Origin of the sequence: Microbacterium sp. 70-16 (genome assembly GCF_001898315.1) — a bacterium.
Taxonomy (GTDB): Bacteria; Actinomycetota; Actinomycetes; order Actinomycetales; family Microbacteriaceae; genus Microbacterium.
This window is the reverse complement of record NZ_MKTQ01000010.1, coordinates 190,674-286,677: the sequence shown is the minus strand read 5'-3', so window position 1 is coordinate 286,677 and position 96,004 is coordinate 190,674. Positions and strand designations below refer to the sequence as shown.

General features: G+C 71.3%; 79 protein-coding genes. 35 read left to right on the top strand and 44 right to left on the bottom strand.

The genetic code is table 11. From position 1 onward, the window contains the following. Positions 1–95: 95 nt before the first annotated feature. Positions 96–2,072: an urea amidolyase family protein gene (locus BGO46_RS04170; protein ID WP_292672947.1), complete on the bottom strand. Its 1,977-nt coding sequence runs from the start codon at positions 2,070–2,072 to the stop codon at positions 96–98. A 186-nt stretch (positions 2,073–2,258) separates the two neighbouring features. Next, positions 2,259–3,014 (bottom strand): 5-oxoprolinase subunit PxpA, encoded by a 756-nt coding sequence (locus tag BGO46_RS04165; protein ID WP_292672948.1) that lies wholly within the window; start codon positions 3,012–3,014, stop codon positions 2,259–2,261. A 552-nt stretch (positions 3,015–3,566) separates the two neighbouring features. Between BGO46_RS04165 and BGO46_RS04160 the strand changes: the two genes are divergently transcribed. From BGO46_RS04160 to BGO46_RS04150, 3 genes are all read left to right on the top strand, one after another. Then, positions 3,567–4,427, top strand: a complete 861-nt coding sequence (locus BGO46_RS04160; protein ID WP_292672949.1) for a fused MFS/spermidine synthase — start codon at positions 3,567–3,569, stop codon at positions 4,425–4,427. Between the two features lie 109 nt (positions 4,428–4,536). Then, complete coding sequence (locus tag BGO46_RS04155; protein ID WP_292672950.1) at positions 4,537–5,064, top strand: hypothetical protein; 528 nt, start codon at positions 4,537–4,539, stop codon at positions 5,062–5,064. A 49-nt stretch (positions 5,065–5,113) separates the two neighbouring features. Then, the gene (locus BGO46_RS04150) at positions 5,114–5,608 is read left to right on the top strand and encodes a SprT-like domain-containing protein (RefSeq protein ID WP_292672951.1); all 495 of its coding nucleotides are present in this window, start codon (positions 5,114–5,116) and stop codon (positions 5,606–5,608) included. 9 nt (positions 5,609–5,617) lie between these two features. Here BGO46_RS04150 and BGO46_RS04145 read toward each other — a convergent pair whose 3' ends face one another. Then, positions 5,618–6,262 carry a 2-phosphosulfolactate phosphatase gene (locus BGO46_RS04145; RefSeq protein ID WP_292672953.1) on the bottom strand — a complete coding sequence of 215 codons (645 nt, stop codon included), beginning with the start codon at positions 6,260–6,262 and terminating at the stop codon, positions 5,618–5,620. Between the two features lie 560 nt (positions 6,263–6,822). Beyond that, the gene (locus tag BGO46_RS04140) at positions 6,823–9,297 is read right to left on the bottom strand and encodes a glycoside hydrolase family 3 C-terminal domain-containing protein (RefSeq protein ID WP_292672955.1); all 2,475 of its coding nucleotides are present in this window, start codon (positions 9,295–9,297) and stop codon (positions 6,823–6,825) included. Between the two features lie 110 nt (positions 9,298–9,407). Between BGO46_RS04140 and BGO46_RS04135 the strand changes: the two genes are divergently transcribed. Then, positions 9,408–9,950 (top strand): hypothetical protein, encoded by a 543-nt coding sequence (locus BGO46_RS04135; protein WP_292672957.1) that lies wholly within the window; start codon positions 9,408–9,410, stop codon positions 9,948–9,950. 16 nt (positions 9,951–9,966) lie between these two features. Here the strand turns inward: BGO46_RS04135 and BGO46_RS04130 are convergent, their stop codons facing one another. From BGO46_RS04130 to BGO46_RS04110, 5 genes are all read right to left on the bottom strand, one after another. Next, the gene (locus tag BGO46_RS04130; RefSeq protein WP_292672959.1) at positions 9,967–11,424 is read right to left on the bottom strand and encodes an FtsX-like permease family protein; all 1,458 of its coding nucleotides are present in this window, start codon (positions 11,422–11,424) and stop codon (positions 9,967–9,969) included. Then, complete coding sequence (locus BGO46_RS04125; RefSeq protein ID WP_292672962.1) at positions 11,421–12,182, bottom strand: ABC transporter ATP-binding protein; 762 nt, start codon at positions 12,180–12,182, stop codon at positions 11,421–11,423. The genes BGO46_RS04130 and BGO46_RS04125 overlap by 4 nt, the downstream gene beginning before the upstream one ends. A gap of 282 nt (positions 12,183–12,464) precedes the next feature. After that, on the bottom strand, positions 12,465–13,124 hold the full coding sequence (locus BGO46_RS04120) for a response regulator transcription factor (RefSeq protein ID WP_292672964.1): 660 nt from the start codon (positions 13,122–13,124) through the stop codon (positions 12,465–12,467). Further along, a complete protein-coding gene (locus BGO46_RS04115; protein WP_292672967.1) occupies positions 13,121–14,359 on the bottom strand; it encodes a sensor histidine kinase in 1,239 nt (412 codons plus the stop codon). Before BGO46_RS04115 ends, BGO46_RS04120 begins: the two co-directional genes overlap by 4 nt. 75 nt (positions 14,360–14,434) lie before the next feature. Then, positions 14,435–14,881, bottom strand: coding sequence for an Lrp/AsnC family transcriptional regulator (locus tag BGO46_RS04110; RefSeq protein WP_292672970.1), 447 nt, complete (start codon positions 14,879–14,881; stop codon positions 14,435–14,437). A 69-nt stretch (positions 14,882–14,950) separates the two neighbouring features. Here BGO46_RS04110 and BGO46_RS04105 point away from each other — a divergent pair, with 69 nt between their 5' ends. Continuing rightward, a complete protein-coding gene (locus tag BGO46_RS04105) occupies positions 14,951–16,390 on the top strand; it encodes a DUF6421 family protein (protein ID WP_292672973.1) in 1,440 nt (479 codons plus the stop codon). A gap of 41 nt (positions 16,391–16,431) precedes the next feature. Here the strand turns inward: BGO46_RS04105 and BGO46_RS04100 are convergent, their stop codons facing one another. Beyond that, positions 16,432–17,826 carry an MFS transporter gene (locus BGO46_RS04100; protein ID WP_292673548.1) on the bottom strand — a complete coding sequence of 465 codons (1,395 nt, stop codon included), beginning with the start codon at positions 17,824–17,826 and terminating at the stop codon, positions 16,432–16,434. Between the two features lie 150 nt (positions 17,827–17,976). Between BGO46_RS04100 and BGO46_RS04095 the strand changes: the two genes are divergently transcribed. Then, on the top strand, positions 17,977–19,038 hold the full coding sequence (locus BGO46_RS04095) for a low specificity L-threonine aldolase (protein ID WP_292672976.1): 1,062 nt from the start codon (positions 17,977–17,979) through the stop codon (positions 19,036–19,038). Between the two features lie 30 nt (positions 19,039–19,068). On the opposite strand, the gene BGO46_RS04090 is transcribed toward BGO46_RS04095, so the two are convergent. Then, the gene (locus BGO46_RS04090) at positions 19,069–20,379 is read right to left on the bottom strand and encodes a DivIVA domain-containing protein (protein ID WP_292672979.1); all 1,311 of its coding nucleotides are present in this window, start codon (positions 20,377–20,379) and stop codon (positions 19,069–19,071) included. A gap of 157 nt (positions 20,380–20,536) precedes the next feature. Then, positions 20,537–25,921 carry a chitinase N-terminal domain-containing protein gene (locus BGO46_RS04085; RefSeq protein WP_292672982.1) on the bottom strand — a complete coding sequence of 1,795 codons (5,385 nt, stop codon included), beginning with the start codon at positions 25,919–25,921 and terminating at the stop codon, positions 20,537–20,539. A 213-nt stretch (positions 25,922–26,134) separates the two neighbouring features. Here BGO46_RS04085 and BGO46_RS04080 point away from each other — a divergent pair, with 213 nt between their 5' ends. After that, positions 26,135–27,232 (top strand): substrate-binding domain-containing protein, encoded by a 1,098-nt coding sequence (locus BGO46_RS04080; RefSeq protein WP_292672984.1) that lies wholly within the window; start codon positions 26,135–26,137, stop codon positions 27,230–27,232. A gap of 9 nt (positions 27,233–27,241) precedes the next feature. On the opposite strand, the gene BGO46_RS04075 is transcribed toward BGO46_RS04080, so the two are convergent. Together BGO46_RS04075 and BGO46_RS04070 are read right to left on the bottom strand one after the other, a co-directional pair. Next, the gene (locus BGO46_RS04075) at positions 27,242–28,057 is read right to left on the bottom strand and encodes an ATP-binding protein (protein WP_292672987.1); all 816 of its coding nucleotides are present in this window, start codon (positions 28,055–28,057) and stop codon (positions 27,242–27,244) included. A 7-nt stretch (positions 28,058–28,064) separates the two neighbouring features. Then, complete coding sequence (locus BGO46_RS04070; RefSeq protein ID WP_292672990.1) at positions 28,065–28,745, bottom strand: NUDIX hydrolase family protein; 681 nt, start codon at positions 28,743–28,745, stop codon at positions 28,065–28,067. A 135-nt stretch (positions 28,746–28,880) separates the two neighbouring features. Here BGO46_RS04070 and BGO46_RS04065 point away from each other — a divergent pair, with 135 nt between their 5' ends. Together BGO46_RS04065 and BGO46_RS04060 are read left to right on the top strand one after the other, a co-directional pair. Beyond that, the gene (locus tag BGO46_RS04065) at positions 28,881–29,567 is read left to right on the top strand and encodes an alpha/beta hydrolase-fold protein (RefSeq protein WP_292672993.1); all 687 of its coding nucleotides are present in this window, start codon (positions 28,881–28,883) and stop codon (positions 29,565–29,567) included. 432 nt (positions 29,568–29,999) lie between these two features. Further along, the gene (locus tag BGO46_RS04060; protein WP_292672996.1) at positions 30,000–31,715 is read left to right on the top strand and encodes an ATP-binding cassette domain-containing protein; all 1,716 of its coding nucleotides are present in this window, start codon (positions 30,000–30,002) and stop codon (positions 31,713–31,715) included. A 6-nt stretch (positions 31,716–31,721) separates the two neighbouring features. Here BGO46_RS04060 and BGO46_RS04055 read toward each other — a convergent pair whose 3' ends face one another. Continuing rightward, complete coding sequence (locus tag BGO46_RS04055) at positions 31,722–32,126, bottom strand: GreA/GreB family elongation factor (protein ID WP_292672999.1); 405 nt, start codon at positions 32,124–32,126, stop codon at positions 31,722–31,724. A gap of 108 nt (positions 32,127–32,234) precedes the next feature. Between BGO46_RS04055 and BGO46_RS04050 the strand changes: the two genes are divergently transcribed. Both BGO46_RS04050 and BGO46_RS04045 read left to right on the top strand, forming a co-directional pair. Beyond that, entirely contained in the window at positions 32,235–36,968 is a 4,734-nt protein-coding gene (locus BGO46_RS04050) for an ATP-dependent helicase (protein WP_292673001.1), read from the top strand. Between the two features lie 142 nt (positions 36,969–37,110). Beyond that, on the top strand, positions 37,111–37,881 hold the full coding sequence (locus tag BGO46_RS04045; RefSeq protein ID WP_292673004.1) for a DNA-formamidopyrimidine glycosylase family protein: 771 nt from the start codon (positions 37,111–37,113) through the stop codon (positions 37,879–37,881). A gap of 6 nt (positions 37,882–37,887) precedes the next feature. Here BGO46_RS04045 and BGO46_RS04040 read toward each other — a convergent pair whose 3' ends face one another. Next, positions 37,888–38,544 carry a YitT family protein gene (locus BGO46_RS04040; RefSeq protein WP_292673007.1) on the bottom strand — a complete coding sequence of 219 codons (657 nt, stop codon included), beginning with the start codon at positions 38,542–38,544 and terminating at the stop codon, positions 37,888–37,890. An 89-nt stretch (positions 38,545–38,633) separates the two neighbouring features. Here BGO46_RS04040 and BGO46_RS04035 point away from each other — a divergent pair, with 89 nt between their 5' ends. From BGO46_RS04035 to BGO46_RS04020, 4 genes are read left to right on the top strand one after another with little or no spacing between them, the layout of a single operon-like run. Beyond that, on the top strand, positions 38,634–39,587 hold the full coding sequence (locus BGO46_RS04035) for a phosphodiester glycosidase family protein (protein ID WP_292673009.1): 954 nt from the start codon (positions 38,634–38,636) through the stop codon (positions 39,585–39,587). Between the two features lie 4 nt (positions 39,588–39,591). Further along, positions 39,592–40,701, top strand: a complete 1,110-nt coding sequence (locus tag BGO46_RS04030) for a bifunctional glycosyltransferase family 2/GtrA family protein (RefSeq protein WP_292673011.1) — start codon at positions 39,592–39,594, stop codon at positions 40,699–40,701. A gap of 43 nt (positions 40,702–40,744) precedes the next feature. After that, entirely contained in the window at positions 40,745–41,152 is a 408-nt protein-coding gene (locus BGO46_RS04025; protein ID WP_292673014.1) for a transferase, read from the top strand. Positions 41,153–41,181: 29 nt separating this feature from the next. Beyond that, on the top strand, positions 41,182–42,066 hold the full coding sequence (locus BGO46_RS04020; RefSeq protein ID WP_292673016.1) for a substrate-binding domain-containing protein: 885 nt from the start codon (positions 41,182–41,184) through the stop codon (positions 42,064–42,066). Between the two features lie 270 nt (positions 42,067–42,336). Here BGO46_RS04020 and BGO46_RS04015 read toward each other — a convergent pair whose 3' ends face one another. The 4 genes from BGO46_RS04015 to BGO46_RS04000 all read right to left on the bottom strand — a co-directional run bounded on the left by BGO46_RS04015 (position 42,337) and on the right by BGO46_RS04000 (position 47,804). Then, positions 42,337–44,850, bottom strand: coding sequence for a CHAT domain-containing protein (locus BGO46_RS04015; RefSeq protein WP_292673019.1), 2,514 nt, complete (start codon positions 44,848–44,850; stop codon positions 42,337–42,339). 122 nt (positions 44,851–44,972) lie between these two features. Continuing rightward, positions 44,973–46,643, bottom strand: a complete 1,671-nt coding sequence (locus tag BGO46_RS04010; protein ID WP_292673022.1) for a S8/S53 family peptidase — start codon at positions 46,641–46,643, stop codon at positions 44,973–44,975. Between the two features lie 41 nt (positions 46,644–46,684). Continuing rightward, on the bottom strand, positions 46,685–47,158 hold the full coding sequence (locus tag BGO46_RS04005) for a hypothetical protein (RefSeq protein WP_292673025.1): 474 nt from the start codon (positions 47,156–47,158) through the stop codon (positions 46,685–46,687). Then, positions 47,148–47,804, bottom strand: a complete 657-nt coding sequence (locus tag BGO46_RS04000) for a sigma-70 family RNA polymerase sigma factor (protein ID WP_292673027.1) — start codon at positions 47,802–47,804, stop codon at positions 47,148–47,150. The genes BGO46_RS04005 and BGO46_RS04000 overlap by 11 nt, the downstream gene beginning before the upstream one ends. A 95-nt stretch (positions 47,805–47,899) precedes the next feature. On the opposite strand from BGO46_RS04000, the gene BGO46_RS03995 reads away from it, so the two are divergent. Further along, positions 47,900–48,625 (top strand): GMP synthase, encoded by a 726-nt coding sequence (locus BGO46_RS03995; protein WP_292673031.1) that lies wholly within the window; start codon positions 47,900–47,902, stop codon positions 48,623–48,625. Between the two features lie 5 nt (positions 48,626–48,630). Here the strand turns inward: BGO46_RS03995 and treZ are convergent, their stop codons facing one another. The 20 genes from treZ to BGO46_RS03895 form a co-directional block, all read right to left on the bottom strand. After that, on the bottom strand, positions 48,631–50,517 hold the full coding sequence (gene treZ, locus BGO46_RS03990) for a malto-oligosyltrehalose trehalohydrolase (protein WP_292673034.1): 1,887 nt from the start codon (positions 50,515–50,517) through the stop codon (positions 48,631–48,633). Between the two features lie 116 nt (positions 50,518–50,633). Next, a complete protein-coding gene (treY, locus tag BGO46_RS03985; RefSeq protein WP_292673037.1) occupies positions 50,634–53,066 on the bottom strand; it encodes a malto-oligosyltrehalose synthase in 2,433 nt (810 codons plus the stop codon). Positions 53,067–53,108: 42 nt separating this feature from the next. Further along, positions 53,109–55,325, bottom strand: coding sequence for a glycogen debranching protein GlgX (gene glgX / locus BGO46_RS03980; RefSeq protein WP_292673040.1), 2,217 nt, complete (start codon positions 55,323–55,325; stop codon positions 53,109–53,111). A 131-nt stretch (positions 55,326–55,456) separates the two neighbouring features. Further along, positions 55,457–55,930 carry a glutaminase gene (locus BGO46_RS03975; protein WP_292673550.1) on the bottom strand — a complete coding sequence of 158 codons (474 nt, stop codon included), beginning with the start codon at positions 55,928–55,930 and terminating at the stop codon, positions 55,457–55,459. 20 nt (positions 55,931–55,950) lie between these two features. Then, entirely contained in the window at positions 55,951–56,646 is a 696-nt protein-coding gene (locus BGO46_RS03970; RefSeq protein ID WP_292673043.1) for an SDR family oxidoreductase, read from the bottom strand. A gap of 44 nt (positions 56,647–56,690) precedes the next feature. Continuing rightward, the gene (locus BGO46_RS03965; RefSeq protein ID WP_292673045.1) at positions 56,691–58,241 is read right to left on the bottom strand and encodes an APC family permease; all 1,551 of its coding nucleotides are present in this window, start codon (positions 58,239–58,241) and stop codon (positions 56,691–56,693) included. Between the two features lie 163 nt (positions 58,242–58,404). Next, positions 58,405–59,427, bottom strand: coding sequence for a fumarylacetoacetate hydrolase family protein (locus BGO46_RS03960; RefSeq protein ID WP_292673048.1), 1,023 nt, complete (start codon positions 59,425–59,427; stop codon positions 58,405–58,407). A gap of 229 nt (positions 59,428–59,656) precedes the next feature. Then, complete coding sequence (locus tag BGO46_RS03955; RefSeq protein WP_292673050.1) at positions 59,657–60,958, bottom strand: ABC transporter permease; 1,302 nt, start codon at positions 60,956–60,958, stop codon at positions 59,657–59,659. Next, positions 60,955–61,650, bottom strand: a complete 696-nt coding sequence (locus BGO46_RS03950; RefSeq protein ID WP_292673052.1) for an ABC transporter ATP-binding protein — start codon at positions 61,648–61,650, stop codon at positions 60,955–60,957. The genes BGO46_RS03955 and BGO46_RS03950 overlap by 4 nt, the downstream gene beginning before the upstream one ends. Further along, on the bottom strand, positions 61,647–63,287 hold the full coding sequence (locus BGO46_RS03945) for an MDR family MFS transporter (protein ID WP_292673054.1): 1,641 nt from the start codon (positions 63,285–63,287) through the stop codon (positions 61,647–61,649). Before BGO46_RS03945 ends, BGO46_RS03950 begins: the two co-directional genes overlap by 4 nt. A gap of 104 nt (positions 63,288–63,391) precedes the next feature. Further along, complete coding sequence (locus BGO46_RS03940) at positions 63,392–64,057, bottom strand: response regulator transcription factor (protein WP_292673057.1); 666 nt, start codon at positions 64,055–64,057, stop codon at positions 63,392–63,394. Further along, a complete protein-coding gene (locus BGO46_RS03935; RefSeq protein ID WP_292673059.1) occupies positions 64,054–65,253 on the bottom strand; it encodes a histidine kinase in 1,200 nt (399 codons plus the stop codon). Before BGO46_RS03935 ends, BGO46_RS03940 begins: the two co-directional genes overlap by 4 nt. 136 nt (positions 65,254–65,389) lie before the next feature. Continuing rightward, positions 65,390–65,794 carry a type II toxin-antitoxin system VapC family toxin gene (locus BGO46_RS03930; RefSeq protein ID WP_292673060.1) on the bottom strand — a complete coding sequence of 135 codons (405 nt, stop codon included), beginning with the start codon at positions 65,792–65,794 and terminating at the stop codon, positions 65,390–65,392. Beyond that, positions 65,791–66,018, bottom strand: coding sequence for a hypothetical protein (locus tag BGO46_RS03925; protein WP_292673063.1), 228 nt, complete (start codon positions 66,016–66,018; stop codon positions 65,791–65,793). The genes BGO46_RS03930 and BGO46_RS03925 overlap by 4 nt, the downstream gene beginning before the upstream one ends. A 39-nt stretch (positions 66,019–66,057) precedes the next feature. Beyond that, positions 66,058–67,236 carry an alpha/beta fold hydrolase gene (locus BGO46_RS03920; RefSeq protein WP_292673065.1) on the bottom strand — a complete coding sequence of 393 codons (1,179 nt, stop codon included), beginning with the start codon at positions 67,234–67,236 and terminating at the stop codon, positions 66,058–66,060. A gap of 50 nt (positions 67,237–67,286) precedes the next feature. Further along, on the bottom strand, positions 67,287–68,081 hold the full coding sequence (locus tag BGO46_RS03915) for an SDR family oxidoreductase (RefSeq protein ID WP_292673077.1): 795 nt from the start codon (positions 68,079–68,081) through the stop codon (positions 67,287–67,289). Further along, positions 68,078–68,512 (bottom strand): VOC family protein, encoded by a 435-nt coding sequence (locus BGO46_RS03910; protein ID WP_292673081.1) that lies wholly within the window; start codon positions 68,510–68,512, stop codon positions 68,078–68,080. Before BGO46_RS03910 ends, BGO46_RS03915 begins: the two co-directional genes overlap by 4 nt. Further along, on the bottom strand, positions 68,509–69,078 hold the full coding sequence (locus tag BGO46_RS03905; RefSeq protein WP_292673084.1) for a cupin domain-containing protein: 570 nt from the start codon (positions 69,076–69,078) through the stop codon (positions 68,509–68,511). The genes BGO46_RS03910 and BGO46_RS03905 overlap by 4 nt, the downstream gene beginning before the upstream one ends. Further along, positions 69,075–70,202, bottom strand: coding sequence for an FAD-dependent oxidoreductase (locus BGO46_RS03900; protein ID WP_292673087.1), 1,128 nt, complete (start codon positions 70,200–70,202; stop codon positions 69,075–69,077). The genes BGO46_RS03905 and BGO46_RS03900 overlap by 4 nt, the downstream gene beginning before the upstream one ends. Positions 70,203–70,300: 98 nt before the next feature. Beyond that, positions 70,301–71,218, bottom strand: coding sequence for a LysR family transcriptional regulator (locus tag BGO46_RS03895; protein ID WP_292673090.1), 918 nt, complete (start codon positions 71,216–71,218; stop codon positions 70,301–70,303). 96 nt (positions 71,219–71,314) lie between these two features. Here BGO46_RS03895 and BGO46_RS03890 point away from each other — a divergent pair, with 96 nt between their 5' ends. The 3 genes from BGO46_RS03890 to BGO46_RS03880 are packed head-to-tail and all read left to right on the top strand — an operon-like array spanning position 71,315 to position 73,774. Then, on the top strand, positions 71,315–72,253 hold the full coding sequence (locus BGO46_RS03890; RefSeq protein WP_292673092.1) for a VOC family protein: 939 nt from the start codon (positions 71,315–71,317) through the stop codon (positions 72,251–72,253). Between the two features lie 37 nt (positions 72,254–72,290). Beyond that, entirely contained in the window at positions 72,291–72,809 is a 519-nt protein-coding gene (locus BGO46_RS03885; RefSeq protein ID WP_292673095.1) for an RpiB/LacA/LacB family sugar-phosphate isomerase, read from the top strand. A 50-nt stretch (positions 72,810–72,859) separates the two neighbouring features. Then, positions 72,860–73,774, top strand: a complete 915-nt coding sequence (locus BGO46_RS03880) for an NADP-dependent oxidoreductase (RefSeq protein ID WP_292673098.1) — start codon at positions 72,860–72,862, stop codon at positions 73,772–73,774. Between the two features lie 511 nt (positions 73,775–74,285). Here BGO46_RS03880 and BGO46_RS03875 read toward each other — a convergent pair. Next, entirely contained in the window at positions 74,286–75,662 is a 1,377-nt protein-coding gene (locus tag BGO46_RS03875; RefSeq protein WP_292673100.1) for an NADP-dependent succinic semialdehyde dehydrogenase, read from the bottom strand. Between the two features lie 137 nt (positions 75,663–75,799). Here BGO46_RS03875 and BGO46_RS03870 point away from each other — a divergent pair, with 137 nt between their 5' ends. From BGO46_RS03870 to BGO46_RS03835, 8 genes are all read left to right on the top strand, one after another. Continuing rightward, positions 75,800–76,573, top strand: a complete 774-nt coding sequence (locus BGO46_RS03870) for a GntR family transcriptional regulator (protein ID WP_292673103.1) — start codon at positions 75,800–75,802, stop codon at positions 76,571–76,573. Continuing rightward, a complete protein-coding gene (locus tag BGO46_RS03865) occupies positions 76,570–77,574 on the top strand; it encodes an ornithine cyclodeaminase family protein (RefSeq protein ID WP_292673106.1) in 1,005 nt (334 codons plus the stop codon). The genes BGO46_RS03870 and BGO46_RS03865 overlap by 4 nt, the downstream gene beginning before the upstream one ends. An 8-nt stretch (positions 77,575–77,582) precedes the next feature. Next, positions 77,583–78,602, top strand: a complete 1,020-nt coding sequence (locus BGO46_RS03860; RefSeq protein ID WP_292673109.1) for a dihydrodipicolinate synthase family protein — start codon at positions 77,583–77,585, stop codon at positions 78,600–78,602. Positions 78,603–78,845: 243 nt separating this feature from the next. Next, complete coding sequence (locus BGO46_RS03855) at positions 78,846–79,838, top strand: hypothetical protein (protein ID WP_292673111.1); 993 nt, start codon at positions 78,846–78,848, stop codon at positions 79,836–79,838. Positions 79,839–80,352: 514 nt separating this feature from the next. Then, positions 80,353–81,120 carry a cyclase family protein gene (locus BGO46_RS03850; protein WP_292673114.1) on the top strand — a complete coding sequence of 256 codons (768 nt, stop codon included), beginning with the start codon at positions 80,353–80,355 and terminating at the stop codon, positions 81,118–81,120. A 63-nt stretch (positions 81,121–81,183) separates the two neighbouring features. Next, the gene (locus BGO46_RS03845) at positions 81,184–81,477 is read left to right on the top strand and encodes a putative quinol monooxygenase (RefSeq protein ID WP_292673116.1); all 294 of its coding nucleotides are present in this window, start codon (positions 81,184–81,186) and stop codon (positions 81,475–81,477) included. A 1-nt stretch (position 81,478) separates the two neighbouring features. Beyond that, a complete protein-coding gene (locus BGO46_RS03840) occupies positions 81,479–82,447 on the top strand; it encodes a fumarylacetoacetate hydrolase family protein (RefSeq protein WP_292673119.1) in 969 nt (322 codons plus the stop codon). A gap of 41 nt (positions 82,448–82,488) precedes the next feature. Then, positions 82,489–83,406, top strand: coding sequence for a LysR family transcriptional regulator (locus tag BGO46_RS03835; protein WP_292673122.1), 918 nt, complete (start codon positions 82,489–82,491; stop codon positions 83,404–83,406). Positions 83,407–83,436: 30 nt separating this feature from the next. Here the strand turns inward: BGO46_RS03835 and BGO46_RS03830 are convergent, their stop codons facing one another. Further along, positions 83,437–83,805, bottom strand: a complete 369-nt coding sequence (locus BGO46_RS03830; protein ID WP_292673125.1) for an FAD-dependent oxidoreductase — start codon at positions 83,803–83,805, stop codon at positions 83,437–83,439. Between the two features lie 175 nt (positions 83,806–83,980). Beyond that, positions 83,981–84,880 carry a LysR family transcriptional regulator gene (locus BGO46_RS03825; protein ID WP_292673127.1) on the bottom strand — a complete coding sequence of 300 codons (900 nt, stop codon included), beginning with the start codon at positions 84,878–84,880 and terminating at the stop codon, positions 83,981–83,983. A 122-nt stretch (positions 84,881–85,002) separates the two neighbouring features. Here BGO46_RS03825 and BGO46_RS03820 point away from each other — a divergent pair, with 122 nt between their 5' ends. The 4 genes from BGO46_RS03820 (at position 85,003) to BGO46_RS03805 (ending at position 88,848) form a co-directional block, all read left to right on the top strand. Further along, the gene (locus BGO46_RS03820; RefSeq protein WP_292673129.1) at positions 85,003–85,770 is read left to right on the top strand and encodes an SDR family oxidoreductase; all 768 of its coding nucleotides are present in this window, start codon (positions 85,003–85,005) and stop codon (positions 85,768–85,770) included. Positions 85,771–85,917: 147 nt separating this feature from the next. Next, positions 85,918–87,333: an FAD-binding protein gene (locus tag BGO46_RS03815; protein ID WP_292673132.1), complete on the top strand. Its 1,416-nt coding sequence runs from the start codon at positions 85,918–85,920 to the stop codon at positions 87,331–87,333. Next, positions 87,330–88,142, top strand: a complete 813-nt coding sequence (locus BGO46_RS03810; RefSeq protein ID WP_292673134.1) for an SDR family oxidoreductase — start codon at positions 87,330–87,332, stop codon at positions 88,140–88,142. The genes BGO46_RS03815 and BGO46_RS03810 overlap by 4 nt, the downstream gene beginning before the upstream one ends. Continuing rightward, positions 88,129–88,848: an SDR family oxidoreductase gene (locus tag BGO46_RS03805; protein ID WP_292673137.1), complete on the top strand. Its 720-nt coding sequence runs from the start codon at positions 88,129–88,131 to the stop codon at positions 88,846–88,848. Before BGO46_RS03810 ends, BGO46_RS03805 begins: the two co-directional genes overlap by 14 nt. Positions 88,849–88,982: 134 nt before the next feature. Here the strand turns inward: BGO46_RS03805 and BGO46_RS03800 are convergent, their stop codons facing one another. Continuing rightward, positions 88,983–90,959 (bottom strand): hypothetical protein, encoded by a 1,977-nt coding sequence (locus tag BGO46_RS03800; protein ID WP_292673140.1) that lies wholly within the window; start codon positions 90,957–90,959, stop codon positions 88,983–88,985. Positions 90,960–91,279: 320 nt separating this feature from the next. On the opposite strand from BGO46_RS03800, the gene BGO46_RS03795 reads away from it, so the two are divergent. The 4 genes from BGO46_RS03795 to BGO46_RS03780 are packed head-to-tail and all read left to right on the top strand — an operon-like array spanning position 91,280 to position 95,984. Next, complete coding sequence (locus BGO46_RS03795) at positions 91,280–92,425, top strand: substrate-binding domain-containing protein (RefSeq protein ID WP_292673142.1); 1,146 nt, start codon at positions 91,280–91,282, stop codon at positions 92,423–92,425. Continuing rightward, positions 92,422–94,026 carry a sugar ABC transporter ATP-binding protein gene (locus BGO46_RS03790; protein WP_292673144.1) on the top strand — a complete coding sequence of 535 codons (1,605 nt, stop codon included), beginning with the start codon at positions 92,422–92,424 and terminating at the stop codon, positions 94,024–94,026. The genes BGO46_RS03795 and BGO46_RS03790 overlap by 4 nt, the downstream gene beginning before the upstream one ends. After that, positions 94,023–95,039, top strand: coding sequence for an ABC transporter permease (locus tag BGO46_RS03785; protein WP_292673146.1), 1,017 nt, complete (start codon positions 94,023–94,025; stop codon positions 95,037–95,039). The genes BGO46_RS03790 and BGO46_RS03785 overlap by 4 nt, the downstream gene beginning before the upstream one ends. 9 nt (positions 95,040–95,048) lie before the next feature. Further along, positions 95,049–95,984, top strand: coding sequence for a LysR family transcriptional regulator (locus tag BGO46_RS03780; protein ID WP_292673148.1), 936 nt, complete (start codon positions 95,049–95,051; stop codon positions 95,982–95,984). Positions 95,985–96,004: the final 20 nt, after the last annotated feature.

Genomic DNA, 96,004 nt, shown 5'->3' with positions numbered 1-96,004 from the left:
GGCGGGCGGGTCGGGCGGGGCGGGGCTGGCGCGCGTGACCGGCAGGCGGGGCCGGCAGGCGGGGCCGGGGGGTCGGGTGTGACCGGCGGCGGGGGTCAGTGGGCGTGGCGAAAGCGCAGGCGGGTGCCGGGGCGGGCTTGTGCGAGGGCGTCGCGCGAGGCATCCGCAACCACGGCGATGACGGGGTAGCCGCCCGTCACCGGACCGTCGGGGCCGAGGATGACCGGATGCCCATCGGGCGGCACCTGGATCGCACCCGGCAGCATGCCTTCGCTCGGCAGTTCGCCCGCGCGGGTGCGCGTCAGCGGCGGCCCGTCGAGACGGATGCCGACGCGGTCGGCCTGATTCGACACCGTCCAGATGGTCTCGAAGAGGGCGGTTGGGATGTCGGCGGCGTGGGTTGCGGCGGCGGCTGTGGCGGTTGGGTTGGGGGCGGCGGCGAACCAGTCGGCGCGGGGGCCGGGAGCGAGCGCGATCTCGAGGAGGGCGTCGGCGGGCGGGCTCCACGGGTGGAGGTCGTCGGGCGGGATCGGCGTGAGCGGCGTTCCCGCGAGCGTGACCACGTCGCCCGCGCGCAGCGCCGCGGGGCCGAGCCCCGAGAGCGTGTCGGTCGCGAAGGAGTCGACGATCGCACGGGCATCCGCCGGTGCGAGTCCTCCGCGCACGGCGAGGTAGCCGCGCGCGCCGTGCGCGAACCAGTCGACGTGCAGTTCGGTGCCGCTCGACCAGGGGTGCGCCGTGTAGGGATCGACGGCGCGGCCGTCGATGCGGATCGGCCCCCACGCTCCCGCAACGACGACGTGGAGGTCGGCCCGCGCGACGGCGCGGAACCCACCCATCGTGATCTCGATGCCCGCGGCATCCTCGGGGTTGCCGACGAGCCGGTTGGCCGTCCGCAGTGCGGCGCGGTCGGCGGCTCCGGATGCCGCGATGCCCTCCGCCGCGTGCCCCGGCCGCCCCTGGTCCTGCAGCGTCGCGCGCAGCCCCGGCTCGATGGCGGCGAACGCCGGGCTCCCCCGGCCTCCTCGGGCCGGGCCCTGGCCCTGGCCCTCGCCCTGGCCCTGGCCTCGAGACTGCAGTGGTGCACCGAGACTGCGGTCGGCGGATGCTGTTTCGGTGCGCCACTGCAGTTTCGGTGTCGGGGTGGGTGCTGTGGGGGTCGCCGACGCGGGGGCGGCCGGGGTCGCCGGCACGGGGGCGGTCGTGGGGGCGGCGGTCGGCCCGGCGGGGCCGGGCGGCGCGGTGGGGTCAGGGGCCGCGGCAGCCGGCAGGCCGACGGCCGGCGCGGTGGGGAGCGCCGCGGCAGCGGGCGCACCGGCAGCCGCGGCGGCGGCACGCCCGGCGGCGGGCACCGCAGCGGCCGCAGGCCCGGCGACGGCGGGGAGCGCCACGGGGTTGGGCGCGTCGGCGGCGGCACGCGCGGCGGCGTGGAGCCTCGGGTCGGGCGACGCGGGGGCCGCGACGAACCGCACGCGGGCGCCCGGCGCGAGCAGCGCGGGAGGGTCGCCCGCAGGGTCGAACAGCGGAGCGGGGGTCGTCCCGATGAGCTGCCAGCCGCCGGGGGTCTCGCGCGGGTATGCGCCGGCGAACGCGCCGGCGAGACCGACCGCTCCGGCTGGAACGCGCGTGCGCGGACTCGCGCGCCGCGCGATGTCGTACGGCCAGTCCGCGCTCGCGAGGTAGCCGAACCCCGGCGCGAATCCTGTGAAGGCGACCGTCCACTCGCACGCGGCGTGGCGCTCGATGAGTTCGTCCGGGCGGATGCCCAGGGCTTCGGCGACCTCGTCGAGATCGGGTCCGTCGTACACGATCGGCAGTTCCACGACCGCGCCCGTGCGCGCCGGCGGCGCGGTCACCTCGCCCGCGCGGGCGATCCAGGCGCGCGCCGCGGCGAGGCTCAGCCGCGTCGGATCGACGTGGACGAGCACCGTCCGGGCGGCGGGCACGAGGTCGACGACGCCCTCGGGGCGCAATGCCGCGAGCCGCGCGTGCAGCGCGAGCACCTCCTCGAGCGAGTCGACCTCGACGAGCATGCCCCGGTCGCCGAACGGCAGCAGGCGGATGCCCGTCATCGCCCGCTCTCCCCACGCGGCACCCGTCGTCCGCTCGTCCCGCGGATGCCCGTCATCGCGCGCCCGCCCCCAGCGGCTTCCGCCGCCCACTCGTCCCGCAGACGCCCGTCATCGCACGCCCGGCCCTCGCGGCAACCGCCGCCCGCTCACCACGACGCCCGGCCCCACGAGGCATCCATCGCCTGCTCACCACGGCGCCCGGATCTCGACTCCCGCCGCCACGAGCGCGGCGCGCACGGCGCGGGCCATCGCGACGGCTCCGGGCGAGTCGCCGTGGACGCACAGCGACACGGCATCCGTCTGCACGAGCGTCCCGTCGATCGCGACGACGACTCCCTCCGTTGCGAGGCGGACGGCGCGGGAGGCGACCTCCGCCGGGTCGTGCAGCAAGTCGCCTGCGGCGCCGCGCGGCACGAGCGATCCGTCCGCGCGGTAGCCGCGGTCGAGGAACGCCTCCAGCCGAAAGCCCAGTCCCGCCCGCGCCGCCGCCCCCTCGATCGCGCCCGGCAGACCCAGGATCGGCAGGGCCCGTCCGAGTCGGCCCGACACGTCGGCGACGGCGGCCGCCAGGGCATCCGCCTGCTCGGCATCGTCGCGGACGGCGTGGTACAGCGCGCCGTGCGGCTTGACATACCGGAGGTCGGCACCCGCCGCGACGAGGGCGTTGAGCTGCCCCGCGACCGCCGCGCGCAGGTCGGCGGTCGGCAGCGCGAGGCGCGTGCGCCCGAACCCGGCGCGGTCGGGGTACGACGGATGCCCGCCCACCGCGACGCCGCGCTGCGCCGCCCGCGCAACGGCCTCACGCATCGACGCCGCGTCGCCCGCGTGACCGCCGCTCGCGACGGAAGCGCTCGAGATGACCGCGAACAGCCCGGCGTCGTCGGCCGTCGGGGCGCCGTCGACAGTCTCGCCTAGGTCGGCATTCAGGTCGATCGCGGTCATGCGGCCACCGTACCCGCCCCGCCCGGCGCCCCACCCCACCTGGTGCGCCCCACCCGGCGCATAACTCAGGCAGAAACCCTCCCCGCACCCCGGTTGTGGGCCGCGAGAGCGGAATCTGCCTGAGTTACGGTCCGCCCACCGTTCGCAACTCAGTCTCGTCGGCACCAGACGCGCCCGCCGCCCGCGGAAATCCGCGGCTGCCGCCGCCGCGCCGCCGCGCGCAGACTGAATTACGAACAGCCCGCCCGCCGCAGCCACGCGCGACACCCGGCCCGGCGCGGTGCATCCCGGCCCAGCCCGGCCCCGCCCGGCGCATAACTCAGGCAGAACCCCGCCTCGTACCCCGATATCCGCCCGCCGCGGCTGCTTCTGCCTGAGTTATGGTCCACCCACCGTTCGCAATTCAGTCTGGGACTCACCCCGGCGCGCCCGCCGCCCGCGCAATTCCGCGGCTGCCGCCGCCGCGCCGCGGCGCGGAGACTGAATTGCGAACAGCCCGCCCACCGCCACCCGCCCCGGCGGCCACCCCGCCGACCCCGGTAGCCTGAGAGCATGGCCCGCGCACACGTCGAGAAGCCGGCGCAGGTGCGCCTGTCCGACGGCAGCATGGCTTCGGTCACACCGAGTCGGTTCGCCGGCGGCTACGAGCTCGAAGTCGACGGCACGCCGCAGTCGCACGTCGACCTCGAAGACCCGACGCACCTGCACTTCGAGTACGTCGGACGCATGGCCGCCGTCATCGACCGGCTGCGGATGCCCGGACAGCCCCTGACCGCGATCCACCTCGGCGGCGGCGCGCTGACGCTCCCCCGCTATGTCGAGCACACGCGTCCCGGCTCGCGCCAGCAGGTCATCGAGCTCGAGCAGGCGCTCATCGACCTCGTGCGCGAGCAGCTGCCCCTGCCGCGCTGGGCGCAGCTGCGCGTGCGCATCGGCGACGCCCGCGCGGTCGCGAGTAAGCTGCCGGCGGGGCTCCAGGGCGCCGCCGACCTCGTGGTCTCGGACGTCTTCGCCGGCGCGCAGACCCCCGCCCATCTGACGACGGTCGAGTACTACCGCGTGCTCGCGGGGCTGCTCGCTCCCGGCGGCGTGCTGCTGGTCAACGTCGCCGACGGCGCGGGGCTCGCCTTCGCGCGCCGCCAGGTCGCGACCGTGCGCGCCGTGCTGCCCGAGACGATCGTGCTCGCCGAGGTGCAGACGCTGAAGGGCCGCCGGTTCGGGAATCTCGTCATCGCGGCATCCGCCTCGCCCCTCCCCGTCGAGTGGCTGCCGCGCCTGATGGCCGCCGGACCGCACCCCGCGAAGGTCGCGCAGGGCGACGAGATCGACGAGTTCGTGCGGTCGGCGGCGATCATGACGGATGCCGACGCGACCCCGTCGCCGAAGCCCTCGGCATCCATCTTCGAGCGCTGACCTCCGACTTTCGTATGGTCTCGGCGGCACGCCGGGCCGGGTCGGCGGATGGCTGAGGAGCCGGGCGACACTGGACAGGCGAACCTCCCGCGCACGAAAGGGGATGACGATGAGCTACATCCAGGGATACGATCCGCAGACTCTCCGCGAGATCGTCGACGTCGCCCAGTGCCGCGAGCGGCTCGCCGATCTCGGCGACCAGCGCTCGCTGCAGGCACTGCTCGAGCGGGTGTGGCTGCTGAAGGTCCTCGACAAGCTCGACGACGCGCTCGTCGTCTCGGAGCAGTCGGTGCGCGTGGCGCGCATGGGCGGGACCCGCAAGGACCTGCTACGCGCGCGGGTGCTCCACGCGACGGTGCTGCAGATGCGCGGCTCGTACGACGCCGCCGTTCAGGAGCTCACGACCTGTGCCGAAGAAGCGGACGGGCAGAAGTGGGCGGCGCTCGGGGCGTTCGCGTATCAGCACCGCGGCAAGGTGCTCTACGACGCGGGTGACTACGTCAACGCGCGGGCCGATTTCAAGCGGTCGCTGTTCCTGCGACAAGAGGCCGGCGCGCCCGAGGACCAGCTCGAGTCGACGCTCCTGGCGATCGAGGCGGCCGAGCGACGGCGCACGGGCGCCGCGGTTGCCAGCTGAGTGTCGCAGGTTCGTTCTAACCTGTCGGGCATGACCGAACGAGTCTCCGATGTCTGATCTGCTGGCCGTGCGGCGCGAGGCGGAAGCGCTCATCGCGACGCACCTCGACCCGTCGTGGACCTTCGCGTTCGACAACGCGAAGCGGCGGGCGGGAGCCTGCGACTACACGCGGCAGCGCGTCACGCTGTCGCGCTATCTGTCGGCGCGGTACGACGACGAGACCAACCGCCAGACGCTGCTGCACGAGATCGCGCACGCGCTCGCGGGCGCGCGAGCCGGCCACGGCGCGGTGTGGAAGCGCACGGCGCGCGGCCTCGGCTATACGGGTGGAGTGACCCACCACGGCGAGACAGCGACCGAGCTCGCGCCGTGGGTCGGCGTATGTCCGGCCGGGCACGTCGCTTACCGGCATCGCAAGACCACGCGGGCGACGTCGTGTGCGAAGTGCTCGCGGCGCTTCGACGAGCGCTTCCTGTTCACGTGGACGCGCCGCGAGATCACCCCCGCGACCCGCCTCGCGGCGATGACCCCGCGCGGCGAGTAGGGCGGCGGGTCAGGCCGCGACGAAGGCGCCGTCGCGCAGGACCGGTACGGATGCCACGGCGTCCAGTTGCGCGGCGTGGAGGGTCTCGTCGCGCAGGTCGCTGGCAAGGAGCTCCTGACCCGACCCGCTCGAGGTCAGCAGGTGCCGGGTCGCGCGGGCGAGGCCGCGGTGCGCCTCGCACGCGGCCGCAGCCTCGGGCGACGTGTGGTCGAGCCCGAGCGCACCGATCGCGTCGATGACGGCGCCCGCGCCGAGCAGGTCTTCGACAGCGAACCGCAGCGGCGCGCCGGGCTCGCGCCCCGTGAGTTCCCCGGCGGCGATGACCGCGACGCTCGTCCGCGCCGCGCGGCGGGTCTGCTCGGCGAGCACCTCGCGAGCAACAGCGGACGCGTTGCGCAGGCATCCGAGCAGAACGACGGGCGCATGCGGGGCGGCCGCCGCGTGGGCTGCGACGCGCGCACCATTCAGGGAGCCGGCATGGGCCGCGGCATCCAGTGGCACCCGCTCACCTGCCGCGACGCGGTCGGCGACGGTCGAGCTGAAGCGCAGCACATCGACCACGACGACGATGTCGGACGCCGCGAGCCGGTCGAGTCCGTCGACGCCCCACTCGAAGCGGATCTGGTAGCGGGACTGGTCGAACGGCGTGCTCACCGCTCCAGCGTAGGCGGCGGTCGCGGCCGGCCCGCCGCAATAACTCAGGAACTCCGATGCCCGCGCCGCCGCGCTCCCGCGAGACTCCGGGGGTGGCGGGCGCCGCGGGGTGCGCCACTCCTGAGTTATTGCGCGGGGCCTCGGGCGGCGTAGCGCCGCGGGAGGCAGACCCGCGGGTCAGCCCGTGCGCCGGGGGGGCCGAGCCGCCGCAATAACTCAGGAACTCCGATGCCCGCGCCGCCGCGCTCCCGCGAGACTCCGGGGGTGGCGGGCGCCGCGGGGTGCGCCACTCCTGAGTTATTGCGGCGCGGGCCGCCGGTGGGCAGCAGGCCACGGGTGTGGCGGTGCCGCGGGAGGCCGGGCCGCGGGAGCGACGGATGAGCCGCGGGGCGCCAGCGGCGGACGCGCCACAAACGCAACTGCAAGGCCTCAGCCGCGACACGCCGCGCCGGCGTCGCACGGGCGGGCGTGTCGCGCGCGAACCCTTGCAGTTCGGACGGCCGGGCGACGAGCCGCCGGTGCGCGGCGCACGCGGCCCCGCCCCGAGCGCCCGCCCGGCCTCACCCCCGCGCGTCGACCACCGGGGCGAGGGCGAGCACGAGCCCCAGCACGTTGCGGGCGCCGCGCTGCAGTTCGCCGCGGGTCAGGCCGCCGTCGCGGGCGAGCGACTCGAGGATCGTGTCGTCGGCGTAGGCCTGCGGCCCGGCATCCGTCTTCACGCCGCCCGGCATGAGCACGTCGACCTGCGCGCGCACGCGGTACGCGTTGTCGGACAGCGCGGGGAAATCCGGGTCGACGGCGTCCTCCATCCACCAGTCGGTCATGACGGCGCCCTGATAGCCCCACTCGCCGCGCAGGATCACGGTCACCAGGTCGTAGTTGTAGTGCGCCCACACGCCGTTGATCTTGTTGTACGACGTCATGATCGCCCGCGGCGCCGCCTCGCGCACGCACAGTTCGAACCCGCGCAGGTAGATCTCGCGCAGCGCCCGCTCGGACACGCGCGAGTCGTGCCGCGTGCGGTTGGTCTCCTGGTTGTTCGCCGCGAAGTGCTTCGGGCACGCCGAGACGCCCGCCGACTGCACGCCACGCACGACCGCGCCGCCGATCCGGCCGGTGACCAGCGGATCTTCGGAGAAGTACTCGAAGTTGCGCCCGCACAGCGGGTCGCGGTGGATGTTCATGCCGGGACTCAGCAGCACATCCGACCCCTTGCGCACCATCTCCTGGCCGTGCAGCGCGGCGAGCTCCTGCACGAGCGCGGGGTTCCACGTCGAGGCAAGCGCCGTCCCGGACGGCAGCAGCGACGCGTACGCCGCGAGCCGGATCCCGCTCGGCCCGTCGGTCGTCGTGATCGGCCGCACACCCTTGTCGCGCAGCGACGGCGAGACCCCGCCGAGCACGCCCGCGTTGCCGGGCGCTCCCAGCGGGCTGTGCATCGTGACGTCGCCGCGGGCGAGCAGCGCAAGTTCCGCATCGGACAGCTGCGCGACGAACGCGTCGAGGGTCGCCGCACCCGACGCGACATCATCCAGACGGATGCCCCGGTAGCCGGTCGGCTCAAGCTCCGCCGGCAGCTCCGCGAGCACGCGCGTCGCGCGGTCGACGGTCGCGGTCGGCACGGCCTCCCAGCCGACGACAGCGCGACCATCGGCGCCACGGGTGACGATCATCCGGTCGAAGGGCACGAGAGGGGATGCCGCGGATGCCTCCGTCAGCTGCCGCACGACCTGCAGCTCGGCCACGTCGAATGCCGCGACCTGCGTCGCCCGGCGCACGTCGGTGCCGAGGAACACGGGGTACTCCCCCGGCTCGAGGACGTAGGCGCTGCGGTGCCCCGTCACGCCGGAGTCGTCGTACGACGCGAAGTCGGCGAGGTCGAACGTGAGCTCGAGCCGCTGCGACTGGCCCGGCGCGAGCTCGCCCGTCTTCGCGAACGCGGCGAGGCGCTTGACCGGCTGCGACAAGCGAGCGTCGACCGGCGCACCCACGTAGACCTGCACGACCTCCTTGCCCGCGTGGACCGCCCCGGTGTTGCGCACCTCGACGACGGCGCGGAAGACACCGGCATCCGTCGTCTGTTCCACGACGTCGATGGCGAACGTCGTGTACCCGAGGCCGAAGCCGAACGGGAACAGCACGCGCTCGGGCGCGAAGGTCTCGAAGTAGCGGTAGCCGACGAAGACGTCCTCGGCGTAGACGCCGACGAGCGGGTCGCCGAAGTTCGGCGCGCTGGGATAGTCGGCGTAGCTGCGCGCGATCGTGTCGGTGAGCCGCCCGCTCGGGGCGGTCTCACCCGCGAGCACGCCGGCGACGGCGCGGCCGCCCTCCATGCCGCCCTGCCACGCGTAGAGCACGGCGCCGATGCGGTCGCCGTACTCTTCGAGCCAGCCGAGGTCCATGACGTTGCCGGCGTCGAGCACGACGGCGACCTTCTCGAACGCGGCCGTGACGGCGTCGAGCATCGCCCGCTCGTCGCCCGTGAGGTAGTAGCTGCCCGGCTCGAGGATGCTCTCGCGCGCCTCGCCGGCCGCGCGACCGATCACGACGACAGCGGTATCAGCCCGAGTCGCAGCCGCAACGGCGAGGGCCGGATCGAGCGGCATCTCGGCGAAGTGGTGCGGCCACGTGCCCCAGGTGCCGTCGAGGCTCGGCCGGTTGGCGGCGCTCCACTCACGGTAGACGGTCGCGAGCTCTTCATCGACGGCGACGCCCGCGTCACGCAGGCCCGCGACCAGGTTCCACACGTACGGCACCTTGACGTCACCGCCCGAACCGTAGCCGACCGCGAACCAGTCGATCTGCACGCGTCCGAAGACGGCGACCGCGCCGGCATCCGCCGCAGGCAGCGGCAGCACGCCCTCGTTGCGCAACAGCACGACGCCTTCACCGGCGGCCGTGCGCGCGGATGCCGCGAGCGCAGGGTCCAACGTCGGGTCGGTGTCTTGCAGCAGCACCGAGATCTGCGCGACGGACTCGACCGGCTGCAGCGCGTGCGAGCGGTCGCCGGATTCGATGGCGGCGGGCTGGGGCATGGGGTGGTACCTCGTGGATCGAAACGACTGTGGGAGCGCTCCCATGGTAGCGGCAAACACCGAGAAATCGAATGGTCGCACGCAAGAATCTGCGATGCGAGACTAGGCGCATGCGGATCCTGCTGAAGCTCGTGCTCGACTGCGACGCCGACGCCGCCTGGCGCGCGCTGCACTCACCGCGCGCCCTCGCCGAGCTCTACGGTCCGCTGATGCAGCTGACGCCGATGGATGCCGCGGGGCTGCCCACCACGCTCGCGCCCGGCGCCGACGTGCCGGTGCGCGTCACGCTCGGCGGCACCGTGCCCTTCGGCGACCAGCTGATCCACGTGAGCGAGCGGTACACCCAGGACGCGCGTGGGCCGGTGCGCGTGCTGCGCGACAGTGGCATCCCGCTGACCGGCCCGCTCGCGGCGCTCGATGTGTGGGACCACCAGATGGCGGTCTCGCCTGCGCCCGCCGACCCGACGAAGACCCTGTGGCGCGAGCGTCTCGTGATCGGTGGAGCCGCCGCGCCCGCGCTGTGGCCCGTGCTGTGGGCGACGTGGCAGTGGCGCGGTGCGCGGCTGCGCGCGCTCGCCCCGACGTGGGCGTACGACCCGGAGCTCTCCGGCGACGACGACGCGCCGGCCGAGGCATCCGCCCCGACCGGCTGAGCGCGCGCCGCGCCGCCTACTCGGCGAGCGCCTCGACGGCGGTGACGCGGGTCGCGAGGCGCGTCGGGACGACGGCGGCGACGAGCGTGAGCACAGCCGTCGCCACGACCACGACCGCGATCGGCAGCCACGGCAGGGCCGGCGCGACGAAGGTCGGCGAGGTCCATTCCGGCGGAATTGGCACCGAGCCGAACAGCGACTGCGCCGCGATCCAGCCGTACAGCGTGCCGAGCACGAGTCCGAACACGAGCGCCGTGATCGTCACGTGCACCGCCTCGAGCAGCACCACGCGGCGCACCTGCGCCGACGTCAGACCCAGCGCGCGCAGCAGGCCCAGTTCGCGGCGGCGCTGCACGACGCCGATCGTCAGGAGGTTGACCAGGCCGACCCCCGCGATGACGGCCGAGACAGCGACGAGGCCCATCATGATCGCGCCGAACGTGTCGAGCAGGCTGCCTATCTCCGGCGTCGGCGCGCCGCCCGCCGAGGCCGACATGAGCGCCTTCGTCGACTCGGTCGCGACGGCGAACATGACGACGAGGGTCACGCCCATCACGACTCCGATCGCCATGCGGCTCGAGCGTTCCGGGTAGCGCAGCGCGTTCTGCGCCGCGAGACGCGCGGTCGCCGAGCGGCCGAACAGGCGCCCCGTCAGGCGCAGCAGCCGCGGCATGATGAGCACCGATCCGAGCGCGAGGCCGGTGAACGACAGGATGCCGCCGAAGAAGGCGACGACCACCCCGAGCGGGGTGACGAGTCCGACGAGGATGCCGAGGACAAGCAACGCTCCGCCCGCGATGAACAGGCTGATGGCCCCGATCGGGCGCGCGCGGCCCGCCGTCGCCTCGCCGGCTGACCGGGGCGCCGAGCCCGCGATCGCCTGCAACGGCGTGACGGTGAGCACGCGCCGCGAGCCGCTCCACGCGCCGATCCAGGTCGTGAGGGCGACCGCGACGGCGGGGACGAGGAGGACGGGCTGCAGCACGGCGTAGTCGGTCGTGATGCCGAGCGCGGCATCCGCCCATCGCATCAGCACCGCCGCGACCGCGGTGCCGCCGACGAGGCCCGCGACGGCGCCGATGACGCCGACGACGAGCCCCTGGCGGGCGACCTCGGCGCGCTGCGAGCGGGCCGACGCTCCGATCAGGCGCAACAGAGCGATGCGGCGCGTGCGCCCCGCGACGATCGTCGCGAACGTGTTGGCGGTCACGATCGCCGCGACGTAGATCGCGACGCCGATGAGCAGAACGCTGAGGATGCCGATGACGATCGTGGCCGTGTCGCCGCCGCCGACGTACGGGTCGGCGGAGATCCACGCGCCGAGGTATCCCGTCGCGCTCAGCAGCAGCACGCCGAACGCGGCCGAGATGCCGGCGACGAGCACCGTCGCGCCCATGCCGCGCTCGCGCAGCCACGCCCAGGAACGCGTCGCGGAGCGGGGCATCCGCGTGTCAATCGCCGCCACGGCGGTCATGCCGCCACCTCCGCCGCGAGCATGAACGCCGAGACCTGCTCGGCGCTCTGGCGCGGCTTGTCGGCGACAACCCGGCCGTCACCGAGGAACAGCACGCGATCGGCGTGCGAGGCCGCGACCGGGTCGTGCGTGACCATCGCGATCGACTGCCCGTGGTCGCGGCTCGCGGCGGCGAGCAGGGTCAGCACCTCGCGGCTCGAGCGGGAGTCGAGGTTGCCCGTCGGCTCGTCGGCGAAAACAAGGTCGGGCGCCGTCGCGAGGGCACGGGCGATCGCGACGCGCTGCTGCTGCCCTCCAGACAGCTCGTGCGGGCGGTGCTGCAGCCGTGCGCGCAGGCCGAGCGAGTCGATGAGGCCCTCGATGCGCGAGCGCTCGAGCGCACTCGGGGTGCGGCCGTCGAGGTCGAACGGCAGCAGGATGTTGCCGAGCGCATCGAGGGTCGGGACGAGGTTGAACGCCTGGAACACGAAGCCGACGCGGCGGCGGCGCAGGATCGTCAGCTCGGTGTCGCCGAGGCCCGTGATCTCGGTGTCGCCGATCCAGGCGCGGCCGCTCGAGGGGGCATCCAGTCCCGCCATGATGTGCATGAGGGTCGACTTTCCCGAGCCGGACGGCCCCATGATCGCGGTGAACTCGCCGCGGCGGATGCCGACGCTCACGTCGTCGAGCGCGCGGACGCCGCTCTCCCCCGCGCCGTAGGTCTTGCTGAGGCCTTGTACACGGGCCGCCAGGCCCATCTCTGTCGTCGTGATCTCCATGCCATCGACGCTACGGACGGGCGGGCGCGCGCCGCGTCGGCCGCGGGTCGCGGGCGCGTACATCTGCAGGATGATGTCGGTCTCGCGCCGCCGGCGTACCGAAACACTGCTCGGTGGGGCTGGAGTGCGCTCGGAGGGCGCCGGCAGCACTCACCAGCCCCAGCCTGCAGGACTTCAGCACGCGCGGCCCGCGATACGCGGCCCCACGCGGCGCTGGACTACGCGCCACCCGCGCCACGGCACCCGCGCCGCGCGCGGCCCGCGCTCGGTGCCCCTCTCGCGCTACGCGAGCCCGTGCTCGAAGGCGAAGACGACGAGCTGCACGCGGTCGCGGAGCGCGAGTTTGGCGAGAATCCGGCTGATGTGGGTCTTGACGGTCGCCTCGGAGAGGAACTCGCGCTGCGCGATCTCGGCGTTCGAGAGCCCGCGCGCGGCGAGCGCGAAGATCTCGCGCTCGCGCTCGGTGAGCTCTCCGAACGCGGCGGGGGTAGGTGCCGCGGCGGGCGCCGCGAAGTGGGCGAAGAGATCGCGCGTGGCGGATGCGGCGATGACGGCCGACCCGGCGTGCACGGTGCGGATGGCGGCGAGCAGGAACTCCGGGTCGGCGTCCTTCAGCAGGAACCCGCTCGCGCCCTGCCGGATCGCGCGGGCCGCGGCCTCGTCGAGGTCGAAGGTCGTGAGCATGACGACGCGCGGCGGGTGCTCGCCGAACGACGGGTCGGCCAGCAGTTCGGCGGTCGCCGCGAGGCCGTCTTGCACGGGCATCCGGATGTCCATCAGCACGACGTCGGGCAGTGCGGCCCGCACGACACGCACGCCCTCGGCGCCGTCGCCGGCCTCACCGACGACCTCGAGGTCGGGCTGCGAGTCGATCACCATGCGGATGCCGGCGCGGAACAGCGCCTGGTCGTCGACCAGCACGACCCGGATCGGCGCGGTCACGCGGTCGCCCCCCTCGGCCCGGTCGCCCCCGTCGCCCCGGTCGGCCCGGTCGCCCCCGTCGGTCCGGCCGCCCCGGTCGCCGCGATCGGCAGGGTCGCCCGCACGACGAAGCGGCCGTCGCCGCCCGCCCCGGCTGTGAGCTCGCCGCCCACGAGCTGCGCGCGCTCGCGCATGCCGATGAGCCCGTGCCCGCGCGCGGCATCCGGCTCGGGCGGCACGGCGGCCCCCACGTCGTTGAAGACCGAGAGTTCCACGCGATCATCGTGCCAGGCGAGCGTCACGTCGACCACGCCGCCGGCGCCGTGCCGCAAGGCGTTGGTGAGCGCTTCCTGCAGGATGCGGTAGACCGCGAGCTGAACGGATGCCGAGGCCTCGCCCCGCGGCGCCGGATCGACGTCGACCGCGAGCGCGACCCCCGCGGCCCGCACCTGCGCGTACAGCTGCTCGAGATCGGCGAGCGTCGGCTGCGGACCCGCGGCCTGAGCGTGCCGCAACTGCATCAGCAGCATCCGCACGTCAGACAGCGCCGCGCGCGCCGTCGTCGAGATCGTGCCGAGCGCCGCTGCCGCGGCGTCGGGGTCGGCCGCGGCGGCGTAGCGGGCGCCGTCGGCCTGCGCGATGACGACCGCGAGCGAGTGCGCGACGACGTCGTGCATGTCGCGCGCGATGCGCGTGCGCTCGGCCTCGGCCGCGGTCTCGGCTTCGGCAGCCTCCTGCGCGCGGCGGTTGTCGCGGGCGCGGATGCCGGTGCGCACGAGCGCGCCGGTCGTCCAGGCCAGGCCCAGGCCGAACATCGCGGCGATCGTGACGGCGAGCGCCGTCGTGATGGTCGAGGCGGTGATCCCGACGGCGACGATCGAGGGCACGAACAGGTAGAGCGTGATCGCCACAGCGCCGACGCCGACCGAGGCCAGTCCCGCCCAGAAGGTGCGCCGGCCGCCGTAGGCGGCGGTCGTGTAGAGCACGCCGAAAATCGCGACATCGGCGGTGGTCGGCGGGCGGCCGAGCGACATCTGCAGGATCGCACCGGCCCACGCGACCGTCAGCGCGAGGCTCGGCGACGCACGGCGCAAGCCCAGGGCGATGCCCATGACGAGCGACACGAGCATCGTCCCGAGGGCGTTGTGATCGGCGAAGCGCCCGATCGCGAGGTCGAACGGTAGCGTCGCCAGCACGAACAGGCCCGCCGCGACGAGGTCGACGACGAGCTGAGTGCGGGTCAGCCTGCGGAACACCCTTCGACGCTACGCGACGGGGCGCGCCGCGGCATCCGTCTGCAGGTGTATCTGGCGGATGCCGCTCGCCACGGGTCAGAGCGCGACGGTCGGGCGGTGCTCGAAGAAGGTCTGCAGCACGACCGTCGTGCGGGTGCGCACGTTCGCTGCCTGCCGCACGTCGCGCACGAGGTCTTCGAGCGCGCGGGGCGAGGCGACGCGAGCGAAGAGCATGTACGACGCGTCGCCGGCGATCGAGTGGCACGCCTCGATCGCGTCGAGGTGTTCGAGCAGCTCGGGGGCGTTGTCGGGCTGGGCGGGGTCGAGCGGGGTGATCTCGATGAACGCGGCGAGCGGACGCCCGACGGACTCGGCGTCGACGATCGCGCGGTAACCCGCGATGACTCCCTGCGACTCGAGCCGCTTCAGTCGCGCCTGCACGGCGGAGACCGACAAGCCCGTCGCGGCGGACAGATCGGCGAGTGTGGCACGCCCGTCGCGGGAGACCTCGGCCACGATCCGTCGGTCGACAGCATCATCCATGCATGAAACAATATCGGATGCAAGTAGTTCTCACCGGAACTATTCCTGTAGACGATCGGAGGTTTCCCCATGCTTACTGCCCACGCCAAGGCCGTCATCGGAGAGCCCGAGGTTGTCGAAGACGGCCGACCGACGACAAAGGTCGTCGAAGACGACCGACCGATCGAGCAGCAGCCCGCGTGGTTCGCCTTGAAGGATGCCGCGACCGCCCTGCAGGCCCTGCAGGCGCAGGACGGGTCGGTGCCCGAGGCCGCCGACCACGCCGCGGCGCGTGCACTTGTCTCCCGGATCACCGCCGCGATCGCGGCACTCGCTCCGCTTTTCCCGCACGATGCGGCCTACCTCGAGACATCCGTCATCGACTTCGACCGCTGGGTGGACGGCGGATTCGGCGTCCCCGACTTCCTCGATTCGCTCGTGGCGTTCCAGCCGCAGCGCGACCGCATCGACGGGCTGAAGCACCTCGTCGTGTTCCCGATGTACACGCAGAACGGGTCGCGCGACCGCCACGTCGAGGCCGTGCTGTGCGAAGTGATCTGGCCCGAGTTCATCGCGGAGCTCGAGCAGACCTACACGAATCGCCTGTTCGTGAGCCTGCGCCTGATCGACTTCACGCCCGGCTACGACACGAACTCGGCGGTGCTGTTCCCCGAAACCGTCGCGATGCGCGAGATCCCGACGTTCACGTGGGGCGCGATCTTCCAGGACCGCGAGGCGGCACGGTTCCGCCGGGTCGTCGCCGCGGCATCCGACATCACGAAACTCGACCTGCCCGACGGCGCCGCGCGCATGCTCGCCGACCAGGAGCTCACCGAGAAGACGTTCGTCATGTGGGACCTCATTCACGACCGAACGCACATGCGCGGCGACCTGCCGTTCGACCCGTTCATGATCAAGCAGCGGATGCCCTTTTTCCTGTACTCCCTCGAGGAGCTGCGGTGCGACCTGACCGCGTTCCGCGAGTCGGTGCGCATCGCCGAGCGGCTCTCCACGCGCGATGACCTCACCGGCGCAGAGCAGGAGATGCTCGAGCACGCGCGGCTCGTGCAGTACGCCGTCATCTTCGACCGGATCTTCCGGTTCGCCATCACCGGTTCGCGCGTGCGCAACTACGACGGGCTCGGCGGGCAACTGCTGTTCGCGTGGCTGCACCAGCGCGGCGTGCTGCACTGGACCGACACCGCGCTCACGTTCGACTGGGACGGCGTTCCCGCCGCGGTCATCGCCCTGAGCGACGCGATCGACCAGCTCTACTGGCAGTCGATCGACCGACCGAAGGTCGCGCACTGGCTCGCCGCCTACGACCTCGTCGCGTCGGTGCTGACGCCGCACCCGGCATCGCAGTGGGCGCGCGGCCTGCCCGACGAGGTGCTCTCCGGCGCTCCGAAGGGCTACACAGACGCGGTGCTCGACGACGAGTTCCCCCTGTCGATGTTCTTCGAGGCGCTCGAGAAGAAGATGCGCGACGTCATCGCCTCGACGGAGGGCATCACGGGGCGCTCGGCCTGATCCGCACCCGGCGTCAGCGCCGCGGGTCGCCCTCCGCGGCGTCAGCGCCGCGGGTCGCCCTCGGCCGACCCGGCGATCACGTCCTTCGGCGAGATGACGGTCGGCACCGGCGCGGCGGATGCCGCGGCGTCGGCGCCCGGCGCGGGATCCGACCGCGAATACCTCGCCGACAGGATCCGGTACGAACGGGTCGTGAACGCGAGCAGCGTCAACACGACCATCGCGAAGCCGGCGAACAGGAACACGAGCGCGATGCCGCGCGCCTGTCCATCGCCGAGCAACCACCCCCACGCGTCGCGTCCGGCATCGGACTCCATGTACGGGATGACCCAGAACTGCGCGATCGGCGCGATGAGGAATGCCGTCACGGGCGCGGCGGCCGCCTCGAAGGTCGCCGCCGCGCCGAACACGCGCCCCTGCGACGTGAACGGCACGACCTTCTGGATGACGGTCTGCTCGGCCGATTCGATGATCGGGACGAGCGTCATGTACGCCCAGATGCCTGCGGCATACAGCCACCACCAGTCCCGGATCGTGAACAGCGCCCCCAGCAGACCCATCGCGATGACGGCGAGCAGCATCGTGCGGAGCGGGTTGCGCCCAAGTCCCCACTTCGCGACGACCGCACCACCGATGATGAACCCCGTCGCCGTGACCCCGAGCACGACGCCCCAGATCTTGACGTCGAAGAGCGTGAGCCCGTAGGGATCCATCAGCGCCATGTAGACACCGCCGATGAGGTTGTTGAGCGTCGAGAACAGGATGAGAGCGAACAGGCCGGGCACGACGCGGATCGCGGCGGCCGCACCGCGGATGTCGATCGCCTTCGCACCCGGCGTGCGCTCGGGCTCCTCCTCCGGAATGCGCAGCGTCAGCAGGTGCGCGAGCGCCACGACCGTGAGCCCGATCGCGATCGCGAGGGTCCAGCCCATACCGAGAAGGCCCACTGCGAGACCGGAGAACACGCTGGTCACGAGGAAGGCGAGGCCCTGCACCGTTCCGACGAGGCCGTTCGCGTTGGCGTGCCGCTCCGTCGGCACGAGCAGCGTGACGGTCGTCGACAGGGCGATGTTCCGCAGGTTCTCGACGACGGCGCCGGCGAGGATCGTGGCTGAGAAGATCCAAAACCAGGGGCCGCTGAGGTCGAGGATCGCCGCCTCCGGCAGCATCAGGTAGACGACGCCTGCGGTGAGGAACGCTACGAGCGTGAACAGAGCCGAAACCACCATGACGCGGTGCTTGCGGTGTCGGTCCACGATCGTGCCGAACACCATGCCGAGCACGGCGAGCAACAGCATGTAGGCGCCGCCGATGATGCCGGTCGCGAGCACCGACCGGGTCTCGAGGAAGACCCAGAACGTCAGCGCGAACCACAGGAAGCTCGTCGTGACGTTCGCCGCCGCGGTATTGACGAGCACGCCGAGGAACGTGCGCATGCCGCCCGCCGGCTGCAGCGCGGCGGGCGGCACGGCATCCGCCGCACCGTCGGGCACCTCCGCTGATCCCCCGCGATCGCTCATGGCAGCGACGCTACTCGGCGCCTCCGACATTCGACACGGGGGCGGCGCGAACTAGGCTGGATCGTCGTGAGCACCCTGCATGACACGAGCGTCCGCGGCTTCGCGAGCGACAACTACTCCGGCGTCCACCCCGAGGTTCTGGCCGCGATCGCGGCCGCGAACGACGGCCATCAGATCGCCTACGGTGAGGATGCCTACACCGCCCGCCTGCAGGAGGTGTTCGCCCACCACTTCGGCGAGGGCGTGCAGGCGTTCCCCGTCTTCAACGGCACGGGCGCGAACGTCACGGGCCTCCAGTCGATGCTGCCCCGCTGGGGCGCTGTCATCGCGGCATCCACCGCGCACATCAACGTCGACGAGGGCGGAGCGCCCGAGCGCGTCGCGGGCATCAAGATCCTGAACGTGCCCACCGACGACGGCAAGCTCACGCCCGAGCTCGTCGACCGCGAGGCGTGGGGCTGGGGCGACGAGCACCGCGCGCAGCCGCTCGTCGTGTCGATCACGCAGTCGACCGAACTCGGCACGCTGTACACGCCTGACGAGATCCGCGCCCTCGCCGACCACGCGCACGAGCGCGGCATGCGCCTGCACCTCGACGGCGCGCGGATCTCGAACGCCGCCGCCGCGCTCGATCTGCCGCTGCGCGCGTTCACGACCGACGTCGGCGTCGACGTGCTGAGCTTCGGCGGCACGAAGAACGGCGCCCTCGGCGGCGAAGCCGTCGTCGTGCTCGACCCCGCGGCATCCGATGGACTGCTGTTCCTGCGCAAGCTCAACATGCAGCTCGCGTCGAAGATGCGCTTCATCTCGGCGCAGCTGATCGCGCTGCTCGAGGGCGACCTGTACCTGCGCAACGCGCGGCACGCCAACGCGATGGCCGCGCGACTGCGCGCCGGTGTCGAGGCCGGGCTCGCCGACGGGACGATCACGGGCGTCGGCTTCAGCCAGGCGACGCAGTCCAACGGCGTGTTCGCGACGCTGCCCGACGGCGTGGCCGACGAGCTGCGCCGCGCGTTCCGGTTCTACGACTGGGATGCCGCCAAGAACGAGGTCCGCTGGATGTGCTCCTTCGACACGACGGAGCAGGACGTGGATGCCTTCGTCGCGGAGCTCGCCCGCCTCACCTGAGCCCGCTCCGCGAGAGGGAGAAAGCGCGGGTCAGGCCTCGGTGGTCTCGTCCAGGCCCGCGGCGAAGTCGGCGTCGGGCTGGGCGGGGTCGATGACGGATGCCGCGTCGAGGTCCGCCTCGCCGGCAGCGCCGGCGGCGCCCTCCGAGCGCATGAGCTCCTTGACCTCCGACATGAAGCTCGTCAGCTGCTGCTGCTGCCAGCGCAGCTGGCGCGTGCGGTCTTCCGCGTCGCGCAGCACCGATTGCGAGTGCGTCGTGACCGAGTCGATGATCTTCTGCGCCTTGACGCTGGCACGGTCGAGGATCTCGCGGGCGCGCAGCTTGGCATCCGCCTCGAGCTGCTGCGACTGGGCCCGCATGAGCTTGTCGAAGTCGTCGGCCTTCGCCGTGATGCGCTGCGCGTGGTCGATCGACGCGGCGACCTGGTCGTTGGCATCCTGCGTGATGCGCTCGGCGTGCGCGACGGCCTGGTTGTGCAGCATCAGGAACTCCTGCTGCGCGTCATCCTGACGGCGCGTGAGCGACTCCTCGAACTCGAGCACGCGCATGCGCTGCTCGCGCACGGCGTCTTCGGCCTCGCCGCGAGCCTGCTCGCTCTCGCGAGCGACGAGCGAGCGCAGCGCCGCGGCGCCCTTCTCGGCCTCGGTGCGGATCGCGGCGGCCTCCTGGTCGGCCTGCGCGACCTTCTCGGCGGCGTGCGCCGACTCGCGCTCAAGCTGCGCGCTGTGCGCCGTCAGCTCGGTCTCGATGCGCAGGCGCGCCTGCGCGGCGTCCGTCTCGGCCTGCGAACGCAGCGCGTCGGCATCGGCCTGCGCACCCGCACGCTGCGCCGCGATCTCTTCACGGGCGGCCTCGAGCAGACGGTCGGCCTGCACGCTCGCGTTCTTGATGATGACGGATGCCTGCTCCTCCGCCACCCGCAGCACTTCCTCGAACCGCTCGCGACCCTTCGTCGACTCGTCGGCGGCATTGACGAGCTCGTCGCTGAGCGTCTGCACCTTGTCTTCGGCGTTCGACGCGCGGGCCGACTCGACGGCGAGGTCGGCCTCGAGGCTCGCGGTCTTCGACTCGAGCGCCGAGATCGTCGCGAGGTGCTCCTTGACCTCGAGCTCGATGCGGTGCTGCTTGTCCTTGAGCTGGGCGAGCTCTTCGGAGTGGCCGGTGCGCTGCGCCGTGAGCTCGGCGATCGCGGCATCCACTTCGGCCTTGTCGTAGCCGCGGAACGTCGTCGTGAACACGCCGCCACCGGAGCTTGCGGCGGCGGACGCCGGAGCACTCGCCATCAGCTCGTCGAACGGGGAGGAGCCGGACGGCTCGTCGCGGTGGGGCAGATCAGACAAGGGGCGCTCCGCTTCGACGCAGGCGGCGCCAAGGTTGCGCCGCGGTGGGGGTGTCGGCCCGGGTCGGCCGACACGTGGAAGAATACCTGACCTCGGGGTCCGATAGACCACGCCACGGATGCGCGGGGCGTTCGGGCCGCCCCGCGCATCCGCAGTTTCATCGCGAGACCGTGACCTTCACCGGCGCGCTCACGGTCGCTCCCGCGGAGTTGCGGAACTCGACCGTGTACAGGTACGAGCCCTTCGGCTTGCCCGTGACGGCCAGCGTCGCACGCTGCGCGCTCGGCGAAGCCGCGGTCAGACTGCCCGACGAGACCTCGGTGCCGTTCTCGAAGAACCGGTACGAGGTGGCGTTCGTGCCCCACCACAGGTCGGCCGTCACGGTGTAGTCGCCGTCGCCGTCCCAGTTGTCCGCCGAGAGCACGGGCTTCGCCGGCGAGGCATCCGTCACCTTCACGGTCAGCGGCTGCGTCGCCGTCGCACCCTTCGAGTTGACGAGCTCGCCCGTGAACACGTAGGTGCCGTTGGACAGGCCGGTGATGTCGACGACGGCGCGCTGCGCGCCGGGGGTCAGCATCGTGAGCGGCACGCTGCCGACCAGTTCGCCGTCACGGTAGAGCTTGAACAGCGACCCGTTCTGGCCCCACCACAGGTTCATCGTGACCTGGAACGTGCCGTCCTTCAGGCCGGTGTCCCACCCGTCGTTCGACGACAACACGCCGACCGCCGGACGGGCCGTCGCGCCGTCGTTCGACGCGACCTCGGGAAGAGTGACGGATGCCGACACCGCCGACCGCTCGCCTTCGCCGTTCGCTCCGACACCGGCGACCTCATAGGCGTGCGTCGATCCGAGCGCGAGGCCCGTCACGGTGCACTGTGTCGCGGTGGTCTCACAGACCGGCTCGGTGCCGCCCTGCTCGTACACGCGGTACCCGACGAAGCCGGGCCCCGTGGGCGCCGAGGCATCCCACGCGACGTCGATCGAGGTGTCGCCGGCCCGTGCCGCCGTCACGTTCTGCGGCGCGCCGGGCAGCGTGTCGTCTGCCACGGCGAGCCACGAGATCACCGGCTTCTCGCTGCCGGCGCCCTCGTTCGTGACGACGTAGTCGACGGTCGCGGCGGCGGTCAGCGTGAACGTGAGGTCTGCCGCGACGCGAGCGTTCGAGCCCGACAGCGGGATGCTGCCCTTCGCGAGCTCCACACCGTCGACGGATGCCGTGTGGTACATCGTGCGGCTCACGCCCCACCACTCGGTGAACCCGCCCGTCAGCGTGTACGTGCCGGCCTCGAGCGGCAGGTGGTACACGAGCCGCGTCGTGTCCTGGTAGTACCCGGTGGAGTACTTGTCGTTGATGTCGGTCGAGGCCTTGACCTTCATGCCCGACGCGTCGTAGCCCCACTGATCGGCCGCGGTCGACACCTGATCGACCTTGTCGTTGCGCAGCGCGACGGTCGCGGCGACCGCCGAGTACTGCGGCGATGCCCCGCCCGACGTGCCGGCGTCGATGTAGTAGACGAGTGCCGCAGGGATGATCTCGAAGCCGGCCACGACGGGCTGGTCGGTGTCGTCCAGGCGGCCCGTGACGGTGAGCTTCTCGTACTCGGTGCGGGTCTGGGCCGCCGACGCGGCATCCCACGTCACCGCCCTCTCCGTTCCCGCGACGGTCACCGTCTCGGGCAGTTCCGCGGTCGTCGTCAGCGCGCCCTGCACGCCGAGGTCGCGCGGCAGGCTCTGCACGTACACCAGCGCGAGGCGCGCGTTGTAGCCGCTCGTGCCGTTGGTGCCGAACTCGATGTCGACGATGCCGTCGGCATCGGTCGTCACGGTCTGGGCGACCGCGGTCGCAGCTCCCGTCGAGGTGGCGGTCTTCGTCGTGGACGCACCGGCGGCCGTCACCTTGGAGTAGACGTTGGTCGTCAGTCCTGCGCGCGGCGCCTGCACCCCGACCACGTTGTACGAGCCTGCCGGAAGGGTCAGGTGGTACGTGATCGGCTTGTTGTAGTCGGCACCGACGTACGACGAGCCCCAGTCCTGCGCGCTGCCGGCGGCGAGCGTCGTCGCGGTCGTCGTGTAGCCCCACGTCTTGTCGGCGCTCACTCCGTCCCACTTCTGGTCGCTCGCCTCGTTCAGCAGAGCGGGGCTGGATGCCCGGGCGGCGGCGAACGCCGATCCGTCGCCACCGGCCGAGCCGCTGTCGATGAAGTAGGCGAGGTCGGCGGGGGCCACCAGGACCGTCGCGGTGAATCGCTGGTAGACACCCGACGCGAGCTTCTGCGTCGAGCGGCCTGTCGCCACGAAGGTCGCGAGCTCCGCCGTGGACTGCGCCGCGGTGACACCGGCCTGGCTCCAGGTTGCCGCCACGTCGGCGCCGTCGAGCGTCACGGTGGCCGGGAGCGTCCGCGCACCCGCGTCGATCGCGATGACGCCGAGATCGACCACGTCGGCGCTGACATCCTTCGGGGTCAGCCCGTCGGCGGCGGCCTGCAGCCGGCCGACGATCGCGGCTGCGCCTTCGGCGTCGAGACCGAATGCGACGGGGTCTGCCACCGCGGCTTCGGCATCGGCGAGGACGGCGGCGAACACGGCCCACGTCTCGGGGCTGTACTCGGCCTCGGCGCGGTCCTGCACGGCCGCGACGGCGGCCGCGAGGGCCGTCGTGTCGACCTGCGACGAGTCCGCCGTCGCGGTGATCACGCCGACCGCGTCGACGTTGATCGATGCGTCATTCGCGGTGCGCAGGACGACCGTGTGCGCGGCATCCGAGAGCCCGCGCAGTTGGAACGTCGTGCGCTCGCTGCCCGACGCGAACGTCGGGGCGGCCGTCGCGATCTGCACGCCGTCGACGATCACGTCGAGGGTCGTCGTGCCCGCGTTGGTGCCCAGGATGTCCAGGCCCGTGCCGGTGAACGAGTAGGTCAGCGTCGCGCCCTTCTTCGTGCTCTTGGACGCCGTGCGCTGCCACTCGAACATGCCCTGCCCGTTGACGTGGCTCCAGTCCGCGTCGAAGGCGAGCACGGGAACCGAGGTGTCGGCCCAGCTCGTCTGGTGCATGCCGTCGATCACGGTCGCGTAGTACGGCGTGTACCCCGGCACGGTCTCGACCGTGAGGTTGTCGAACTGCACGAACGTGAAGCTCGAGCCGAGCTGGATGCGTCCGGTCGACTGCGGCGAGGCATCCGTGTAGCTCGCGATCTGCACGCCGTTGACGGATGCCGTGTAGACCGAGCCCGCGACGGTCACCGCGATGCGGTTCCACACGCCCGCGCCCGCCTGGAAGGCGACCTCGGGGGTGTTCGCGACGGTGCCGGTCGACAGCGTCGCACCGAAGCGCATGAACATCCATGCGCCGGTCGGGTCGATCTTCAGCTCGGCCGCCGACACGCTCTGGCCGTTGGCCGTGCCGCCCTGCTCGCGCGCGCCGATCGTCGCGTACTGCGACCCGGTCGCTTCGAACAGCACGTCGGCGCCGACGGTGTAGTTGGCCCAGCGGGCATCACCGATCGTCGTCTTGGGGTCGCCGCTGTTCCAGGCGCCGCCGGCCATGCCGGGGCCGACCTGCTGGCGCAGCACCCGGTCGTGTCTCGGATCGCTCGTCGCCACCGATTCGAACGCGCCGTTCGTGTCGTTCGTGTAGCGCGGCGTCGCCCCCGCATCCTCGCTCTGCACGTTCGGCGTGCCGTCGGGTTTGGCCTGCGCGCCGCGCGTCTCGAGGAAGCTCTCGCCGGTGTCGACGAGAGCGCCCGTCGCGGGGTCGTAGCCGCTGATCGTGGGCTGCTCGGCGTAGTCGAAGTCGTCCGCGTACAGCGTCGCGTCATCGGTCACGCCGTTGACCTGACCCGAGGCATCCGTGTCGAGCACATCGCGCCCGCCGTCGGCGTCGGTGTACTCGGCCGAGCTCGGCAGCGCGCTGCCGTAGCCTGCACGCGCGGTGACCGCGCCGTCTGTTCCCGTCACCGCGTGGTCGAGCGTCGTGAAGGTCAGCGCCGACCACGGCTTGACCGTGAACGTGTACGAGCCGTCCGCCGCCGGCGCGATCTCGCCGATGGGCTGCAGGTAGTTCGCGTCGTACGCTTCACCGTCGTCGGCGGCGCGGGTCTCCCACAGCTCGCCGGTCGCGTCATCGCCAAGGTTCAGGTCGCTCGCGGCGATGCGGTAGGTCTTCGTGAACTTCGAGTCGTTGATGATCACGGTCGAGAAGTCCGACGCGTCGGGGGCGGCGAGCGTCGTGTACGACGCACCACCGGCCCGCGCACCGCTCGGCGGGTTACCGGTGCCCAGCTCGCTCTTGGAGGCCTGCGGGATCGCCCGCCAGATGCCGGCCGTGTTGTCGTCGTTCTCCCACCCGAGCGTCGCGAACTGCGTGAACTGCTCGAGCACGGCCAGTCCGCCGTCGTAGGCGATCCACCCCGACCACGGCTCGCGCGCGTTGACGAGCTCTTTCGACGAGTACTGGAACCCGTCGTAGAACGACCCGATCGCCGGCTGGAAGATGTTCATCGTGCGACGCGACGCGGCGAACCCGGTGGTGACCCAGTTGCCCATCTCGAGGGCGCTGTTGGTGCCGCCGAACTGCGTGCCGATGCCGCCCTGCTCGTCGCTCGCGGTGTTGTTGGGGCGATCTGCCGAGCTCGAGAAGGTCGACTGACCCTCCGAGTTCCAGACCTCCTTGTCGAGCTGCTCGGCGATCTTCTTCATGTTGCCGGCGCTGTCGTCGGCGCTCGAGTAGTGGAAGCCGACGACGTCGACGGCATCGCGCAGTGACGAGTCGGATGCCGCGGTCATCGCGTTCCCGAACGACACCGGCGGCGTGCCCACCGTGTCGGCGGCGACCGTCTGAATCGCGTGGAAGAGGTCGGCTTCTTCCGTCGAGGCGAAGCCGTTATTCGGGTCATCCGCCGTCGCACCCTCGTAGCCGGCGGTGTCGTTTCGCAGCCACGACGAGAAGTTCTTGTACAGCTGGACGTTGGGGCTGGACGTCTCGTTGGTGTCGGGGTTGATCGAGTCGACCACGACCCCGAGCTCGCGGTACGCGACGAGCACCGTGTTCTTGAACCAGATGTACTGGTCGGCATCCGTCGTCGCCCACGCGGGACGGTTCCAGCGCAGCAGGCTCACGTGCACGTCGCCGTGCGCGACGAGCTCGGCGTCGGCCGCGAGCTGGAAGCCCGGCTCGCGCAGCACGTTCGGGTACTCGTCGCGCGTGCGCATCGTCGCCGCATTGGGGCCCGTCGAGGTGTTGCGGTCGTTGCCCATCTCGATCTTGACGGTGTTCATGATCGGGTGATCGCCGCCGAAGAGCGTCTCGATGAGCTCCCAATACGCGTCGGGGTGCTGCGCCTTGTAGTCCATCAGCAGCGCGCTGGTGGAGTTCGCCGACAGCACGCCGAAGCCCTTGAAGGTGAGGCCGTTGCGGTTCTGCGCGGCGGTGGCGACATCGGCGCCCGTCACGTTGACGGTCACGGTGTCGGTCGGCGCCGCGATCGCGGGCGCCGCCGCGACGAGGCCCGTGCCGATCACGGCGACCGAGGCGATCATGGCCATTCCGGCCCGCAGTCGACCAGTGGGGGATCCGGTCTTTCCGCGCGGCATCATTGCCTTCGACATCTGCACAACTCCGTTCAGGGGCGACGCGAGGGCACGGCTTCGTGTCCTCGCGCAAGATCCTGGCGTCGCGGCGCGTGCGACGGGAAGAGAAACGAACACAGTCGATCATGATTGAGCGCATTCGAAACCAGATGTACGCTGACGCACATCATGGAATCTGAGCCCCGCGCGTTCGGTCTGTCGCGCCGCGAACGCATCCTCGACGAGCTGCGCCGCGTCGGCTCGGTGCGCGTCGCAGAGCTCGCCGTCCAACTGGGCGTCTCGGAGCTGACGGTGCGGCGCGACATCGGCCAGCTCGCCGACCAGGGCCTGCTCACCCGCGTGCACGGCGGCGCCACGCTGCGCAGCCGGCTCGACCGGTCGGTCCCGAGCTCCGCCGCCAGTGCGCCGGTGCGGTTCCGCGTCGGGATGATGGTGCCCTCGCTGAGCTACTACTGGCCGCACGTCATCATCGGCGCGCGGGCGGCGGCGACCGAGCTGGGCGTGCAGCTCGTGCTGCGCGGAGCGACCTACTCGGTCGACGACCAGCGCCGTCAGATCGCGTCGCTGGTCGAATCAGGCACCCTGCACGGGCTGATCGTCGCGCCCGAAACGCTCGGACCCGACGGTCGCGCACTGCTGCACTGGCTCGAGTCGCTGCCCATCCCCGTCGTGCTCGTCGAGCGGCGGGCGCCGTCGACGCTCGCGCTGACACACCTCGAGTGGGTGACGACCGACCACGTGTTCGGCGGCGCGCTCGCGGCCGGCCACCTCGCTTCGCTCGGTCACCGGCGCGTCGGCATCCTCACTTCGGCGGGATCACCGACCTCATGGCAGCTGCGCCGCGGCTGGGAGCGTGCGGTCGCCGATCTGGGGCTGGAGTGCCCGGTCGACATCGACGGAGCGCTCGACGACCTCGACAGTGCCGCGCGCGAGGCCGCGATCGTCGACGTGCTCGCGCAGTGCCGGGCGACGTCGACGACCGCGCTGCTCATCCACAACGACCCGCAGGCTCTGCTGCTGCAGCAGTACGCGCGCGACCACGGGTGGACGATCCCCGATGACCTCGCGGTCGTCGCCTACGACGACGAGGTCGCCGAGAGTGCCGAGCCGCCCATCACCGCCCTGCGGCCCCCCAAGCAGCACATCGGCCGGCTTGCGGTCGAGACGATGGTCGACCGCCTCATCGACGGCCCCGACCGCCCCGCGCAGCGCGTGTACGTGCTGCCGGTCCTGCAGCCCCGCGAGTCGACGGCCGCCGTGCGCTGAGGCATCCGGTCACGGGCGCCCCTGGAGCCACGTGCGCAGGCTCGGCCGCCAGTGCTGCGCGACGTAGGTGACGGCCTCGTCGACGCCGAACGAGCGGGTCGAGTTGCCGACCCGCACCCACAGGTCGGTCGCACTGCCCTGCGCGAGGAACACGGGCTCGGGCGACCGCGGGCAGCGCAGCGCGCACAGGGTGCGGCCGTCGACCTCCGCGAATCGGATCACCGGCAGCGCCGCCGCGTTCTTGCCGAGCGTCGCCGACAACAGGTCGCGCAGCCACAGCTCGAACCGGTCGGCGTCGGGGGTGCGCAGCGTCGAGAAGTCGCGTTCGAGTCCGATCGGATGCCCCGCATCGTCAGCTCCGATGACCAGCGTGCCGCCGCGACTGTTCAGGAAGGCCGCGACCGTCTTGGCGACGACGGCCTCCATGCGGGCATCCTTCTTGTCTTCGCGCACGTTCCAGCGCGCGGTCTCCTTGAACTCGACCCGCTCAGACTCGCCCGCAGCCAACAGCGCCGCGATGTCGATGTCGCGGCGACTGCCCCGGCCGACCGCCGCGACGGCCGCGACCGCGAAGCTCAGGCCGACGCTGCACCCGAGGACGACGAGGATCGTGGTCGTCATCCACAGACGCTGCCCGAACAGGAAGAGGCCCGCCAGCAGCAGGCCGAGGCTCATCCCGAGGATCGCGACGATCGTCATGACGGGCAGTGAGAGCGAGAGCCGGCGGCCGAAGACGGCGCGGATGCCCCGCGCGATCAGGTACGAGAGCAGCAGGACGACCGGTAGCGCGACTGCGAAGTCGACGAGCGTGGGACTGGCGGGCACGGCGCGCTCAGCGCAGCGCGCCGACGGAGGCGAGCGCCTGACGCACGAGCGTCGAGCGGCCGCCCTCCATCTCAGAGGCCAGCGAGTCGGATGCCGCTTCTTCGGGGGTCATCCACGTCACCTCCAGGGCATCCTGCCGCGGCTCGCACGTGCCCGTCACCGGCACGACGAACGCGAGCGAGACGGCGTGCTGGCGGTCGTCGTGGAACGCGCTGACGCCCGGGATCGGGAAGTACTCTGCGACCGTGAACGGCACCGGCTGCGGCGGCAGCAGCGGGAACGCCATCGGGCCGAGGTCGTTCTCGAGGTGACGGAACAGGGCGTCGCGCACGGTCTCGCCGTAGCGGACGCGCCCCGAGACGATCGAGCGGGTGATCTCGCCGAGCGGCGTCGCGCGCAGCAGCACGCCGATCTGCGTCACCTGGCCCATGCCGTCGGTGCGCACCGGAATCGCCTCGACGTAGAGGATCGGCAGGCGCCGGCGCGCTTCGGCCAGCTCGATATCGGTCAGCCAGCCGGGATTGGCGGCGTTGCCCGGCGCGGGCGAGCCGAACGTGCCGTCGCCGAGCGGATGCCCGCCCGTGCCGCCTGTGCGCCCGATGTCCGCGCCGAGATCGCGCAGCGGATCGCGCGGCGTCCCGTCGTCGTCGCGCTCGTTCGGATCGGGGTCGGGGGTGCGAACGGCCATGCCTCTTGTATACCCCGTCGGCGCGGTGGCGGCGGGTCGTTGTGGCGGCGGTTGCTGTGGCGGCGTCGCTGCGGCGGTTGCTGCGACGGGTCTCTGCGGGGAGTCCCTGCGATGGAGTCCTGCGAAGATGTCGCCATGAGCGATTCGCCTTTTGACAGCGCAGGCGTCGAGATCCCCGACCTCGATGCCGAGGCCGTCCTGTGGTCGGCACCGCCCGGTGAGCGTGCGGGTCGGCCGTTGCTCGTGCTGTTGCACGGCTACGGGTCGGAAGAGCGCGACCTGTTCGGCCTCGCGCCGCACCTGCCCGCAGAGTTCGTCGTCGCGGCGGTGCGCGCGCCGCTCAGCCCGCCGTTCCCGACCCCCGGATGGTCGTGGTACCCGATCGAGGGGCTGCGGGGACGCGCGCCAGGAGCGGCGACAGCGGCGACCGAGCGGTTCCTCGCCTGGCTCGACACCGCGACGGATGCCGCGGCGCCCGTCGGCCTGCTCGGGTTCTCGCAGGGCGCCGTCATCTCGATGCAGTCCCTGCGACTACGCCCCGAGCGGTTCGCGTTCGCCGTCAACCTCGCGGGCTTCGTCGACGGCGATCCGCTGCCGACCGACTCCGCGCTCGCGGCCGTGCGACCGCCGGTCTTCTGGGGTCGCGGCGCGCGCGATGAGGTGATCCCCGCAGACCGCGTCGCCCACACCGTGGAATGGCTGCCCGCGCACGTCGACCTCAGCGGCCGCGTCTACCCCGGCCTGACCCACAGCGTCTCGCAAGAGGAACTCGACGACGTGCGCGCGTTCCTCGACCTGCAGCTCGAGCGCCTCGCGGAGTGACGCCGGCGCACCTGGTCGTGTGCCGACCGCAATAGCTCAGGAGTCGCGCCCGCCGCCGCTCCCGCCTGCCGCGGGATGTCGCGGGATTCCGCGGCGTGTTCAACCACGACGCCCCAGATCTCCTGAGTTATTGCGGAGGGGCCCCGCCGACCGCGCGCGAAACCGCGCCGACCGGCCGCGCTGCCGCGCACGGATCGGGCGCTCAGGGGCATCCGGTAGAGTGTCAGGGTCCCTGTCCCGAGTGTGAGGAAGACCGTTGAAGGGTTTCGACGCCGCCGCGAAGTAATCGCGCCGCACCGTCGACCCCTCCGATCCGGGGATCTCTCGACACGTCGGCGCATCCATTCCGCGCCGACGACCGTCGACTTCACACCTTCTGCGGGTGAGTGCGGGTGCGCGGCGTTCGCGCACCCAACCACAGGGAGGCATCCCATGCCCGTACTCAGCACTTCCGCGGTCGTCCTCGACCGCCTCACCTTCACCTGGCCCGACGGCACGCCCGCGCTGCGCGAGGTCTCGGGCGCCTTCGGCACGGGCCACACAGGCCTGGTCGGCCGCAACGGATCCGGCAAGTCGACGCTGCTCGCGCTCATCGCGGGGGCACTGACCCCGGCATCCGGCACCGTGACCGCCAGCGGCGCGATCGACCTGCTGCCGCAGCGACTCACGCTGCAGACCGACCGGCGCGTCGCCGATGTGCTCGGCGTCGGCGCGGCGTTGGATGCCGTGCGCGCGATCGCCGCGGGCGACGTCGACCCCGCTCGGTTCGATGCAGTCGGCGACGACTGGGACGTCGAGGCCCGCGCAACCGCCGCGCTCGACGAGGCCGGGCTGCCGCCGGGCGCCCTGGATCGCCGCGTTGGCGAACTGTCCGGCGGCGAAGCCGTGCTGGTCGCGCTCGTCGGAGTGCGGCTGCGGGGTGCGCCGATCGCCCTGCTCGACGAGCCAACGAACAACCTCGACCGTGACGCGCGGGCGCGCGTGCACGAGCTCGTGCGCCGCTGGCGCGGCACGCTGATCGTGGTCAGCCACGACACGGCGCTGCTCGAGCTGATGGACGACACCGCCGAGCTGTACGGCAGCACGCTCTCGACGTTCGGCGGGCCGTACTCGCAGTGGCGCGACGCGCTGGATGCCGAGCAGGCCGCTGCGCGGCAAGCCGAGGCATCCGCCCGTCAAGCCGTGAAGCGCGAGAAGCGCGACCGCATCCACCAAGAGCAGGTGCTCGCGACGCGCGCCGCGGCCGGTCGCAAGGCCGCCGGCGAGAAGCGCGTGCCGCCGATCATCGCCGGCGCGCGCAAGCGCTCCGCGCAGGAGTCGGCGGGGCGGCTGCGCGTCGAGGCCTCGAGTCGCGAGGCCGACGCCCGCGCCGCGCTCGACGCGGCCGAGCGGCGCGTGCGCGACGACGATGCGGTGCGCATCGACCTGCCCGACCCGGGGGTCGGGTCGGGCCGGCGCCTCGCGACGCTGTCGTCGGGCGAGCGCTCGTGGGTGCTACAGGGGCCCGAGCGGGTCGCCCTGATCGGGCCGAACGGGGCCGGCAAGACGACGCTGCTGCGGCAGCTGGTCGCCGACCCGGCGCATGACAACGACCAGACGGATGTCGGCTGCCCGGCGGATCGCGACGCGAAAGCAGGCTCAAACGGCGGTTCCGCCCCCGCCGGGCCGGGATCGAGCCAATTCAGCCTGCTTTCGGTCACGGCGACCGCGCACACCGACCGGATCGGGTACCTCTCACAGCGCGTCGACGGGCTCGACGGCGCGGAATCGCCGCTGCAGAACCTGCGCCGGGCGGCGCCGGGCGCAGGCGACGTCGAGCTGCGCAACCGGCTGGCCCGGTTCCTGCTGCGCGGGGATGCCGTGCTGCGGCCGGCCGCGGGGCTGTCGGGCGGCGAGCGCTTCCGGCTCGCGCTGGCGTGCCTCGTGATGGCCGACCCGCCGCCGCAGCTGCTCGTGCTCGACGAGCCGACGAACAACCTCGACCTCGACACGGTCGACCAGCTCGTCGCTGCCCTCGCGGCGTACCGTGGCGGCGTGCTCGTCGTCAGTCACGACGACGCGTTCCTGCGCCGGCTCGAGCCCGATCTCGTGCTCGAGTTGCGCGACGGACAGCTCGCCGAAGGCGAGCTCGACGGTGAGGAGGGGTGACCGCGCTCAGGCGAAGGGAGCCGCCGCGACCAGCGTGACCTCGATGGCGCGACCGGTCGGCGCCGTGTAGCTCACGGTCTCGCCGACGTAGTGGCCGGCGATCGCGCCGCCGAGCGGCGAGTCCGGCGAGTACACGTCGAGTTCGACATCGCCGGACTCGAGCGCGGCGGTGCGGCTGCCCAGCAGGAACGTCTCCTCCGAGCCGTCCGCGAAGCGCGCCGTCACGGTCATGCCGGGCTCGATGAGGCCGTCGTCGGGCTTGGCTCCCGTGTCGGCACGGCGGATCAGGCTGCGCAGCTCGGCGATGCGTGCGGCAGAGGCATCCGGCGTCTCGTTCAACTCGGCGAGCTCGGCTTCGAGCGCGGTCAGCGCACTCTGCGTCATCCACACCGTTTCGATCGTGTCTGCCATGTTCTTTCCCTCTTCCGGCTGAAGATATGAACCTCCAAGCTTAGCCCGCCACCGGCAGAACGGCCAGCTGGCCGCCGCGATGTCCGCCGTCCGCGCGAAGATGGAGGGATGGGCGATGTGCTCGAACGGTTCGGTCCTGCGACGCAGGACTGGTTCCGCGGCGCCTTCGCGCAGCCGACGTCGGCGCAGTCCGGCGCGTGGCAGGCGATCTCGCACGGCAAGCATGCGCTCGTGGTCGCGCCGACCGGGTCGGGCAAGACCCTGTCGGCGTTCCTGTGGGCGATCGACCGCGTGTTCCGCGAGAAGCCGATCGCCCCCGCTGACACCAAGCGGAAGAAGAAGACGGATGCCCCGGCGACGCGCGTCCTCTACGTCTCGCCCCTCAAGGCGCTCGGCGTCGACGTGGAGCGCAACCTCCGCTCTCCGCTCGTGGGCATCGGCCAGTCGGCGCGGCGGCTGGGCATCGCGGTGCCCGATGTCACGGTGGGCGTCCGCTCGGGTGACACACCATCGGCCGACCGGCGCAGACTCCTGACCGACCCGCCCGACATCCTGATCACGACGCCCGAGTCGCTCTATCTGATGCTCACGAGCCAGGCATCCGAGACACTGCGGGGCATCCACACGGTCATCGTCGACGAGGTGCACGCCGTCGCGGCGACCAAGCGCGGCGCGCACCTGGCGGTCAGTCTCGAACGGCTGGATGCCCTGCTCGAGGCCCCCGCGCAGCGCATCGGCCTATCGGCGACGGTGCGCCCCATCGATGAGGTCGCGCGCTTCCTCGGCGGATCAGCGCCCGTCGAGATCGTCGCACCGCGGGCCGTCAAGGCGTTCGATCTGCAGGTCATCGTCCCGATGGACGACATGCTCAACCCGCCTCCGCCACCGGGTGCCGATCCGCCTGATCCGGACGATGGCGAGGGCGACTGGTTCGAGGCTCCGCCGCAGCCCTCCGAGATCACCGGATCGGTGTGGCCGCACGTCGAAGAGGCGATCGTGGATCGCGTGCTCGCGCACCGCTCGACGATCGTGTTCGCGAATTCGCGACGGCTCGCCGAGCGACTCACGGGGCGGCTGAACGAGATCTACGAGGAGCGGGTGGGGTTGCGGCCCTCGACAAGCTCGGGGGCCACCTCGACAGGCTCGGGGGCCGCCTCAACGGGCTCGGGAGCCAGGTCGATGCCCGCCGAGATGATGGCGCAGGCGGGGGTGTCCGCCGGGGCACCGCCCGTGCTCGCGAAGGCGCACCACGGGTCGGTGTCGAAAGAGCAGCGGGCGCAGGTCGAGGACGAGCTGAAAAGTGGCATCCTGCGTTGCGTCGTCGCGACGAGCTCGCTCGAGCTCGGCATCGACATGGGCGCGGTCGACCTCGTGATCCAGGTCGAGGCGCCGCCGTCGGCGGCATCCGGTCTGCAGCGCGTCGGACGCGCGGGCCACCAGGTCGGTGAGATCAGCCGCGCGGCGCTTTTCCCGAAGCACCGCGGCGACGTGCTGCACACCGCTGTCGTCACCGAGCGCATGCTCGCCGGTCAGATCGAGGCGATCGCGGTGCCCGCGAATCCGCTCGACATCCTCGCGCAGCAGACGATCGCGGCGTGCGCGACGGGCACCCTCGACGTCGAGACCTGGTTCGAGACGGTGCGCCGGTCGGCGCCGTTCCGCACGCTGCCGCGCTCGGCGTACGAGGCGACGCTCGACCTGATTGCGGGCAAGTACCCGTCCGACGAGTTCGCCGAGCTGCGGCCCCGCGTCGTATGGGACCGCGATCACGGCATCCTCACCGGACGTCCCGGCGCGCAGCGCATCGCGGTCACGAGCGGCGGGACGATCCCCGACCGCGGACTGTTCGGCGTCTTCGTCGCGGGCGAGACGCAGGGCGCGCGCGTCGGCGAACTCGACGAGGAGATGGTCTACGAGTCGCGCGTGAACGACGTGTTCACCCTCGGCACAACCAGTTGGCGCATCGTCGAGATCACGCACGACCGCGTCAACGTGCTACCCGCGTTCGGGCAGCCGGGCAAGCTGCCGTTCTGGCACGGCGACGGGCTCGGGCGACCCGCCGAGCTCGGCGAAGCGCTCGGCAAGTTCTCTCGCGAGGTCGCCGGCGCGACCCCCGACAAGGCCGCCGCGCGCCTGCGCGAGTCGGGGCTCGACGACAACGCGATCAGCAACCTGCTCGCGTACCTTTCCGAGCAGAAGGATGCCACCGGCAGCCTGCCGACCGACCGGACGCTGACCGTCGAGCGCTCGCGCGACGAAGTCGGCGACTGGCGGATCATCTTGCATTCCCCTTACGGCATGCACGTGCACGCGCCGTGGGCGCTGGCCGTCGGCGCACGCATTCGGGAGCGTCTCGGCGTCGACGGATCGGCCGTGGCGAGCGACGACGGGATCATCGCGCGGGTGCCGGATGCCGAGAGCGAACCACCCGGCGCCGAGCTGTTCGTCTTCGACGCGGACGAGCTCGAACAGCTCGTCACGGACGAGGTCGGCGGGTCGGCACTGTTCGCCTCGCGCTTCCGCGAGTGCGCCGCGCGGGCACTGCTGCTGCCGCGCCTGAACCCCAGCAAGCGTTCCCCGCTGTGGCAGCAGCGGCAGAAGTCCGCGCAGCTGCTCGAGGTCGCGCGCAACCACCCGACGTTCCCGATCATCCTCGAGACGCTGCGTGAAGTGCTGCAAGACGTCTACGACCTGCCCGCGCTGCTGCGGATCGCGCGCGGCATCGCCGACCGGCGGATCCGGCTCGTCGAGACCACGACGCAGCAGCCGTCGCCGTTCGCCCGCGACCTGCTGTTCGGATATGTCGGTGCGTTCATGTACGAGGGCGACTCGCCGCTGGCCGAGCGCCGCGCGGCGGCGCTGTCGGTCGATCCGGCACTGCTGAGCGAGCTGCTCGGCAAGGTCGAGATGCGCGAGCTGCTCGACCCCGCGGTGATCGCGCAGTTCGAGGCCGAGGCCCAGCGCCTCGCCCCCGACCGGCGCGTGCGCGGGGTGGAGGGCGTCGCCGACCTGCTGCGCATGCTCGGCCCGCTCACCGCCCCCGAGGTCGCCGCCCGCCTCGCCCCCGAGCCCGGCCTGGCCCCCGAGCCTGTCGAGGGGCCGCCCGCGATCGCGACGGCGCAAGCCCAGCGGCACCTCGACGAGCTCGTCGCGGCGCGGCGGGCGATCGGGGTCACGATCGCGGGTGAAGCGCGCATCGCGGCAATCGAGGATGCCGGGCGCCTGCGCGACGCGCTCGGGGCAGCCTTGCCCGTGGGCATCCCGAACGCATTCCTCGAACCGGTCGCCGATCCGCTCGGCGATCTCGTCGCGCGGTACGCGCGCACGCATGGGCCGTTCCGCACGGCGAGCGTCGCGGCGCGCTTCGGCATCGGCGCCGCCGTTGCGCGGCACACCCTGCAACGACTCGAAGCACAAGGGCGCGTCACGAGCGGGTTCTTCCTGCCAGACGCCCCAGCCAGCACTGCCAGCAGCACCAGCACGGGCACCGACGACCTCGAGTGGTGCGACGTCGAGGTGCTGCGCCGGCTGCGGCTGCGGTCGCTCGCCGCGATCCGCGGCACGGTCGAACCGGTCACTCCCGAGGCGTTCGCGCGATTCCTGCCCGCATGGCAGCACGTCGACGGCTCCGCGGGCGGACGCCCGCTCGAGGGCCTCGACGGCGTGCTCGCGACGATCGAGCAGCTCGCCGGAGTGCCGCTGCCAGCGAGCGCCTGGGAGTCACTGATCCTGCCCTCGCGGGTGACCGACTACACGCCCGCGATGCTCGATGAGCTCACTTCAACGGGCGAGGTCGTCTGGACGGGGCACGGGTCGCTGCCCGGTCGCGACGGCTGGATCGCGCTGCACCCCACCGACGCCCTCCCCCTCACGCTCGTGCTGCCCGACGACCCCGAGCCGCCGACCGTCCTCGAGCAACAGCTACTGACCGCGATGTCAGCGGGCGGCGCGTACTTCGCCACGCAACTGGCCGCCATGACGGGAGCGAACGAGCAGGACACGGTCGCGGCGCTGTGGAACCTCACCTGGACGGCCCGCGTCACGAACGACACCTTCGCCCCCGTGCGCGCCCTGCTCGGCGGCGGCTCGCAGGCGCACCGCGCCGTGCGCCGCACGCCGCGCGCGCGGATGTTCCGCGGCACACCGCTGGCCGCCACGCGCAGCGCGGCATCCCCTCGCCCGCCCGTCGGCGGCCGCTGGTCGCTGCTGCCCGAGCCGAGCACTGACGCCGCGCTGCGCGGCGCGGCGTCGGCGAGCCTGCTGCTCGACCGCTACGGCGTCGTCACGCGCGGCAGCGTGCAGTCCGAGGGCGTGCCGGGCGGATTCGCGCAGGTCTACCGGATCCTCGCCGGGTTCGAGGATGCCGGGCACACGCGCCGCGGCTACTTCATCGAGAAGCTCGGGGCCGCGCAGTTCGCGACCTCGGCGACGGTCGACCGGCTGCGCGAGTTCGCGGCCCTTGCCGATCCGGCGCCGCTGCAGGCACTGACACTCGCGGCGACCGACCCCGCGAACCCGTACGGCGCGGCCCTTGCGTGGCCGGGGCTGGACGTCGCGCACCGCCCCGGCCGCAAGGCGGGCGGGCTCGTGACGCTCGTCGACGGCAGCCTCGTGCTGTATCTCGAGCGCGGCGGACGCTCTGCGCTCGCCTTCACCGACGACGAGAACGCGCTCGCGGCGGCCGCGCGCAGCCTCGCTGAGACGGTGCGCGCGCGGCGGCTCGACACGCTGACGATCGAGCAGGTGTCGGGTGTGTTCGTCTACGGCACCCCCGTCGGGCGGGCCCTGCAGGCGGCCGGCTTCGTCGAGTCAAGCCGCGGGCTCACGCTGCGAGCGCGCTGATGGGCGGGCATCCTCACTCGTCGGCATCGCGGGGTCACGAACTTCGCAGAATGTCACGTACTCCGCAGAGAACGACGGCATATTCTGCGGAGTTGGTCACATTCTGCGGAGTTCCCGCCGCGGCCCAGAAGGGGCACCCCTGATGCCTGAGGGCGACACCGTCTTCCGCACGGCGCGCACGTTGCACGCCGCCCTCGCGGGGCAGACGGTGACGCGCTTCGACCTGCGGGTGCCACGCCATGCGACGGCGGATCTGACCGGTGACACCGTCCGCGAGGTCGTCCCGCGCGGCAAGCACCTGCTCATGCGCTTCGGGGAATACACCCTGCACTCGCACCTCAAGATGGAGGGACGCTGGCTCGTCTACCGCCCCGGCGAGCCGTGGCGCGCCCCCGCGCACCAGGCGCGCGCGATCGTCGGCATCGAGCGGGCACAGGCCGTCGGCTTCGAGATCGCCCAGGTTGACCTCGTGCCCACCGCGCAGGAAGACCTGCTCGTCGGGCATCTCGGCCCCGACTTGCTGGGGCCCGATTGGGATGCCCCGAAGGCGGCCGCCCACCTGGCATCCGACCCTCGCCCCGTGCACGTCGCGCTGCTGGATCAGCGCAACCTCGCGGGCCTGGGCAACGAGTATGCGAACGAGGTGCTGTTCGTGCGGGGCGTCCTGCCCACGCGTCCCGCGAACGAGACGGATGCAGGCCTGGTCGACACGGCCGCGCGGATGATCCGCAGCAATCGCGACCGGCCGATCCGCACCTTCACGGGTGACGCGCGCCGCGGTCGCGAGCACTGGGTCTACGGTCGCGCCGGGCGGCCGTGCCGCCGGTGCGGCACGCTCATCCGCCGCGGCGAGCTCGGCGCGAACGAGACGAGCGAGCGCATCGTGTTCTGGTGCCCGCGCTGCCAGCGCTGAGACGCATCAGTGCCCGAGGTAGCGCCCGGGCCGGTGGTTGAGCGCGAGCACGAGGTTCAGCAGCACCGCGCCCACGGCGCTCATCAGGACGTTCGTCCACGGCACCACGAGCAGCGCCGACAGCACGATCAGGACGTCGAAGATCATCATCGTCCACCCCGCACGGAAGCCCGTGCGGTCCTGGATCTCGAGCCCGATGATGTTGACGCCGCCGACGCTCGAGCGGTGGCGGAACAGGATCAGCACGCCGACGCCGGCCAGGAGGTTGCCCGCGAGCGTGCCGTACCAGGGCTCGATCTGCGTGATCGGGAACAGCGCGTCGTGCACGAGCGCCCACGTCGACACGAGGGCGATCGAGATGACCGTCCGGATCGTGAAGTCCCACCCGCGCCGCCACACCGCGAGGAACGCGAAGGGCACGTTGATGACGGCGAACAGCACCCAGAACGGCCAGCCCGTCGCGTAGCCGAGAAGCAGCGAGAGGCCGGCCGTGCCGCCCGTGACGGCGCCCGACGCGTGCAGCAGGTGCAGCCCGAACGAGGTCAGGAAGGTGCCGGTGAGGATGCCGAGCACGTCCTCCGGGACCGAATGCGCGTTGGCCTTCTCGTCGAACACGAGGGAGGGGCCGGTCGTCGGGTCGTCGGGAGTCGCCACGGCATCCATCCTCGCGCGTCTGGGGCACGGCACGATTCATAGCCGCCGCGTAGCCGGTGCCTACGGCGCTCTCCAGGCGATCTCCGACACTGGTCCGCATGAAGAGACGACTCAAGCACAGCCTCATCGCGGGTGGGATCGTCGTCGCGCTCACCGCGACCGGCGGCACCGCGTGGGCGCTCGACCGGTTCGTGATCCCGCATGTCGTGGTCGACGACGTCGCCGCGTACGAGGCGGAGCAGAGCGCGAGCGCGACTCCCGCCGCGACCGACGACACGGCGGATGCCGAGGCATCCACGCCCGTCATCACCGACACGACCTACACGTCTGACGCTGCGTCGATCACGGTCACGCAGTACACGCAGGGCTCGGGCGACGACACCGTCACCTACTACGTCGCCGATCTGGACCTCAGTGACCCGACGGTGCTGCGCAGCGCCTTCGCGAACAACCAGTTCGGCGAGAACATCACCGCTCTGGTCAGCGAGACCGCCGAGGCCAACGGCGCGGTGCTGGCCGTCAACGGCGACTACTACGGGTTCCGCGACAGCGGCATCGTGATCCGCAACGGCGTCGTCTACCGCGACGACGGAGCCCGCGAAGGCCTCGTCTTCTACAAGGACGGCACGGTCGCGATCTACGACGAGACGCAGACGACGGCAGCCGAACTGGTCGCAGACGGCGCCTGGAACACCCTCAGCTTCGGCCCCGCGATCGTCGACGACGGCGCCGTGATCGACGGCATCGACGACGTCGAGATCGACACGAACATCGGCAACCACTCGATCCAGGGCGAGCAGCCGCGCACCGCGATCGGCGTCACCGCCGACGGGCACATCCTCATCGTCGTTGTCGACGGACGCGACCCCGGCTACAGCCGCGGCGTCACCCTCACCGAGCTCGCCGACATCATGATCTCGCTCGGCGCGACGACGGCCTACAACCTCGACGGCGGCGGATCGAGCGAACTGTGGTTCAACGGCGAGGTCGTCAACCAGCCTTCCAACGGCGGTGAGCGGGCGACGAGCGACATCCTCTATGTGGCGGGGTGATCGGATGCCTCTCGTGCTGATCCCCGCCTACGAACCCGACGATCGGCTGGTCGCGCTCGTGCGCGAGCTGACGCCACGCGGTCCCGTGCTCGTCGTCGACGACGGCTCGGGACCGGGCTACGCCGGCGTGTTCGCGGCGTGCGCCGCGGCGGGCGCGGTCGTGGCATCCCACCCGCACAATCGCGGCAAGGGAGCGGCGCTGCGCACGGGCTTCGCGCGCGCCGCGCACGACTGGCCGGGGCTCGACATCGTCACGGCGGATGCCGACGGCCAGCACACCCCGGCCGACATCAGCCGCGTCGCGGAAGCCCTGGGCGGCGTTCGAGGAGCGCAAACGGCTCCCGATCGGCCTCAGGCAGGGCAACTTGCGCTCCTCGAACGCCGCGCCACGGTCGTGCTCGGCGTCCGCGCGTTCGCGGGGTCGGTGCCGCTGCGCAGCCGCGCGGGCAACGCGCTGACGCGGCGCGCGTTCCGGCTCGCCACGGGGCGCGACGTGAGCGACACCCAGACGGGGCTGCGGGGGTTCCCGAGCGAGCTCGTGCCGTGGCTGCTGTCGGTTCCGGGCGACCGGTTCGAGTACGAGTTCCGGATGCTGCTGGCCGCGCCCACGGCCGGGATCGCACTCGAGGAAGTGCCGATCCGGACGGTCTACCTCGACGGCAACGCATCGAGCCACTTCCGTCCGCTCGCCGACTCGGCGCGCATCTATGCGCCGCTGCTTCGCTTCGCGGCATCCGCCGTCGTGGCATTCGTCGTCGACACGGGCCTGCTGCTCGTGTTGCAGGCGCTGACCGGTTGGCTGCTGCTGTCGGTCACCCTCGCCCGCGTCGCGAGCGCCGGCATGAACTTCGCGATCAACCGCAGCCTCGTCTTCGGCGCCCGCCGCACGGTGCCGCTGCGCACGGCGGCGCTGCGCTACTTCGGCCTCGCGGCACTGCTGCTCGCGGCGAGCTTCGGGATGCTGACGGCGCTGACGGATGCCGGTATCGCGACCCTGCCGGCGAAGCTCATGACCGATCTGACCCTGTTCGCGGTGAGCTTCTCGGTGCAACGGGCGGTGGTGTTCGCTCCGGATCGCCGGATCGAGCCCGCTCACACCTATGCACGGGAATGATCTGAGGGTCTCGATCGTTGTAGAAGTTCTCAGGAGGATTTCTGTGGGCAAGAACTACGTCGACATCGAAGACGATCAGGGCCGCACGCTGCGCTACCGCAAGCACGCGAACGGGCGGGGCCTCATCGCCAACGGCGCCAAGGTGCACGCGACCGCACTCGTCGAGGCGGGTGCGTATGTGGAGCCGGGCGCCCAGATCGCCGCGGGCGCGCACATCGGCCGCGGTGTCTGGATCGAGCCCGACGCCGTCATCGGCCCCGATGCCGAGATCGCGCCGCACGCGCACATCGGCTCGGGCGCGGCGATCGGGTCGGGCGCCAAGATCGGCATCCGCGCCGTCGTCGGAGCGCACGCGCGCGTCGCCGGCGGCTCACTGATCGCCGACGACACCCAGATCGCCGACGGCGAGCAGGTCGCGACCGACCGCCGCGGGCTGCGCCTGGCCGCCTGACCCCCTCGCGGGGCGGAGGCACTCACCGCGTGACCGCAATAACTCAGGAGTTCCGCACGGATCTCGACCCGAATCGGGGCCGCGGCACCGATCTGGCGCCGCCGTTCCTGAGTTGTTGCGGCGCGAGCGGCGGCTACGCTGGCGTCATGGCGGCAGCAGGCGGCCGCGGCAGCCGCGGCAAGGGCGCGGGGCGCCCGCGCGCCGCCGGCGCCGGCCGCACACCCGGCCGCAAGCCCGGCGCCGGCGCGAGGGGCACCACAAGCGCGACGAGCGAGCCCGCCCCACCGCTACCCACAGGTCCCTTCCGCCTGGGCGCGATCGAGGGTGCGACGCCCGGCAAGTGGATCGACGCGTGGAAGCAGCGGATGCCGCAGATCCCGCTCGAGCTCGTCCCGCTCGACCTGCCCGACCAGCGCGCTGCCCTCATCCAGCCAGACCCGACCGGCCTCGCGCAACCCGTCGACGCCGCCCTGGTGCGGCTGCCGATCGACCGCACGGGACTGCACGTGATCGCCCTCTACGACGAGACGCCGGTCGTCGTGTGCGCGGCCGAGTCGCACCTCACCGCCGCGGACGAGCTCACGGCGGACGACCTCGCCGGAGAGGTGCTGATCGTCCCCGAGCACCCGCCGGTGCAGGTCGAGGTCCCCGGGACGACGCAGCCGCGATTCGCCGCCCCCGCGACGGTCGCCGATGCGATCGCCATTGCTGCGACGGGCGTCGGCATCGTCATCGTTCCGATGTCACTCGCACGCCTGCATCACCGCAAGGATGCCGCGCATCGCCCACTGGTGGACGGCCCGACCTCGACGGTGGCGCTCGCGTGGCCCGCGACCGCCGACGGCGAGAACGGCCCGCTCGTCGACACCTTCATCGGCATCGTGCGCGGCCGCACCGCGAACTCCTCACGCTGACGCCGCCCGACCGCCTCACCCGGCAAGCCGCCGACCGCCCGGCCCCATCGCTCAGCGGCCCACCCGGGCACGGCAGAAGGGCCGGCGAGCCCCAGCATCGCCGACCCTTCGGACGGGCATAGATCCCCCCGAACCGCCGTCCTGCGGACTGACCGGATGCCACCTCTCCCCAGTGGTGGCCCGGTGCATCCGTATCCGTCGGCACCGAACGGTCCTTCCGATGATCAAGAGGCGCCCCCCTCACCCCTGATACATCTGCGTGAGAAAATCTCAGAATCCGTTGCCGTGGCAGACGAACGGCGATCGGATGCCCGTGCGCACACTCGCCTCGGCGAGCGCGACGGCGGGGGCGAGCCCGCCCGCGAGCCCGACGTGCAGCTGCCCGAGCAGTTCGCACGCGTCGTCGTCCGCGACGACGACGGGTGCGGCGATCACGGCCGTCGCGCCGGCGTGCTGCCAGGCCCGCGTCATCCCCACCGACTCCTCGCCCCACCGCACGGCCGAGCGCCCCGATTCGCAGGCCGACAGGATCACGACATCCGACACCCGCCGCATCCGGTCGATGTCGTAGCCGAACAGCGCGCCGTCGGCCAGCGTCAGACCGGAGAACAGCGGGTTGTCGAGGGCGTGCCGGCCGTGCGCGCTGATGTGCAGGATGTCGGCTGACGCGGCCGCGCCGCCGACGGCGTCGACCGTGGCATCCGCGCCGGTGAGCACGACCGGCTCGGTCGACGAGTCGTCGGCAGGACGCGCGGCCGCCCATGCGGCGGCACCTGTCCGTGCCTCTTCGACGCCGCGGGCGACGCGCGGGCCGACGACGAACGCGACGTCGGCGTCGACCGACGACGCGCGCCGGCCGAGCACCCATCGCGAGGCTGAGCGGGCGACCGTCACCGCGCGACCGGACAGATGCGGCAGCATCGTCCACGGGAGCCCTGCCAGCACGCCGGGTGCCGTCACGACGATGCGCCGGGCATCGACGCCGGTCAGCGGGGCCGCCACCAGCAGCGTCGACAGGCGGTCGAGGTGGTCGGCCAGCGACCGGCCGACGATCGCCATCATCGGGCCCGAGCGCACGGCCGCCGACATGTCCAGGTCAGAGCGCAGCGCCGGCAGCGCTTTGCGCGCCTCGCTCCAGCCGGGCAGGTCGACCAGCTGCGCGCCCCGCGTCGTGACGACGAGGCACGACAGCCCCTCCGGGCTGAACACGTAGTTCAGCAGGACTGTGTCGACATCCAGCGCTGCGACCGCGGCCGCAAGATCGACGGGGCGCTCGATCTCGGCCGCGCCGGTCGTCGTCCACTGCCGCCGACGCAGGCGCTCACCCAGTTCGATCGCGCGGGGGTCGCTCGTCCAGTCGTCGCTGCCGGCGTCGGCGCGCAGCATGCGCAGCTCGCTCAGTTCGGCCGCCTGCTCGGGGTCGGCCGGGGGTCGCAGCGGCACGACCTGCAGGCTCAGGTGCCGGGCGCGCTCGGACCATTCGAAGACTGTCTCGGGGCTGCGCGACTGCACCGCCGCGCTCAGTCCGACAAGCATCAGGTTGTTGCCGTACATCGACAACGACGTCTGCAGATCGAGGCTGCCGAACGATGCGCGCCAGTCCGAGAGCTCGTCGAGTCCGGATGCCGCGTGGCGGCGCGCCACCGCACCGCGGCCGGCGCGGGCGGCGCGCTCCGCGCGCACTTCGTGCGCGAGCATCCGCACCTCGAGCGACGCAGCCTCGTCGATGCGCGGCATGCGGCCGGCAGGCCGGTCGTGGCGCGCGCGCCACAGCTCGCGCGACAGGCGCAGTGCGGCCGCCTCACCGGCGAACCCCGCGCGGGTGAGCGCCGCCGCGACCGGGGTGACGTCGGCATCGTCGACCGCGACGTCGGAGACCGTGCGCCCGGCCCGGTCGATCGCGCCGCCGGAAAGGAGCGCACGCAGACGGATGCCCCGTGCCCGGTCGGCCCACGACGTCGCGCCGAGCGCCGTGAAGTGCCGGGCGGCGTGGCCGGCGGCACGCGCCGCATCGGCGGGGTCGTGGCGCAGCAGCGAGCGGGCCAGATGCAGCTCGGCCTCACCGCGGGCCTGCGCCATGCCGTTCTTGTGGAACGCACGTGCCGCATCGCGCAGCAGGCGCTCAGCCTCCGTGACGAGGCCCGCGTCGCGCAGGGCCTCGGCCATGTCGACGTCGCCGATGGCGGCGTTGGCCGCCGACTCCTCGCCGATGACGGGGCGCGCTGCGGCCATCTCCTGCATCGCCCTGATGAGGTCGCCGCCGAGCAACGCCGTGTAGCCGAGATTGTGCCGCGCCTCGGCGACGTCGATGGGCGTGCCGTGCTCTTCGTAGACCGCCACGGCTTCCTCGAGATCGGCGAAGGCCGCCGCGAGGTCACGCCGCTGCATCGCCCCGACGCTGCGGTTCATCCGCAGGTTGGCGACCGCCATCGGGTCGTCCGAGAGCGCGTCGATCGCGCGTCCGAACCAGCCGATCGCCTCGTCGAGCCGGCCCCGGTGCATGACGATGCTGGCCAGCTGCCCCGCGACGATGCCGCGTGTGTGGGCGCTGAGCGCGGCATCCGCCAGCGTTTCGCGACACAGCTGCTCGCCCTCTGCCGGGCGGCCGGTCTGGTCGAGCACGAACGCGAGCGTGCCCGCGATCCGCGCGTGCAGCTCGACGTCGTCGGTCACCGCGGCGACACCCTGCAACGCCGCCTCGGCCTCGCGGTACCGACGTTCGTTCGTGAGCGCGAGCGCGGCCGCATACAGGTCCGGCGCGGCTATCGCGGGCTCAAGGGTCACGATCCCAGCATGCCCGTTTCGCGGCTCGCGCGCGAAGCGAAGCCGCGCAGCACGCGTACCGCGCGCGCCGCGCGCGAACCCGACCGTGTCACCGGCGGTCGGGTTCGCGGCGCGCCGACGGGTTAGTCGAGCTCGTCGAGCACCTGCTTCACCACCGCGCGCGCAGCGTCGACCGAGACCGCGATCGACTCCTTCTGCTCCGGCACAGCGCCCAGGCGCGCCGCGATCATGCCCGACACGAGCGGCGCCGCGAACGACGTTCCGCTCCAGACCGCGAAGCCGCCGCGATAGTCCTCAGGGCCGATCGTCAGGCGCCGGCGCGCGTACTGGTCATCCCGCGCGGTCGCCTGCAGGCCGCCACGGAAGTCGGGGATCGTGCTCAGCACCGCGGCACCGACGGCGTACGTGCGCACCCACGGGCCCACGTTCGAGAACAGCGCCGTCGTGGCGCAGTCGGGGTTGAGCGCCCCGACCGACACGTGCTCGGCGGCCTTGTCAGCAGCAAGGCCGTTGTCGGCACCGTCCCACGCCCACAGCGATGCCGGGAAACTCGGGCGGTCGGTCGCGTCGTTGCCCGCCGAGACGACGATCGTCGTGCCGAGGTCGCGCAGCACCTTCAGCAGGTCGTACAGGTCACGTGTGTACAGACCGTCCTCCGGCGTCTCGTGGTAGTACCCGAGCGACATGTTCACCACGTCGATCGCGCGCCCACCCTTGACCCCGTCGCGGTGTCGTTGCACGAGGATGCCGAGCTGCTCGACCACCTTCAGCAGGTTCGACTCCTCGACGATGCCGCGCGCATCGGCGACTCGCACGGCGAGCAGCTCGGCATCGGGCGCGACCTGGCGCACGATTCCGGCGATGAACGTGCCGTGCCCCGCGACGGGATCGAGTTCACCGTCGAGCGGACCGTAGAGGTCGGGGTACACCTCGGGGTTCGCCTCGTCGTTGAAGCCCACCACATGCCCGTCGAGCTTCACCTCACGGTCGACGAGGTCATCGGGCAGCCACGAGTGCGCGCCGATGCCCGTGTCGAGGACGGCCACGACGGCACGACGGTGCCCGCGCTCGAGCGCTGACACCCGCGGCGACGGACCGATCCACGCGACCGGCTGCCGCCCGCCCGAGCCACAGTCGGCGTACTCGCCGACCGGGTTCGACTTCGTGTAGGGGTTGGACTTCGTGTACGGGTTCGACTTCGTATACGGGTTGGACTTCGTATACGGGTTCGACTTCGTGTACGGGTTCACCCCGATCGGATCGACCGTGAGGATGTGGTCGAGGCCGATCCGGTCGACTCCCGTGCGCCGCAGCGACGCCGGGGCATCCACACCTCCGTTCGCATCACGCACGACGTCGTCCCCCGCGAGCAGCATCCGGCGCACCTGCTGCAGCACGCGCCAGGCGTCAGGGAGGGCGGGAGAGGCAGAATCCGCCCCTTCCCGCGCCGTCAGTCGCACGCGCATCACGGCGGGCGCACCAGGCAGGCGGGCCTCGATCCGCTCGCCGTCCTTCAGCGCGGTGCCGTCGAGCCGCTCGGGCTCGGCCTCCCAGCCGAAGACGCCCGCCGCCTCGCGCACGCGCTGGAGGTTGTCGTCGAGCAGTCCCGCCCGAGCGCCGTCCGACACCAGCAGCCGGTCGGGCACGTATGCGGTCTGGAACGCCTCGATGCCATCGAGCGGTTCGATGCCGGGGTCGAGGATGGTCGCCTCGACGATCGCACCGCGGGCGCGGTCGCGCCACGACCACCCCTTCGGCTGCGCACCGGGGACGTCGATGTCTTCGGGGGTCATGCACGCTCCTTCACAGGGCCGGTCCTACCGGCGGGGGGTGGTCAGATCTCGAAACGCGGTGTCAGAAGTTCGTCGGCTGTGCCGGGCTCGGGCGGTGCAGCCAGCCGCACGCGCAAGCGCGAGATGCCCGGCGGCACGGCCTCGAACGAGAAGCGGCCGCCGTCTGAGGTGGCCGCCACTTCGGCGCCGTCCTGCACCAGCCGCACGTCGGCGACGTCGCCGTCGACCCAGCCGTCGAGACGGCTGCGGCCGCGCTCGGTCGGCGTCACGTGCACCAGCACGTTCGTGTGGCCGTCGCTGAACTGCAGCGTGAGCATGTCGGCATCCCCTCGCACGGCGGATGTCGCGTCGCTCTCGATGAGCGTCAGCAGCGCGTATTCGCGGCCGAGGTCGGCGGATGCCACGGACGCGATCATCGCGTCGACGAGTCCGCCCGGCACGGGGTCGACGCCTTCCCAGGTGCGACGCAGCGCGGCGAACAGCGCCGCGTCGTCGGTGGTCGATTCAGAGGTCATGGGTATCCTCGCTCCATCCGTCTTTCTCGAGGGCGACACGCAGCTTTCCGAGGCAGCGGCCCCGGGTCGGGCCGATCGAGCCGACCGGCATGCTGAGGTCTTGCGCGATGCGCGCATAGTCGGGGCGTTCTTCGAAGGCGACGACGCGCAGCAGTCGGCGGCAGCGCTCCTCGAGCGTCGCGACGGCGCCCCACAGGCGACGGTCGCGCTCACTGAGGTGGGCGCTCTCTTCAGCGGACGGGTCGCTGGGCAGCAGCGGCTCGAGATCGACGTCGTCGGTCGGTCTCGCACGCTGGTGCGCGCGGCCCGCGCGCCAAGCCTCGCGGCGTGCGCACGTGGTGAGCCAGCCGGCCACCGCGCGTGCGTCGTGGATGGACTCGTGCCGACGCACGAGTGTCAGCCAGGTCGCCTGCACGACGTCTTCGGCGAGCATCTGCTCGAGCCCGTAGGCGCGCACAACGTGCCACAGCACGGGCGTCATGAGCCGGACGAGGTCATCCATCGCGCGCGGATCGCCGCCCCGCCAGCGTTCGAAGCTGTCGGTCGCACGACTCCAGATCGTCACGGGAACGACGAGGTCCCCTCCGCCGGTCGGCACCGCGCCTTCGGGCACGTCGCGACGGATCGGAGGGTCGGCTTCTGTCATACCGCCCATTCTGGTCACACAAGCAGGAGGCAGGCGAGTGTCTTCGTGATACACGGCCCGGGCACTTCGTCGCGCGGCCGCCTAGAATCGTCGCCATGGCCCCGCTCGTCTATCTCTGCGCGCGTCCACAGGCGGGTGCCGCCGCGGCCGAGTATGAGTCGTTCCGCACCGCGATGCGGCTGGAGGAGACCGAACTCGACCGCTGGGATCTCGTGCGCGATCCACTGCCGGCCGACTTCGCGACCCGCTGGCGCGGGGCCGTCGTGGGCGGCAGCCCGTTCAACGTGACCGACCCCGAGTCGACCAAGACCGACGTCCAACTCGGCGTCGAGGCAGGCCTTGCGCTGCTCGCGCGCAGCGCGGCGGCGGGCGAGATGGCGGCGCTGTTCACCTGCTACGGCATCGGCATCGCGACCCGCACACTCGGCGGCGAAGTCACCCGCGCCTACCCCGAAGACACCGGACCCACCGTCGTGACGCTCACCGACGACGGCCGCCGCGACCCGCTGTTCGGGGCGCTCGCGCAGACCTTCACGGCGCTCACGGCGCACAAGGAGGGAACCGAGCGGATGCCGGAGGGCGCTGTTCTGCTGGCATCCAATGACGGATGCCCCGTGCAGGCCTACCGCGTCGGCGACACGCTGTACGCGACGCAGTTCCACCCCGAGCCGACCGGCCGCGCCTTCACCGAGCGCATGGCCGTCTACCGCGACGACGGGTACTTCGCCGCGCACGACTACGACCGCATCGCCGCGCAGGTGCTCGCGGCGTCGCTGTCAGAGCCACCGCGCATCCTGCGCGCGTTCGCGCAGACGTTCTGACGCGCCTACTCGACGCGGGTGTACTCGGCGTAGCCGCGCGGCAGGGGCGGCGTGCGCGGACCGACGACGGCGGCCGAGTCGGGCGTCAGCGTGAGCGGACCCTCCTCGCGCGGGCGGTCGTGGCGCGCCGCCGTGCTCACCCACACCTCTTCCGAGGCATCCACCTCGATCGTCCACGGCTCGGGCGACAGGTTGACGTAGACGCGCGCGGCGGCGCGGTGCAGCACCCAGCGGCCCGGGCCGACCACCTCGGCGGAGTGCCCGGCGCGGTCGGTGTCGGTCAGTTCGGGGTGGGTGCGTCGCAGGAACGCGAGGCCGCGGTACAGACTCAGCAGCCGGGCGTGGTCGCCGACGGATGCCTCGGCCCAGTCCAGCTTCGAGCGCGCAAACGTCGCCGGATCGTTGGGGTCGGGCACGAGCGACTCGTCCCAGCCCATGCGCGCGAACTCGGCCTTGCGGCCGCGGCGGGTCGCCTCGGCGAGCTCGGGCTCGGGGTGCGAGGTGAAGAACTGCCACGGCGTGGAGGCGCCCCACTCCTCGCCCATGAACAGCATCGGGGTGCCGGGAGCGGTCATCGTCAGCACGGCAGCGACCGCGAGCCGATCCAGCGAGAGGGACTGACTCAGCCGGTCGCCGGCGGCGCGGTTGCCGATCTGGTCGTGGTCCTGCGCGAAGGTGACGAGCTGCCACGACGGAACCCCGGCCGGCACCGGCGCTCCCCAGTTCTTGCCGCGGAAAGAGGAGTAGGTGCCGTCGTGATAGAAGCCGCCGCTCCAGGTCTTCGGCAGCGCGTGCGGGTCGGCGAAGTCGGCGTAGTAGCCGCCGGTCTCTCCCGTGAGGGCGACGTGCACGGCATGGTGCCAGTCGTCGGCCCACTGCGCGTGGATGCCATGGCCGCCCGCCTCCCGCGGCAGGATCATCACCGGGTCGTTGAGGTCGCTCTCGGCGATGAGGGTGAGGGGGCGACCGGATTCGGCGGAGAGCGCGTCGACGCGCGCGGCGATCTCGGCGAGGATGTGCACGGGGCTGCCGCCCGACTCGTGGAGCGCGTGCACGGCATCCAGCCGCAGTCCGTCGACGTGGAAGTCGCGCAGCCACATCAGCGCGTTGTCGATGATGAAGTCGCGCACGGCCCGCTCGTCGAGGTTGACGCTCGCTCCCCAGGTATTGCCCTGCCCGTCGCGCAGGTACGGGCCGAACTCGGGCAGGTAGTTTCCGGACGGACCGAGGTGGTTGTAGACGACGTCCTGGATCACCGCGAGGCCCGCCGCGTGGGCGGCGTCGACGAAGCGGCGGTAGGCCTCGGGGCCGCCGTAGTCTTCCTGCACGGTGTACCAGAGCACACCGTCGTAGCCCCAGTTGTGGGTGCCGTTGAAGCCGTTGACGGGCAGCAGCTCGATGTGCGTGACGCCGAGGCCGACGAGGTGGGGCAGCTTCGCGATCGCGGCGTCGAGCGTGCCCTCGGGAGTGAAGGTGCCGACGTGCAGTTCGTAGATGAGGCCGCCCGCGAGCGCCCGGCCCGGCCAGTTCTGGTCGGTCCAGGTGAAGGATGCCGGGTCGTCCCACGCCGACAGCTCGTGCACCCCGTGCGGCTGGCGCCGCGACCGCGGGTCGGGCCGTGCAGGCGTGGCCCCCGGGTCGGTAGGACTGGCCCCCGAGCCTGTCGAGGGGCCGTCCACACTGGCCCCCGAGCCTGTCGAGGGGCCGCCGCCACTGGTCGCCGAGCCTGTCGAGGGGCCGCCGCCCAGCACGAAGCCGTACTCATCCCCCGCCGCGAGCGCGACGTCGGTGCGCCACCACCCGGCATCCCCCGCCGTCAGCTCGACGTCGTCATGCCCCGCCCGCCGCAGCCGCACGCGATCGGCTCGCGGAGCCCACACCTCGATGCCCATGCCCCCATCCTGCCGCCCCACCGCAATAACTCAGGAACAACGGTCGCTGAACTGCCGCAAACGCCGGTTTCGAGCCGCGGACGGCGCGGAACTCCTGAGTTATTGCGGGCGCGCGCTCACGCCCGCACGAGCAGCGCAACCGGGTAGTCGCTCAGCAGCGCCGCGAGTGCCAGTCCCGTGGGCCCGGCCGTGGCGATGCGCCCGGTCAGCTCGTCGCGCCACCGGCCGGCCGGGAGCATGACCGCGGCATCCGCCCAGCCGCCACGGCCGGCAAGGCCGACGGGAAGCCGCGTCGCGACGGCGATCGCGCCGCCGCGGTCGAACGCGATGGCGTGAGTGGATGCCCCGCCGACGGTCTCGAGCGGCGCGTAGCGCGTGAACAGCTCGGGACGGTCGCGGCGCAGCCGCAGCGCACGGGAGACGAGCAACAGCTTCGCCGCGCCGGACGCGTCGACGGGCGGCAGCCAGCCCTCGTCGAGCCGAGCGAGCAGGCTGCGGCGCACGTCGTAGTCGACGGGGCGGCGGTTGTCGGGGTCGACGAGCGAGTGATCCCACAGCTCGGTGCCCTGGTACACGTCGGGCATGCCCGGGCCGGCGAGCTGCAGCAGCTTCGCCGACAGCGAGTTCGACCAGCCGGACGCGGTGATCTCGGCGACGAACGCCTCGACGACAGGGCGGGCGGGCCCGACCGCGGCGTCGACGAGCGCGTGCACGCCGGCCTCGAACGCGGCATCCGGAGACTCCCAGCTCGTCCCGGTCGCCGCTTCGCGGGCCGCCTTCTCGGCGTAGCCGTGCAGGCGGGCGGCGAGCCCTTCGACAAGCTCGGGGGCCAGTGCGGGCCACGCGCCGATGATGGCCTGCCAAAGCAGGTTGTCGAGCGGGCCGTCGCCGGTGCTCGCGAACCCGCGCAGCTGCGCGAGCACGTCGCGCCAGCGCTCGGGCACCTCGGCCAGCACGTCGAGGCGCGCCCGCGCGTCTTCCGAGCGCTTCGTGTCGTGCGTGGTGAGCGTCGTCATCGTGTGCGGCCACGATGCCTGCCGCCGCGCGAATGCCTCGTGGAACCGCGGCACCGACAGCGCGAAGCGCGACGGATCGCCGCCCACCTCGTTGAGCGACGTCAGCCGGCTGTACCGGTAGAACGCCCGATCCTCGACGCCCTTCGCCATCACGGGACCGGTCGTCTGCATGAACCGCGTCGCGAACTCGCCGCGCGGGTCGCGCAGGATCAGCCGCGCGACGGATTCGATATCGTCGGCGATGTCGGGGCGACGAGCGGATGCCGCGGCCACCGCCTGCTCGAGATGCTCGCGCCCGGCCGGCAGGTACGCGCGGTACACCGCGAACGCGGCGAGCAGTTCGGCGATCGCATCGCGCGCGAAGGCATCCTCTTCGAACGTGCCGCCGTAGCCGTCCGGGATCGCGTGGATGATGCGCCGCACCTCGGCCGCCTGCGCCGTGTCGGCGATGTCGCGCTTGGTGCCGGCGATCATCGCGGCCCAGTCGGCCGGAGCCCCGCGCAGGTCGGTGTCGATCGCGGTGAGCTGCCAGACCCCCGCGGGGTCGACGAGCACCCGCTCGATCTCGCCGAGCGCGTCGTACCCCGTCGTGCCGTCGGTCGCCCACCACCCGGGCAGCGACTCGCCCGGTTCGAGAATCTTTTCTACGACCACGTAGGGGCGTTTCGTCTCGTCGCTGCGCTCCTCGCTCAACGACCGGTCTGCCACCGCGGCGAGGCGGTCGAGGTAGCCGCCGGGGTCGGCGAGGCCGTCGGGGTGGTCGATGCGCAAGCCGTCGACGAGGCCCTCGCGCAGCCAGCGGACGATCTCGACGTGCGTCGAGTCGAAGACGGCCGGAACTTCGACACGCACGCCCGCGAGCGAGGTCACGGTGAAGAAGCGCCGGTAGTTCAGCAGCCGCGCCTCGCGGCGCCAGAAGCCGAGCTCCCAGTGCTGGCGCGCGAGCACGTCGCGCACCGCCGCGGCATCCGCCGTCGCGTGCAGCGGAGCCGTCCCCGGTGCGAGCGGCAGCACGAGGTCGTAGTACCGGGCGGTGCCGAACTCGGCATCCGTCTCGGGCGGTGCGACGGTGATCTCCCCCGCCGCGACGACGTCGTCGAGCTCGCCGCCGAGCACCGGCAGCCGCACGCGCCCGTCGCCGTAGGCCCAGTCGATGTCGAAGGATGCCGCGTACCGCGACGCCTCGCCGTGGGCGAGCACGTCCCACCACCAAGGATTCTGCTGCGGATCCGCGACACCCTGATGATTCGGCACGATGTCGACGAGCACACCGAGCCGCGCCGAACGCGCCGCGGCCGAGAACCGCTCGAGCCCCGCCGCACCCCCGCGCGCCTCGTCGACGCGGGTCGGATCGACGACGTCGTACCCGTGCATCGAACCCTGCGCCGACTGCAGGATCGGCGAGAGATACGCCCAGCCGACGCCGAGGTCGCTCAGATAGCCGGTGACGTCCGCCGCGGCATCCAGATCGAATCCGGCGTGCACCTGCAGCCGGTACGTCGAGGACGGGATGGATGGTCGGCGGTCGCTCATCAGCTGCTCCCGGATTGATTCTCTGAGCGGATCAGTTCGGGACTATCGGACGTGCGGCAGCTCGGCCTGCGGCGCCGGCGAGGGCACGATGTCGATCGGGCTCGTCAGGGCGGCCAGGGACGCCGCGACGGTGTGCCCGGTCTCGGGGGCATCCTGCTCGTGATCACGCACGACGAGGAGCGAACGGGCGGGAACGTCGATCGTGTCGCCGCCGCTGAGCACGACGGTATCGGCGAGCTGGCCGGCCGTGTCGATGATGACCTCCCACCGCGGACTGTACTCGGCGCGCGGGATCGTGAACTCGACGTCGTCGTCACCCGCGTTGAACAGGATGAAGAAATGCCGGTCGGTGATCTCCTCGCCGCGCCGGTCGCGCTCGCGGATGCCGCCGCCGTTGAGGAAGACCGCGATCGCGCGGCCGAAGCCCGACTCCCAATCCTCCGGCTGCATCTCGGTGCCGTCCGGCCGCAGCCAGGCGATGTCGGGAATGGGCGCGCCCTCTTCACGCCGCACCGGCCGCCCGTTGAAGAAGCGGCTGCGCCGGAACGTCGGATGCTCGCGGCGCAGGCGGGTGAGGGCGGCGGTGAACTCGATGAGCGGCTGGTCGATGTGCTCCCAGTCGACCCACGTGATCTCGTTGTCCTGCGCGTAGCCGTTGTTGTTGCCGCCCTGCGTGCGGCCGAGCTCGTCGCCGTGGCTGATCATCGGGACGCCCTGGCTGATCAGCAGCGTCGCGAGGAAGTTGCGTTGCTGCCGCGCGCGCAGCGCCAAGACGGCGGGGTCGTCGGTCGGGCCTTCGACGCCGCAGTTCCACGAGCGGTTGTGCGATTCGCCGTCGTTGTTCTGCTCGCCGTTGGCTTCGTTGTGCTTCTCGTTGTACGACACGAGATCGCGCAGCGTGAAGCCGTCGTGCGCCGTGACGAAGTTGATGGATGCCACGGGGCTGCGGCCGTCGTGCTCGTAGAGATCGGCCGATCCCGTCAGTCGCGACGCGAACTCGCCGAGCGTCGAAGGCTCGCCGCGCCAGAAGTCGCGCACGGTGTCGCGGTACTTGCCGTTCCACTCCGTCCACTGCGGCGGGAAGTTGCCGACCTGGTAGCCGCCGGGGCCGAGGTCCCACGGCTCGGCGATGAGCTTGACCTGACTGACCACCGGATCCTGCTGGACGATCTCGAAGAACGCCGCGAGGCGGTCGACCTCGTAGAACTCGCGCGCGAGGGTCGCCGCGAGGTCGAACCGGAATCCGTCGACGTGCATCTCGAGCACCCAGTAGCGCAGCGAGTCCATGATGAGCTGCAGCGTGTGCGGGTTGCCGACGTTCATGCTGTTGCCCGTGCCGGTGTAGTCGGTGTAGTAGCGCTTGTCGGTCTCTTCGAGGCGGTAGTAGGCCTCGTTGTCGATGCCGCGCATCGACAGGGTCGGCCCCAGGTGGTTGCCTTCGGCGGTGTGGTTGTACACGACGTCGAGGATGACCTCGATGCCTGCCGCGTGCAGGGCCCGCACCATCCCCTTGAACTCCTGCACCTGCTGGCCGCGCTGGCCGGCCGAGGAGTATGTGTTCTGCGGTGCGAGGAAGGCGATCGTGTTGTAGCCCCAGTAGTTCGACAGCCCCTTCTCCTGGAGCGTCGAGTCGTTGACGAACTGGTGCACCGGCATGAGTTCGATCGCCGTCACGCCGATGCGCTTGAGGTGCTCGATGATGACTGGATGCGCGATCGCGCTGTACGTCCCGCGGATCTCCTCCGGAATGTCCGGGTGCCGCTCGGTGAGCCCCTTCACGTGCGCCTCGTAGATGACGCTCTCGGCGTAGGGCGTCTTCGGCTGCCGGTCGCCCGCCCAGTCGAAGAACGGGTTGATCACGACGCCCTTCATCATCGCCTGCGCGGAGTCGTCGTCGTTGCGCGAGTCGGGATCGCCGAAGTTGTAGCCGAACACCGACTGGCCCCACTCGACCTGGCCCTCGACGGCCTTCGCGTAGGGGTCGAGCAGCAACTTGTTCGGGTTGAACCGCTGCCCGTTCTCGGGATCGTTGGGCCCGTACACGCGGTAGCCGTAGCGCTGCCCCGGCTGGACCGTCGGCAGGTACGCGTGCCACACGTGGGCATCGACGTCGCGCAGCTCGACGCGCGTCTCCTTGCCGCGATCACCGAACAGGCACAGCTCGACCCGCTCGGCGCCCTCGCTGAACAACGCGAAATTGGTACCACTGCCGTCGAAGGTCGCACCCAGGGGATACGCGGAACCGGGCCAAATCTGCATGTGCACTCTCCTGGTCGTCGACATCAGCCTAGACACCCCGCCGCCGCGGCGGTGGTCGAGATCAGCTCTACCGGTGATCGAGTGCCGAGCGTGCAGCGCTCGTGGGGCAGGGTGAGCGCGGCGCCCGCGCATCACCGCAGGTCGAGCTGCTCGTCGAGGTAGGCGGCGAGGGGGCGCGGGGCGCCGGTCGCGCTCCAGCGCACGTGCGGGATGCCCCCGGCAAGCGACAGCGGGCCTGATGCCTCGCCACGCGCGAGCGCCGCGAGGTCGATCGCGGCGAAACCCAGGTGCAGCACCTCGCCGTCGGCGAAGCCTCCGCGGGCAGCGGCCGCGGCGCGCTCGGAGCGCTCGCGCTGCGCCTGCGCGGTGTACCCGCGCACAGCTTCGGTGCGGGCGCGCAGCACTTCTGCGGTCGCGTAGACAGCGCCATCCCCGATCAGCAGCACGCCGACATGCCACGCCTCGCCGACCGGCACGATGCGCGGGGCGCGCCCGAACCCCAGCACTCGCCGCGACAACGCCCACTCGCCGAGCCGTTCACGCGGATGCCCCGCGAGGCGCGCACGCACGGCGTCGAACAGCGCCGCGGCATCCGTCCCGCCCATCACGAACCGACAGCCGCGCGTCAGCCGCGCGGCCCCGGGCGCACGCTGAGGTCGGAGATCACGGCGTCGCGCGGCAGGTCGAGCGCTGTGAGGATCGCCGTCACGACGGAGGCCGGGTCGATCCACCGTGACGGGTCGTAGTCAGACCCCTCCTGCGCGTGGACCTCGGCCTGCATCGGCGTCGCGGTGCGTCCGGGGTAGACGGTCGTGACACGCACGCCGTGCGCGGCCTCCTCGCCGCGCAGGGCGTCGGCGAGCGCCTTCAGCCCATGTTTGGAGGCGGCGTACGCCCCCCAGTCCGGATGGGCGGTGAGTCCCGCGCCCGAATTGACGAAGACGATCTGGCCGTGCGCGGCGCGCACCCGCGGCAGGACAGCGCGGGTGAGCTCGGCCGGCGCGACGAGGTTGACGATGAGCTGGGATGTCCAGGCATCCAGCGGCAGCTCTGCGACCGGGCCCAGCGCGACGACACCCGCCGCGTGGATCACGGCGTCGATGCGCGCGGGCAGCGCCGCCGCGGCAAGCGCGGGCGCGATCTGCTCGGGATGCGCGAGGTCGGCGGATACCGTCGTCGCGCCGGGGAAGGCAGCGGCGAGCTCGGCCGCGCGGTCGTCGTCGCGGGCGATCAGCACGAGGTCATCGCCGCGCGCGTGCAGGCGCTCGGCGAGCAGCCGCCCGATGCCCGAACCCGCGCCGGTGAGGAGGTGGATGCTCATGGCATCCATCCTCGCACCGGGCTCGGCGGCGGCCCCGACTTCCGCTAGATGCCCCCGTCGATCGAGCGGGTGAGGTCGGCGGTGTCGTCGGGCACCATGACCGGAGTATCGCGGTTGAGCGAGCGCCCGTCGAAGAACGGCTTCGAACGCGGGAACAGGTACCAGACGAACATCAGCACGACACCGACGAGCAGTGCGCCGATGCCGACGACAAACGTGCCGCCGATGCCGAACAGCACCGTGTAGCCGTAGTCGACGTCGTACATGTCGATCGCCGACTGCACGAACGCGAACGTCAGCATCACCGCCCCCAGCAGCGGGAAGATCCCCCTGAACCAGAGGTTCCGCGCCGAGGTGAACAGGTCGCGGCGGTAGTACCAGACGCACGCGTAACCGGTGATCGCGTAGTAGAACGCGATCGCGAGGCCGAGCGACAGGATCGAGTCCTGCAGGATGTTGTCGCTGACCAGCGTCATGCCGATGTAGTACGCGGATGCCACGACACCCATGACCAGCGTCGAGAACGACGGCGTCTTGTACTTCGGGTGGACGTCCTTGAACCGCGCGGGCAGCGCCCGGTACACGCCCATCGCGAGGGTTCCGCGGGCGGTCGGCAGGATCGTCGTCTGCGTCGACGACACCGCCGAGATGAGGACGGCGATCACGAGCAGCCAGCCCCACGGGCCGAGCAGTCCGTCGCGGATCGCACTGAACACGTCGTCGGCGTTGGCTTCGTTGCCGAGGCCCACTCCGCCTTCGCCGAGGCCGGCGTACATCATCGCGGCGATCGTGACCGAGACGTACGTAACGAGCAGCAGCACGCAGGTCAGCAGGGCCGCGAGGCCCGGGATCCGCTTGGGGTCCTTCGTCTCCTCGTTGAGGGCGAGGCACGTGTCCCAGCCCCAGTAGATGAACAGCGCCAGCAGCACGGCCTCGGTGAACCCGTGCCAGTCGGTGAACGCGAACGGGTTCATCCACTCCCAGTCGAACGGCGTGGGGTTCGGCGCGGTGCCCGCGAAGAACTGCCACAGCGCCGCGATCACGAAGACGATCAGGGCGAGGTACTGGATCGCCAGCAGGATGTTCTGGATCCGTTCGCCGATCTCGACGCCGCGCCAACTGATGTAGGTCATCGCCGCGATGAAGAAGACGGCGACGAGGATGATCCGCCAGTCGTTGTTCTCGAACTCGAGCCCGAACATCGCCCAGAAGTAGATGGAGGCGATCTGGGCGAGGTTGGCGAGCACGACCATGCCGGCGACGGCGACGCCCCACCCGCCCATCCAGCCCACCCACGGGCCGAACGCCTTCGTGCCCCACGTGAAGGTCGTGCCGCAGTCGGGTACCTCGTTGTTCAACTCGCGATACCCGTACGCGATGAACAGCATCGGCACGAACGCGATGATGAAGGCGATCGGAGCCTGCCCGCCGACGGCGAGCACGACCCAGCCGAGGGTCGCGACGAGCGAGTAGACGGGCGCAGTGGATGCCAGGCCGATGACGGTCGAGCCCCACAGGCCCAGGGTGCCGGCGGCGAGGCCCTTGCCGTCCGCGCGCTCGAGGTGGATGGGCGTGGTGGATCCGAACTCACTCATGGCACGACCTCCGGGCGTCGTCTTCGGGTTGCCCTGCACAGTAGCGGTCCGCGCGCGTGCCCGAGATATACGCGAGGGCCAGGACCCTGCGCCCGGCTCGCCGATGCGTACACTGCGGCATCCCGTCATGCGGCGTCTGCGCGTGACGGCCGGCGCCGGGCGGCTAGCGCCGCCGCGCGCGGCTACGCGGGCGCGCCGGCGGGATCGGCGGGGCGGCCACCGCCGCGCCCACGGTATTGACGAGCTCGCCGATGCCCTCGATGACCATGCGGACCTCGTCACCCTCGCGCAGCGGCCGCGGGGTCAGCGCGCCGGCGCGGCCCCAGAGCTCGCCGAGGCATCCGCCGCCCCCGACCGTTCCCGAGCCGAGCACGTCGCCCGCGACGACGCGCGAGTTGCGCGCGGCGTACATGACGAACTCGGGGAACGGCCAGCCGGCGTTCGAGACGAGGTCTTCGCCGATCAGCTCCCCGCCCACGTAGACCTCCGCGCGGACGGCGAGGAATCCGTCGTCGTCGAGGTATCCGGCGAGCTCGTCGGCTGTGACGATCCAGGGGCCGAGCGTTGTGCCGAAGTCCTTGCCCTTGGCGGGCCCGAGGCGCACCTTCATCTCGCGGGACTGCAGGTCGCGCGCTGACCAGTCGTTCATGATCGTGTAGCCGAAAATCGCGGCGGATGCCGCATCGGCGTCAAGGTTCGCGCCTCCCGGCCCGCCGATGACGACCGCGACCTCGAGCTCGAAGTCCAGGCGTTCGGTCACGGGCGTGGCGACCACGTCGCCCGGACCGGAGATCGTGTGCGTGTTCGTGAAGTAGAAGGTCGGGTACTCGTACCACTCCGCGACAACGCCACTCGCGCCGTCAACGCTCGCGCTGACGCCCTCGACATGCTCTTCGAACGCGACGAAATCGCGGAGGGATACCGGGACCACGGGCGCCAGCAGACGGATGCTCGCCAGCGGCTCACCGGCCGTGGGGTCGACCTGGGCGAGCGCGGCACGCGCGGCATCCAGCCCTCCGGCGAGGATCTCGGCGACGGTCGCACCGCCTGGGAACGGCACGACCCGATCGTCGATCACGAAGCCCTCCGACACGGACCCCGCGACGCGGCCCGTCTCCGCGGTATCCGCGCCGTCGCCACTCTTGGCAGCGTCCGGATGCGACCCCACCCAGCGTGCGATCCTCATCGCGACCTCCTCGTCCCGCGCGTGCGCGCCCCTCCACTCTCGCGCCGTCGCGCCCGTCCCGACACCGCCCGACGGCGATACAACCGATCGCCCGCCGCCATGGCCGCCACCCCCATCCACGGGCTGTTCCCGAACTGATCCGCCAGGAGGATCAGTTCGGGAACACGGCGATCGCGCACACTCCCGGACTGATCCGCCAGGAGGATCAATCCGGGAGTGCCGCGGGGGGTCACTCGTAGCGGAGCGACTCCACGGGGTCGGCGCGCGCGGCGCGGGCGGCGGGGAGCGTCCCGGCGAGGAACGCGATCGCCATCACGACGAGGATGATCACCGCGATCGACACGGGGTCGAACGCGATCAGCTGCAGCCCCGGCAGGTCGGAGAACAGCCCCTGCGCGAGCGCCGAGCTCACCGCCGTGCCGACGAGCATGCCGACGCCGGCGCCGATCGCGCTGCCGAGGAAGCCGATGAACACCGCCTCGAGGCTGAACAGCGAGAACACGCGGCCCGAGCCCATGCCCATCGCCTTCATGAGGCCGATCTCGCGCGTGCGCTCCTGCACGCTCATCAGCAGTGTGTTGACGATGCCGAAGCTCGCCGCGAGCAGGGCGATGATCGCGAACGCGTTGAGCACAAGCACGATCGCGTCGATGACGGCCGTGAACGAGCCCAGCTGGTCTTCGACGGTCGTGCCGGTGAACCCGGCATCCGACAGTGCGGTCTTCAGATCGTCGACCTGAGCGGCCGTCGCGCCGGAGGCGAACCACACACTCGCGCTCGCGTAGCGGTCCTGCTGGTCGGCCGGCACGCCGGTGTTCTGCAGCGTGAACAGCTCGTCGGTCAGCGCCTCGTTCGGCGTGATGGTCGAGCCCGCGCCCACGAGGGTCTGCTCGCTGACGCCCGTCACGGTCGCCTCGACCGTGTGCTGCGTGCGCACGGCGTCGGTCACGGCGATCGTTACGGTCTGCCCGATCGCGTCGGCGGCATCCGCGAAGCCGAGCGGTTCGACGAGGGCGTCGGGGATCGCGACCTCGAGGTCCGTCGCGTCGGCGTCAGGCGCCTCACCCGCGGCGAGCTGCAGCGATTGCCCCGGGATGAGCGAGCCGACGCCCGTCACCCACTTCGTGCCGTCGCCGGCCTGGATGTAGTCGGCGCTGATCGACTTCGTCGCCTCGACCCGCTCGACCCCCGCGATGCCCTGCAGCATCGTGATGTCGTCGTCGGTGAGGGCCGTCACCGTGCCGCCGCCGCCAGGCCCGGGCGTTCCCGCGCTGATGGCGTTGGGGTCGTACTCGGTGGGGCCCGAGTCGAGGCCCGTCGCCGAGTCCGAGGTCTTCGTGACGGTCATGACATCGCTCGCGCCGATCGAGGCCACCGTGTCGTCGATGTAACGGTTGATCCCAGTGCCGAGCCCATTCGTGACGGTCAGCGTGAACGCGCCGACGAAGATCGCGAGGATGGTCAGGATCGTGCGCGTCTTCGAGCGGAACGTGTTCGTCACCGCCGAGGCGACGAGGTCGCCGGCCTTCATGCCGCCACCTCCGACTCGGAGACGATGAGTCCGTCCTTGATGTGGATGCGGCGGTCGCAGCGCGCCGCGAGGTCTTCGTCGTGCGTCACGACGATGAGGGTGATGCCGTGCTCGCGGTTGAGGTCGAACAGGATGTCCTCGACGACGGCGCCCGTCGCCGAGTCGAGGTTTCCGGTCGGCTCGTCGGCGAAGATGACGCGCGGGTTGTTGACGAGCGCGCGGGCGATGACGGTGCGCTGCTTCTGCCCGCCGGACAGGTCGGTCGCCTTGTTCTTCGCCTTGTCAGCCAGGCCCAGCTGCTCGAGCGCCGCGAGTCCGCGCCGCGTGCGCTCGCGAAGCGGGACCCCGGCGATCTTCATCGGCAGCACGACGTTGTCGAGTACGCTCGTGTTCGGCGTCAGGAAGAACTGCTGGAACACGAACCCGAACGTCTTGTTGCGCGTGCGGTTGAGCGTACGCCCCCGCAGGCCCGCCGTGTTCTCACCGGCGAGCGAGATCGTGCCCGTCGACGGCTCGTCGAGCAGCGCCAGCAGGTGCATGAGGGTCGACTTGCCCGACCCGCTCTTGCCGACGATCGCGACCGACTCGCCCTCGCGGATCTCGAAGCTCACGCCCCGCAGCGCATCGAACCGGTTCTGCCCGCGCCCGTACGAGCGCGTGACGTCCGCGACTTCGAGCAGCGGCGCGGTCACGCCGGCACCTCCTCGGCTGCGGGCGCGTCCGTTGCGGATACCTCGACGGCAGGCGCGGCGGGGGAGTCGGCGGATGCCTCGGCATCCGTCTCGTCGTCATCGAGCGTCGTGCGGAACGGCACTTCCTTGATGAACAGCAGTGCGACAAGCCCCAGCACGAGCATCGGCACGAGCATCAGGAACACCGGTGTCAGAGCGTCGTTGTACGCTCCGACGATGACGTCGCGGATGGCATCGGGCAGCGCGTTGACGACGCTCGGGGTGAGCGAGTTGAGGTCGGTGCCGGCCGACGCTCCCGCCGAGCCGAGCCCCGACAGCCCGTCCGTGAGCAGATCGGTCAGGCGGCTCGTGAACAGCGCACCGACCAGGGCGCCGCCGATCGAGGCGCCGATCTCGCGGAAGAAGTTGTTGGATGCCGTCGCTGTGCCGACCTGGCTGTTCGAGAACGAGTTCTGCACGATCAGCACGAGGATCTGCATGCCCAGGCCGATGCCGAACCCGAGGATGAACAGGTAGCTCAGCATGATCCACAGGGCGGTGTCGATCGTGAGGGTCGACATCAGCACGAGCCCTGCCGCGATGACGATCATGCTGGCGATGGGCATCCACTTGTACTTGCCGGTGCGCGAGGCGATCGCGCCCGTGCCGATCGTCGAGATCATGAGACCCGCGATCATCGGCAGCATGAGGTAGCCCGACACCGTCGCGCCGACGCCGGCGACCATCTGCAGGTAGGTCGGCAGGTAGGCGAGCGTGCCGAACATCGCGACGCCGATGAACAGGCCGGCGACCGTCGCGAGGACGAAGTTGCGGCTGCGGAACAGCGACAGCGGGATGAGCGGGTCGGATGCCCGGTACTCGGCGATCACGAACGCCCCTGCCGCGACCACGGCGGCGACGATGAGCCACAGGATCTGCGGCGAGTTCCAGTCGTACGTGTTCCCGCCCCACGAGGTGACGAGGATGATCGAGGTGACCGCGACGGCCATCGTGAGCGTGCCCCACACGTCGAACCGGAAGCTGGCGCGGTGCTTCGGCAAACGGAGGAACACCGCGGCGAACGCGATCGCGACGATGCCGAGCGGGATGTTGATCCAGAACGCCCAGCGCCAGCCGATGCCCTCGGTGAACCAGCCGCCCAGCAGCGGGCCGATGACGGCCGACAAGCCGAACACGGCACCCATGATGCCCATGTACTTCGAGCGCTCGCGCACCGGCACGACGTCGGCGATGATCGCCTGCGACATGATCATGAGGCCACCGCCGCCGAGGCCCTGGATCGCGCGGCCGATGATGAGCCACGTCATGTCGGTCGCGAGTCCGCCGACGACCGACCCGACGAGGAAGATCGACAACCCCGCGATGAACAGCCCCTTGCGGCCGATGAGGTCGCCGAGCTTGCCGTAGATCGGCATCATGATGGTCGCCGCGACCATGTACGCGGTCGTCACCCACAGCATGTGGTCGACGCCGTCGAGCTCGCCGACGATCGTCGGCAGTGCTGTGGAGAAGATGGTCTGATCAAGGGATCCGAGCAGCATCGCGACGAGCAGGCCCGCGAAGACAAGCAGAATCGTGCGCTTGTCGGTGCCGGATGCCGCGGGTGCGTCCCGCTGGGTGAGCACAGAAGAAGTCATGGTTCCAGCGTCGTCGCCGGGAAGGGTTTGCGCGTCCCCCGTGGGGGCGCACTTCGCGTACCCCCGGTGGGGTATCGCCGGGCGCGGCCGCCGGCTCGGCAGGCTCACGCGCCGGGCGTCAGCAGTCCGCTCTCGTACGCGAGGATCACGAGCTGCGCGCGATCATGCGCCGCGAGCTTGGTCATGATGCGCTTGACGTGCGTCTTCGCGGTGTGCGGCGAGATCACGAGATCGGTCGCGATCTCGTCGTTCGAGCGGCCCCGCGCGACGAGCACCAGCACCTCACGCTCGCGCTGGGTGAGCTGGGCGAGGGCAGGCGGCACGGCATCCGCCGTCACGGCGTGCGGCAGGACGTAGCGCGTGATGAGACTGCGCGTCGCGGCGGGTGAGAGCAGCGCCTCACCCGCGTGCACGGCCTTGACGGCGCGCACGATCTCGTCGGGCTCGGCGCCCTTGCCGATGAACCCGCTCGCGCCGGCACGCAGCGCCTGCACGAGGTACTCGTCCTCTTCGAAGGTCGTGAGGATCAGCACGCGCGTCTCGGCGAGGTCGGGTTCGGCGCAGATGCGGGCGGTCGCCGCGATGCCGTCGAGCACGGGCATCCGGATGTCCATCAGCACGACGTCGGGACGCTGCGCGCGGGCGAGGTCGACGCCCTGGGCGCCGTCGACGGCTTCGCCGGTGACCTCGAGGTCGACGTCGGCGTCGAGCAGGTCGCGCACGGCGGCGCGGATGAGCGACTGGTCGTCGACGATGAGGACGGTTGTCACGGGGTGGCACCTTCTTCTTCCGCGGCCTCCGGTTCGGCGGCGGGCGGGATCGGCAGCGTCGCCGCGAGGCGGAATCCGCCGGGGGCGGTGCCCGCCTCGAGCGTGCCGCGCACGGTCGCGACGCGCTCACGCAGCCCGACGAGGCCGTAGCCGCTCGGCACCTCGTCGAGGGGCGTGAGCGCCGAGGTCGGGTTCGTGACGACGCCGCGCAGGTTCGCGGCATCCGTCTCGAGCAGCACGTGCGCGCGGCGCTCGGCACCGTGCTTGAGGGCGTTGGTCAGGCCCTCCTGCACGACGCGGTACGCGACGCGTGAGACGGATGCCGGGACGCGCGCGCGATCGCTGTCGTCGCGCACGACGACGTCGAGGCCCGTTGCGCGGAACGACGCGGCGAGCTCGTCGAGCCGGTCGAGCTCGGGCTGCGGGGCCGGGGCTCCGGCATCGTCGGCGCGGAGGACGGCGAGCAGGTCGCCGATCTCGCCGAGGACCGTGCGCGATGCGGTGCGGATCGTGCCGAGCGCTTCGCGGGTCTTCTCCGGACGCGACTCGAGGTTGGCCGACGCGACGCCGGCGTTGAGACTGATGACGGAGATCTGGTGCGCGACGGCGTCGTGCAGGTCGCGGGCGATGCGCAGGCGCTCGTCGCTGACGGCGCGGCGCGCCTCGGCATCCTTCGTCTGCTCGGCACGGATCGCCCGCTCGGTCACCGCCTGCAGGTACTCGCGGCGGAACTTCGTCGCGTCACCCGCCGCGCCCGCGAACGCGAGACCGAGGACGATCTGCACCGTGCGCGGGTCGAAGGTGCTGCCGAGCGAGGCGAGCAGGCCCGCCGCGATGACGAGCGCGACGCCGATGAACATCGAGATGACCCCGGCCCGACGATCGACGCGGTTGGCGGCGCCGAACATCGCGATGGCCGCCGCGAGCGCGACCCCCGGCGCGACGATGCCGAGCAGCACGAGCGCGCAGTACATGAGGACGCACGCGCCGAGGACCCACAGCGGCCAGCGTCGGCGCGCCGGGATCAGCGCGATCGGCACCAGCACGAGCACCCATTCGAGCGGCGTCTCGGCGCGGAACTCGGTGCCGGTCGGCGGGCCGAAGGCGAGCGCCAGCATGAGGATGATCGCGAAGGCATCCTGCACCCACGCCGGTGGCCCGGTGCGCGGCTGCAACAGGTCGGGCGAGCTCCTCATGAAGACAGTCTGCCGCGTGCGGGGGCGCGTGCCCCCATCCGCGAGACTTCACTGGTGCACCGAGACTGCACCGAGCGGCTGCGGTCTCGGGGCACCACTGCGGTCTCGCGGTCGGATGCGGGCCGGCGGCGGCGCCTCACTCGACGAGGACGATCTCGCAGCGTGCGACGGCCGCGCAGCCTCTCGCGAGCTTGCCGTCTGCGGTGATCAGACGCGCGCCGAGCGCTTCGGCCAACGCGATGTATGTCGCGTCGTAGGCGGTCGCGTTGTCGCGCAGCTCCCAGATGCGCTCGAACAGCATGTGCGCGGGCCACCGCTGGGCGGGGAAGTCGCGCAGGTCGTCGAGAAGCTGCCCACCGCGCACCGGCGTGAGCACGCCACCCGCCACCAGCCCGCGCGCCACCGAGATGGTCTCGATCTCCGCCAGGTGCGGCACGTGCAAGCCTCCGGCATCGGCCGCGAGGAGCGCCGCGGCGCGGTGTCCGCGCGGGCTCATCACCAGCAGCTCGACGAGCACCGAGGCATCCAGCACTGTCGTCATGCGGCGTCGCGGTCTGTCCGCAGGATCTCCGTCGCACGATCTCCGAGGTCGACCTCGCCGCGTGCACGCACCCGGTCGAGCAGCTCCTGGAGTGTCGGATGCTGCGCCTCACGCTCAAGGATCTCGAGGACGTAGTCCGACAGGCTCCGTCCCTCTGCCGCGGCGCGCGCCTTCAGCGTGCGATGCGTTCCTTCGGGGACGTCCCGGACCTGCAACGTGGACATGCAATGATGCTACGCGCATGCAGTATGCATGTCGATGCCTCACGCGAGCTCGGCGAAGGTCTCCGCGATCCAGTCGGCGGTGAACTCGCCGACGTAGGCCATGTTGTCGATGCCGATGTGCTCAGCGCCGCCCTCCTCCTGCGTGAAGATGCGCAGCTCGCGCTTGGGCGAGTTGACGGCCGCGTCGTACTCGTCGTGCGCGTACTTCACGGGGATCTGCCGGTCGCCCTCGCCGTGGGTCACGAGGAACGGCACCGTGATCTTGTCGACGACACCCTCCAGGCGCATGTTCTTGGTCTTCTCCAGGAAGTCGGCGTCGTCCTTCGCGCCGAACACCCAGTGCACGTGATCCCAGTAGTGCGGCACGGGGTTCTCGCCCTCGCGGCGCCGCCGCGCCTCCTGCACAGCAGCCCAGTCGTAGTTCGCGCCCCACGCGACGGCGAGCGCAATGCGCTTCTCGAATGCCGCCGCGCGCGGCACGTAGTACCCGCCGAGCGACCAGCCTACGAGCCCCACCCTCGCGGCATCCACGCCCAGCTCGTCGGCGTGGGCCTCGATCCAGTCGAGCGTCGACGCCGCCCACACCTCGGTGTCGAACCGCGCGTGCAGGTCGCGCATGCGCAGCGCTTCGCCCGATCCGGGTGGGTCCATCATGAGCGTCGAGATGCCGCGGGCCGCGAGCTGCTGCGGGAAGCCCGAGGTGTACATCATCTCCTTCGTCGAATCGAGCCCGTTCCACATGACGATGAGCGGATGCGGGCCGTCGCCCGGCGCGCGGTAGAAGTAGCCCGGCAGGGCCGACCCCGCGGGAGCGTCGTCACCCGCGTACGGGATGTCGACGGTCGACAGCGGCACGTCCGAGAGCTCGACGTGCTTGAGCAGCAGGTCGATCGACTTCTGGTAGGCCGCCTTGCGGCCCTCCCACTTGGGCGACTGCAGGCGCTCGGCCTGCGAGGTGTACAGCGCCGCGCGGTAGTACTTGTCGCCCGCGCCGCGCCGCCAGCCGCGCGCCTCGGCCTCTTCCGCCGCCGCGAGCAGGCGGTCGGCGACGGCCTGCCACGACGCGTACAGCAGCTCGGTGCCGACGTCGTCGCCGTTCTTCGAGGCCTCGAGCACCGGCAGCGATGCCTTGTGCACGTCGTCGATGAACCCGCCGTTGTTGAGCGAGGCGACGACCGCCATGCTCCAGACGTAGTTGGTCGGGAAGTACATGTACATGGGATCTCCTAAGAGGTCGGGACGTTTCGTCTCGGCGCTTCGCGCCTCGCTCAACGACCGGGTTGCGGGACGCGCACGGCGTCCGAGAGGAAGGTCGAGACGCCGGAGAGCAGCTGGCCGCCGTCGACGCCGACCTCGGCGCCCGTGACGTACGACGCGGCATCCGACAGCAGGAACACGACGACGCTCGCGACCTCTTCCGGCTGTCCGCCGCGGTGCAGCGGCGAGACGGCCTCGTTCGCGGCGAGGAAGGCCGCCGGCGCCGACGCCGTCATCTCGGTGTGGATGTAGCCGGGGTGCACGAGGTTCACGCGGATGCCCCGGGGCCCGAGCTCGGTCGCGCACGAGTGCGAGAGCCCCCGCAGCGCCCACTTGCTGGCGGTGTACGCGGCCGTGTAGTGACCCGTGACGGCCGCCGCCGACCCGATGTTGACGATCGACGAGCCCTCGCCGAGCAGCGGCAGCAGCGCCTGCGTCGCGAGCATCGGACCGGTCACGTTGATCGCGAGCACGCGGTCCCAATCGGCGCGGACGACATCGCCGATGCGCGTGCGCTGCGTGACACCCGCGTTGTTGACGAGGCCCTTGACCGTGCGGCCGCCGAGCTCTGCGGTGAAGGTCGCCCAGGCATCCTCGTCTGACACGTCGAGCTGCCGGTAGACCACCGAACCGGGCAGGGCAGATGCCGCGGCGAGCAGCTCCGGGGCATCCGCCCGCACGTCGAGCGCGTAGACCTCGGCGCCCTGCGCCGCGAGCAGCAGCGCCTCTTTCGCGCCCTGGCCGCCGGCCGCTCCCGTCACGACGAAGAGGTTGCCCGCGATGCCGGGCAGTTGGATGCCACTCACGAGGCCACCGCCGTTCCGGGGGGACCGGGCCGGTCGAGCATCTCGATGAAGTTGCCCTCGGGGTCTGCGACGAACGCCATCCGCACGCCCGACACGGGCGATTCGCCGGGCGGCATGATCTCTGTCGCGCCGTGCGCGATCAGGCCCGCGAAGGTGGCGTCGACGTCGGTGACGCGCAGGCAGATGTGCCCGAAGCCCTGGCTCAGGACGTGCTCGGGCGCGCTCGCGGCGCGCGGCTTCGGCTGCGAACCGGGGCGGTTGAGCAGCTCGATCGCCCAGCCCTCGTCGGGGTCGACGAGGAAGACGACGCGCAGGCCCACCGCGGGGATGCCGCCGGGCTCGAGCTGCTCGAGCCCGAGCGCGCGCGAGTACCAGGCGGCCTGTGCGTCAAGATCGCCGACCGACAGGCCGACGTGGTCGAGTGCCGTCATTCGGATGCCTCCCTCGCGTGCGCGCCGTCGCGCGGCCCGTGCGTCATGAGTGATTCGCGCACGCCGTCCGGCAGCACACCCAGCACGTCGGCGCCGTACTCGCCGCCGACGAGGATGAACGCGACGCGCGCGATGCGGTCGCCGCGGTTGGCCCACGCGTGGTCGGTGCCGCGCTGGATGACGATGTCACCCGCGTGCGCCGTGACCTCGCTGTCGTCGAGCAGCAGCGTGATCTCGCCCTCGAGCACGACGCCGTAGTCGATCGACTCGGTGCGGTGCACGGGCGACTGACGCCCCGCGCGATCGAGGTGTCCGGGGAGGAACTCGTTGATGCGGATGCGGGTACCGTGACTCGGCGGCGGCACCGTGAGGGCGCCCACCGTCGGGTCCTCGGCGCCGGCGCGGATGAGTGCGGGCACGGTGTCGGTCATCCACACTTCGTGGAACGCGACGCCGTCTTCGGGCAGCTCACGGCTGACCGGCACGGGCGCGTCACTGACGACGACCGACACTCCCGCGGAGTCGTGGCCCGTGACGATCCGCCGGGGGATGCGGAACCCGGTCACGGCGCCGGCACCAGTGCTGCGAGGGCCTCACCCATGACGCGGCCGGGGTCGGCGTCGGGTGTGCCGGGGTTCTGCTCCCACTGCGCGAGCTGCAACGAGGCATCCACAACGCCCTTGATCCGCGGGATGCGGCGCGCGTAGAACGCGGCGAGCTGCTCTTCGAGGTCGCCGTCCGAGGCGACGTACTCGGCGAACAGCACGGCATCCTCGAGGCACTGTGCCGCGCCCTGCGCGATGAGCGGCGGCACGGCGTGCACGGCTTCGCCGAGCGCGACGACGCGGCCCGAGTGCCACGGGCCCTCGACGAAGATCCACTCGATCTCCTGGAAGTTGAGGAATGTGTCGGCGTCAATCGACTCGCGCAGGTAGTCGTACTCGCCGTGGAAGTTCGCCATCAGGCGACGCACCTCTTGCCACCCTTCCAGACCGTTGTCGACGCGCCGCGGTCGGCACAGCACGAAGATGTAGCACTGGTCGGCGCTGACCGGCGTGTACCCGACCTTGTAGGCGCCGCCGTCGTCTGCCATCGGGAACGCGATGCCGCCGTTCATGTCGGGCAGGCGCGAGGTCACCGCGCGCCAGATGCCGAGCCCGCTCGGGGCGCGGTCTTCCGTGATGCCGAGCTTCGCGCGCGTCTGACTCTTGATGCCCTCCGCGACGACGATGAGGTCCCACGTCTCGACCCGCCCGTCCGACAGCGTCGAGGTCGCGGTGTCGCCGTGCGTCTCGAACGCGGTCAGCTCGAGTCCGAGGCGGATCTCGACGCCGAGCGCCTCGGCCTTCGCGACGAGGATCTCGTGCAGGTCGGGGCGCAGTGCGCCGATCGTCGCGGGCAGGTCGTCGCCGCCCGTGCGCGGGGTCTGCATCTCAGAGAGCAGGGCTCCGTTGGCGAGCGTCAGCCGCACGCCGTTCTCGGCCTGGCCGACCGCGAGCACGTCGTCGATGACGCCGATCTGCGCGAACACCCGCAGGGCGTTGCCCTGGATCGTCAGGCCGTGGCCGACGCGGGCCCACGCCGATACCTTCTCGACGAGCGTGACCTGGATGCCGCGCTGCGCGAGGGCGATCGCCGTGGTCAGGCCGGTGAATCCTCCGCCGACGATGAGGACATTGCGAACGGACATCTTCGTCTCCTGTTTCTGCGGGGCGCGTCATCGCTCCCTGCCGACGAAGCTATGCGTCCGCGCGCGGCCGCACCACCGGCCGTACGCCATACCTCATATCAGCGTGCGGCGAAGGCGCCCGCGGAGATCAGCTCGGCGACGAGCCCGCGCAGCCAGGTGTGCCCGTCGTCGTGGGCGTGCGCGGGGTGCCACCACATCCGCTGGATCAGCTCGACCTTCGGGAACGGCGTCGGTAGCGCGACCGTGCCGGTGACGCCGCCGCTGCGCTGCACGAGCCGGCTCGGCACGAGTCCCACCAGTTCGGTGCCCCGCACGATCAGGGGGATCGACAGCAGCGTCGAGGTCGTCACGCGCGTGCGCGGGTGCAGGTCGAGCTCGTGCAGCGACCGCTCGACGGGTGTCACGTGTGCGCGGCCGAAGTCGCACCGGATGTAAGGGCTCGCCAGGAACGCGTCGAGCGAGATCTCACCGTCCCGGATGCCGGGGTGGCCCTGATCGGCGATGACGACGTAGTCGTCGCGGAACAGCTCCATGCTGTCGGCGTCGATCCCGATGCCGGGCGCCGCGACGATGAAGTCGTGCGCGAGGAGATCGTGCGCGGCATCCGTCGGTTCATTCGGCAACCGCAGATAGTCGAAGCGGATGCCTGGCGCCGCCGCCTGCGCGAGGGTGAACAGCGGCCGCAGCTCGATCGCGCCGAAGTCCGACAGCTGCAGTCCGAACGCGCGCGTCGAGGTCGCGGGGTCGAACTCGGGCTGCTGCCCCAGTGCCTGCGCGACCAGCGGCAGCGTCAGCTGCACCTGCGGCAGCAGCTGATGCGCGAGCGGCGTGAGGGCGTAATCGCGGCCGACGCGCACGAGCAGCTCGTCCTGGAACAGCACGCGGAGGCGCGACAGCGCCGCCGACATCGTCGACTGGCCGAGCCCGATGCGCTCGCCGGCGCGCGTCACGTTGGCCTCTTCGAGGAGGGCGCGCAGGGCCACGAGCAGATTCAGATCGGGATCGCCGGTGGCCACAGATGCATGGTATCCGGCCCGGCCATGGCCGACCGGACGCCAGTCGACCTACTCTCGACACGTCGCACTCTGTGCGTGGCTCTCTACGAAAGGTCGATGATGACTGAGCGACTCGTCTCCCATCTGCGATACGGCGCACTGGCCGTGCCGAACTTCGAGCAGGAGCGGGACTTCTTCGTGAAGCACTGGGGCCTGACCGAAGTGCACGCCGAGGACGGCCTGTCCTACCTCGCGGCGGAGGGCTCGACCGAGCCGTTCATCCTGCGGCTGCGCCGCGATGACAAGCGTGTCGATCTCGCCGGCTTCGCCGTCGCCAGCCGTGCTGACGTCGACGCGCTCGCCGCGAAGCTGCACGCCGAGGACGTGCAGTTCGTGCACGAGCCGCAGGCGCTCACGGGGTTCAGCGGCGGGTACGGGTTCCGCGTGTTCGACGGCGACGGGCGCGTGCTCGAGTTCGCGACCGGGTTCGAGACGCGCGAGGCGCGCAAGATCCGCGAACGCGAGCCGATCCCCGTGAAGCTGTCGCACATGGTGTTCAACTCGGCCGATCTGAACCGCACGGCGCAGTGGTACATCGACCACCTCGACTTCACGATCTCCGACTCGCTCGTGCGGCCCGACGGCACCGACATGATGCACTTCCTGCGCTGCAACTCGAACCACCACTCGATCGCCGTCGCGATGGGCCCGCACCACTCGCTGCACCACCTGTCGTTCGAGATGCGCGGCATCGAAGAGTGGATGCGCGGCGCGGGCAAGATCCTGCGCGCGGGCACCCGCATGATCTGGGGCCCGGGCCGCCACAACGCGGGCGACAACACGTTCGCGTACTTCCTCGACCCGGCCGGCAACACGATCGAGTACACGACCGAGCTCGCGATGGTCGATGACGACTCGTGGGTCGCGCACAAGCACGACATCAGCCACCTGTCGACGCAGGACCAGTGGGGCACGGCGCAGGAGATGAGCGAGCTCGTCGCCCGCGAGTCGTTCAACGACATCGACAAGGGCCTGTTCGTCGCACCTCCCGTGTGACCGGCATCCGACATCGGCTACCCGAGGAGACGAGACCATGACCCGCATCCACTTCGCCGCCGACCACGGCGGCTACGAGCTCGGCCGGGCGCTGCAGTCACGTGCTGAGGCATCCGGCTTCGACATCGTCTGGCACGGCGCCGACCAGCTCGACCCGGGCGATGACTACCCCATCTACGCCGTGCGCGTCGGCCAGGCCGTCGTCACCGACCAGGATGCCGGCACCGACGCGTTCGCCGTGCTCGTCGTCGACGAGGCGGTCGCCGGCGTCGTCGCCGCCAACAAGGTCAACGGCGCGCGGGCGATCACGACGACCTCGCCGCGCGCGGCCGCGCACGCCCGCGGTGTCGTCGACGCGAACGTCCTCGTGCTGGAGGGCATCGCGTATGAGGAGTCGGCGTGGCTGTGCGTGTACGCGTTCGTCACGGCATCCATGACCGCGACCGTAGAACGGGGTCGGCAGATCCTGCAGATCGAGGAGTTCGAGAACGCCGGCACGATCGAGGGCTGGGCGATCCAGCTCGAGCCCGACCAGATCGCCGTACGGCACGAGTAGGCCCCGGCCGCCAGGCCGGTGGTTGGATGGAGATTACCAGAGGAGTTCGGATGACCCGCGCAGCGCTGTACGACACGACCGGTGGACCCGAGGTCCTCTACCTCGCAGAGGTGGCCGATGCCGCGCCGGGCGACGGCAAGGTGAGCGTGCGCGTGCACGCCGCCGGCCTCAACCCGTTCGACGCGAAGATGCGCAGCGGGTTCATCCCGTCGGAGGCGCCGTTCCCGCGCCGCATCGGCGGCGACTTCGCCGGGACGGTGGATGCCGCGGGCCCGGGCGCCGTGTACTTCGACGGCACCCCCGTCGCGGTCGGCGATGAAGTGCTGGGCCGCGCGAACGGCGCAGTCGCCGAGCGGGTGACCGCCGCGGCATCCGACCTCGCCCGTCGCCCCGCGACACTGCCCGTTGAGGTCGCCGGCGGACTGCACGTCGCCGGACTGACGGCGGTGTCGGTGCTTGCGACCCTGCCGGTCGGAGCCGGCGACACGGTGCTCGTGGGAGGCGCCGCGGGCGCTGTCGGCTTCGTCGCGGCGCAGCTCGCGGTGCACGCCGGCGCCCGCGTGATCGGCACGGCGAGCGCGCGCAATCACGAGCTGCTGCGGTCGGTCGGCGTCGAGCCGGTCGTCTACGGCGACGACCTCGCGGCGCGCCTGCAGGCGTTCGGTACGGTGACCGCGGTGTTCGACTGCCACGGCCGCGACGCGCTCGACGCGGGTGTCGCGCTCGGCGTCGCGCCGGACCGCATGGTCGCGATCGCCGCCTACGGCGCGCTCGAGGAGATCGGCGCACACAACGTCGAGCGCGCGGCGCGCACAGCCGCGAACCTCGAGAAGCTCGCGGGCCGGATCGCCGCGGGCGAGATCGTCTACCCGGTCGCCGAGACCTACCCCCTCGACGAGGTCGTCGCGGCCTTCACTGCGTTGGAGAGCTCGCACGCCCCCGGCAAGGTGGTCGTCACGCCCTGAGGGTGTGCGCTCGGGGCTGCCCTCCTCGCTCGTGAGGAAGTTGGCGCAACACGCGGCAACCCCAGGGTCATACCCGCGCCATGCGCCAACTTGAGCAGGCCGCGCGAGTGCCCCACTCACCAAGTTGGCGCAGCACGCGGCTACCCCAGAGCGATACCCGCGCCACGCGCCAACTTGGGCAGGCCCGCGCGAGTGCCCACTCACCAAGTTGGCGCAACACGCGGCTACCCCATAGCGATACCCGCGCCACGCGCCAACTTGAGCCAGCGCGCGCGGGCTCGGGCTCACTCGGGCTCGGGTGACTCGCGCCCGGGGCATCCCCCACTCACCCAAGTTGGCGCAACCCGCGGGAACCCTAGGGGAATACCCGCGCCACGCGCCAACTTGAGCGGGCGGGCGATCTGGGGCTGCCACTCAGGGCCCTCCCCCACTCACCAAGTTGGCGCAACACGCGCATACCCCAGAGGGGTGCCCGCGTGTCGCGCCAACTTGAGCGAAGCGCGAGGCGCGCTCAGGCCCGCCACACCGTCTTGAGGTTGCAGAACTCGCGGATGCCTGCGGCTGCCAGCTCGCGCCCGACGCCCGAGTCCTTGACGCCGCCGAAGGGGAGCTCGGGGTAGGAGGCCGTCATGCCGTTAATGAACACGGCCCCGGCATCCAGGTTCTCGGTGAACCACTCCTCCTCCTCGGCATCCGTCGTCCACACCGCCGACGACAGGCCGAACGTCGTGCCGTTGGCGATCGCGAGGGCCTCTTCGCGCGAGTCGACGCGGTACACCGTCGCGACGGGGCCGAAGGCCTCTTCGAGGTGCAGCCGCATCTCGGGGGTGATCCCGGTGAGGACCGTCGGCTGGTAGAACCATCCGTCGCGGTCGGGCGAGAACCCACCGGTGAGCACCGTCGCGCCTTTCGCGACGGCATCCGCGACCTGGCCCTCGAGCTCGTCGCGCCCCGACTCCGTCGCGATGGGCCCGACATCCGTCGACTCATCGAGCGGATCGCCGACCTGCAGCGCCGCGACGCGCTCGCTGAACAGGCGCGTGAACTCGTCGTAGACGTCGGCGTGCACGATGAAGCGCTTGGCCGCGATGCAGGACTGTCCGTTGTTCTGGTTTCGTGCGGTGACGGCGACGGATGCCGCGCGGTCGACATCCGCGCTCGGCATGACGACGAACGGGTCTGATCCGCCGAGCTCGAGCACGACGTGCTTGACCTCGCTGCCCGCGATCGACGCGAGCGAACGACCCGCCGGCTCGGATCCCGTGAGCGTCGTCGCCTTCACGCGCGGATCGCGCAGCACCGCCTCGACGCGCGACGCGGGGATGAGCAGTGAGTGGAACGCACCCTCGGGAAACCCGGCGCGCGAGAACAGCGTGTCGAGGTAGATCGCTGCCTGCGGCACGTTCGAGGCGTGCTTGAGCAGGCCCGTGTTGCCGGCCATGAGGGCGGGCCCAGCAAAGCGCAACACCTGCCACAGCGGGTAGTTCCACGGCATGACGGCGAGGACGATGCCGATCGGGGCATATCTCGTGCCGGCTCGCGAGGCACCGACCGCCGACGGGTCGGCAAGGGCCTCGGGGGCAAGGAACTCCTCCGCGTGGTCGGCGTAGAAGCGCAGCCCCTTGGCCGACTTGAGCACCTCGGCGCGGGCGGCCTTGATCGGGCGGCCCATCTCGATCGTGATGAGGCGGCCGAGCTCGTCGGCGTCGGCCTCGAGCAGCTCGGCGGCACGCCGCATCCACTCCGCGCGCTGCGCGAACGTCGTCTGGCGCAGCGCCTCGAACGCCGACTGCGCGGCGGCGATGCGCCGGTCGACCTCCGCTTCGGAGTGCGCCTCGAACTCCTGCTCGGTCTGTCCCGTGAACGGATTGATCGTCGCGATGGCCATGCGAATGCTCCTCATCGAGTTGGGGTCCCGCCGCGAGCGTACGTCGCGCGGGCCTGCCCCTTCCATTGTCGCCGCCGATGACAGCCATGGCGCCGGAGGGGTGGCTCACAGATCGGATATTGGATATTCCTTGGGTCATGACCGCTCTCACGCCCCGTCGGATGACCGACGACGTCGTCCGGATCCTCCGCGATCGCATCGTGTCGGGTGACCTCGCGCCCGGCGCGCGCATCGACGTCACCCTGCTGGCGACAGACCTCGGCATCAGCCGCACGCCCGTGCGCGAAGCGATCCTGCAGCTCGAGGCGGCGGGGCTCGTGCAGCGCCAGCCGTATCGCGGCACGGTCGTCGCGGGCATCGACGTGAACCGACTCGAAGAGGTCACGGCGCTGCGCATCGACCTCGAGGGACGTGCGACGACACTCGGTGTACCGCGGCTGACGGACGACGACCTCGACCAGATGGCGGCGATCCTCGACGAGCTCGACGCCCGCGCGGCCGAACCCGACTTCTCGCGCGGGGTCTTCAACGATCTCAACCGCCGGTTCCACGACATCATCTACGCCGCCGCCGACGCGCCCCACCTTCGCGCGATCGTCGGCACGCTTGCGGCAGAGGCCGACCGCATGCGCCTGCACTTCGACGTGCGCGCTCCGCTTGCCGAGCACTTCCACCGCGAGATCCTCGACGCGTGCCGACGACGGGATGCCAGCGCGGCGGCCGCCGCGACGCGCGCGCACCTGCTCGAGTCGTACCTCGCGATGCGCGGTGGGGTGGGTGGCGGGAGTGGCGCGGGTGGCGCGGGCGCGGGTACCGCGGCCGCTGGCGCGGGCGCAGATCGCGCCGGCGCTGTGCCCCCGGGCATCCTCGCCGATGTTCTCGCCGACTTCGGCGTCGAGGTGACGCGATGAGCGAGTCCGGATTCCGCGCCGAGCCGCCCACGCTGTTCCTGACCGACGCCGACGTCGCGGCCCTCGCCGACTGGGACGACGCGATCGCGGCCCTGCGCGCGGCCTACGCCCGCCCCGACGAGCCGACGCGCACGCCCGAGCGCACGGTCGCGGTGACGGATGCCGGGTGGCAGCGCATCCTGCCGGCGGCACCGGCGGGTGGTCGGTTCGCCGGGTCGAAGACCATCGCGGCGTCGCTGCGCAACGGGCTCGCGAGCTATCTGATCACGCTGTTCGACCAGAACGACGCGCGCCTCGCGGCACTCATCGACGGCAATCGCATCACGGGCATCCGTACCGCTGCCACGGCGGCCGCGGCTCTGACGGCGATGCTGCCGGATCGGCCGGTGCGCGTCGCGGTCGTGGGCAGCGGGTTCGAAGCCCGGGCGCAGCTGCGGGCGGCATCGCGCGTGGCCCGCATCACGGAGGTGCGCGTGACGAGTCCGACTCCCGCGAATCGGGAGCGGTTCGCGCGCGAGCTCGGCGACGAGCTCGGTCTGGAGGTCACCGCGACGGCGAGCGCCGAAGAGGCCGTCCGCGGCGCCGACCTCGTGCTGTGCGCCGCGCGGTCACGCGATGAGTCCCCGACCGTCCTCGCCGAGTGGGTCGCGCCCGGCGCGACCGTCGTCTCGATCGGGTCGACGACGCGAAGCCAGCGCGAACTCGACGCCGCACTCGTCGGGCGCGCGGCGCTCATCGTGGCGGATGCCGTCGCCGAGGTCCTGCACGACAGCGGCGACCTCATCGCCGCGCGCGCCGCCGGGTTCGACCCGGACGCCGTCACGGTGTCGCTGCACGCGCTGTTGGGCGGCGACGTCACGCGGCCAGACGGCATCGCGATCTACAAATCCACCGGCAGCGGCTTCCAAGACATCGTCCTGGCCGAGCAGCTGTACGACCGCGCCGTCGCGCAGGGCGTCGGAACGCCCCTGCCCGTCGGCATCCTCACCATCCGAAAGTAGGAGCACTCATGGCCGAGTACACCAAGTCCGAAGCCCGCGATTGGGCGCGCGAGCGCCTCGTCGGGGCGATCAACTGCACGATCCCCTCGTTCACGAACGACCTGACGCGGCTGAACGAAGCAGGCATCCGACATGACATCCGCCTCGCGAAGCAGCACGGATTCGTCGGCACGCTCGGGGTCTCGGAGGTGAATATCACGCTTCCGGAATATCTCGAGTTCCTCGAGATCATGGTGGACGAAGCACGCGGCGAGCTCGTCGTCACCCACCACGCGAGCTGGCCGACTCTCGACGAGAACATCGCCGCCGTGCGCGGCGCCGAGGCCGCGGGCGCCGAGCTCGTGCTGCTGAGCTACCCGCCGAACTTCTACCCCGAGTCCGAGCAGGAGATCTACGACTACACGAAGGCGGTGTGCGACGCGACGAACCTCGCGGTGATCGTCTTCCCGATGTTCCTGTGGGGATTCAGCTCGCGCATCCACCCGTCCGACATCCCGGCGCGACTGCTGCGGCGGATGCTGGACGACATCCCCAACATCGCCGTCATCAAGGCCGAGGGCGGTGCGCCGAGCGTCATGGGCACGATCGAGGCGTACCGGAAGTTCGGTGACGAGGTCGTCATCTCGTGCCCCATCGAGGGCGACCTGCTGACCCTCGGTCAGCTCATGCCGATTCAGCTATCTGCGACGAGCGACCACGAGTTCTGGGGCCCGACGATCCCGCACGCGATGGAGCTGCTGCGCGCCGAGCGTTTCGACGAGGTGACCGACCTGTACTGGCAGATGCACCCCGCCCGCAAGGCAAAGGGGGCGGTGGCCGCCCAGCTGCACGGCGGGTTCTTCATCGACCGGCAGGCGTGGAAGTTCCAGGGCTGGCTGCGCGGCTACAACGGCGGGCCGTTGCGGCTGCCCACGCAGCGCATCCACGACCCGCAGATGAACCAGCTGCGCAAGGGCCTGCTCGACTCGGGGTTCGAGCCGAGCATGGACCCGTTCCGCGAGTTCTTCGTGGGGCGCAACCCCGCCTGAGTGGGAGTGGGCTGGCTGAGCTGGGCTGGCTGGGCTGGCTGGGCTTGGCTGGGCTGATCGCGGGCGCGGGCGCGGGCGCGGGCGCGAAGTTGGCGCGACACGCGGTTACCCTCGCGGGGTTCCCGCGTGTTGCGCCAACTTCGGGGCGGACACATCTTCTCCACAGGGCGCGACTTCGCAGAACTGTCCACAGATCTGGGGATTCGGCGCCCACGGCGCGCACGCGGCATCCACAGTGAAGGGATGCCACGTCCGCCCGCCCCGCTTGACGACAAGCTCGGCCCCGTCTTCCGCGTCGGCGCGGCTCGGGCCGCCGGCGTCACCGAGGGGCGCCTGCGCGCCGCAGATCTCGCGTCGCCGTTCCGCGGGGTGCGCCAGCGGGCTGTGTCTGACGCGCAGCCCCACGCGGAGGGTCCCTACCCGATGGACGAGGTCGCGCGCGCCGCGATCCTCGAGCGCGTGCGAGCTCATGCCCTGCTGCTACCGCAGCACGCGTTCTACATCGGCTGCACAGCCCTCGCCATCCAGGGACTGCCCCTGCTCGACGCGCGCGCGGCCCAGGATGCAGACCTCGAGGTGGCGGTCTTCGCCCCGCACCGGGCGCTTCGCCGGCCGGGCATCCGCTCGCTGCAGGTGCAGCCGGGTCTCGCGCACACGACCACGGTCGAGGGCATCCGCGTCGCGACGCCCGCGACGGTGTGGGCGCTGCTCGCACGTGATCTCAGCGAGCGCGACCTCGTCAAGATGGGCGACGCGATGGTGCGCATCCCCCGCGATGACCGCGGCATCCGCCGTCCCGAACTGCAGCTCGCGACGCCGGCTCAGTTGCGCGCCGCGATCGAGGCGGGCGGCCGCCGCGGTGCGGCCAAGCTGCGCGCCGCGCTCCCCCGCATCAGCCCGCACAGCATGTCGCTGCTCGAGACCGACTGGCGCGAGAACCTGCGCGGCACGGGCCTGCCCGAGCCCGAACTCGACGTCGAGGTGCGCGATGCACGTGGCATTCTGCTCGGGATCAGCGACGGGGCCTTCCCGCAGTATCGCCTCGCTGTCGAGATCGAGGGCGATCACCACCGCGTCACACGACAGCAGTGGAACCGCGACATCGAGAAGTACGCCGCCTACGCCGCGGTCGACTGGGAGCCTGTCCGGCTCACGTCGAGCCACATCCGCCCCGACCGCGGCCGCGATGTCGCGATCGTGCGTGCGGCCCTGCTGCGCCGCGGCTGGAAGCCCTGAGGGTGGTGGCTCGCGCAGCCTGGTCGCGCCGCGCGCCGCGCGCGAAGTTGGCGCAACCCGCGGCATCCACCCCGCCATACCCGCGCAACGCGCCAACTTCCAGGCGAACCCCAGCGCGGCCGTCACGCGCCGTGCGAAGTTGGCGCAACACGCGGCATCCACCCCGCCATACCCGCGCAACGCGCCAATTTCCAGATCAACCCCCGCACGGCCGCCGCGCGCCGCGCGCGAAGTTGGCGCAACCCGCGGCATCCACCCCGCCATACCCACGCGACGCGCCAACTTCGAGGCAAACCCCAGCCCGGCCGCGCGCCAAGTTGGCGCAACCCGCGGCATCCACCCCGCCATACCCGCGCAACGCGCCAACTTCACGCGCGAGCGAGCCCACCACCACCCACACACAGCCCCACCCCCGACCCCACCCCACCGCCCCGCCGATGCCAGCTATGCGCGGGCGCGGGTGTTGCCGATTGCGCATCCAGCACAGGATGGAGCCGCACACGAAGGAGTTGCCATGCGGATCGTCGACCTGTCCATGCCACTGGATGACGTGGTGCCGGTCGACCCGCCCTTCCTCCGGCCGAAGATCGAGTACAAGGATCACCAGGGCGGCCTGCAGGACATGTATGCCATGTACGGCATCCGTCCCGATCAGCTGCTCGACGGCCAGGGTCTTGCGGCCGAGACCGTCACGATCACGACGCATGCGGGGACCCATGTGGATGCCCCGTGGCACTACCACCCGACGATGAACGGCGGCGAGCGCGCCTGGACGATCGACGAAGTCCCGCTCGACTGGTTCTTCCGCCCGGGCGTCAAGCTTGACCTCCGCCACCTGCCCAACGGGCACCTCGTGACGCCCGCCGACATCGACGCCGAGCTCGATCGCATCGGCTACGAGCTGCAGCCGTTCGACATCGTCCTCGCGCACACGATCGCCTCCGACGCGTACGGCCGCGACGACTACATCGACACCGGCATCGGCTTCGGCCGCGAAGCGACGCTGCACCTGACCGGCAAGGGCGTGCGCGTCGTCGGCACGGATGCCTGGGGCTGGGACATCCCGGTGAGCATCAACCGCGCGCAGTTCGAGCAGACCGGCGACCCCTCGATCGTGTGGGAGGGCCACAAGGCCGGCGCCGAGGTCGGCTACTGCCAGATCGAGAAGCTCCAGCACCTCGACGAGATCCCCGCCTTCGGCTTCACGGTCGCGTGCTTCCCGACCAAGGTGCGCGGCGCCTCGGCCGGCTGGACCCGCGCCGTCGCCATCTTCGACAACTGACCGCACGACCACACCACCCAGACCACCCCTGAGCGACCAGACCAACCCACGAAAGGAAAGACCATGGCATTCGTCTGCAGCGCCACCTGGACCGCCAAGCCCGGTGAGGAGGAGACCGTCCGCGACGCCCTCGAGAAGCTCTCACCCGCTTCGCGCGAAGAGCCCGGCAACCTCTACTACCAGGCCCACCAGGTGCCCGGTGAGCCGAACGTGTTCCGCATCTTCGAGGTGTACACCGACGAGGCCGCCTTCAAGGCGCACGGCACCTACCCGCACTTCGAGCAGTGGGCGCTCGGCCAGGCGATTCCGGCCCTCGAGACGCGCCAGCGGGACTTCTCCGAGACCCTGGACTTCTGACGTGGCGCAGTACGCGCGCTACGTCGGGCCGAACGGCATCGTCCACACCGGCCGCGTCCAGCACGGCCGGCTGCAGGATGTGCCGGGCGACCCCGAGATCCTCGACCTGCTGACCATGCCGGAGGACGTCAAGCGCGACCTCGACGTGCGCGGCGGGCGCTACCAGAAGCTGCCGGTCGAGGATGCCACGTTCGCCGTGCCGGTCGAGCCGCGCGCGATGCGCGACTTCCTCGTGTTCGAGGCGCACATCGCCGGCATGAAGAAGACCGAGGGCGGCAACGGCCAGGTGCCGCCGGCGTGGTACGAGGCGCCCGCGTTCCTGTTCATGAACCCGTGGTCGGTCGTGCCGACCGGTGCCGACATCCCCATGCCGCCGTTCACGCAGCGGCTCGACTTCGAGCTCGAGGTCGCGATGATCGTGAAGAACACGGTGCGCGATGTCGCGATCGAGGATGCCGCTCAGCACATCGCCGGGTTCTGCCTGCTCAACGACTGGTCGGCCCGCGACATCCAGCGCAACGAGATGAGCGTCGGCCTCGGCCCCTCCAAGGGCAAGGACTTCGCCAACACGCTCGGCCCGTGGCTGACGACGCCCGATGAGCTCGAGCAGTACCGCGAGGGCGACCGCTACGCGCTGGACATGTCGGTCGCGATCAACGGCGAGGTCGTCGGCACCGACAACCTGCGCAACATGTCGTGGTCGTTCGAGGAGATGCTCGTGCACGCGTCGCGTGACGCCTGGGTGGGTCGCGGCGACGTGCTCGCGACCGGTACCGCGTCGCAGGGTGCGCTCAGCGAGCGCTGGGCGCGCGCCGGGGGCGAGCTGGTCATCCCGCCGCTGCAGGTGGGCGACGTCGTCACGATGACAGTGCAGGGCCTCGGCTCGATCTCGAACCGGATCGTGGAGACCCGTAGCCCCGGCCACACTGTGCCGCCCGCGCGGCGTACGTACGGCGACGACCGGCTGTGACGGCGGTGACGTCCTCCGCGCCCGATAGGCTCGGAGGCGTCATGGACGACCTCCGCGGCATCGACCTGAACCTGCTCGTGGTGCTCGATGCGATCCTCACCGAGCGCAATCTGACGCGCGCCGGTGAGACGATCGGGATGACCCAGCCGGCCGTGTCGAGTGCCGCGACCAAACTGCGCCGGATGCTGGATGACCCGCTCCTGATCCGCAGTGGGCGCACGTCCGAGCTCACCGAGCGCGGCGCCGCGCTGCAGCCGATCGTGCGGCAGGCGATGGAGGAGATCGGCCGCACCCTCGGCGTGCGGCCGATGTTCGACCCGCTCACGACGACGCGGCGGTTCCGGTTCACGGCATCCGACTATGCGCTCGCGTTCATGACGGCGCCACTGATGGAGATCCTCGAGCAGGAGGCGCCGCACGCCTCGGTCGAGTTCGCGCCGATGAACGCGCTCGAGCCGATCGACCTGCTGCGTGAAGACATCGTGATCGCGTCGGCCGCGCGCGAGGTGCCCGGCAAGCATCAGGCGCTGTTCTCCGACACGATGGTCTGCATCGTGCGCCGCGGGCACCCCCGACTGCAGGACGGTGCGCTCAGCGCCGCCGACCTCTCCGATCTGCCGTACGTGCAGGTCGTCTTCGCCGACGGCGTCGTCATGTTCGCCGATGACGCACTGTCGGCCGCGGGCGTGCTGCCGCGCACCGCGCGCACGGTGCCCGGGTTCCTGCCGGTGCCGTGGGCGGTCGCCGGCACCGACATGTTCGGGTTCGTGCCCGAGCGCGTCGCGGCGCTGTACGCCGACGAGCTCGACCTCGTCACGGCGACGATCCCGATCGCGCTGCCGGTGCTGGTCGAAGCGGCGTACTGGCATCCGTCGCGCACGGGCGACCCGGCGGTGAGCTGGCTGCTCGGTATCCTCCGGACGGTCGCCGAGCGCGTCGAGTTCGCCGGCGAGGCGTAGCCGCGGTCGACCGACGAAGCGTAGCCGCAGTCAGCCGACGCGCAGCAGACGCGCGGCGAGGCCTGTGACGTCGGTGGCATCCAGCGCGACGACGCGGCCACCGAGCGGCGCCCGGTCGTCACCGAGCCGGGGCCCGGCGAGCACGACGCCGTCGTAGTTCTCGACGTGCCCGTCGCTGAGCTCGGCCTCGACGTGCGAGCCGACGTCAAGCGTGCCGACGAGGCCCAGGCCCGCGCGCAGCTCGACGCCCTGCGCCGCGAGCGCGGCCGCCGCATCGGGATCGGGCCACGTCGAGCCGGACTCAATGAGGGCGACCTCGGCGCCGTGGCGCGCGAGCGCAGACGCGAGGGCGGATGCCGCGGGGCTGGCCCCCACGATGAGGAAGGACGGATCCGGCATCCCGATGCGCTCCTTCGCTGCTGGGTCTGCGTGTGATCCGACGGTACGGCTCCGGCGGGCGGGCGGGAACATCGCGGGAGCGATGCCTTCTATCGCGGTGAGGAGCGTCGGTGGCCCCTCGACAAGCTCGGGTACCAGAGCTGAGGCGCCAGGTCCGGGGGCCTGGGCCCCCGGATCAGTTCAGCGCGGCGATGAGGTGCTCGCGGAACCAAGTGTGCACGGGGTCGGAGTCGTGACTCGGATGCCACCACAGCTTGAGCGCGATCTCGACCGAGCCGAACGGGGCATCCGCCCCGACGGTGCCGGTAAGCGGTCCGAGGGTGCGGGCGAGCTCGCGCGGCACGACGGCGACGAGGTCGGTGCCGGCGACGACGGACGGCAGCGGCAGGAACGAAGAGGTCGTCACGCGCGGTTCGCGCCGGTCGATGTCGAGCTCGCGCAGGCGGCGGTCGGCGGGCGTGAAGTGGTGTCGGCCGAACTGCGCGACCGCCTGCGGCAGCGCGACGAAGGCCTCGAGCGAGAGCTGCCCGTCGACGAGCGCGGGGTTGTCGGCGTCTACGAGGCAGACGTAATCGTCTTCGAGCAGGGGCACGTGCGTGCCGTCGATGCCGATCCCCGGCACCGTCACGACGAAGTCGTGCGTCACGAGATCGCGCTCGCTGTCCATGGGCCGCTCGGGCAACGCGACGAACTCGACCTGGATGCCGGGCGCCTGCGCGAGCACCTGCGCGATCGCCCCGTGCAACCGCATGATGCCGTAGTCGGTCAGCATGATCGAGAGCGTGCGCCGGGCGGATGCCGGATCGAACGCGGTCTCGTCGGAGAGGACGCGCTCGAGCAGCGGCACGGTCGTCTGCACCTGCGGCAGCAGCACCTTCGCGAACGGCGTCAACTCGTAGTCGCGGCCGACGCGCACGAGCAGCTCGTCGTTGAACACGACGCGCAATCGCGCAAGCGCTGAGCTCATTGACGACTGCCCCAGCTGCACCCGCTGGCCCGCCCGGGTGAGGTTGGCTTCTTCCAGCAGCGCCCGCAGCGGGATCAGCAGGTTGAGGTCATAGCCGCCGGTGCCCATGGCGGCATGCTACCCAGTGCGGCTATGTCGGTGCCGCCCGGTGATGCCTGGTATGCGCGATGCGTGGTCCGACCGAGCCGCGGGTGGCCGTACCGTGTGGGATGAGGGTAAAGGAGCCCACCATGGCACGACTCGAGGGCAAGGTCGCCCTGATCACCGGCATCGGGGCCGGCATGGGCCGCCAGGCGGCGAAGCAGTTCGCCGCGGAAGGCGCCAAGGTCGTCGGCTGCGACCTGAACGCCGAGGCGCTGGCAGAGACCGTCCGACTCGTCCGCGAAGCCGGCGGCGAGATCACCGGGTTCGGGCCAGTCGACGCGGGCGATCCCGCACAGGTCGCGACCTGGATCAGCGATGCTGTCGCGACCTACGGCGGGATCGACATCCTCTACAACAACGCCGGCTGGCAGGCACCGTTCCGCACGATCGACGAGTTGCCCATCGAAGACTGGCAGCGCAACATCAACCTCGAACTGAACATCGTCTACTACGCCGTGCACCACGCCTGGCAGCACCTCAAGAAGCGCGGCGGCGTGATCATCAACATCGGCTCGATCGCCGGCATCCGCGGCGTCGAGTTCATCCCGCAGAACGTGCACGGGGCCGCGAAGGGCGGCGTCATCAACCTGACGCAGCAGCTCGCCGTCGAAGGCGGACCCTTCGGCATCCGTGCCGTCTGCATCTCACCCGGGTTCATCGCGACCGAGGCGACGCAGTTCTTGGTGGATGCCCCGCCCGCACCCCTGCAGGAGACGTGGGACCGCATCCCGATGCGCCGCATCGGCCGCCCGAGCGACATCGTGAACGCCGCGATCTTCCTCGCCTCCGACGAAGCGAGCTGGATCACGGGCGTCAACCTCGTCGTCGACGGCGGCGGCTCGGTCCTGGGCTGACCCGCGGCGGCGCATGACCGCGCGACGCGGGCGCCGATGACTGGTATCCCCCGCGCGGCGTTCACGGCGCGGCATCCGTTGCCTACTGTCGAGACAACGGGCGCACGGTCGCGTCCCGTGACCCGACATGAACGACGGAGTTCGACGATGACCCTGGATGCCCCCGCTTTCGATGGCCGCCTCGTGCTGCCCGCCGACGCCGACTGGGAGGACGCGCGCGTCGGCCGCGTGTTCAACGGGCGCCGCCCCGACCGCCAGCCGGATGCCGTGCTGATCGCGGCATCCGTCGACGACGTCGCGAAGGGTGTGCGCCTCGCGAAGGCGCAGAGCTGGACCGTCGCGGTGCGCTCGGGCGGCCACGCCTGGGCCGCGTGGAGCGTGCGCGACGGCGGTCTGCTGATCGACCTCGGCGCCCTGCGCGACATCGCGTACGACGAGGCGACCGGTATCGTGTCGGCAGGCCCCGCGACCAAGGGCGGCGACGAGCTGTCGCCGTATCTCGAAGAGCGCGGCCGGTTCTTCAACGGCGGCCACTGCCCGTCGGTCGGCATCGGTGGCTTCCTGCTGCAGGGCGGCCAGGGCTGGAACCAGCGCGGCTGGGGCTGGGCGGCCGAGTCGGTCGTCGCGGTCGACGTCGTCACCGCCGACGGCGAGCTGGTGCGCGCCGACGCCGAACAGAACTCCGACCTGTATTGGGCCGCGCGCGGCGCGGGGCCGACGTTCCCCGGCATCGTCGTGCGGTTCCACCTCGCGACGCGGCCGAAGTTCGGCGCGCTCGCGCACACCGTGCACGGGTACGAGCTCGACGACTTCACCGACGTCATGACGTGGATGTACGACGCGCACCACCGCGTGCCCGACAACGTCGAGATCGTGTGCGTGTCGACGCCCGCTCCCCTGCCCGACGGCACCGAGCGGCGTCTGCTGCTCGTGACGGCGCTCGCGTTCGGCGACGACGAGGAGCACGCCCGGGCATCCCTCGCCGAGTTCCGGACGAGTCCCGTCATCGACCGCGCCGTGTTCGTGCAGGATGCCGCGCCGACGACCCTCGCCGAGCAGCGCGCGCAGCAGGAGCTGCAGAACCCGGAGCACTGGCAGTACATCTGCGACAACGCCTGGATCGACGGCGAGAACACGCCCGAGGGCGTGGCCGCGATGGTCGAGGGCATCCGTCCCCTGTTCACGACGAACCCGACCGAGCGCGGCTTCGCGATCTGGATGAGCAACGCGCCGCGGCGCCCGCTGCCCGACATGGCGTTCTCGCTGCACACCGACGCCTACGTCGCCGCCTACACCGTGTACGAAGACCCGGCAGACTTCGCGCGCAACCGCGCGTGGGTCGACGAGGTCTTCGCCCATGCCGAGCCCGTCACAGCCGGTCAGTACCTCGGCGACTCGGACTTCACCAACCGTCAGCTCGCGTTCATGGCACCCGAGAACTGGGCACGCCTGCAGCAGATCATCGCCGATCGCGACCCCGAGGGCCGTTTCCACCGGTATCTCGCCGCCGACCCCGACCGACTCAACATCAACCACTGGGAGCTCGAGGCGTCGCCGCGGTGACCGCGGTCCCCGAGCCTGTCGCGGCGTCACCCCTCGCGCCGCAGGCGCTCTTCGGCCTCAAGGGCCAGGTCGCGATCGTCACGGGTGCCACGAGCGGGATCGGGCTCGCGTCGGCCGAAGCGCTCGCGCGCGCCGGGTCGCGCGTCGTGCTCGCGGGGCTCGGTGATGCGGCCGGAGCGGCGGCGCCACTGGCCGCCGCCGGACTCGAGGTGGTCGGCGTCGAGTGCGATCTGACGGATGCCACCGCACCGGCATCCCTCGTCGATCTCGCGATGTCGCGCTGGGGCCGTCTCGACACGGTGTTCGCCAACGCCGGGTTCGCGCTCGACGACGATCTGGACGCGATCGGGTCGGAAGAGTCGCTCGCGCGCCTGGACCGCATGTTCGATCTGCACGTGCGGTCGGTGCTGCGCCTCGCCGATGCGGCGCTACCCGCGATGGTGGATGCCGGCGGCGGACTGTTCCTCGTGATGTCGAGCCTGTCGGCCGTGCGCGGCAATCGCGTCATCGGCGGCTACGGCATCACGAAGGCGGCGAACGCGCAGCTCGCGCGCAACCTCGCGGCGCAGTGGGGGCCGCGCGGCATCCGCGCCAACGCGCTCGCCCCCGGCGTCATCGCGACCGAGTTCGCGACACCGATCACGGGAAGCCCGGATGCCGCGGCCACGCGCCTCGCCAAGACGCCGCTGCGCCGCTTCGGCACAACGGCCGAGGTCGCCGGCGCCGTCGTCTGGCTCGCCTCGCCCGCCGGCGCCTTCGTCAGCGGCCAGACGATCATCGTCGATGGAGGAACCGTTGCCTCCGATTGAACACTCCACGGCAATCGTCACCGGCGGCGCCCTAGGCATCGGCGCCGCGATCGTCTCGCGCCTGCGCGCGGCCGGACACCCCGTCGCGAGCCTGGATCTCGCAACTCCCGATGAGCCCCGCGAGGGCGTGCTCGACATCGTGTGCGACCTCGCCGAACCGGCGCAAATCGCCGGCGCGGTCGGCGCGGCGCGCACCCTCGGGCAGCTCGGGGTCGTCGTGCACGCCGCGGCGTTCCAGCACATGGCACCGTTCACTGAGCTCGACCCCGCCGATTGGGATCGCAGCTTCCGCGTCAACGTCGACGGCGCGTTCCATCTGCTGCAGGCCGCCGTTCCGGATCTGCGCGCGGCGGGGTGGGGGCGGATCGTGCTCGTGACGTCATCGTCGTACTTCCAACCGCCCGCGGGCATGAGTCACTACATCGCGACGAAGGGCGCGCTGACGGGCCTCGCCCGCGGCCTGTCGACCGAGCTCGGCCCGGACGGCATCACCGTCAACGCGGTCGCGCCCGGCCTCACCGCGACCGAGAACGCCGTGCGGAACATCCCGGCGGAGCACTTCGCCCTTGTGCAGAGTCGGCAGGCGATCGGCCGCGCGGGCCAGGCCGACGACATCGCGGCGGCCGTCGCCTACCTCGTCTCGCCCGACGCGGGCTTCGTGACGGGGCAGACGCTGCTCGTCGACGGCGGCGAGAGCCGGGTCTAGGTCACGGCCGCGCGCCTGCGGCAGCGCCCGCGGGCATCCGCCCGCGCCGACTCATCCGCCCGCGCACCGTGCGCGCCCGCGCCCACGCACGTCAAGGAGGGGCGCCCGCCCGGACGCCCCTCCCCCAACCCACGTCAGCGGGTGACGGTGATCGCTCCCGTGTAGGTGACGCCGGCGACGGGCGTCGTCACGACGCCGTCGACCGTGACGGTCGCGGCCTTGCCGTTCGCGCCGACGAGCTTCGAGCCCGCCTCGACCGTGAGGCTCGAGAGGTACGACGTGCCCGTGACGGTCCACGTGGACTTGCCGGTCAGAGACACGATGACGCCGTTGTTGACGACGGCACCGGCCGTGTTGTCGACGACGCCGAGCTCGCGGTAGTCGGCCGACGTGATGGTCGACTGGTGGTGCGTCGCGGTCGACGCCGAGATGACGCCCTTCAGGCTCGTCCCGTCGAGGTTCACGACGAGGTTGCGCGGCTGGGCGGGCCCCATACCGGCGATGTCGCCGCGGAACGCGTTGTACAGGTCGCCGGTGAGCGCGATGTCAGTGAAGGTCGTCACGGCATCCGTCGTGTGCACCGCCGACACGTCGAACGACGCGTTCTTGACGACGGCGGCGGTCGGCTCGGTGTACACGCCCGTGTTGAGCATGCCGTTCGCGAAGTCGGGGCCCGGGTCGTCGTTGTCCATCAGCTGGTACAGCACGCCGCTGTCGGTCGTGATCTTCGCGCCGTCCGACCCGTCGACCGTCACCGTCGCCTGCTGCCCCTTGTTCAGGAACACCGTCTCGTCGGTGGACACCTTCGTCTTGCCGGAGATGTCGACCGAACCCGACCCGTGCCACATGACGCCGAACCGGTCGGAGTCGATCGTGGTCGAGCGCACCGCGAGCTGCGAGAGTTCCTTCGCGGTCAGGCCCAGGCCGAGCTCGGTGTTGAGCGCCGAGACGGCTGCCTTCGTGCTGTCGCCGTACGCCACCGAGCCGCCGGTGACGATCGTCGCGTACGTCGCGACATCGAAATCCGCGCCGAGGAAGGTCTCGTCGGCATTGCCGATGACGTACGTGCCGTAGCCGTCGTCGCCGCTGTTGGCGACGGAGGAGTTGATCGCCGACAGCTTCATGTTCTGGCCGCTGTCGACCGACAGCGCACCCCAGTTCTCGCTCGTGATCGACGAGGAGATGTAGGTCGCCTGCGTGTTCTCGCCGAGCACGTTCGTGGAGCGGTTGTTGCCCGAGATGCCGAGCATCCACGGGGCATCCTGCATGAACGACAGGTTCACCGACGACGCGTAGTCCGAGGGAAGGATGCCGTCGCGCGTCGTGATCGTCGAGTTCTTGACGATGACGTTCGCGCCGTCGGCGGCGATGATCGCGGGGCGAGTCACGCCCGTGCTGTCGATCTTCGCACCGTCGACGACGAGCGTCGTGTCGGCACCCGAGCCGATGATGCCCGCGCCCATGCCGGCGAAGTCGCTGCGGCCGTTGCCACTCAGGGTGAGCTGCGGGTTCACGAGCGTGTAGTCGGCGTCGACGACGTAAATGCCGTTGAATGCCTCGCCGGTCGAGGTGATCTTGACGTTCTTCGCGACCGTGGCGTCGGCCTTGCCGTTCATGGCAGCAGCGACCGACTTCGCGGCATCCACCCCATCACCGTCGACGTAGAGCGCCTGGCGGAACTGGTACTCGAGCGAGTCGAAGACCACGGGTGTCGCCTCGACGACCGTCAGCACGACGTTGCCCCGGTAGGTGCCCGCGACGATCGCGGTCTCGAGGGCGCCGGTCGCGGTGATCTTCTGGCCGGTCTCGACGCCGTTGACGGTGAGGGTGAGGGTGTACCCGTCGGGGGCGACGAGGGCGCCGCCCGCCTGGATCGTCAGCGCGTTGAGCTTCGTCGTCTTGGTGATCACGGCGGTCTGACCCGACGCGACGACGAGCGAGTTACCTGCCTGCGACGCGTTGCCGTTGCCGGTGCTGAGCACTCCGGCCGAGACGGTCGCGTTGGCCGCGGCCGTCCCGCCGAGGCACATCGTCGCCGCGAGCGCGAACGCCGTCGCGCCGCCGGCGATGCGCCGGGGCGTCACCCGGCGCGGATTCGAGGGTGTCTTCATTGGCTTCTCCTTCGATCGGATGCCGGAACGTCGTCGTCACGGCGCGGCCAGTGAAACAGCGCACCGCCCGGCACCAGAACAGCGGATCGGAGATAGCTGTCATCGATGGGATGCATCGACCGCGGTTATGAGAGAGTTCTCATCACTGCGGCACGTCGGATACGACATGCGGTCGCCCGATGCCAGTTATCGACGGCCGTGCGTTCCCGATCGCGTCGTGCCCTGGTGTGATGAGGGCACTGGCATGGTGGCCAGCAACCCGACAGAGGCGAAGAAGCCACGCAATGGGCTTTCGTCTCCTGACACAGCAGGAGTGTCCCGTGAGATCACCGAAGAAACTCGCGATCGCGACGGCCGTCGTCGCGCTCGCCGTCGCGCTGAGCGCGTGCACGACCGACGCCGACGAGCCCGCCGCCACCGACGACGCATCGTCGACCCTCAGCGCCGAAGCGCAGGCCGCGCTCGACGCCGCCTACGAAGGCATCGGTGGAGGCCTCGACGACCTCGCGTCGGTCACGCCCGAAGCAGGCCTGAACTTCTACGTCATGTCGTGCGGCGAGTCGAACGCGACGTGTGCGGCACCGGCAGCGGCGATGAAGGATGCCGCAGAGACGGCCGGCTGGAACGCCACAATCGTCGACGGCAAGCTGAGCCCCGAGGGCTTCGCGACCGCGATCCGTCAGGCGGTCGCCGGCGGCGCCGACGTGCTCGTGCCCGTCGGCATCAGCTGCAGTGCGGCAGCCGCCGCCTTCACCGAGGCCAAGGATGCCGGCGTCACGATCGTCGGCGGCGGTGGCCTCGACGACTGCGACCCGCAGGAATGGGACTCGGAGCGGCTGTGGCTGGCCGACCCGCCCGTGCCGACACCGTTCCACGCGATCGGCAAGCTGCAGGCCGACTACACGTTCGGCAAGACCAACGGTGAGCCCAAGACCCTCGTCATCAACCTGACGAGCAACCCGTGGGGCGAGCTGGTCACCGGCGCGTACACCGACGAGCTGGCCGCCCTCGGCGGCGGCGAGGTCGCGACCGTCATCGACGTCTCCGACACCGAGAGCGCCGACGGCTCGTACATCCAGAAGGTCACGAGCGCACTGCTCGCCGACAGCACGATCAACTCGCTCGTCGTCCCGACCGACGCGTACCTCGTCAACGGGCTCGCCGCGGCAATCGACCAGGCCGGCCTCGCCGACAAGGTCATCACGGTCGGCGGCTTCGGCTCTGAGGCGGCGCTCGACATGATCCGCGCGGGCCAGCCGGGCATCACGGCGACGATCGGCCAGGCGCAGACCTGGGAGGCGTGGGGCTCGGTCGACACCGCGATCCGCGTGCTCGCCGGTGAGGACCCCGCCTACATCGGTCAGTCGCTGCAGGCGGTCGACGCCGACAACAACATGCCCGCCTCGGGCCCGTACGACGGCTCGATCGACTGGAAGAGCAAGTTCCTCGAATCGTGGGGCAAGTGAGCATTCCACTGACCCCGGGGGCGGCAGAGGACACCTCTGCCGCTCCCGGCACCACCCTCGCGATCGACGTCACGCACCTCGACAAGGACTTCGCCGGCACGCGCGCGCTCAACAACGCGTCGCTGCAGGTGCGGTCGGGCACCGTGCACGCCCTGCTCGGCGGCAACGGCTCGGGCAAGTCGACGACGATCAAGATCCTCGCGGGCGTCTACCCCGCCGATGCCGGAGACCTCGAGATCTTCGGCACGGCCTACGACCTCGGCACCTACTCGCCGGCGACGGCCCAGCAGGCCGGCCTGCGGTTCGTGCACCAAGACCTGGGCCTGTTCGACGACCTCTCGATCGAGGAGAACTTCGCCCTCGACTCCGGCTACCCGATGCACGGACCCGGCATCGACTGGAGGGGCCTGCGCACCCGCGTCACGCGCCTGCTCGAAGAGTACGAGCTCGATGTCGACCCGCGCGTGCCGATCAGCCGGCTGCGCCCGTCTGACCAGACGATGGTCGCGATCGCGCGCGCATTGCAAGAGCAGGATGCCACGCAGCGCCAGATCCTCGTGCTCGATGAGCCGACTGCGCGCCTGGCCGCACACGAATCGGAACTGCTGCTCGAGCGCGTGCGTCGCCGCGCCGAAGCCGGCCAGACGGTGCTCATCGTCAGCCACCGCCTGCGCGAAGTGCTCGCCGTCTCCGACGACTTCACGATCTACCGCGACGGCCGCGTCGCGGGCGTCCTCACCGCGGCATCCCCCACCGAAGACGAGCTCATCGAGATCATGGCCGGCCGCGCCGTCAAGGCGCTGCGCCCCACGGGAGACGCCGCACACGTCGAGCGCACCCCTGTCTTCTCGGTCACGGGCCTGCGCGGCGGCCCCGTGCGCGGCGTCGACTTCACCGTCCACAAGGGCGAGATCCTCGGGCTCACGGGCCTCGTCGGCTCGGGCCGCTCCAGCATCCTCAAGATGATCTTCGGCGAGCACGCCCCCGAGTCAGGCACGATGACGCTCGACGGCGCACCCTACGCTCCCGCCGAAGTGGGCGCCGCCATGGAGGCCGGCGTCGCGATGGTCCCCGAGGACCGCGTGCACGAGGCATCCTTCATGGATCAGTCGGTGACTGAGAACCTCGCCCTCGCGACCCTCACCGAGAACTGGACCCGCGGCTTCATGCCGCGCCGGCGCGAACGCGACACCGCGCGCGAGCTCATCACCGAGTTCGGCGTCAAGGTGGCCTCGCCCGAGGCCCTGTTCTCGTCGATGTCCGGCGGCAACCAGCAGAAGGTCGTCATGGCGCGCTGGATGCAGCGCGACCCGCAACTGCTGCTGCTCGACGAGCCGACGCAGGGCGTCGACGTCATGAGCCGCGCCGACCTGTACGCCAGCATCCGCCGCGCGGCCGCGAACGGCTGCGCCGTCGTCGTCGCCTCGAGCGACTTGGCCGAGATCCATGCCCTCTGCGACCGCACGCTGGTGCTCAGCCGCGGCCGCATCTCCGACGAAGTCGCCGCCGGCGCGCTCGACGTCGACGGACTGACCAGTCTCGTCCTGCGCGAGAAGACCGTTCCCGATGCCCCGAACACCTCCGAGGAGCCCACCTCATGACCGATACGCAAGCCCCGCCGACGACGGCGACGGTCTCGATCCCGGTGAAGCAGACGCCCGCGCCGCTGCGCGTGCTGGAGAACTACGCGCTGCCCGCCCTGACGGTGCTCGTCTACATCTTCTTCTCCTTCTTCCCGCTGTCGGCCGCGGCGTTCCCGACGCTCAACAACCTCAACGTGATCCTCGGCAGTCAGGCCGTCATCGCGCTCATCTCGATCGCGGCACTGTTCCCGCTCGTGTCGGGGTATTTCGACTTCTCACTCGGCGCGAACGCCGTCATGGCGCAGGTGATGACGGCCGGGTTCATGTCGCTGTACGGACTGCCGCTGTGGCTGTCGGTACTGATCGCGATGGCCCTCGGCACCCTCGTCGGCGTCGTCAACGGCTACTTCGTGACGAAGCTCGCGATGAGCCCGTTCGTCACGACCCTGGGCATGTCGATGCTGCTGGCGGGCCTCATGACCTGGTTCACGGGCGGCAAGACGTTCGTCAGCGGACTCGACCCCGCGCTCATCAAGTTCGGTTCGACGCGCCTCGCGGGCATCCCGATCGTGTTCTTCATCACGCTGCTGGTCGCCCTCGTCGCCTGGTACTTCTTCAGCCACACGCCGTTCGGCCGCTCGCTGTACGCGATCGGATCGAACGCGACCGCCGCCAAGCTCGTCGGCCTGCCCGTGTCGAAGAACGTGTGGTGGAGCTTCATCGTCGCCGGCTTCATCGCGGGCGGTGCAGGCGTGCTGCAGCTCTCGCGCGTCGGCAGCGCCGCGGCATCCGACGGCGGCACGCTGCTGTTCCCGGCCCTCGCCGCGGTGTTCCTGGGTGCGACGGCGATCCGTCCCGGCTTCTTCAACGTGTGGGGCACGATCATCGGCGCCGTCTTCGTGTCGGTGTCGGTGTCGGGCCTCGCCCTCTCGGGTGCGAGCGGCTGGGCGTCGAACGTCTTCAACGGCCTCGCCCTGCTCGCGGCCGTCGCGCTGTCGACCTACCTCGGTCGTCGCAAGCGGCGCGGCTAGGGTCGAGGTGTGACCACCGACGTTCGCAAGCTCGACCTCAACCTCGTCGTCGTCCTCGACGCGCTGCTGATCGAGCGCAACCTCACGCGCGCCGGCGAGCGCATCGGCATGACCCAGCCCGCCGTCAGCGGGTCGCTGACGAAGCTGCGTGAGCTGTTCGACGATCCGCTGCTCGAGCGCGAGGGGCGCGGGTTCGCGCTGACGGCGCGCGCCGAGTCGCTCATACCGACGGTCGCGGAGTGCATGGCAGAGGTGCAGCGCACGTTCGACGTGCTGCCCGAGTTCGACCCGGCGACGAGCACCCGGGCGTTCCTGGTGGCGGCGACCGACTATGTGCTGTCCGAGATCACGAGCCCGCTCATCCGCCTGCTCGAGCGTGAAGCGCCGAACACACGCGTCGCGTTCACGGGGCTGTCGGTCGAGGGCGACGAGGTGTCGGCCGTCGACCTGCTGCGCAACGACGTGACGATCGCCGGGGCCGGGCAGGGCGTGCCGGGCAAGCGCGCGTCACTGTTCAGCGACACGTTCGTCTGCATCGTCGCGGCGGGGCATCCCGCGCTCGAGGACGGGCGGCTGTCGCTTTCGGCGCTGCGGAGCCTGCGGCACGTGCGCAGCGTCATCGGCATGCACGCGGCGACGCACATCGACGACATGCTCGCCGCCGCGGGGTTCCTGCCGCCGGTCGCGGCGACCGTGCAGGGATTCCTGCCCGTGCCGTTCGCGGTCGCCGGCACCGAGTGGGTCGGGTGGGTGCCCGAGCGCACGGCTCACCGCTACGCCGACGCGCTCGGCCTCGTCGTCGCCGAGACCCCGATCAGCCCGAGCGTGCTCGTGGAGGCGGCGCACTGGCATCCGTCGAAGAACGACGATGCCGCGCTGCAGTGGCTCGTGCGCAAGCTGCGCGCCGCGTCGGAGGCCGTCGAGTTCGGGGACGACGGGCTGTAGGGCGGGGGTGCGCGGGTGGG

Excerpts from the sequence above, each read along its gene's own strand:
- BGO46_RS03865 (WP_292673106.1), top strand. The coding sequence starts at position 76,570 with ATGAGCGAGTCCGGATTCCGCGCCGAGCCGCCCACGCTGTTCCTGACC.
- BGO46_RS04170 (WP_292672947.1), bottom strand. The coding sequence starts at position 2,072 with ATGACGGGCATCCGCCTGCTGCCGTTCGGCGACCGGGGCATGCTCGTC.
- BGO46_RS03825 (WP_292673127.1), bottom strand. The coding sequence starts at position 84,880 with ATGGGCACCGGCGGCTATGACCTCAACCTGCTGATCCCGCTGCGGGCG.
- BGO46_RS03830 (WP_292673125.1), bottom strand. The coding sequence starts at position 83,805 with ATGCCGGATCCGTCCTTCCTCATCGTGGGGGCCAGCCCCGCGGCATCC.
- BGO46_RS03910 (WP_292673081.1), bottom strand. The coding sequence starts at position 68,512 with ATGACGGCACTCGACCACGTCGGCCTGTCGGTCGGCGATCTTGACGCA.
- BGO46_RS03900 (WP_292673087.1), bottom strand. The coding sequence starts at position 70,202 with ATGTCCGTTCGCAATGTCCTCATCGTCGGCGGAGGATTCACCGGCCTG.
- BGO46_RS04160 (WP_292672949.1), top strand. The coding sequence starts at position 3,567 with ATGGCCCGCGCACACGTCGAGAAGCCGGCGCAGGTGCGCCTGTCCGAC.
- BGO46_RS03975 (WP_292673550.1), bottom strand. The coding sequence starts at position 55,930 with ATGGGCGGGACGGATGCCGCGGCGCTGTTCGACGCCGTGCGTGCGCGC.
- BGO46_RS03815 (WP_292673132.1), top strand. The coding sequence starts at position 85,918 with ATGACCCTGGATGCCCCCGCTTTCGATGGCCGCCTCGTGCTGCCCGCC.
- BGO46_RS03860 (WP_292673109.1), top strand. The coding sequence starts at position 77,583 with ATGGCCGAGTACACCAAGTCCGAAGCCCGCGATTGGGCGCGCGAGCGC.
- BGO46_RS03845 (WP_292673116.1), top strand. The coding sequence starts at position 81,184 with ATGGCATTCGTCTGCAGCGCCACCTGGACCGCCAAGCCCGGTGAGGAG.
- BGO46_RS04100 (WP_292673548.1), bottom strand. The coding sequence starts at position 17,826 with ATGCGCACGTTCCTCGGCGTGCTCGTCAATACCGCGGCGGCGAACGTC.
- BGO46_RS03800 (WP_292673140.1), bottom strand. The coding sequence starts at position 90,959 with ATGAAGACACCCTCGAATCCGCGCCGGGTGACGCCCCGGCGCATCGCC.
- BGO46_RS04080 (WP_292672984.1), top strand. The coding sequence starts at position 26,135 with ATGGAATCTGAGCCCCGCGCGTTCGGTCTGTCGCGCCGCGAACGCATC.
- BGO46_RS04005 (WP_292673025.1), bottom strand. The coding sequence starts at position 47,158 with ATGACCTCTGAATCGACCACCGACGACGCGGCGCTGTTCGCCGCGCTG.
- BGO46_RS04165 (WP_292672948.1), bottom strand. The coding sequence starts at position 3,014 with ATGACCGCGATCGACCTGAATGCCGACCTAGGCGAGACTGTCGACGGC.
- BGO46_RS04040 (WP_292673007.1), bottom strand. The coding sequence starts at position 38,544 with ATGGATGCCGTGGCGACTCCCGACGACCCGACGACCGGCCCCTCCCTC.
- treY (WP_292673037.1), bottom strand. The coding sequence starts at position 53,066 with ATGAGCGACCGCCGACCATCCATCCCGTCCTCGACGTACCGGCTGCAG.
- BGO46_RS03925 (WP_292673063.1), bottom strand. The coding sequence starts at position 66,018 with ATGTCCACGTTGCAGGTCCGGGACGTCCCCGAAGGAACGCATCGCACG.
- BGO46_RS04055 (WP_292672999.1), bottom strand. The coding sequence starts at position 32,126 with ATGGCAGACACGATCGAAACGGTGTGGATGACGCAGAGTGCGCTGACC.
- BGO46_RS04030 (WP_292673011.1), top strand. The coding sequence starts at position 39,592 with ATGCCTCTCGTGCTGATCCCCGCCTACGAACCCGACGATCGGCTGGTC.
- BGO46_RS04060 (WP_292672996.1), top strand. The coding sequence starts at position 30,000 with ATGCCCGTACTCAGCACTTCCGCGGTCGTCCTCGACCGCCTCACCTTC.
- BGO46_RS03885 (WP_292673095.1), top strand. The coding sequence starts at position 72,291 with ATGACCCGCATCCACTTCGCCGCCGACCACGGCGGCTACGAGCTCGGC.
- BGO46_RS03890 (WP_292673092.1), top strand. The coding sequence starts at position 71,315 with ATGATGACTGAGCGACTCGTCTCCCATCTGCGATACGGCGCACTGGCC.
- BGO46_RS03880 (WP_292673098.1), top strand. The coding sequence starts at position 72,860 with ATGACCCGCGCAGCGCTGTACGACACGACCGGTGGACCCGAGGTCCTC.
- BGO46_RS03995 (WP_292673031.1), top strand. The coding sequence starts at position 47,900 with ATGGCCCCGCTCGTCTATCTCTGCGCGCGTCCACAGGCGGGTGCCGCC.
- BGO46_RS03820 (WP_292673129.1), top strand. The coding sequence starts at position 85,003 with ATGGCACGACTCGAGGGCAAGGTCGCCCTGATCACCGGCATCGGGGCC.
- BGO46_RS03970 (WP_292673043.1), bottom strand. The coding sequence starts at position 56,646 with ATGAGCATCCACCTCCTCACCGGCGCGGGTTCGGGCATCGGGCGGCTG.
- BGO46_RS03920 (WP_292673065.1), bottom strand. The coding sequence starts at position 67,236 with ATGTACATGTACTTCCCGACCAACTACGTCTGGAGCATGGCGGTCGTC.
- glgX (WP_292673040.1), bottom strand. The coding sequence starts at position 55,325 with ATGCAGATTTGGCCCGGTTCCGCGTATCCCCTGGGTGCGACCTTCGAC.
- BGO46_RS04085 (WP_292672982.1), bottom strand. The coding sequence starts at position 25,921 with ATGGCCATGATCGCCTCGGTCGCCGTGATCGGCACGGGCCTCGTCGCG.
- BGO46_RS03930 (WP_292673060.1), bottom strand. The coding sequence starts at position 65,794 with ATGACGACAGTGCTGGATGCCTCGGTGCTCGTCGAGCTGCTGGTGATG.
- BGO46_RS04000 (WP_292673027.1), bottom strand. The coding sequence starts at position 47,804 with ATGACAGAAGCCGACCCTCCGATCCGTCGCGACGTGCCCGAAGGCGCG.
- BGO46_RS04035 (WP_292673009.1), top strand. The coding sequence starts at position 38,634 with ATGAAGAGACGACTCAAGCACAGCCTCATCGCGGGTGGGATCGTCGTC.
- BGO46_RS04065 (WP_292672993.1), top strand. The coding sequence starts at position 28,881 with ATGAGCGATTCGCCTTTTGACAGCGCAGGCGTCGAGATCCCCGACCTC.
- BGO46_RS04135 (WP_292672957.1), top strand. The coding sequence starts at position 9,408 with ATGCGGATCCTGCTGAAGCTCGTGCTCGACTGCGACGCCGACGCCGCC.
- BGO46_RS03835 (WP_292673122.1), top strand. The coding sequence starts at position 82,489 with ATGGACGACCTCCGCGGCATCGACCTGAACCTGCTCGTGGTGCTCGAT.
- BGO46_RS03935 (WP_292673059.1), bottom strand. The coding sequence starts at position 65,253 with ATGAGGAGCTCGCCCGACCTGTTGCAGCCGCGCACCGGGCCACCGGCG.
- BGO46_RS04140 (WP_292672955.1), bottom strand. The coding sequence starts at position 9,297 with ATGCCCCAGCCCGCCGCCATCGAATCCGGCGACCGCTCGCACGCGCTG.
- BGO46_RS04155 (WP_292672950.1), top strand. The coding sequence starts at position 4,537 with ATGAGCTACATCCAGGGATACGATCCGCAGACTCTCCGCGAGATCGTC.
- BGO46_RS03875 (WP_292673100.1), bottom strand. The coding sequence starts at position 75,662 with ATGGCCATCGCGACGATCAATCCGTTCACGGGACAGACCGAGCAGGAG.
- BGO46_RS04050 (WP_292673001.1), top strand. The coding sequence starts at position 32,235 with ATGGGCGATGTGCTCGAACGGTTCGGTCCTGCGACGCAGGACTGGTTC.
- BGO46_RS04125 (WP_292672962.1), bottom strand. The coding sequence starts at position 12,182 with ATGGAGATCACGACGACAGAGATGGGCCTGGCGGCCCGTGTACAAGGC.
- BGO46_RS03850 (WP_292673114.1), top strand. The coding sequence starts at position 80,353 with ATGCGGATCGTCGACCTGTCCATGCCACTGGATGACGTGGTGCCGGTC.
- BGO46_RS03945 (WP_292673054.1), bottom strand. The coding sequence starts at position 63,287 with ATGACTTCTTCTGTGCTCACCCAGCGGGACGCACCCGCGGCATCCGGC.
- treZ (WP_292673034.1), bottom strand. The coding sequence starts at position 50,517 with ATGGGCATCGAGGTGTGGGCTCCGCGAGCCGATCGCGTGCGGCTGCGG.
- BGO46_RS04070 (WP_292672990.1), bottom strand. The coding sequence starts at position 28,745 with ATGGCCGTTCGCACCCCCGACCCCGATCCGAACGAGCGCGACGACGAC.
- BGO46_RS04150 (WP_292672951.1), top strand. The coding sequence starts at position 5,114 with ATGTCTGATCTGCTGGCCGTGCGGCGCGAGGCGGAAGCGCTCATCGCG.
- BGO46_RS04105 (WP_292672973.1), top strand. The coding sequence starts at position 14,951 with ATGCTTACTGCCCACGCCAAGGCCGTCATCGGAGAGCCCGAGGTTGTC.
- BGO46_RS03855 (WP_292673111.1), top strand. The coding sequence starts at position 78,846 with ATGCCACGTCCGCCCGCCCCGCTTGACGACAAGCTCGGCCCCGTCTTC.
- BGO46_RS04110 (WP_292672970.1), bottom strand. The coding sequence starts at position 14,881 with ATGGATGATGCTGTCGACCGACGGATCGTGGCCGAGGTCTCCCGCGAC.
- BGO46_RS03955 (WP_292673050.1), bottom strand. The coding sequence starts at position 60,958 with ATGAAGGCCGGCGACCTCGTCGCCTCGGCGGTGACGAACACGTTCCGC.
- BGO46_RS04045 (WP_292673004.1), top strand. The coding sequence starts at position 37,111 with ATGCCTGAGGGCGACACCGTCTTCCGCACGGCGCGCACGTTGCACGCC.
- BGO46_RS03785 (WP_292673146.1), top strand. The coding sequence starts at position 94,023 with ATGACCGATACGCAAGCCCCGCCGACGACGGCGACGGTCTCGATCCCG.
- BGO46_RS03870 (WP_292673103.1), top strand. The coding sequence starts at position 75,800 with ATGACCGCTCTCACGCCCCGTCGGATGACCGACGACGTCGTCCGGATC.
- BGO46_RS03960 (WP_292673048.1), bottom strand. The coding sequence starts at position 59,427 with ATGAGGATCGCACGCTGGGTGGGGTCGCATCCGGACGCTGCCAAGAGT.
- BGO46_RS04130 (WP_292672959.1), bottom strand. The coding sequence starts at position 11,424 with ATGACCGCCGTGGCGGCGATTGACACGCGGATGCCCCGCTCCGCGACG.
- BGO46_RS03965 (WP_292673045.1), bottom strand. The coding sequence starts at position 58,241 with ATGAGTGAGTTCGGATCCACCACGCCCATCCACCTCGAGCGCGCGGAC.
- BGO46_RS04010 (WP_292673022.1), bottom strand. The coding sequence starts at position 46,643 with ATGACCCCCGAAGACATCGACGTCCCCGGTGCGCAGCCGAAGGGGTGG.